The 113,772-nt window shown below is 61.8% G+C and carries 96 protein-coding genes and 2 pseudogenes (1 of these 98 only partly in view); 49 read left to right on the forward strand and 49 right to left on the reverse strand.

Translation table 11 applies throughout. The features are described from left to right. A pseudogene (locus ACT3TP_RS04820) lies at positions 1-374 on the reverse strand (integrase core domain-containing protein); the annotation flags it as partial. Between ACT3TP_RS04820 and ACT3TP_RS04825 the strand changes: the two are divergent. Continuing rightward, a pseudogene (locus tag ACT3TP_RS04825) lies at positions 355-678 on the forward strand (integrase core domain-containing protein); the annotation flags it as partial. The pseudogenes ACT3TP_RS04820 and ACT3TP_RS04825 overlap by 20 nt on opposite strands. A 687-nt stretch (positions 679-1,365) precedes the next feature. Here ACT3TP_RS04825 and ACT3TP_RS04830 read toward each other — a convergent pair. The 5 genes from ACT3TP_RS04830 to moaA form a co-directional block, all read right to left on the reverse strand. After that, positions 1,366-2,382 (reverse strand): DUF2599 domain-containing protein, encoded by a 1,017-nt coding sequence (locus tag ACT3TP_RS04830; protein WP_444619609.1) that lies wholly within the window; start codon positions 2,380-2,382, stop codon positions 1,366-1,368. A 678-nt stretch (positions 2,383-3,060) separates the two neighbouring features. Further along, entirely contained in the window at positions 3,061-4,569 is a 1,509-nt protein-coding gene (locus tag ACT3TP_RS04835; RefSeq protein ID WP_444619611.1) for an FAD-dependent oxidoreductase, read from the reverse strand. Next, positions 4,566-6,716 carry a molybdopterin oxidoreductase family protein gene (locus tag ACT3TP_RS04840; protein ID WP_444619613.1) on the reverse strand — a complete coding sequence of 717 codons (2,151 nt, stop codon included), beginning with the start codon at positions 6,714-6,716 and terminating at the stop codon, positions 4,566-4,568. Before ACT3TP_RS04840 ends, ACT3TP_RS04835 begins: the two co-directional genes overlap by 4 nt. Next, a complete protein-coding gene (locus ACT3TP_RS04845; protein WP_444619762.1) occupies positions 6,717-8,084 on the reverse strand; it encodes an MFS transporter in 1,368 nt (455 codons plus the stop codon). A gap of 579 nt (positions 8,085-8,663) precedes the next feature. Continuing rightward, positions 8,664-9,707, reverse strand: a complete 1,044-nt coding sequence (gene moaA / locus ACT3TP_RS04850) for a GTP 3',8-cyclase MoaA (protein WP_444619615.1) — start codon at positions 9,705-9,707, stop codon at positions 8,664-8,666. Positions 9,708-10,329: 622 nt separating this feature from the next. Here moaA and ACT3TP_RS04855 point away from each other — a divergent pair. The 5 genes from ACT3TP_RS04855 (at position 10,330) to xdhC (ending at position 17,298) form a co-directional block, all read left to right on the forward strand. Beyond that, positions 10,330-10,815, forward strand: coding sequence for a nucleoside deaminase (locus ACT3TP_RS04855; RefSeq protein ID WP_105552769.1), 486 nt, complete (start codon positions 10,330-10,332; stop codon positions 10,813-10,815). A gap of 11 nt (positions 10,816-10,826) precedes the next feature. Continuing rightward, on the forward strand, positions 10,827-12,341 hold the full coding sequence (locus ACT3TP_RS04860) for an NCS2 family permease (protein WP_444619618.1): 1,515 nt from the start codon (positions 10,827-10,829) through the stop codon (positions 12,339-12,341). Positions 12,342-12,629: 288 nt separating this feature from the next. After that, positions 12,630-14,135: a xanthine dehydrogenase small subunit gene (locus ACT3TP_RS04865; RefSeq protein WP_096286906.1), complete on the forward strand. Its 1,506-nt coding sequence runs from the start codon at positions 12,630-12,632 to the stop codon at positions 14,133-14,135. Then, positions 14,132-16,486 (forward strand): xanthine dehydrogenase molybdopterin binding subunit, encoded by a 2,355-nt coding sequence (xdhB, locus tag ACT3TP_RS04870; protein ID WP_444619620.1) that lies wholly within the window; start codon positions 14,132-14,134, stop codon positions 16,484-16,486. The genes ACT3TP_RS04865 and xdhB overlap by 4 nt, the downstream gene beginning before the upstream one ends. A gap of 2 nt (positions 16,487-16,488) precedes the next feature. Beyond that, positions 16,489-17,298 carry a xanthine dehydrogenase accessory protein XdhC gene (xdhC, locus tag ACT3TP_RS04875; RefSeq protein ID WP_444619622.1) on the forward strand — a complete coding sequence of 270 codons (810 nt, stop codon included), beginning with the start codon at positions 16,489-16,491 and terminating at the stop codon, positions 17,296-17,298. A 30-nt stretch (positions 17,299-17,328) separates the two neighbouring features. Here xdhC and mmuM read toward each other — a convergent pair whose 3' ends face one another. After that, complete coding sequence (mmuM, locus tag ACT3TP_RS04880; RefSeq protein WP_444619624.1) at positions 17,329-18,294, reverse strand: homocysteine S-methyltransferase; 966 nt, start codon at positions 18,292-18,294, stop codon at positions 17,329-17,331. Between the two features lie 130 nt (positions 18,295-18,424). On the opposite strand from mmuM, the gene ACT3TP_RS04885 reads away from it, so the two are divergent. Then, a complete protein-coding gene (locus tag ACT3TP_RS04885) occupies positions 18,425-19,867 on the forward strand; it encodes an amino acid permease (protein ID WP_444619626.1) in 1,443 nt (480 codons plus the stop codon). Positions 19,868-19,876: 9 nt separating this feature from the next. Beyond that, entirely contained in the window at positions 19,877-20,689 is an 813-nt protein-coding gene (locus ACT3TP_RS04890; RefSeq protein ID WP_444619628.1) for a hypothetical protein, read from the forward strand. Here the strand turns inward: ACT3TP_RS04890 and ACT3TP_RS04895 are convergent. Both ACT3TP_RS04895 and ACT3TP_RS04900 read right to left on the reverse strand, forming a co-directional pair. Then, complete coding sequence (locus ACT3TP_RS04895; protein ID WP_255248452.1) at positions 20,686-20,817, reverse strand: hypothetical protein; 132 nt, start codon at positions 20,815-20,817, stop codon at positions 20,686-20,688. The genes ACT3TP_RS04890 and ACT3TP_RS04895 overlap by 4 nt on opposite strands. 36 nt (positions 20,818-20,853) lie before the next feature. Continuing rightward, positions 20,854-22,230, reverse strand: a complete 1,377-nt coding sequence (locus ACT3TP_RS04900; protein WP_444619630.1) for a LuxR C-terminal-related transcriptional regulator — start codon at positions 22,228-22,230, stop codon at positions 20,854-20,856. A gap of 169 nt (positions 22,231-22,399) precedes the next feature. Here ACT3TP_RS04900 and hxlB point away from each other — a divergent pair, with 169 nt between their 5' ends. Together hxlB and hxlA are read left to right on the forward strand one after the other, a co-directional pair. Continuing rightward, positions 22,400-22,984, forward strand: a complete 585-nt coding sequence (gene hxlB / locus ACT3TP_RS04905; protein ID WP_444619764.1) for a 6-phospho-3-hexuloisomerase — start codon at positions 22,400-22,402, stop codon at positions 22,982-22,984. A 49-nt stretch (positions 22,985-23,033) separates the two neighbouring features. After that, positions 23,034-23,657, forward strand: a complete 624-nt coding sequence (gene hxlA, locus ACT3TP_RS04910) for a 3-hexulose-6-phosphate synthase (protein ID WP_096286894.1) — start codon at positions 23,034-23,036, stop codon at positions 23,655-23,657. Positions 23,658-23,784: 127 nt separating this feature from the next. Here the strand turns inward: hxlA and ACT3TP_RS04915 are convergent, their stop codons facing one another. After that, the gene (locus ACT3TP_RS04915) at positions 23,785-24,666 is read right to left on the reverse strand and encodes an SPFH domain-containing protein (protein WP_444619632.1); all 882 of its coding nucleotides are present in this window, start codon (positions 24,664-24,666) and stop codon (positions 23,785-23,787) included. A 156-nt stretch (positions 24,667-24,822) separates the two neighbouring features. Next, positions 24,823-26,229, reverse strand: a complete 1,407-nt coding sequence (purB, locus tag ACT3TP_RS04920) for an adenylosuccinate lyase (protein WP_444619634.1) — start codon at positions 26,227-26,229, stop codon at positions 24,823-24,825. Positions 26,230-26,388: 159 nt separating this feature from the next. On the opposite strand from purB, the gene ACT3TP_RS04925 reads away from it, so the two are divergent. After that, positions 26,389-26,661, forward strand: coding sequence for a hypothetical protein (locus ACT3TP_RS04925; protein WP_141393549.1), 273 nt, complete (start codon positions 26,389-26,391; stop codon positions 26,659-26,661). An 86-nt stretch (positions 26,662-26,747) separates the two neighbouring features. Then, positions 26,748-28,010 (forward strand): hypothetical protein, encoded by a 1,263-nt coding sequence (locus ACT3TP_RS04930; protein WP_444619636.1) that lies wholly within the window; start codon positions 26,748-26,750, stop codon positions 28,008-28,010. A gap of 3 nt (positions 28,011-28,013) precedes the next feature. Here the strand turns inward: ACT3TP_RS04930 and ACT3TP_RS04935 are convergent, their stop codons facing one another. Continuing rightward, positions 28,014-28,400: a phage holin family protein gene (locus tag ACT3TP_RS04935; RefSeq protein WP_105552785.1), complete on the reverse strand. Its 387-nt coding sequence runs from the start codon at positions 28,398-28,400 to the stop codon at positions 28,014-28,016. Positions 28,401-28,482: 82 nt separating this feature from the next. Between ACT3TP_RS04935 and ACT3TP_RS04940 the strand changes: the two genes are divergently transcribed. The 6 genes from ACT3TP_RS04940 (at position 28,483) to ACT3TP_RS04965 (ending at position 37,443) form a co-directional block, all read left to right on the forward strand. Then, positions 28,483-29,598 (forward strand): histidinol-phosphate transaminase, encoded by a 1,116-nt coding sequence (locus tag ACT3TP_RS04940; protein ID WP_105552786.1) that lies wholly within the window; start codon positions 28,483-28,485, stop codon positions 29,596-29,598. A 121-nt stretch (positions 29,599-29,719) separates the two neighbouring features. Next, positions 29,720-30,865 (forward strand): pyruvate dehydrogenase (acetyl-transferring) E1 component subunit alpha, encoded by a 1,146-nt coding sequence (gene pdhA, locus ACT3TP_RS04945; protein WP_444619639.1) that lies wholly within the window; start codon positions 29,720-29,722, stop codon positions 30,863-30,865. A gap of 13 nt (positions 30,866-30,878) precedes the next feature. Continuing rightward, on the forward strand, positions 30,879-31,844 hold the full coding sequence (locus ACT3TP_RS04950) for an alpha-ketoacid dehydrogenase subunit beta (RefSeq protein ID WP_105552788.1): 966 nt from the start codon (positions 30,879-30,881) through the stop codon (positions 31,842-31,844). A 25-nt stretch (positions 31,845-31,869) separates the two neighbouring features. Further along, on the forward strand, positions 31,870-33,291 hold the full coding sequence (locus tag ACT3TP_RS04955; protein WP_444619641.1) for a dihydrolipoamide acetyltransferase family protein: 1,422 nt from the start codon (positions 31,870-31,872) through the stop codon (positions 33,289-33,291). Between the two features lie 100 nt (positions 33,292-33,391). Continuing rightward, positions 33,392-34,882, forward strand: coding sequence for a hypothetical protein (locus ACT3TP_RS04960; RefSeq protein ID WP_444619643.1), 1,491 nt, complete (start codon positions 33,392-33,394; stop codon positions 34,880-34,882). Next, positions 34,879-37,443 (forward strand): DUF5129 domain-containing protein, encoded by a 2,565-nt coding sequence (locus ACT3TP_RS04965; RefSeq protein ID WP_444619645.1) that lies wholly within the window; start codon positions 34,879-34,881, stop codon positions 37,441-37,443. The genes ACT3TP_RS04960 and ACT3TP_RS04965 overlap by 4 nt, the downstream gene beginning before the upstream one ends. Before the next feature lie 8 nt (positions 37,444-37,451). Here the strand turns inward: ACT3TP_RS04965 and ACT3TP_RS04970 are convergent, their stop codons facing one another. Together ACT3TP_RS04970 and ACT3TP_RS04975 are read right to left on the reverse strand one after the other, a co-directional pair. After that, complete coding sequence (locus ACT3TP_RS04970) at positions 37,452-38,189, reverse strand: class I SAM-dependent methyltransferase (RefSeq protein WP_444619647.1); 738 nt, start codon at positions 38,187-38,189, stop codon at positions 37,452-37,454. A 204-nt stretch (positions 38,190-38,393) separates the two neighbouring features. After that, complete coding sequence (locus ACT3TP_RS04975) at positions 38,394-40,451, reverse strand: prolyl oligopeptidase family serine peptidase (protein WP_444619649.1); 2,058 nt, start codon at positions 40,449-40,451, stop codon at positions 38,394-38,396. 223 nt (positions 40,452-40,674) lie between these two features. Between ACT3TP_RS04975 and ACT3TP_RS04980 the strand changes: the two genes are divergently transcribed. Continuing rightward, positions 40,675-41,430: a hypothetical protein gene (locus tag ACT3TP_RS04980; protein ID WP_444619651.1), complete on the forward strand. Its 756-nt coding sequence runs from the start codon at positions 40,675-40,677 to the stop codon at positions 41,428-41,430. A 48-nt stretch (positions 41,431-41,478) separates the two neighbouring features. Here ACT3TP_RS04980 and ACT3TP_RS04985 read toward each other — a convergent pair whose 3' ends face one another. The 8 genes from ACT3TP_RS04985 to ACT3TP_RS05020 form a co-directional block, all read right to left on the reverse strand. Further along, positions 41,479-42,981, reverse strand: a complete 1,503-nt coding sequence (locus ACT3TP_RS04985) for an amino acid permease (RefSeq protein ID WP_444619653.1) — start codon at positions 42,979-42,981, stop codon at positions 41,479-41,481. A gap of 15 nt (positions 42,982-42,996) precedes the next feature. Beyond that, entirely contained in the window at positions 42,997-44,412 is a 1,416-nt protein-coding gene (locus ACT3TP_RS04990; RefSeq protein ID WP_105552796.1) for an aspartate ammonia-lyase, read from the reverse strand. Between the two features lie 71 nt (positions 44,413-44,483). Next, positions 44,484-45,485, reverse strand: coding sequence for an asparaginase (locus tag ACT3TP_RS04995; protein ID WP_444619656.1), 1,002 nt, complete (start codon positions 45,483-45,485; stop codon positions 44,484-44,486). Next, entirely contained in the window at positions 45,482-46,186 is a 705-nt protein-coding gene (locus ACT3TP_RS05000; RefSeq protein WP_444619658.1) for a FadR/GntR family transcriptional regulator, read from the reverse strand. Before ACT3TP_RS05000 ends, ACT3TP_RS04995 begins: the two co-directional genes overlap by 4 nt. A 126-nt stretch (positions 46,187-46,312) precedes the next feature. After that, on the reverse strand, positions 46,313-46,756 hold the full coding sequence (locus ACT3TP_RS05005) for an SRPBCC family protein (protein WP_105552798.1): 444 nt from the start codon (positions 46,754-46,756) through the stop codon (positions 46,313-46,315). Positions 46,757-46,768: 12 nt separating this feature from the next. Next, positions 46,769-47,749 (reverse strand): TIGR03086 family metal-binding protein, encoded by a 981-nt coding sequence (locus ACT3TP_RS05010; RefSeq protein ID WP_444619660.1) that lies wholly within the window; start codon positions 47,747-47,749, stop codon positions 46,769-46,771. Next, complete coding sequence (locus ACT3TP_RS05015) at positions 47,746-48,090, reverse strand: ArsR/SmtB family transcription factor (protein WP_105552800.1); 345 nt, start codon at positions 48,088-48,090, stop codon at positions 47,746-47,748. The genes ACT3TP_RS05010 and ACT3TP_RS05015 overlap by 4 nt, the downstream gene beginning before the upstream one ends. 212 nt (positions 48,091-48,302) lie before the next feature. Beyond that, positions 48,303-49,253, reverse strand: coding sequence for a beta-ketoacyl-ACP synthase III (locus ACT3TP_RS05020; protein ID WP_105569592.1), 951 nt, complete (start codon positions 49,251-49,253; stop codon positions 48,303-48,305). Between the two features lie 285 nt (positions 49,254-49,538). Between ACT3TP_RS05020 and ACT3TP_RS05025 the strand changes: the two genes are divergently transcribed. The 3 genes from ACT3TP_RS05025 to ACT3TP_RS05035 are packed head-to-tail and all read left to right on the forward strand — an operon-like array spanning position 49,539 to position 51,582. Further along, positions 49,539-50,165, forward strand: coding sequence for a tyrosine-protein phosphatase (locus ACT3TP_RS05025; RefSeq protein ID WP_444619663.1), 627 nt, complete (start codon positions 49,539-49,541; stop codon positions 50,163-50,165). Then, positions 50,165-51,025 carry a metallophosphoesterase family protein gene (locus tag ACT3TP_RS05030; RefSeq protein ID WP_444619665.1) on the forward strand — a complete coding sequence of 287 codons (861 nt, stop codon included), beginning with the start codon at positions 50,165-50,167 and terminating at the stop codon, positions 51,023-51,025. Before ACT3TP_RS05025 ends, ACT3TP_RS05030 begins: the two co-directional genes overlap by 1 nt. Next, positions 51,022-51,582 carry a histidine phosphatase family protein gene (locus tag ACT3TP_RS05035; protein WP_105649733.1) on the forward strand — a complete coding sequence of 187 codons (561 nt, stop codon included), beginning with the start codon at positions 51,022-51,024 and terminating at the stop codon, positions 51,580-51,582. Before ACT3TP_RS05030 ends, ACT3TP_RS05035 begins: the two co-directional genes overlap by 4 nt. Before the next feature lie 78 nt (positions 51,583-51,660). Here ACT3TP_RS05035 and ACT3TP_RS05040 read toward each other — a convergent pair whose 3' ends face one another. From ACT3TP_RS05040 to ACT3TP_RS05050, 3 genes are read right to left on the reverse strand one after another with little or no spacing between them, the layout of a single operon-like run. Next, positions 51,661-52,830: an acetyl-CoA C-acyltransferase gene (locus ACT3TP_RS05040; protein WP_444619667.1), complete on the reverse strand. Its 1,170-nt coding sequence runs from the start codon at positions 52,828-52,830 to the stop codon at positions 51,661-51,663. After that, positions 52,827-53,477 (reverse strand): 3-oxoacid CoA-transferase subunit B, encoded by a 651-nt coding sequence (locus ACT3TP_RS05045; RefSeq protein ID WP_444619669.1) that lies wholly within the window; start codon positions 53,475-53,477, stop codon positions 52,827-52,829. Before ACT3TP_RS05045 ends, ACT3TP_RS05040 begins: the two co-directional genes overlap by 4 nt. 2 nt (positions 53,478-53,479) lie before the next feature. Next, positions 53,480-54,184 carry a CoA transferase subunit A gene (locus tag ACT3TP_RS05050; RefSeq protein ID WP_444619671.1) on the reverse strand — a complete coding sequence of 235 codons (705 nt, stop codon included), beginning with the start codon at positions 54,182-54,184 and terminating at the stop codon, positions 53,480-53,482. 265 nt (positions 54,185-54,449) lie between these two features. Between ACT3TP_RS05050 and ACT3TP_RS05055 the strand changes: the two genes are divergently transcribed. Together ACT3TP_RS05055 and ACT3TP_RS05060 are read left to right on the forward strand one after the other, a co-directional pair. Beyond that, the gene (locus tag ACT3TP_RS05055) at positions 54,450-55,238 is read left to right on the forward strand and encodes an IclR family transcriptional regulator (RefSeq protein ID WP_444619673.1); all 789 of its coding nucleotides are present in this window, start codon (positions 54,450-54,452) and stop codon (positions 55,236-55,238) included. Between the two features lie 123 nt (positions 55,239-55,361). Further along, entirely contained in the window at positions 55,362-56,462 is a 1,101-nt protein-coding gene (locus ACT3TP_RS05060; RefSeq protein ID WP_444619675.1) for an alanine racemase, read from the forward strand. A gap of 10 nt (positions 56,463-56,472) precedes the next feature. Here the strand turns inward: ACT3TP_RS05060 and ACT3TP_RS05065 are convergent, their stop codons facing one another. Beyond that, on the reverse strand, positions 56,473-58,176 hold the full coding sequence (locus ACT3TP_RS05065; RefSeq protein ID WP_096286844.1) for an NERD domain-containing protein: 1,704 nt from the start codon (positions 58,174-58,176) through the stop codon (positions 56,473-56,475). A 338-nt stretch (positions 58,177-58,514) separates the two neighbouring features. On the opposite strand from ACT3TP_RS05065, the gene ACT3TP_RS05070 reads away from it, so the two are divergent. Further along, on the forward strand, positions 58,515-60,044 hold the full coding sequence (locus tag ACT3TP_RS05070) for an HNH endonuclease signature motif containing protein (RefSeq protein ID WP_096286842.1): 1,530 nt from the start codon (positions 58,515-58,517) through the stop codon (positions 60,042-60,044). Positions 60,045-60,583: 539 nt separating this feature from the next. Beyond that, entirely contained in the window at positions 60,584-62,272 is a 1,689-nt protein-coding gene (locus ACT3TP_RS05075) for a long-chain-fatty-acid--CoA ligase (protein WP_096286925.1), read from the forward strand. A 38-nt stretch (positions 62,273-62,310) separates the two neighbouring features. Here ACT3TP_RS05075 and ACT3TP_RS05080 read toward each other — a convergent pair whose 3' ends face one another. The 5 genes from ACT3TP_RS05080 to ACT3TP_RS05100 form a co-directional block, all read right to left on the reverse strand. Further along, positions 62,311-63,903, reverse strand: coding sequence for a dipeptide ABC transporter ATP-binding protein (locus tag ACT3TP_RS05080; RefSeq protein WP_444619677.1), 1,593 nt, complete (start codon positions 63,901-63,903; stop codon positions 62,311-62,313). Continuing rightward, on the reverse strand, positions 63,900-64,697 hold the full coding sequence (locus ACT3TP_RS05085) for an ABC transporter permease (protein ID WP_444619679.1): 798 nt from the start codon (positions 64,695-64,697) through the stop codon (positions 63,900-63,902). Before ACT3TP_RS05085 ends, ACT3TP_RS05080 begins: the two co-directional genes overlap by 4 nt. Continuing rightward, on the reverse strand, positions 64,694-65,626 hold the full coding sequence (locus ACT3TP_RS05090; protein WP_444619681.1) for an ABC transporter permease: 933 nt from the start codon (positions 65,624-65,626) through the stop codon (positions 64,694-64,696). The genes ACT3TP_RS05085 and ACT3TP_RS05090 overlap by 4 nt, the downstream gene beginning before the upstream one ends. A 19-nt stretch (positions 65,627-65,645) precedes the next feature. Then, positions 65,646-67,304, reverse strand: coding sequence for an ABC transporter substrate-binding protein (locus tag ACT3TP_RS05095; RefSeq protein WP_444619683.1), 1,659 nt, complete (start codon positions 67,302-67,304; stop codon positions 65,646-65,648). 138 nt (positions 67,305-67,442) lie between these two features. Next, positions 67,443-68,051, reverse strand: coding sequence for an NAD(P)-dependent oxidoreductase (locus ACT3TP_RS05100; RefSeq protein WP_096286832.1), 609 nt, complete (start codon positions 68,049-68,051; stop codon positions 67,443-67,445). 80 nt (positions 68,052-68,131) lie between these two features. Here ACT3TP_RS05100 and ACT3TP_RS05105 point away from each other — a divergent pair, with 80 nt between their 5' ends. Both ACT3TP_RS05105 and ACT3TP_RS05110 read left to right on the forward strand, forming a co-directional pair. Beyond that, complete coding sequence (locus ACT3TP_RS05105; RefSeq protein WP_096286830.1) at positions 68,132-68,497, forward strand: winged helix-turn-helix transcriptional regulator; 366 nt, start codon at positions 68,132-68,134, stop codon at positions 68,495-68,497. Between the two features lie 127 nt (positions 68,498-68,624). Then, a complete protein-coding gene (locus ACT3TP_RS05110) occupies positions 68,625-70,118 on the forward strand; it encodes an aldehyde dehydrogenase family protein (protein ID WP_444619685.1) in 1,494 nt (497 codons plus the stop codon). Between the two features lie 257 nt (positions 70,119-70,375). Here ACT3TP_RS05110 and ACT3TP_RS05115 read toward each other — a convergent pair whose 3' ends face one another. Further along, a complete protein-coding gene (locus tag ACT3TP_RS05115; protein WP_096286826.1) occupies positions 70,376-71,065 on the reverse strand; it encodes an NUDIX hydrolase in 690 nt (229 codons plus the stop codon). Positions 71,066-71,288: 223 nt separating this feature from the next. Between ACT3TP_RS05115 and ACT3TP_RS05120 the strand changes: the two genes are divergently transcribed. From ACT3TP_RS05120 to ACT3TP_RS05130, 3 genes are all read left to right on the forward strand, one after another. Continuing rightward, positions 71,289-72,425, forward strand: coding sequence for an acyl-CoA dehydrogenase family protein (locus ACT3TP_RS05120; protein ID WP_096286824.1), 1,137 nt, complete (start codon positions 71,289-71,291; stop codon positions 72,423-72,425). A 228-nt stretch (positions 72,426-72,653) separates the two neighbouring features. Then, positions 72,654-73,859: an ABC transporter substrate-binding protein gene (locus tag ACT3TP_RS05125; protein WP_444619688.1), complete on the forward strand. Its 1,206-nt coding sequence runs from the start codon at positions 72,654-72,656 to the stop codon at positions 73,857-73,859. Positions 73,860-74,088: 229 nt separating this feature from the next. After that, positions 74,089-74,868 carry a 3-hydroxybutyrate dehydrogenase gene (locus tag ACT3TP_RS05130; RefSeq protein ID WP_444619690.1) on the forward strand — a complete coding sequence of 260 codons (780 nt, stop codon included), beginning with the start codon at positions 74,089-74,091 and terminating at the stop codon, positions 74,866-74,868. Between the two features lie 260 nt (positions 74,869-75,128). On the opposite strand, the gene ACT3TP_RS05135 is transcribed toward ACT3TP_RS05130, so the two are convergent. Beyond that, positions 75,129-76,469: an MFS transporter gene (locus ACT3TP_RS05135; RefSeq protein WP_444619692.1), complete on the reverse strand. Its 1,341-nt coding sequence runs from the start codon at positions 76,467-76,469 to the stop codon at positions 75,129-75,131. 158 nt (positions 76,470-76,627) lie between these two features. Here ACT3TP_RS05135 and ACT3TP_RS05140 point away from each other — a divergent pair, with 158 nt between their 5' ends. Genes ACT3TP_RS05140 through ACT3TP_RS05150 form a run of 3 tightly spaced genes read left to right on the forward strand, consistent with a single transcriptional unit; the run spans position 76,628 to position 80,166 of the window. After that, a complete protein-coding gene (locus ACT3TP_RS05140; RefSeq protein ID WP_444619694.1) occupies positions 76,628-77,500 on the forward strand; it encodes a shikimate dehydrogenase in 873 nt (290 codons plus the stop codon). Continuing rightward, positions 77,500-79,350, forward strand: a complete 1,851-nt coding sequence (locus ACT3TP_RS05145) for a bifunctional sugar phosphate isomerase/epimerase/4-hydroxyphenylpyruvate dioxygenase family protein (RefSeq protein WP_444619696.1) — start codon at positions 77,500-77,502, stop codon at positions 79,348-79,350. The genes ACT3TP_RS05140 and ACT3TP_RS05145 overlap by 1 nt, the downstream gene beginning before the upstream one ends. Positions 79,351-79,380: 30 nt before the next feature. Further along, a complete protein-coding gene (locus tag ACT3TP_RS05150; protein WP_444619698.1) occupies positions 79,381-80,166 on the forward strand; it encodes an IclR family transcriptional regulator domain-containing protein in 786 nt (261 codons plus the stop codon). Positions 80,167-80,297: 131 nt separating this feature from the next. Here the strand turns inward: ACT3TP_RS05150 and ACT3TP_RS05155 are convergent, their stop codons facing one another. After that, positions 80,298-81,359 carry a YeiH family protein gene (locus ACT3TP_RS05155; protein ID WP_444619700.1) on the reverse strand — a complete coding sequence of 354 codons (1,062 nt, stop codon included), beginning with the start codon at positions 81,357-81,359 and terminating at the stop codon, positions 80,298-80,300. 71 nt (positions 81,360-81,430) lie between these two features. Here ACT3TP_RS05155 and ACT3TP_RS05160 point away from each other — a divergent pair, with 71 nt between their 5' ends. Next, complete coding sequence (locus tag ACT3TP_RS05160; protein WP_444619702.1) at positions 81,431-82,345, forward strand: LysR family transcriptional regulator; 915 nt, start codon at positions 81,431-81,433, stop codon at positions 82,343-82,345. Between the two features lie 17 nt (positions 82,346-82,362). On the opposite strand, the gene ACT3TP_RS05165 is transcribed toward ACT3TP_RS05160, so the two are convergent. Together ACT3TP_RS05165 and ACT3TP_RS05170 are read right to left on the reverse strand one after the other, a co-directional pair. Continuing rightward, positions 82,363-83,610 (reverse strand): aminotransferase-like domain-containing protein, encoded by a 1,248-nt coding sequence (locus ACT3TP_RS05165; protein ID WP_444619704.1) that lies wholly within the window; start codon positions 83,608-83,610, stop codon positions 82,363-82,365. Positions 83,611-83,757: 147 nt separating this feature from the next. Continuing rightward, the gene (locus ACT3TP_RS05170) at positions 83,758-84,159 is read right to left on the reverse strand and encodes a helix-turn-helix domain-containing protein (protein WP_444619706.1); all 402 of its coding nucleotides are present in this window, start codon (positions 84,157-84,159) and stop codon (positions 83,758-83,760) included. Between the two features lie 380 nt (positions 84,160-84,539). On the opposite strand from ACT3TP_RS05170, the gene ACT3TP_RS05175 reads away from it, so the two are divergent. Then, positions 84,540-85,715, forward strand: a complete 1,176-nt coding sequence (locus ACT3TP_RS05175; RefSeq protein WP_444619708.1) for an NAD(P)-dependent malic enzyme — start codon at positions 84,540-84,542, stop codon at positions 85,713-85,715. A gap of 527 nt (positions 85,716-86,242) precedes the next feature. Here the strand turns inward: ACT3TP_RS05175 and ACT3TP_RS05180 are convergent. Continuing rightward, on the reverse strand, positions 86,243-86,575 hold the full coding sequence (locus tag ACT3TP_RS05180) for a hypothetical protein (protein ID WP_444619710.1): 333 nt from the start codon (positions 86,573-86,575) through the stop codon (positions 86,243-86,245). 282 nt (positions 86,576-86,857) lie between these two features. Between ACT3TP_RS05180 and ACT3TP_RS05185 the strand changes: the two genes are divergently transcribed. After that, positions 86,858-87,532: a DUF4262 domain-containing protein gene (locus ACT3TP_RS05185; RefSeq protein ID WP_444619767.1), complete on the forward strand. Its 675-nt coding sequence runs from the start codon at positions 86,858-86,860 to the stop codon at positions 87,530-87,532. Positions 87,533-88,197: 665 nt separating this feature from the next. Here ACT3TP_RS05185 and ACT3TP_RS05190 read toward each other — a convergent pair. Beyond that, a complete protein-coding gene (locus ACT3TP_RS05190; protein WP_444619712.1) occupies positions 88,198-88,647 on the reverse strand; it encodes a hypothetical protein in 450 nt (149 codons plus the stop codon). A 182-nt stretch (positions 88,648-88,829) separates the two neighbouring features. Between ACT3TP_RS05190 and ACT3TP_RS05195 the strand changes: the two genes are divergently transcribed. Beyond that, the gene (locus ACT3TP_RS05195) at positions 88,830-89,675 is read left to right on the forward strand and encodes an HpcH/HpaI aldolase/citrate lyase family protein (RefSeq protein WP_105552849.1); all 846 of its coding nucleotides are present in this window, start codon (positions 88,830-88,832) and stop codon (positions 89,673-89,675) included. A gap of 109 nt (positions 89,676-89,784) precedes the next feature. Here ACT3TP_RS05195 and ald read toward each other — a convergent pair whose 3' ends face one another. The 3 genes from ald to ACT3TP_RS05210 form a co-directional block, all read right to left on the reverse strand. Next, on the reverse strand, positions 89,785-90,912 hold the full coding sequence (ald, locus tag ACT3TP_RS05200) for an alanine dehydrogenase (protein WP_105650265.1): 1,128 nt from the start codon (positions 90,910-90,912) through the stop codon (positions 89,785-89,787). Positions 90,913-91,439: 527 nt separating this feature from the next. Further along, positions 91,440-92,954: an alanine/glycine:cation symporter family protein gene (locus ACT3TP_RS05205; protein ID WP_105552851.1), complete on the reverse strand. Its 1,515-nt coding sequence runs from the start codon at positions 92,952-92,954 to the stop codon at positions 91,440-91,442. 181 nt (positions 92,955-93,135) lie between these two features. After that, complete coding sequence (locus ACT3TP_RS05210) at positions 93,136-93,987, reverse strand: fumarylacetoacetate hydrolase family protein (protein WP_444619715.1); 852 nt, start codon at positions 93,985-93,987, stop codon at positions 93,136-93,138. Positions 93,988-94,203: 216 nt separating this feature from the next. On the opposite strand from ACT3TP_RS05210, the gene ACT3TP_RS05215 reads away from it, so the two are divergent. From ACT3TP_RS05215 to ACT3TP_RS05230, 4 genes are read left to right on the forward strand one after another with little or no spacing between them, the layout of a single operon-like run. Further along, positions 94,204-94,845 (forward strand): ABC transporter permease, encoded by a 642-nt coding sequence (locus ACT3TP_RS05215; protein WP_444619717.1) that lies wholly within the window; start codon positions 94,204-94,206, stop codon positions 94,843-94,845. Positions 94,846-94,894: 49 nt separating this feature from the next. Next, entirely contained in the window at positions 94,895-96,097 is a 1,203-nt protein-coding gene (locus tag ACT3TP_RS05220) for an ABC transporter ATP-binding protein (RefSeq protein WP_105552854.1), read from the forward strand. After that, entirely contained in the window at positions 96,094-96,822 is a 729-nt protein-coding gene (locus tag ACT3TP_RS05225; RefSeq protein ID WP_105552855.1) for an ABC transporter permease, read from the forward strand. The genes ACT3TP_RS05220 and ACT3TP_RS05225 overlap by 4 nt, the downstream gene beginning before the upstream one ends. Beyond that, positions 96,819-97,796, forward strand: coding sequence for a glycine betaine ABC transporter substrate-binding protein (locus tag ACT3TP_RS05230; protein WP_105650267.1), 978 nt, complete (start codon positions 96,819-96,821; stop codon positions 97,794-97,796). The genes ACT3TP_RS05225 and ACT3TP_RS05230 overlap by 4 nt, the downstream gene beginning before the upstream one ends. 184 nt (positions 97,797-97,980) lie before the next feature. On the opposite strand, the gene ACT3TP_RS05235 is transcribed toward ACT3TP_RS05230, so the two are convergent. Then, entirely contained in the window at positions 97,981-98,139 is a 159-nt protein-coding gene (locus tag ACT3TP_RS05235; RefSeq protein ID WP_181148386.1) for a hypothetical protein, read from the reverse strand. 225 nt (positions 98,140-98,364) lie between these two features. On the opposite strand from ACT3TP_RS05235, the gene ACT3TP_RS05240 reads away from it, so the two are divergent. Further along, positions 98,365-98,922: a YceI family protein gene (locus tag ACT3TP_RS05240; RefSeq protein ID WP_444619720.1), complete on the forward strand. Its 558-nt coding sequence runs from the start codon at positions 98,365-98,367 to the stop codon at positions 98,920-98,922. 120 nt (positions 98,923-99,042) lie between these two features. Here the strand turns inward: ACT3TP_RS05240 and ACT3TP_RS05245 are convergent, their stop codons facing one another. Then, positions 99,043-99,450 carry a DUF4190 domain-containing protein gene (locus ACT3TP_RS05245; RefSeq protein WP_105650269.1) on the reverse strand — a complete coding sequence of 136 codons (408 nt, stop codon included), beginning with the start codon at positions 99,448-99,450 and terminating at the stop codon, positions 99,043-99,045. Between the two features lie 51 nt (positions 99,451-99,501). Continuing rightward, the gene (locus ACT3TP_RS05250) at positions 99,502-99,846 is read right to left on the reverse strand and encodes a hypothetical protein (RefSeq protein WP_444619722.1); all 345 of its coding nucleotides are present in this window, start codon (positions 99,844-99,846) and stop codon (positions 99,502-99,504) included. A gap of 32 nt (positions 99,847-99,878) precedes the next feature. Here ACT3TP_RS05250 and ACT3TP_RS05255 point away from each other — a divergent pair, with 32 nt between their 5' ends. Next, positions 99,879-100,592: a LysE family translocator gene (locus tag ACT3TP_RS05255; protein ID WP_444619724.1), complete on the forward strand. Its 714-nt coding sequence runs from the start codon at positions 99,879-99,881 to the stop codon at positions 100,590-100,592. Here the strand turns inward: ACT3TP_RS05255 and ACT3TP_RS05260 are convergent. Beyond that, positions 100,589-101,752: an MFS transporter gene (locus ACT3TP_RS05260; RefSeq protein WP_444619726.1), complete on the reverse strand. Its 1,164-nt coding sequence runs from the start codon at positions 101,750-101,752 to the stop codon at positions 100,589-100,591. The two genes, ACT3TP_RS05255 and ACT3TP_RS05260, sit on opposite strands and share 4 nt — an antisense overlap. Before the next feature lie 419 nt (positions 101,753-102,171). Here ACT3TP_RS05260 and tcuA point away from each other — a divergent pair, with 419 nt between their 5' ends. Both tcuA and ACT3TP_RS05270 read left to right on the forward strand, forming a co-directional pair. Then, entirely contained in the window at positions 102,172-103,662 is a 1,491-nt protein-coding gene (tcuA, locus tag ACT3TP_RS05265) for an FAD-dependent tricarballylate dehydrogenase TcuA (RefSeq protein ID WP_444615714.1), read from the forward strand. Between the two features lie 81 nt (positions 103,663-103,743). Next, entirely contained in the window at positions 103,744-104,379 is a 636-nt protein-coding gene (locus tag ACT3TP_RS05270; RefSeq protein ID WP_444615713.1) for a GntR family transcriptional regulator, read from the forward strand. A 301-nt stretch (positions 104,380-104,680) separates the two neighbouring features. Here ACT3TP_RS05270 and ACT3TP_RS05275 read toward each other — a convergent pair whose 3' ends face one another. From ACT3TP_RS05275 to ACT3TP_RS05285, 3 genes are read right to left on the reverse strand one after another with little or no spacing between them, the layout of a single operon-like run. Continuing rightward, the gene (locus tag ACT3TP_RS05275; protein ID WP_444619728.1) at positions 104,681-105,313 is read right to left on the reverse strand and encodes a LutC/YkgG family protein; all 633 of its coding nucleotides are present in this window, start codon (positions 105,311-105,313) and stop codon (positions 104,681-104,683) included. Then, complete coding sequence (locus tag ACT3TP_RS05280) at positions 105,310-106,761, reverse strand: LutB/LldF family L-lactate oxidation iron-sulfur protein (protein WP_444615721.1); 1,452 nt, start codon at positions 106,759-106,761, stop codon at positions 105,310-105,312. The genes ACT3TP_RS05275 and ACT3TP_RS05280 overlap by 4 nt, the downstream gene beginning before the upstream one ends. A 17-nt stretch (positions 106,762-106,778) precedes the next feature. Next, a complete protein-coding gene (locus tag ACT3TP_RS05285; protein WP_096283187.1) occupies positions 106,779-107,543 on the reverse strand; it encodes a (Fe-S)-binding protein in 765 nt (254 codons plus the stop codon). Positions 107,544-107,654: 111 nt separating this feature from the next. Here ACT3TP_RS05285 and ACT3TP_RS05290 point away from each other — a divergent pair, with 111 nt between their 5' ends. From ACT3TP_RS05290 to ACT3TP_RS05300, 3 genes are all read left to right on the forward strand, one after another. Further along, a complete protein-coding gene (locus tag ACT3TP_RS05290) occupies positions 107,655-109,367 on the forward strand; it encodes an L-lactate permease (RefSeq protein WP_096283186.1) in 1,713 nt (570 codons plus the stop codon). Positions 109,368-109,395: 28 nt separating this feature from the next. Then, the gene (locus ACT3TP_RS05295) at positions 109,396-110,103 is read left to right on the forward strand and encodes a FadR/GntR family transcriptional regulator (protein ID WP_444619730.1); all 708 of its coding nucleotides are present in this window, start codon (positions 109,396-109,398) and stop codon (positions 110,101-110,103) included. A 202-nt stretch (positions 110,104-110,305) separates the two neighbouring features. Beyond that, positions 110,306-113,506 carry a DEAD/DEAH box helicase gene (locus ACT3TP_RS05300; RefSeq protein WP_444615712.1) on the forward strand — a complete coding sequence of 1,067 codons (3,201 nt, stop codon included), beginning with the start codon at positions 110,306-110,308 and terminating at the stop codon, positions 113,504-113,506. Between the two features lie 6 nt (positions 113,507-113,512). Here the strand turns inward: ACT3TP_RS05300 and ACT3TP_RS05305 are convergent, their stop codons facing one another. Next, on the reverse strand, positions 113,513-113,772 hold the 3' portion of the coding sequence (locus ACT3TP_RS05305) for a MarR family winged helix-turn-helix transcriptional regulator (protein WP_176484056.1). Its footprint extends 184 nt past the window's final position; 260 of the gene's 444 nt are visible here — the last part of the coding sequence; the start codon falls outside the window, past its right edge; the stop codon is at positions 113,513-113,515.

Consider the following 113,772-nt stretch of genomic DNA (forward strand, 5'->3'; position numbering starts at 1 on the left):
TAGGCCAACATCTTTTCTCCTTCTTCCTGCTTGATCGGTTCGTTAATCCAAGCCGCTTCAGGCAGCAACATTTTCTTCGGGAGCCGGTTCTTTCCAAACCGTTCAGGATGCTCCGCCCATGCCTTTTCCAACGCCGCTAGGCGTTGGTCATCCACGTGCCCAGTCATCCCGAAATGCACGTCGGCAGGAGTATGAAAACCCAATCCTGATTGGCGATGCTCAGTGTTATACGCATGAACAAACCGGCCCATAAAATCCCTGGCGTGCTCCAAGGAACCGAACCGCTCAGGAAATACCGGCATATACTTCAAAGTCTTAAACCACGACTCTGAGTTATCCCGAATTCGGGATAACTCAGAGTCGCTTTTCAAGACCATGAAGTATGGGCCTACGTTCCCCGAACGGTTCGCATCGCTAGGGGGTGCAAGGGAGTTCAGGAACGAATTCGTTCAGTGGTACAACTGTGCTCATCAGCATTCGGGTATTGGTCTGCATACGCCTGCAAACGTTCACTACGGGCTGGCTGACGCGGTGGCTGCGAAGCGTTCGCAGGCCCTGGCTGCGGCTCGTGCAAGGCATCCTGAACGGTTTAGTACCTCTAATGATCCGAGACTCCTCGCGCTGCCGGAAGCTGCATGGATCAACAACCCGCAGGACCGGCTAGCTCAGGCTGCTTGAGAGCTAATTAAACTCGTGTTGGTACCGTTTGACTTGAAAAATTCCGAGGCCGGTTTCTCGTGAAGGTTTGTGTGCGAACTTTCCATCTGAGATGTGATGGTTGTTGGCATCGATAACCGGCGTGATGGGCTCCTTGGTGACATTACGTGTTCGTTCTTGTGGTCTTCGGGTGCGGTCAGTGCGCTCGGCGGCGAAACATGAGCAACCCCAAATAATCACTACGACGACCGAGCCGCCGAACGTTTGCAGCCAAGTCCTCAGCGACCAGAAGCGATTAATATCCACATCAAGAATCAGCGATCCAAGCTAACCACCAGCGATGGCGTCGACAACACCCAGTACAAGGGTGTCAAGTAGCTCTCCGATCAGAAAGGCCAGTACCGATTCGGTACTGGCCTTCTTTCATCACTGCGGGTTAGAACTCGCGGCTCTGTTCTTTCGCTTAACCATCCACGCCATGGCTATGATGGCCGCACCAGCGAGAGCGAGCACTGGCGATCCCCAAAGCGCGAAGCTCTCAAAAGCAGTGTTTTCTCCACTGCCGCCAGCCTCTAGCCGTTGGATCTCGGCTGGGGTGAGAACTGCCATATTATACCAAGTGAATAGAACGACCCCGATGATCAAAAGCAAGGAACCAATAATTAGGCCCCACACATTTCGCTGACTTTTACGCATGTTACTTACTTTCTATAAAGGGTTGCACAGAGCCCGAAGCATCCGTGCGTAGCTCACTTTCGGACGCCAAGTATCCAGATTCCAACTCTTTTTGAGCGGGTCCCTAAGACGAACCGCGTCAATGTGGCAGTACAGCTGATCTCGCATCGACGCAGTTTCTTCACGAGTACCAGGGGTTTTCGAGTTCATCTCATAATAGAACGCCTTACGAATTGATCCGTACAAGGCAGGTCCGAACAAAAGCCAAACGTTGGCTCTGCCCCACTGCGTCGGGTAAACCTCCAAAATGTAGCCCTTGTACTTCTTGTTATAGGCCGTCCAGGAAGTCTTTGCGATCAAAGCCTTGCCGACCCATGGATCAGCTACAACCGGGTAGACTACTGATTCATTCCGGTCGACGATTTGTGTGAACGAATGCCCATCAATTATGTAACGTGTGGAGATTTCGCGACCAGAAGCATCCCGGGCCCAGGGAGCAGCTACACCGCCGATGAATACGCCCTCATCGATCACGGCGATCGCACCGTCTTCTTGCAGCTCGAGCTTCGCCTGTATAGGTAGATCCAGCTTATAAGTGAACTCGTGTGGGCTTTCCTTAGCGCTCAGCACTGTGTTGATTCGCACTGAACTCGCTTCAATTGGCTCCACTACGACATCAACCCCGTCTCCGCCGAATACAGCCGTTCCTGAGTTGAGCGTCTTTCCGCGCTTCGACACACCGGCTTGCTGAGGTAGAGAGATGCCGATCGAAGATTCTGCACCTTCGGCACTGTCCGTCTGTATCTCGATGAGCTCATCTCGCATGAGAGGAATCGACAAAGAGTCACCTGAGGTGTCAGAACTCAGGGTGATTTCATCACGTAGTACTTGTGCATCTGTTTCCGGCGCAGGCAGCTCGTCAGGGGTGGCTGCTTTAACCGCTTTTGCAACTTGCTCGGAAGGGTTTTCTGCAGAGTACGCGACAGAGGGGAAAAGAAGTGCAGAAACTACTGCACCCGCAATTCCTGCAGTAACCAGTCGTTTTCCCATAATTTTCCTTATCTAGGGTGAGAAGCTGAAATTAACGGCGACCAATTTATCAAACAAAAATTTTGATAATCAAAGAATCGTCCTAGCGCAACAGATTTGAGAACATAATTACGTCATAGGTAGTTGGAATTTACATCTTATGTAGTATTGGAGAGCCGGCAGCGTTCCGAGGAATAAAAACGATCACTGACCTCACTATTGGCATGAGTCGCTTGTTCTTTAGGCATGCAGCAAAACTTATTAGGCACACGCCTGACTGTTCTGTCCTAAATTGGGCATGGCCGCGTCGGAAGAAGTTAATGACCTTGGCTAGCCGGGCGCAGAGGCCGCTGGTTGGTTCGCACAGGCATACTTCACTGAGATCGCAGATGTAGAGAATGCCGAGTACATAGGTGCAGAAATGTCCACCGAATCTAAGCGGCAAGTCATTTGCTACCTTGCACAGTCCATTGACAGTACGGACATTTCCACTTGGGCAATGAGTCCGGAAAAGCCGTTGGGCAGGGGCAATTGAATAACTGGCAGAAGATTGCTCGGAAACTTCGAGAAGTTTCCACGCTGTAGTTATGCGAGATCAAATCCGATTGACGGATTTCGCGAGGCCCACCCAAGCTCGTCGGCGAAGGCAAGGGAGCTTTCAACCGCTTAGCCGGTCTCCGGTTTCGGATCAGGCGGTCTTCACGCCGGAACTGGCGTCTTGAGCATCGCTTCGATCACCGCGCGGCAGCCGCCGCAACCGGTGCCTGCCCGGCAGGACTCGCCCACTTCGGCCACCGTGGTGCACCCTGCCTCCACCGCATGGGCCACCTGGCCGTGGGTGGCTCCGGAGCAACGGCAGAGCTGGTCATCCGGTCCCGGTGCCCCCGCAGGTTCCAGTATTCCGGGATCATCAAGCCGCAGCAACGTCGAACGGTCCGCGGGCAGCATGCTGCCTCGTTCGTAGCTGAGCACCAGTTCCGCGCTGGTTCGCGGCAGGCCCATGGCGAGAAAGCCGGTGAGCACTCCCGCCTGCGATACCATTTTCAGATATTTGCCCTCTGCCGGATCGGCGAAGACGGTGACCTGGCTGCCGGACTCGTCCCAAAGCCCGGCGGCGATGTCTCCGCCCGCGGTCAGCTCAAGGCCTTGGCCCTTGAGCATCAGGACATCCGAGGATTCCAGGGACGGAGGTGCGAGGCTGATCGGATCGTGCAGGCTTGGGTCGGCCGGTCCCGGAGCCGGGGTGCTGAGCATATATTGGGCCAACCAGCCTGCTTGGGCCCAGCCAGGGGCGAGCAGGCCCACCGGCGCTTGGCCGGCGACCTCGGCGCAGTCGCCGATGGCGAAGATGCGATGTTCGATGTCCGCGGCGAGATATTCGTTGGTCTTGATTCCGCGGTTGACCGCTAGCCCGCAGCTGGAGGCCAGCTCGGTGCGCGCACGCACTCCGGTGGACAGCACCAGGGCCGCTCCTTCGATGATGCCGTGGGTTTGCGTGACCAGTCCGGTGAATCCGGTTTCATCCTTCTGGATTCCGGTGGCGCGAGCCTCGGAAATCACCTCGACACCGGCGGCGCGCAGGCTGCGGATCAGCAATGTGCCGCCGTCGGCATCCACCACCCGTCCCAAGGGGGCCGGCCCGTGGTGGATCAGCACCGGCCGATGCCCGGCTTCGGCCATGGCCAGCGCCGCTTCGATGCCCAGGACTCCGCCGCCGAGCACCAGCACCCGGCCGTTGCCCTGCAAAACCTTGTTGAGGTTCATCGCGTCTTCCAGGGTGCGCAGTGCGAGCACACCGTGGGGGAGCTGGGCCTCGGAATGCGGGTCGAAGTTCAACCCGTTCAGCGCGGGGATCGTTGGCCGGGCGCCGGTGGCGAAGACCAGCCGGTCGTAGCTCAGCGGATCGGCGTCTTCGAGCAGAACCTGGCGGCGGGAGCGGTCGACGCGCTTCACGGTGCGGCCCAATTGCAGGACAACCCCGGCGTTGCGCAAGCGGGTTTCATCGACCATGCCCAGGTGCTCGGCGCGGGTGGCGCCGACGGCCAGCTCCGCGAGCAGCACGCGGTTGTAGGCCAGGTGCTTTTCGGATGACACCACGATCAGCTCTATGGTTCCGGCGGTCACTGCGGGCAGCAGTCCCTCAACGAGGGAGGCTGCCACCGGGCCAAACCCGATAATGACAATGCGTTCCTTGTTCTGCAAAATCAAGACTCTTCTCCTAAGGGGCATAGCGAGACGGGGACATGCTTGAACTCGGGCATGGCGCTGAGCGGATCGACGACCGCGGGAGTCAGGACGTTCGCGTTATTCTTGCCGGGAAAATGGAAGGGAAGGAATACGGTGTCCAGGCGAATCGTGGTGGTCAGCGTGGCGCGTGCGACCATGTTGCCTTGCCCGCTTCCCACCCGCACCCGCTGGCCGTCGGTGATGCCGTGGTTCAGCGCGGTGGCCGGATGGATTTCCAGTCTGGCCTCGGGCGCCGCCGCCTGCAGTTCGGCCACACGGCGGGTTTGCGCACCGGACTGGTAGTGTTCCAGCAACCGGCCGGTCACTAGTGATATTGCGCCGGGCTGGGAGTCCTGCGGCGCAGTGGCCGCTGGATAGACCGCGACGAGCTTCGCCTTGCCATCGGGATGGGCAAAACGTTCCACGAAGAGCCTCGGCGTACCCGAACGGACCCCCGGCTCTCGGGAAATTGTTGCTTCGGCGGGGCAGGGCCAATAGATGGCAGCTCCCGCATCGAGGTCGTCCCAGTCCACGCCGGAGTAGTCCGCTGCGCCGCCGGCAGAGGCGCGGCGAAGCTCCTCGAAGACCTCGCGGGCGTCGGCCGAGAACTGCCCGGGGGAGTCCAGTCGCTTAGCGAGTTCGGCCAGAATCCACAGTTCGCTGCGTGCCTGGCCCGGTGCGTCCAGAGCGGCACGGCGGCGCAGCACCCGCCCTTCCAAGTTGGTCATGGTTCCTTCCTCCTCGGCCCACTGCAGCACCGGGAGCACCAGATGCGCCTCGAATGCCGTTTCGGAAAGGAAGAAATCGCTAACCACCAGGAAGTCCAGCCGGCGCAACCCCTCGATAACCCGCGAGGCATCCGGGGAAGAGACAGCCGGGTTGGAGCCATGGACCAGAAGCATGCGCGAGCCCTGCTCGGAACCCAAGGTGTGCAGCAGCTCGGTGGCGGGAATTCCGGGACCGGGAATGATCTCCGGGTCAACTCCCCAGACCTTGGCCACATGCCTGCGGTGTTCCGGGTCGGTGATCTTGCGGTAGCCGGGCAGTTGATCGCACTTTTGCCCGTGCTCGCGCCCGCCCTGTCCGTTGCCCTGTCCGGTGATGGTGCCGAAGCCTCCGGCGCTGCTGCCGGGCAGGCCCAGCAGCAACGCCAGATTGATGGCTGCGGTGGTGGTGTCGGTGCCGTTGGCGTGTTGTTCCACCCCGCGGCCGGTGAGGATGTAGACCGGGCGGCCCTCGTTTTTTGCGCTGCGTGCGGCGTCGGCCAGCGCGCGAGCGGTGCGGCGGATCTCGGTGGCCGGAACGCCGGTAGCCTTCTCGACGCGTTCGGGCCACCACGCGGCCAGGGAGCTGCGCAGCTGCGCCAACCCGTTGGTCCGGTCTTCGAGGTACCGTTCATCCGCCAGCGATTCGGCGAGCAGCACATGGGACAGGCCCAGCAACAGCTGCAGATCGGTGGCGGGGGTGGGCTGCAGATGCCATCCGGCCCCGTTGGCCGAGAGTTCGGCGGTGGCCGAGCGGCGCGGATCCACCACGATCAGCCCCCCGCTGCTCCGGGCGCCCTCCAGATGGCGGACGAACGGCGGCATGGTGTCGGCCACGTTGGATCCGAGCAGCAGGATCATTCCCGCGCCGTCGAGGTCGGCCAGGGGGAACGGCAATCCCCGGTCCAGGCCGAAGCTGCGGTTGCCGGCCATGGCCGCCGAGGACATGCAGAACCTGCCGTTGTAGTCGATGCGCGAGGTACCCAGCGCCAGCCGGGCGAACTTGCCCAGCTGGTAGCCCTTCTCATTGGTCAACCCGCCGGCACCGAATACCGCCACCGCATCCGCGCCATGCTCGGCGCGGATGCTGCTGGCGCGTTCGGCAATCAAATCCAGTGCCGCTTCCCACCGGATGGGCGCAAAGGAGCCATCTGACTGGCGCAGCAGCGGCTCGGTCACCCGGTCGGGGTGGCCGAGCAACCGTGCGGCGCTGTAGCCCTTGCGGCACAGCGCCCCGCCGTTGGTTTCGAAGTTCCGTCCCTTGAGCGCCACCGGTTCGGCTGCCTGGGCGGTGGCGGCAGGTTCCAGGGTGATGCCGCATTGCAAGGCGCAGTAGGGGCAGTGCGTATCGGTGAGGGAGGTCATTTAGATTCCTTGCTGTGCAAAGATGCTGCCGCGGCGTACGTAGCAGAACCAGGTCACTGCCATCAGCAGCAGGTACAGCCCGACGAAGACGCAGAATGCCGGGAGGTAGGATCCGACTCGGGAGACCGAAAGCCCCAGGGCCTGCGGGACCAGGAACCCGCCGTAGGCGCCAATGGCCGAGATCAGGCCCAGGGCCGCCGCTGATTTGCGGGCCGCTCCGACGCTGTCCTTGCCGATATCCGCCCGCAGGGCGAAGACGGCCGGGATCATTCGGTAGGTCGAGCCATTGCCCACGCCGCTGGCGGTGAACAGTATCAGGAAGAGTCCCAGGAACACCCAGAAGTTCGAAGTCGACAAGGTGAGCACCAGCCCCACGGTGATCAGCGCCATCAGCGACAATGAAGCCAGCGTGATGCGCGCGCCGCCGAAGCGGTCGGCGAGCTTGCCGCCGTAGGGGCGGGCCAGGGAACCGACCAGCGGGCCTAGGAAAGCCAGGGTAATCGTGGCTGTGCCCAGCGCGAAGCCGGAATATTCGGTGAACGTATCGGCGATCAGCTTCGGGAATACCGCGGAGAAGCCAATGAACGAACCAAAGGTGCCGATATACAGGGACGAGATGATCCACAGATGCGGTTCGCGCAGGCAGGCCAGGGCTCCGCGCAGATCCGAGCGCGCATTGGACAGGTTATGCATATTGCGCAGGGCGCCGAAGGCGGCGAGCAGGATGAACGGGATCCAGACGATGCCGGCCATCGGCAGCTGCAGGGAGCCTGCAGCGAATACGGTGATGGCGACCGGCACCAGCAGTTGGGCCACCGCCGCCCCGAGGTTGCCGCCGGCGGCGTTCAGGCCCAAGGCCCAGCCCTTTTGCGCCGCAGGGTAGAAGTAGGTGATGTTGGCCATCGAGGAAGCGAAGTTGCCGCCGCCGAACCCCGCAAGGCCTGCCAGCGAAAGCATGACCCAGAACGGGGTGTCGGTATTTGCGACGGCAAGGGCCAGGCCGCCGGCCGGGATCAGCAGCAGCAAGGCCGAGACGACGGTCCAGTTGCGTCCGCCGAAACGGGCCACCATGAACGTATAGGGAATGCGCAGGGTGGCACCGACGAGGCTTGGCATGGAGATCAGCCAGAAGAGCTGGGAGGTGCTGTATTCGAAACCGGCCGCCGGCAGGTACACCGCGACGATGGCGAATAACTGCCACACCACGAAGCCGAGGAATTCGGCGAAGATCGACCAGCGCAGGTTGATTGCCGCGGTTTTCTGGCCCACGCTATTCCAGAATGCGGGGTCTTCGGCGTCCCAGTTGTTGATCCAGCGTCCCTTGGACAACTGAAGCGACGCGTCGGCTGTAGCGACACCGCGACCCATCTGGGGCTCTGACTCTAAATTGATACTCACGCGAATCGTTCCCTCTCGCTGCTAGCTGGTGCTTTCAGCTTTCCAGAGGGGCATTTCACTCAGGTACGGTCGGTGTTGCACCGAAGGGAACTTAAATTCACGGCGCTTGCCGCCGCCGCGGTAGATCCTCGTAATCTGTTCGAAATCAGCGGTGTTTTCCCTAGTGGCAGCCTCTATTCGTGGCACCCGATGCGGCTTGCAGCGCAATGGCTGTCAGGGAAGGGAGATGGCGCTCGCCGATCCATCCATGGTTTCCGGGCCTCTGCCCGTTTATGCCGGGAGCGCTAGGAGCAGCCAGGCGCCGCGGCTTGAATCGGCCGGCTATGCCCCTGATCGGGGGCCTATCTTCTTCGCTCGGGATTTCAGCGATATTTCTTCAAGAAATCTCGACCACCGAATCTGGGCGCTGAATAGAAACCCGAGCCCACGGAAACAAGCCGGGCAAAGTGCGGAAGGTTCGGCATTAATTGGCTGCCTGGGCCCAGAGCACGTTGCATCGACCGATATAAGCCGCAGGCGGGGGTGAGGGCCCAGCTAACAAGTAGCGAGCTACCCGCCGATATACGACATCTCGATGCGTTTGCGGTCCCCAGGCTCCAAGGCCGCGCGCAGCTCAGAATAGTTGTCTTCGCGTTTGCTCCACAGCCCGCCGAGCGCCAAGGAGATGTCCCGGTCGGTGGCATCCGAGCGCAGCAAGGCGCGCAGGTCCGTGCCTTCGGAGGCGAAGAGGCAGGTGTACAGCCGGCCTTCGGCCGAGACCCTGGCCCGCGTGCAATCGCCGCAAAAGGCGCCGGTGACCGAGGATATCACGCCGATTTCACCCGACCCGTCGGCGTACTTCCAGCGTTTGGCGGTCTCTCCCATTTGCGTGGGCGCGGCGGGTTCGAGCCGGTGTCGGGCGGAGATCCGCTCGATCACCTCGGCGGAGGGCACAACCTCTTCCAGCTGCCACTGGTTGGAGGCTCCGACGTCCATGTATTCAATGAATCGCAGCACATGCCCGGTGCCGCGGAAGTGCTCGGCGAGGTCGAGGATTTCGTCGTCGTTGACTCCGCGCTTGAGCACGGTATTGATCTTCACCGGGCCGAGGCCGGCTAGTGCCGCGGCGTCGATGGCGGCAAGAACCTTGTCGACCGGGAACTTGACGTCGTTGATGGCTTGGAAGCGCTCGTTGTCCAGCGAGTCGAGGGATACCGTCACACGGTTCAGCCCGGCCTCTTTGAGCGCGGTCGCCTTGATGGCCAAGGCCGACCCATTGGTGGTCATCGCGAGATCTACCGGTTTTCCTTCTGGCGTGCGCAGCGCCGCCAGCCGGGAAATCAGGTCCTCGATTCCTCGCCGCAGCAGCGGCTCGCCGCCGGTGAGGCGAAGTTTGCTGACGCCGAGGGACACCGCGATACCCGCAAGCCGTTCAATTTCTTCGAAGCTCAGCAGTTCCGAGCGTTCGCGGAACTGGAAATCCTTGCCGAAGACTTCCTTGGGCATGCAGTAAACGCAACGGAAATTGCACCGGTCGGTCACCGAGATCCGCAGGTCTCGCAATGCTCGGCCGCGCGCGTCTGCCACTTTGATGGGGTCTACGTTCAGAGCCACGGTGCACCTCCTGAAAAGTTACTGATTGGGTGGCTTCAAGCTATTGACATGGGAAGACTGCATCCGCGCAATGTGCGAAGCTACCGAGGTGGTAGGTCAACATTGAATTCTTGAGGCCTGGCCGCCGATGGTCCGCGGCGAAAATTCGATGTCGCCAAAGGGGCGCCGGCAAGAGACAAGTGATTCGAAGTCGAGAATACCTTGGATCGTGTTGACCCGCATCACTTCGACCCACTTTGACCTCGGAAGTCGGCCGGCAGCGCAGCTGCCGCATTTGCTTCGTCGATTGACCCGCCTTCCCTGGCGGGCCGAGGCGCAAGGTTTTTGTCGATTTCTTTGCTTCCTCCCGCTTCCGCCGCTGCTGGCCATCGGCACTTGTCGGTGCCGGAACGGGGTGGAATCCGGGCAGGCAAAATGTTCATGATGCGAAAAAGCTATTTCAAAAAAGTGTTGCGCAGGTCACATTCCGTTGATAATCTCGTAGCTGTCTATGGCGGGCACCCATCTCTGGGTCGCTATCTACCGGGCGTGCAACTGATCTATTTCAGCAGATGAGTACGGTCGGCGCCCGAGATAAACGGGACCGTTCGGCTGGCTTGTCCGAAGCATGAGGAGCCACGCGATGAGCGTTACTACCACTGGCCAAGACTATCTTTCGATGGCCATCGATATTGCCACCACCAATGTCCGCAACAACGGAGGTCCTTTCGGAGCCGTTGTTGTCTCTGCCTCGGGGCAGATCTTCGAGGGAGTCAACCGCGTCACCGCGAACAACGACCCCTCCGCCCATGCCGAGGTGGTGGCCATCCGCAACGCGGCCGCCGCGCTGGGCACCTTCGACCTGAGCGGATGCGTGCTCTACAGCAGCTGCGAGCCGTGCCCGATGTGCCTGGCCACCTCGCTGTGGGCGCGCATCGACAAGGTCTACTTCGCCGCCAACCGGCACGACGCCACCGACGCTGGCTTTGATGATGCGGTGTTCTACGAATACTTTGAACCCAATTCCAGCCGCGCGCTGATGCCGGTGGATTGTTTCCAGAGCGCCAGCAAGGAGCATTTGAAGCCCTTCCAGGAATGGGACTCGCTAGAGACCCGGACGGACTATTAGGGGACCGGGCCATGACTATGACAAGTCGCCCGCAAGCCGAACCGAAAAAAACGGGCAATGCAGCCAAGCCGGTTAGTCTGCAAGCGCGCCCCGGCGGTCCACGCAATCTGCTTGATGCGTACTTCCGGATCAGCGAACGTGGTTCCACGCTCGCGCGGGAATTTCGTGGTGGAATCGTCACGTTCTTCACGATGGCCTACATCGTCATCCTCAATCCCTTGATCCTCGGCGGATTCAGCGCCGACGCCGCACCGGTGGATGTCGCCGGAACCTGGCTGCCGGCAGCGCAGGTCGGGGCCATGACCGGGCTGACCGCCGGGGTCATGACCATCATGTTCGGGGTGATCGCCAACCTGCCCTTTGGGCTGGCCGCCGGCTTGGGCATTAACTCCTTCCTTGCGGTCTCGGTCATCCAGGAGGTCACCTGGGCCGAAGCCATGGGGCTGGTGGTGATCAACGGCGTGCTGATCGTGATCTTCGGAATGACGGGCATTCGAACCGCCATCTTCCGCGCGATCCCGAAGGACCTGAAGGCCGCGATTACGGTGGGCATTGGGCTGTTCATTACCTTCATCGGGTTCGTGGACTCCGGCTTTGTCACCCGCACACCCGCAGGTCCTCCGGTCCAGCTGGGAGATGGCGGATCGATCGTGTCGATCCCGACGATGGTCTTTGTGATTGGGCTGCTGATCATGGGCGCGCTGGTAGCCCGTGGAGTGCAAGGCGCGATCCTGATCGGCATCGTGGTCTCCACCGTGCTGGCCGTCGCCGCGGAGCTGGTTTTCAAGATCGGTGCGGGCAGCGCGGATAACCCGCACGGCTGGCATCTGAATATTCCGGTGCTCCAGGGGCAGGTGGTCGCGCTGCCGGACATGTCGCTGGCCGGCGACTTCGATCTCTTCGGTTCCTTCTCCCGCATCGGTGCGCTCGCGGCGACGATGCTGGTCTTCACCCTGGTGTTCACGAATTTCTTTGACGCCATGGGAACCATGACCGGGCTGGCCAAAAATGCCGGCCTTGCGAAAAAGGACGGCACCTTCCCGAGGCTCAAGGCCGCATTTGTGGTGGAAGGCCTGGGTGCGGTCGCCGGCGGCATGGGGTCCTCATCCTCGAATACCGTGTATGTGGATTCGGCCGCCGGCATCGGGGAAGGGGCGCGCACCGGCTTGGCCTCCGTGGTCACCGGGGCGTTGTTCCTGGGGTCGATGTTCTTCACGCCGCTGACCTCGGTGGTGCCCATCGAGGTGGCCGCCGCGGCGCTGGTGCTGGTCGGCACCATGATGTGCGCGCAGATCCGCGAGATCAATTTCAAGCGATTCTCCTCGGCCCTGCCCGCCTTCCTGACGCTGATCACCATGCCGCTGACCTACTCCATCGCCAATGGCATCGGGGCCGGGTTCATCGCATGGGTCGTGGTGAATACCGCGGCCGGCCGCTACAAGAAGATTCACCCGTTGATGTGGGTGGTTGCCGCCGGGTTCTTGGTCTACTTCGCCCGCGGGCCGATCACCGCCCTGCTTGGCTGAGCAGGTGATGAATAAAAGTTGACATTAGTTGCTGTGATGCACTTCACTTAGAATGAATGAACTTGATTTTCCATGATCCGAAATTTGGAGGCTAATCATGGCTGGTTGTGTTGCCTGGTCCAAGGGCCAGATCGCGCACGGAGACTAATCGTCGCCGCGCGCGGAGGGCTGCCCTCCGCGCGTAGCTCATCGAGCGTTTCCCCGGGGCTGGGCCCCGGCGGAAACTAGTCAACCATCCAAATCATTCATAGTGCGCCTGAACTCTCAGGTGCAGGAGGTGTCAGCGGCATGACCGCCGAGACAACGGAAAAATCGAGCTGCCAAATAACCGTCAACGGAACCATCCGTGAATTCGATGGCCCGCCGCATACCAACGCGCTGGATTTCCTGCGTGGCGAAGGGCTCATCGGGTGCAAGGAGGGATGCGCGGAGGGCGAATGCGGCGCCTGCTCGATCCTCGTGGCCCGCAGCGACAGGCAGGGGACCCGCTGGACGGCGTTGAATGCCTGCCTGCTGCCGGCCGCATCGCTCGACGGGCAGGAAGTCATCACTTCCGAAGGCCTGGGCAGCGTGGAAAACCTGCATCCGGTGCAAGAGGAGATGGCCAATCGCGGCGGATCCCAGTGCGGTTATTGCACCCCCGGATTCGTCTGCTCCATGGCCGCCGAATACTACCGCCCGGAGCGAATCGCCAATACCGCAGTCATCGCGGAGCACGGCGAGGAGCACCGGTGCGGACCCAATGGATTCGATCTGCATTCGCTCTCTGGCAACTTGTGCCGCTGCACCGGGTATCGACCCATTCGTGACGCGGCCTATGCCTTGGGTGCACCGGATGCACAAGATGAGCTTGCCACCCGGCGTGGGCAAGCCGCACCGGCGGCGGTGTCCACCGATATCACGCGGGTGGACACCCCCACCGGAAGCACCGGTCGCTTCCGGCGCCCGGCCAGCCTGGACGCGGCCTTTGGCATCCTGGCCGAGGAACCCGAAACCCTGCTCGTGGCCGGGGGCACCGACTGGGGTGTCGAGGTCAATATCAAAGGTGCGCGGGCCCGCTCGGTGCTGGCCATCGACCGGCTTGCCGAGTTGCGCCAAATTCACTTCGGCGAAGACTATATCGAACTCGGCGCCGCCTGCACGCTGAGCGAACTCGAACGTCTTCTGGCCGGCAAGATCCCGTTGCTCGGCCAGCTCTTCCCGCAGTTCGCCTCCCGGCTCATCCGAAATGGCGCCACCCTCGGCGGCAATTTGGGCACCGGTTCGCCGATCGGGGATACCCCGCCGGCGCTGCTGGCGCTGGAAGCGGACCTCGTGCTGGGCAGCGCCTCGGGTAGCCGCATCGTGCCCTTGGCGCAGTACTTCACCGGGTACCGGCAGACGGTGCGGGCCGCCGGGGAACTGATCACCGCGATCCGCATCCCGCTGCCGCTGGCGGTCCTGACCAGCTTCCAGAAGATCTCCAAACGACGCTTTGACGATATCTCTTCGGTGGCCATCGGCTATGCGGTGAGCGTGGAAAACAACTACATCACCAAGGCCCGCATCGGCTTGGGCGGAGTGGCGGCCACTCCGCTGCGAGCTACCGCCACCGAAGCCGCCTTGGAAGGCAAAGAGTGGTGCTTGGCGACTATCCATGCGGCTGCCGAGCAGATGGCGCAGGAGGGCACCCCCATGGATGACCACCGGGCCAGCTCAAGCTATCGAAAGGCGATGCTGAAGTCCTCGCTGGAGCGTTTTTTCGCCGAACAGCTCGCCCGCACCAACGCAGCAAAGGGGGAGCAGATCTCATGAGCCAGCTTTCACAACGCCCGGAATCGCCCGTAGTCGGCCAGCGCCAGCGCCACGAATCCGCGGCCGAACACGTCACCGGCAGCGCGCGCTACACCGATGATCTGGCGCAGCGGCTCACCGGGGTACTCCACGCCTACCCGGTGCAGTCCACCGAAGCCCACGCGAAGATCCTGGGCCTCGATACCAGCGGCGCCAGCGCAATTCCCGGGGTGGTGCGGGTGATTACCGCCGCCGATATCCCGGGGGTCAACGACCAGGGCGCCAAACGCGACGAACCCATGCTTCCGGTCGACGAGGTGATGTTCTACGGCCAACCGGTGGCCTGGGTGCTCGGCGAAGATCTGGAAGCCGCCAAGGCCGGGGCGGGGGCGGTCAAGGTGGACTACGAGCCGCTTGCCTCGCTGATCACCATCAAGGAGGCCATTGCCGCCCAGAGCTTCCACGGGATCAAGCCCACCATCGACAAGGGGGATATTTCCGGGGCCTTCGCCGACGCGGCACATGTCTTTGAAGGGGACTTCGAATTCTCCGGCCAGGAGCATTTTTATCTTGAGACGCAGAACTCGCTCGCCCTGGTTGACGAGTCCGGCCAGATATTGATTCATTGCTCCACCCAGCACCCCACCGAAACCCAAGATATCGTCTCCCATGTGCTCGGCATCCCGGCCCATGAGGTGACGGTGCAGGTATTGCGGATGGGCGGCGGGTTCGGCGGCAAGGAAATGCAGCCGCACGGCTACGCGGCGCTCGCCGCGCTGGGCGCGGTGCTCACCGGGCGTCCGGTGCGGGTTCGCTTGAACCGCACCCTGGATATGACCATGACCGGCAAGCGCCACGGGTTCTACGCGACCTGGAAGATCGGCTTCGACGCGCAGGGAAAGATCCTGGCCTTGGATGCCGGCCTCACCGCGGACGGCGGATGGAGCCTGGATCTGTCCGAACCGGTACTCACCCGCGCGATGTGCCATATCGACAACGGCTACTGGGTCCCGAATATCCGGGTGCGCGGACGGATTGCCAAATGCCATAAGACCTCACAGACCGCATTCCGCGGCTTTGGCGGGCCGCAGGGCATGCTGGTGATGGAGGACATCCTGGGCCGGGTCGCCCCCAAGCTGGGGATCGCTGCCCGCGAGCTGCGCCGGCGCAACTTCTACGCGCAGGGTCAGGACACCCCGTACTACCAGCCGGTGCGCCATCCCGAACGGCTCGACGCGGCCTGGCAGCAGGTCCTGGAATCCGCCCAGATCACCCAGCGCGAGGCGCAAATCAGCGAATTCAACGCGCGCAATGAGAACACCAAACGCGCCCTGGCACTCACCCCGGTGAAGTTCGGGATCTCCTTTAACCTCACCGCCTTCAACCAGGGCGGCGCCCTGGTGCTGGTCTACAAGGACGGCTCGGTGCTGGTGAACCACGGCGGCACCGAGATGGGCCAAGGGCTGCATACCAAGATGCTGCAGGTCGCGGCCACCACCTTGGGAGTGCCGCTGTCCGCGGTGCGCATCGCGCCAACCCGCACAGACAAGGTGCCCAATACCTCGGCCACCGCCGCCAGCTCCGGCAGCGATATCAATGGCGGGGCCGTGAAGGACGCTTGCGAGCAGATCCAGGCCAGGCTGGCGCAGGTCGCCGCCGGCAAGCTTGGCGTTCCGGCGCATGAGGTGCGTTTCGGCAACGGAAAGATCACCGCACTGGGCAAGAGCCAGGAGCTGAGCTGGGAAGAAACCGTGCGGGACGCCTACTTCCAGCGCATCCAACTCTCGGCCGCCGGGTTCTACCGTACCGAGGGGCTGCACTGGGACCTGAGCCAGATGTCCGGCACCCCGTTCAAGTACTTCGCCTACGGGGTGGCCGCCAGCGAGGTGGAGGTCAGCCGCTTTGACGGGTCCTACACCCTGGCCCGAGTGGACATCGTCCACGACGTGGGAGACTCGCTCTCGCCGCTGGTGGATCTGGGGCAGATTGAAGGCGGTTTCGTGCAGGGCGCCGGGTGGCTGACCCTCGAAGACCTGCGCTGGGATACCTCGGATGGTCCGGGGCGTGGACGAGTGGCCACCCAGGCCGCGAGCACCTACAAGATCCCCAGCTTTTCCGAGATGCCCGAGGAATTCAACGTTTCGTTGCTGGACAAGGCCCACGAGGAAGGCGCGGTGTACGGTTCCAAGGCGGTCGGCGAACCGCCGCTGATGCTGGCCTTCTCGGTGCGCGAGGCGCTGCGGCAGGCGGTGGCCGAATTCGGCCCGGCCGGCTGCTCGGTGCAGCTGGCCTCGCCGGCCACACCGGAGGCGGTGTTCTGGGCCATTGAATCCGTGCGCGAGCCGAGCCTGATCGAGGAAAAGGTGCGCTAGCCATGCTGTCCTGGATCGAAGCGGTGACGGCACTGCGCAATGAGCGGCGCGCGGCGGTGCTGGTCACCGTCACCGCCGTGCGCGGCCATGCCCCGCGTGAAGCCGGCGCGAAGATGGTGATCGCAAAGGAAGAAATCTTCGGCACCATCGGCGGCGGCAATCTGGAGATGGCGGCCATGGAACGGGCCCGCGAGATGCTCACGCAGGGCGAAAGCCAGCCGCAGGACATGAGCCTGCGGCTGAACGACAAGGCCCCGGCAAAATACGGGCGCCAATGCTGCGGGGGAGAGGTGAGCCTGCTGCTGGAGCCTTTGCCGGTGCCGGCCACCGTGGCGATCTTCGGGATCGGCAACGTGGGAATGGAACTTGCCCGCATCCTCTCCCGGCATGAGCTGGAATTGCATCTGACCGACTCGCGTCCCGAGTTCCTCCAGTCGCTGGCGGCTATGGAACCCGGCGTGGCCCGTGTGCATGCGCAGGTGGCGGTGCTGGGCGAGCAGGTGTTGAGCTGCCTTCCGGAAGGCGCCCACGTGCTGATCATGACCCACGACCATGCCGAGGATTTCCACTTGTGCGATGCGGCCTTGCGGCATCCGGGGCTCGGATCGATCGGGCTGATCGGCTCGAAGGCCAAATGGGCCCGCTTCCGGAAGAACCTGGCCGCCAGCGGTCACGGCGAGGCGAAAATCCAGCAGATCCAATGCCCCATCGGCTTGGCCGAGGTCTCGGGCAAGCAGCCGGCGGTTATCGCCGTCAGCGTGGCCGCCGAGCTGCTGGCAAGAATCAATTCCAGCCCCAAGGTGCATGCCTGAGATCATGTGATCCGCCGCCGGCCACCGGCATCAGCCCTGGACGCGCCGAAGTTCGCTGCCGACCCGGGTGATCTGCTCGGGGCCGACCTGGCAGCACCCGCCGATAATGCGTGCGCCGGCGGTGATCAGTTCCGGCACCGCTCCGGGCAGATCGGTGCCCGAGATCCCCGGAAGCCAGCTCCGGGCCTCGCGGTCCCAGATCTCGCCGCTGTTCGGGTAGGCCAGCAGCGGAAGGTCCGTCAGCTCGCGCAGCACCCTCAGGGCCGAGACGGCCACGGGCACCGGGCAGCAATTCACGCCGAGCGCGGCAAAGGCGCCGGAATCGTTGGCGATCCGGGCCGCCTCGCGCAGGTCGCTGCCGTCTCCCAGCACCAGCTGTCCGTCCGCGGTGGTGCGCACCGCGAGGCTGAGCAGCACCGGCAGGTCCAATCCGGCCGCCTCCCCGGCCAGCGCCTGGACTTCGGCCAGGCTCGGCACGGTTTCACAGATCAGCACGTCTGCGCCGGCATCGGCCAGGACCCGCAGACGCCCGCGGTGCCAGTCGGCCAGCTCGGCGACGGTGCGCCCATAGGCTCCGTCGTATTCGGTGCCGGACCCCGGACCGGCGCCGTAGGGTCCCACCGAGGCGGCCACCCAGCGCGCCGGTGTACCGTTCGCCGCCTCGCGGGCCAGCCGCACGCTGGTGCGCAGCAGCTCGGCGGCCTGCTCGGCGGCCTGCTCGGTGCTCGCACCTTTGCTGGTGTTCGCCAGGCCATCGATGCTGACCTGGTAGGAGCAGGTGGTGGCCAGTTGCGCGCCGGCGGCGAAGAAGTCGGCATGCGCGGCGCGGACCTCCTCGGGACGGTCTTTGAGGATCTGCGCGGACCACAGTTCGCCGCTCACGTCATTACCGCGCTGCGCCAGATGGGTGCCGAGCCCGCCGTCCAGCAGCAGCGGCGCGCTGTCGGCGGCGCTCAGCGCCTCGCGGAAATTGAGGGTTTCACTGGGATTTTTCACTTTCCGAGGGTAACCCGGTGACGGCCTGATGACCGATTATGACGGTCCGTGACAGGCCATGACGAGGGCTGCGCGGAGCAGGGGGCACGGCAGTTATTCTTCAAACGCATTCATTTCAGAAGGAGCCCCCATGTCCGAGCTCAGCGCGCCGCCGGCGCAGCAGCCTCCCGCCCGCTCTACTCCGGGCGTTTCGCCCGGCGAATCCGGGCTGCGCAGAACCATGACCTCCCGCCACCTGGTGATGATCGCGCTGGGCGGGGTGATCGGCTCGGGGCTGTTCGTCTCTTCGGGCTATACGATTGCGCAGGCCGGACCGCTGGGCGCCGTGCTGGCCTACGCGGTGGGCGCGCTGGTGGCCTATATGGTGATGAGCGGGCTCGGGGAGCTGTCCGCACGCCATCCGGTGGCCGGCGGGTTCCACGCCCACGCCACCCGCGACCTCGGCCCGGCCTGGGGTTTCACTACGGCCTGGCTGTACTGGATGTGCTGGGCGGTGGCGCTGGCCAGCGAGTTCACCGCCTCGGGCATCCTCATGCAGCGCTGGTTCCCCACGGTGCCGGTCTGGGTGTTCGCCCTGCTCTTCGCGGCCCTGCTGTTCGCGCTGAACGCGGTGTCCTCGAAGGTCTTCGCGGAAACCGAATTCTGGTTCTCGCTGATCAAGGTGGCCGCCGTGGTGCTCATGATCGTGGTCGGCGCGGCCACGATCCTCGGCATCAACCCGGCCAGCGAGGCGGGCCCGCTTGGCCTGGCGAACTTCGATACCGGCGATGGGCTGTTCCCGACGGGGATCAGCGGCGTGCTGGTCACCATCCTGGCGGTGTTCTATGCCTTCAGCGGCACGGAGCTGATCGGTGTGGCCGCCGGCGAGGCCAAGAACCCGGAACTGAGCATCCCGCGGGCCATCCGCACCGCCGTGGTGCGCCTGGCGGTGTTCTTCATCGGCGCCATCGTGGTGATCGCCGCGATCGTTCCCTTCGCCGAGGCGGGCGCAAACGAGAGCCCATTCGTCACGGTGCTGGATGCCGCGGGGCTGCCGGCCGGGGCCGACATCATGAACTTCGTGATCATCACTGCATTGCTCTCCGCGGGCAACTCCGGGCTGTATTCCTGCGCCCGGATGCTGCACGCCATGGGCGCCGCAGGCCAAGCCCCGGCGGTGCTCTCGAAAACCAACCGCCGCGGCGTGCCGATGCTGGCGCTGTGCCTGTCGCTGCTGGGCGGTTTGGCCTCCCTGCTCTCCGGGGTCATCGCCGCCGACTCGCTGTTCCTGGCGCTGGTCTCGATCTCCGGGTTCGCGGTGGTGGCGGTGTGGATCGTGATCTGCGCTTCGCACCTGTCCTTCCGCCGGCACCATGTGGCGCTGCATGGCGGCACCGATTCGCTGCCCTACCGGGCCCCGCTGTTCCCGCTGCTTCCGATCCTTGCGCTGCTTCTGCTGGGCGCCTCGCTGGTGGGTGTGGCCTTCGATCCCGTGCAGCGCCCGGCCCTCTGGTTCGGGGTGCCCTTCACGCTGCTGTGCCTGGGCTACTACCGCTGGCGCCACGGGTCCGGGGTGTTCACCCCGGCGCGCTGAACGGGCGCTGTGAAAACGCCGAAACCGGGAACTCTGCGCGGCTCTGGGGAGTTTAACGGGGCCAAGGCGGGCGTAAATCGTGCCGCGACCCACCAAGGAAATGAGGACGTTGTGGCGATGTTCGACAAGCTATTGCGCAAGGGAAAGCAGCTGGCCGGCGAGTATGTCCGGGAACAGCTGAACCAGCGCAGCACCACCGGCCAGCGAAACAACCAGCAGGATCCGCGCGGACCGCGCAGCCACGCCGGGTACGAAAACCGGAACTACCCGAACCAGCCAAGCGCGGCGCAACCGCGGACGGCCGGTAGCCAGGGCGCCTCACGCGAGGACCAGGCGGCGATTGAGAAATACCGCTACATGCTGCGCACCGCGCCGCCGCAGGATATGGAACGCGCCCACACCGAGGCTTTCTCCCGGTTGACTGCCCCGCAGCGCGAGCTGCTGCACGCCGAGCTGGCCGAGCAGCTGCCGGCCGCAGAGCGCCCGGCCTCGCAGCGGCCGGAGGATCTGGCCCGGGCCGCCACCCGCGCCGAGGTGTCCCGCCCGGGCTTCATGGACAAGCTCCTCTCGCGGGGCGGTTCGGGACGGAAATCCATGGGCGGCATGGCCGCCGGCGCTGCCGGCGGACTCGGAATCGGCCTGCTGGGCGGTGTGGCCGGCGCCTTCATCGGCACCGCGATCGCCGGCCCGCTGCTCGATGGCTTCGCCGGGGCCGGCGAACAGTTTTCCGCGGCCGGAGAGGGCCTGGGCGACCAGGCCGGGGGAGCGTTCGGGGACTTCCTGGGCGGTGCCGGAGGAAGCTTCGGGGACTTCGAGTTCTAGCACTGGCATGGAGCGGCCGCCGTGCATCCTGAACCCGCTGCCAGCGGGAACTCGTGGCTCTTGACCTGCGGGAAAGAGATCTTGAAGATCGGTCCGCCGGCCACCACGAACACGATCTTGCCCGGCATTATGGAACACTGCCATCGATCAGGCTGCCCCGGCCCCTATTCCGTTGCGGCTCGTGGATGTTTGACGGTTCCAGGGGCCTCGCCCCAGCGCTTCCCGCTAGCGGCATCCGGCACGCCGCGGCTATGGGCCAGCGCCGCTGCCTCGGCGCGCGAACGCACATCCAGCTTCTTGAAGAGGTTGCGGACATGGAACTTCACCGTATTCTCGCTGATGCCCAGGGCTGCGGAGATCGCGCGGTTTCCCTGCCCCGCCGCCAGCAGTTGGAGCACCTCGAATTCCCGGGCGGCCAGCTTCCATTGGGCCAGATCGGCGGGCATGCTCTGCGGCGCATCGAGCGGCAGCACGATCGAGACATCGGTGCCCCACTCGGAGATGACTTCCAGCTCCATCCGCCCGGCCAGGGCTTGCACCTGACGGTTCAGGCGCTCGATAGTCGGAGACGCTTGATCCATGGCGCCGCGTCCGTCGTCACGCATGTTGATCAGCAGGTTCTCACCGTCGCAGTCCCATTGGGCACGAATCCGGTGGATCTGTTCTTGATCCATCATGACCAGCGCCAGCCCGCGCATGATCGAGCGCGCCGCGTAGGCGACTTCTCCGGGCAAGGCCCTGCCATCGGCGGGCGGCTCGATGAATTGCAGTTCCACTCCGCCGGATTCGCTCAAGGGGCGCAGGTCCTCGCGCAAGCGGGTAAAGGCGCTGCCCACCGGTTCCTCGGCCATGCCATTGATCCGGTCATCGAGGGACCGCAAGCCCACCAGGGTCTTCGCCGCCAGGTCGGTGGCCTTGGCACGTGCCAGCGCATCGCTGAGCTGCGTGCTGCGCAAGGTGGCCAGCAGAAGGTCCAGGCTGGTGGAGTACTGGTCGACCAGTTCGGTGGTCACCCGGGTGCGTTCGGCCGATACGGCCCGCGATTCACGCAAGTAGGAGGGCGGCGCGTCGGCGACCTTTTCGCGGATCCGGGCTGCCGTGAGCCGCCAGAGGTAGCCAAGCAGATCGCGGGAACTGGCGGACTCGGCAGGCTCCTGCGCCAACACCGGATCGGTCAGCACGAGGAGCGCATTGCTCGGCGGATAGCGCAAGGCAAGGACTTCGCGCGGAGCCCCGCCAATCCCGGCGGTGCTCCGCCACCGGTCCTGGCCCGGATGGGAGCTGCGCAGCTGGTCCAATTCATCGATGGTGACCCGGGAGGTGATTGCCTCGCTTCCCGACTTCTTCTGCGGCCTGCCCGTGCATTCTTCGGTGAAGATCAGCAGCGCGGAGCATTTGATCCAGGGCGGCAGGGCGGCATGCAGGCGCTCGGCGATCTGCAGCAGCGGCGCGGTCGCCAGCAGCGACAGCGAATCGAGAAGCCGCCAGAGCCCGTCTTGGGAAATCGGTTCGGCAGCAATGCCCTCGGGGGAAGAAACCATGACAGCGAGTGTATTCCATCCGGGACTGGCTCACCTACCTGAATGGGTGGGATGAACCGTCACAAAATGGGGTATTGCCCACCCGGAGGAATCGCGAGGATGGATTGTAGACACGGCGGGGTCCTCGACGGGCACCGAAGCGAGCATCGAGAGGAATGGCTTGGGAACTTTGCGAACCACGGCGGCGGCAATCACGACAAATCATGTTCTAGCCGCGCAGGAAATGATCCAGGCGGAGATCGCTGGGACCATGCAGGCCATCGATCCCGGGCAGATCGCAGCGGTGGCCGAGCTGGCCGGTTCGGCCAAGCGGATCTTCGTCGCCGGTGCCGGGCGCAGCGGTCTGGTGCTGCGCATGGCCGCCATGCGGCTGATGCATCTGGGCCTCACCGTGCACGTGGCCGGGGATATCACCACTCCGGCCATCACCGAGGGGGATCTGCTGCTGGTGGCCTCAGGCTCGGGCACCACCTCCGGGGTGGTCAGAAGCGCACAGACTGCGGCCGATCTCGGCGCGCGCATCGCCGCGGTGACCACGGACCCGGATTCTCCCTTGGCGCATCTGGCCACCGCGATTGTGCAGGTGCCGGCCGCGCGCAAGACGGACCACGGATCGGCGAAGAGCAAGCAGTACTCGGGCAGCCTCTTCGAGCAGTCGCTCTTTTTGGCCACCGAATCGCTATTCCACTGCCTCTGGAGCAGCACGGACTTGCCGGCCGAAGAGCTGTGGCTGCGGCACGCCAACCTGGAATAGCCCGCCGCGAATCCTCCTCGAAAAACACAACAACCGAAAGAAGATCATCATGAAAATCCAAGTTGCCATCGACCTGTTGACCACCCAGGACGCGCTGGAGCTGGCGGCCAAGGTCGCCCCGTACGTCGACATCATCGAGTTGGGCACCCCGCTGATCAAGGCCGAGGGCCTCTCGGCGGTTGCCGCGATCAAGAGCGCCCACCCGGACAAGATCGTGTTCGCCGACATGAAGACGATGGATGCCGGCGAACTGGAAGCCGACATCGCCTTCGCAGCCGGCGCGGATCTGGTCTCCGTGCTCGGCAGCGCAGACGACTCCACCGTGGCGGGCGCCGTCAAGGCTGCCAAGGAGCGCAATAAGGGCATTGTCGTCGATCTGATCGGCATCGCGGACAAGGCCGCCCGTGCGAAGGAGGTCATCGCGTTGGGAGCTCAATTTGTCGAGTTCCACGCCGGCTTGGACGAGCAGGCGCAGCCCGGTTACGACCTGACTGGCCTGCTCAGCGCGGGGGCGATCGCAGCAGTTCCGTTCTCGGTGGCCGGCGGGGTCAGCATCAGCACGATCGCCGAGGTGCAGAAGTCCGGGGCCCAGGTGGCGGTGGCCGGAGGCGCCATCTATGGTGCGGCCGACCCGGCGACCGCGGCCCGCGAGCTCAAGGCCGCATTGGTCTAAAGCGCGATATATCCCTTCGGCCTGCCCCGTTGGGGGCAAGTCGAAGCATCGGCGGCATCGATAAAACGGAGCCACCCGGAATTGCATAACAAGGCGCACGGCTCCAGTGGAGCCGTGCGCCTTGGCGCTATTTGCCCTCGTCGCCACCGACCATGGTGATTGGCTGGACGCCTCCGCCGGGGAAACAGCCGATCGGGCTCTTGCCTGATTCTGCGACGATGTCCAAGCATTTGGATGTCAGCGTCTCGGGGGTGATGGACCGCTCGAGGATCTTGTTGGCCTCGGCCTCGGCGGCGCTGGTTTGCTTGCGCTGCTCGGCGATGCGGGTCTTCGCAGTTTCGGCCTGCAGCTCGTTGATGCGATTCTGCGTCGGCTCATCGAAGTTGATGATCGGCAGGGTTACCGAGCGGATGTCGATCTGGGTGCCGACCTTTTCCTGCATCTTGGTCCGCACGGACTTGGCCAGGCCCTCGAGGTCCTGGCCTCCATCGGCTGGATCGGTGTAGGCCAGCGGGTCGTAGCTCGCCATGACTTCGTTCAACGCGGCGCGGAAATTGCGATCCACCAGGTTGGACTGGATGCCTTCGAAGGTGCGGTAGTCCAGGAACACGGACATCGCGTCGTCGGTCTTCAACTGCCACTGGATCGAGGCGTCGACGTTCGCCTTGCCGTTATTCCCCAGGCGGACCGGGATGGCGCTGTTCGAAGAGTACACGTCGTTTTGGACCGACCCGTCGAGCTTCTCCACGGTTTCCCACGGCGCCTTGAGGTGGAAGCCGTTGCCGATGACGGCGGTGGGCTTGCCCAGGGCGATCTTCACCCCGACGGTGCGCGGCTGAACGATGGTGGCTGAGGCGAATCCGAGAACAACCAGCGAAACGACCAGAATGCCGATGCCGGTCAACCGGGCATTTCCCTTGGACTTCGTGCCGGCTTTCATGCCCGCGCTGCCGAAGACGAAGACTAGCCCGAGAAGCATGCCAATGATGATGAGAACTGTGAGAAACATGTCCCTCTTCCTTGATGTGATGAACACTTAAAGTCTAAGCGATGTAACATCTGGAGGATTCGAGGGAGGGTGAGTGGTGTTTCACCTACGGCAGCGCGCGGATACGACAACGGCCGTGAATACCCGATGGGAACTCACGGCCGTTGCGATGGAAGACTACTTCAGGTGGTCAACCAGCTCAGAGGCGATGCCGGTGTAGCTGCCCGGGGTCATCTGCTGCAGACGAGCCTCGGCGTCCGCCGACAAGCCCAGCTCGCCAACGAATTCCTTCAAGCGGGCCGCGTCCACGCGCTGTCCGCGGGTCAGGTCCTTCAGGCGCTCATAAGGATTGTCCATGCCTGCAACGCCGGCAATGGATTCGGCTCGCATGACCATCTGGATGGCCTCGGCGAGCACCTCCCAGTTGTGGTCCAGATCCTCTGCGAGTACCGCCTCGGCGACATCCAAGCGATCCAGGCCCTTGGCGACGTTCGAGATGGCAAGCACCGAGTGGCCGATGGCGGTGCCGATGTTGCGCTGCGAGGAGGAGTCGGTCAGGTCGCGCTGCCAGCGGCTGGTGACCAGGGTGGCACCCAGGGTGTCGAGCAGGCCGTTGGAGATCTCCAGGTTCGCCTCGGCGTTCTCGAAGCGGATCGGGTTCACCTTGTGCGGCATGGTCGAGGAGCCGGTTGCTCCGGCCACAGGGATCTGTGCGAAGTATCCGATGGAGATGTAGCTCCACACATCGGTGCACAGGTTGTGCAGGATGCGGTTGAAGCGTGCGATGTCGGCGTAGACCTCTGCCTGCCAGTCGTGGGATTCGATCTGGGTGGTCAGCGGGTTCCAGGTCAGTCCCAGGTGCTCGACGAAGGACTGCGAAACCTGCTGCCAGTTAGCGGTGGGAACCGAAGCGTAGTGGGCGGCATAGGTGCCGGTGGCGCCGTTGATCTTGCCCAGGTACTCGGTCTTCTCGATGCGGTCCAGCTGGCGGGTTAGGCGCCAGGCAAGAACTGCCAGTTCCTTGCCCAAGGTGGTTGGGGTTGCCGGCTGGCCGTGGGTGCGCGAAAGCATCGGAACGTCGCGGGACTCTTCGGCCATCTTGGTCAGCTGGGTCACCAGCTCGCGGGCCGCAGGCAACCACACCTGGGTGACGCCGCCCTGGACGCCCAGAGCATAGGAGAGGTTGTTGATGTCTTCGCTAGTGCAGCCGAAGTGGACCAGCGGCTTCAGGTTGCCAATGCCGATAGCGTCCAGGCGGTTAGCGATGTAGTACTCGACTGCCTTCACGTCGTGGACGGTGACGGCCTCGATCTCGGCCAGTTCCTTCACCGAGTCGGCGTTGAAGTCCGTGACGATCTTGCGCAGGGCAGCCTGCTGATCGGCGGTGAACGGGGAGGTGCCCGGCAGCACGGAGTTCTCGGCCAGGTGGATCAACCATTCGATCTCCACGTGAACACGATCGCGGTTCAGCGCCGCTTCGGAAAGGTAGTCAACCAACGGTGCCACCGCGCTGCGGTAGCGTCCATCGAGGGCACCAAGTGCCAGGGGTTCATTAGCAAGGGAAGTGCGCGCAATCTCAGCCATGTTCATATTCTTTCATCACTGCGTGCACATCACATCTTTTACACACATCCTTCTTTCCACAGCCGGTGCCCAAACGGGCCGAAAGAGGCAGCAGCAGGGTGAAGATGAAGGCAGATTTTCACCGATTCGCCGGTGGAGAATGACGGGTGGGAGCTAATCATGATGTTTCAGGCGACCCTGGATTCGGTGGCCTTCCAGCTGGATGACGCCCAGTCAACAACGCGTTTCGCCATCGAACAGCTCTCTTCAATCGGTTCGCTGACTTGGAGATCTTCGGCAGGCAAGGCCTTTGCCTCGGAGGTGAGCCAACTCAGCGACAGGCTCGTGGGACTCACCAAAGCGCTGGGCGAAGCCGAGTCCTATCTGTCGTTGGCGATCAGGGAGATGAACGCGTTGGAAGCGGAGATCCTCAATCAGCGAATGGCTTCCTAGCCATGGGATATGACGTCAATTACAACGCCTTGGATTACGCCCAATCGGCTCAAATTTGCCAACAAGTCTACGGGCAACTCCAAAGTGTGGAGACGCAACTGCTGAGAGCCTCGGTGCGCGCGCAAGAATGCCAGCGAGAAGCGCAAACCCAATGCTGGGTAAACGGAATCGGTAACCGCGGCTATTCACTGGGGATACTGGCGGACAAATTACGCACCGGCTACCACCACGCGGCCGAAGCCGTGATCGGCGCCCGGAGGTTGGAGGAGAAGGTGCACGCAGCAATCGAGAACTACGTCAGGGCAGAGACCAGAATCGAGAACTCGATTCTGGTCTCTGCCAAATGGCAGATTCTGCTGGACGCTTGGAACAGCACGCGCAACAACGATTCCCGCCCGCCAACCACCGACATGGAAACGCTGCTCAAGCTCTTTGTTTTGCTCTCTTCGCCACGGGACCGGTTTGGCTTTGCGCGCCCGCAGCCCTTGATGATGCACGAAACGACCGAAAAACTGGCCGATTTCATCTCTACCTGGGGGCCATTGCGGAGCAAGGAACTGCACCTCGGCGACGCCCAACCGGTGGAACAGGTTGAGATCGACGGCACGCTGAACGGCTACTACCAGCTTCATAAGATTCTCAACGATGCGGGACCCAGCGATGATGGGCAGATTCTGATCGCCGAGGCCGAGCAAGATGGAGAGAACGTTTATCTCGTCATTCTTCCCGGGACTCAGGGGGAGGGCAATGGCAATAATCCCTTTGACACCTACGGCATCATCGATGCGTTCAGCCTCGAATCGGAGAACTTCGCCGGACCGATCAGCGAGGCCCTGCACATCACTGGTGCCCGCGAGGGCGACGAGGTGATCCTCAGCGGGTACTCGCAAGGCGGGATTCATATTGCGAATCTGATGAAGAACAGGTTCTTGCGCAAGAAGTTCAAGATGGAAAAGATGCTGACCCTCGGTTCTCCCATTGGCCACATAGATCTTCCCGAAGACATTCGAAGCCTGTCGATTGAGGATTCCAAAGACATGGTTCCTGGTACCGACGGGGTGGAGAACAAACGCAAAAAGGATCAAATCACCGTGAAATTTGACGGTCCGAGGTTTGAGGAACAGCTCGACGAGGGGTTGTTCGGCAAACCGCACGACCTAGATAATTACGGAGACCATCTCGAAGAGCTGGTGGAGAAGCCGATCCCGGATCTGCACGAGAATCTGCGGGAATTCGGGCTTCCTCCGGGGCCTTTGAAATTTCGCAAATTCAAGATCGAACGCAAAGAGCGCCCGCGAAACACAAAGCATGAAAACTGGGAGGAAGAGAAATACGGCTCAGCCCGCTAGCGCTTAGCGCTTTTCCTTGCCAACGAAAAAGCCGAGGACTGCCGAAACGATCGAGATGATGATGGTGCCGACAATGGCGTCCCACCAGAATGCGTCGATGCTAAGGCCCACCGGCGTGAACTGAGTCAGCCAGCTGGTCAGCATCAGCATCAGCGCATTAATGATCACGGTGAACAGGCCCAAGGTGAGGCAAGTGATCGGCATCGAGAAGAACGAGACTATTGGCCGCACCAACGCGTTGATCAGGCCAAAGATCACGCCCACGATCAAATAGGCGATCGCGGATCCAAGGAGGCCTTCGCTGATGGCGCTGATCTGGATTCCGGGGACAATCCATACCGCTGCGGCAAGGGCCAATGCATTAACAATGACTCGAATCAAAAAGCTCATGAGACAACTTTGCCATAAAAGACTGGAAGCCCGGTGAGCAAAGAATCTGCCGATTGACCTACCGAGGGCTAGGCTTTGATGTATGAGTGAGAACCCCGTGACCCAAGATTTGGTGCAACCTCGTTCAGTAGTTGCGCGCTTGCCAAAATACGCCGCCGGCAAACCACCGACAGCAATCGAAGGACTTGAATCTTTCAAGTTGTCCTCCAATGAGATCCCTTTTGGCCCATTGGATGAGGTGCGTCGGGCGGTCATGGAACAGGACGCGCTGAACCGCTATCCGGACAGCCTCTCCACGAAACTGCGCGAGAGCCTCAGCGATTACCTCGACGTACCAGCCGAAGATGTCGTCACCGGTGCAGGATCGCTCGGCGCGCTGGCGCAGATTCTGACGACCTTTGCCGGTCAGAACGAAGACGGCGTCCAAGACGAGGTTATCTATGCATGGCGCTCCTTCGAGGCCTACCCAATTTTGGTGCAGAGCGCAGGCGCGCTGCCGGTAGAAATTCCCGTGCTGGAAGATGGCCGCCACGATCTTGAATCGATGATCGAAGCAGTCAACGAAAATACCTCGGTCATCTTGCTTTGCACGCCGAACAACCCCACCGGCCCGATCCTGACCCAGAGCGAGGTCGATGACTTCATAACGAGAGTGCCGCGCAATGTGCTGATCGTGCTGGACGAGGCGTACATCGAGTTTGTGCGCGATCCCGAAGCGGTGGACGGAGTCAACACCTACCGCGAGAATGAAAACGTGGTGTTGTTGCGCACGTTCTCCAAGGCCCACGGCCTGGCGAATCTGCGGGTTGGCTACAGCGTCGCGCACCCGGAAATCACCGACAATATTCGTGTCGTCGCCACACCATTTGCGGTCTCTTCAGTGGCGGAAGATGCCGCCGTCGCCTCCTTGGAAAACATCGATAAGGTGCTTGAGCGGGTCAACACCTTGGTGCAGGAGCGCGAACGCGTGGTGGCTGCATTGAAGGCGCTGGGCTGGGATTTCCCGGCAACCCAGGCGAACTTCGTGTGGTTGCCGCTAGGCGGAAACACACAGGCTTTCACCGAACGAGCCCAGAGCCAAGGGCTGTCGGTTCGCGGGTTTGCCGGTGAGGGCGTGCGGATCTCGATTGCCGAGGCAGCGGCCAACGACCGGATCATTGAATTATGCAAGAATTCTCTCGATTTAAAGCAGAGCTGACCTGCTTCTAATTCTCGCGTTTTAGACGCCTTGAGATATAGGCTGTTCATTAGTTAAGCCGCTATATGTCCCATAGGGAATGTATTCCTTGTGGGGCATATAATTGATCGAAGGAAGTTTTATGCCGCGTGCCGCAACCGAGGCAACGGACCAGGATCTGATTCAGATTCTGACCCCGGAAGGCCAGCGTCTGCCCAACGAAACTTATGATTCGTATTTGGGCGATGTTGACGATGACATGTTGCGTGGTTTTTACCGCGACATGGCGTTGACCCGCAGGTTTGACCAAGAAGCCACGGCCCTGCAACGCCAAGGTCAGCTCTGCCTCTGGGTCCCGCTGCGTGGGCAGGAAGCGGCGCAAATCGGTTCGGGCCGAGCCGCCCGCCCGAAGGACTACATCTTCCCGACCTACCGCGAACACGGTGTTGCGCTCACCCGCAATGTCTCCTTCTCCGAGATGCTTCGCTTGTTCCGCGGCATCTCCGGCGGCGGTTGGGACCCGCGGGAAAACAACTTCCACATGTACACCATGGTGCTTGCCGCCCAGCTGCCGCATGCCGCCGGCTACGGCATGGCGATTAATCTTGAACAGCATGGCTGGGATGAAGCGAAACGCGCCGAACAGGGTGACGCGGTGCTGACCTACTTCGGCGACGGCTCCTCCACCGAAGGCGAAACCCACGAATCGATGGTTTTCGCCAACTCCTTCGACGCACCGGTGGTGTACTTCTGCCAGAACAACCAGTGGGCCATTTCGGTGCCATTTGAAGTTCAATCGAAGGTCCCGCTGGTCACCCGCGCCGCTGGCTACGGAATGCCGGGAATCCGCGTGGACGGCAACGACGTGCTGGCGGTCCTGGCGGTCACCCGCTGGGCCATGGAGCATGCGCGAAGCGGCAAGGGACCGGTGCTGATCGAAGCGGTTACCTACCGCCTCGGTGCGCATACCACCGCAGATGACCCGACCAAGTACCGCCAGAGCGAAGAAGAGCTGGCCTGGGCGCCGAAGGATCCGCTAATCCGCATGGAAACCTACCTGCGAGAGAGCAACATCGTCGACGAAGCGTTCTTTGAACAACTCGAACGGGACGGAAACGCGATGGCCGCTCAGGTCCGCAAGGACGCCATGGCCTTCCCCGTTCCGCCGCTGTCCAAGTCCTTTGAGCAGGTGTACGCCGAAGCTCACCCACTAGTCCAGGAAGAACTGCAATGGCATCTGGACTACGAAGCCGGGTTCGCGGACGAAGCCGGACAGGGAGAGAAATAAATTGACGACAACCATGACTCTTGCCAAGGCCATCACCAACGGCTTGGACAAGGTGCTTGCATCCAATGACCGCGCCATCCTCATGGGCGAAGATATCGGACGCCTCGGCGGCGTATACCGAATCACCGAAGGGCTGATCGACAAGTACGGTGCCCACCGCGTGATCGATTCCCCACTGGGCGAAGCCGGTATCGTGGGCGGCGCGGTCGGCATGGCACTGCGGGGGCACAGCCCGCTGGTGGAAATCCAGTTCGACGGCTTCGTCTTCCCCGCTTTCAGCCAGATCACCACCCAGCTGGCCAAGATGCATGCCCGCTCCGAGGGGCGGCTGACCGTGCCTGTGGTCATCCGCATTCCTTACGGCGGCGGCATCGGTTCCATTGAGCACCACTCCGAATCCCCGGAAGCCCTGTTCGTGCATACCGCGGGTTTGCGCGTGATCACCCCCTCCAACGCGCACGACGCCTACTGGATGATCCAGCAGGCCGCCGAATGCAAGGACCCGGTCATCTACCTGGAACCCAAGCGCCGCTACTGGCTCAAGGGCGAGGTTGATACCGAAGCTCCGGCGCTGGACGCATTCAAGGCTCAGATAGTCCACCCCGGAGAAGACGCGACCATCGTCGCCTACGGCCCGCTGGTTCCCATCGCGCTGGCTGCCGCGGAAGCCGCCCGCGAGGACGGCCGCTCGGTTGAAGTGATCGACCTGCGTTCGCTCTCGCCGATCGATTTCGACACCATCACCGAATCGGTGCAGAAGACCGGACGGCTGATCATCACCCACGAAGCGCCGACCTTTGGCGGTCTCGGTGGCGAAATCGCCGCGCGCATTTCCGAACGCGCCTTCCTGTCCCTGGAAGCACCTGTGCTTCGCGTAGGTGGATTCCACATGCCATACCCCATCTCGAAGGTCGAATCCCAGTACCTGCCGGACATCGACAAGCTGCTCGAAGCCCTCGACCGGTCCTTCGCTTACTAAGCGCTAAGGAACCAAGGAGAAAAACATGACTGTCTTTAATCTTCCCGATGTGGGCGAGGGGCTAACCGAAGCCGATATCGCCTCCTGGAAGGTCTCCGTGGGAGACACCGTCGAGGTCAACCAGATCTTCGTGGAAATCGAAACCGCCAAATCGCTGGTCGAGCTTCCCTGCCCCTTTGCCGGGGTAGTCACCGAACTGCACGCGGGCGAAGGCGACACCGTATTGGTGGACCAGCCTCTGATCACCATCAACGAAGAAGGCGACCCGGTGCCACCTACCGGTGTCCCCGAACCTTTGGAAGCCGCTAACACCGAAACCCCGGTGGCCTCCGAGGAGCCTGGCCCGTTGGTCGGCTCCGGCCCGGCAGCCGACTCCGCGGTACGCCGCAAGCGCACCAGTCGTCCGGCGCCTTCGGCCGCAGCAGCGCGGCCCACCCCGCCTCGCGGGAGCGCCAGCGCCGCCGGCCTGGCAGATACGATCTCGCGTCGCGCCCAGGGTCTGGGCCAGGCGGTGGCCCGCGAGGTCGACCGCCGGAAGCCTGCCATGGCCAACTTTGTCGACCGGGTGCTTGCAAAGCCTCCGGTGCGTCGGCTTGCCAAGGATCTTGGCGTGGACATCAACGAGATCGTCGGTACCGGCGTGCAGGGTGAGGTCACCCGCGAAGACGTCAATAGCTACCAGGGCCAGCGCGAAGCCGAGCGCGACGCGGCACCAACCTACTGGGGACACGGAGCCGAAGGCGGCGCGCTCATCGAACGCACGCAGGTTCGCGGGGTGCGCAAGGCCACCGCAAAGGCCATGGTGAACTCCGCCTTCAGCGCCCCGCACGTTTCGATCTTCGTGGACGTGGACGCAAGCCGCACCATGGAGTACGTGCAGCGGCTGAAGAAGTCCCGCGACTTCGAAGGCATTAAGGTTTCCCCGTTGCTGGTGCTGGCCCGCGCAGTGATCTGGGCGGCCGCACGCAACCCCTCGGTCAACGCCTCCTGGGTGGAGACCGAGAATGGTGCGGAGATCCACCAGAAGCACTTCATGAATCTCGGCATCGCCGCGGCCACCCCGCGTGGGCTGCTGGTTCCGAATATCAAAAATGCCCATGAGCTGAACATGCGTGAGCTCGCGATCTCCCTCAACGAGCTGGCCACCACGGCCCGAGCAGGCAAGACCAGCCCGGAAGAAATGCGCGACGGCACGTTGAGCATCACCAATATCGGTGCGTTGGGCATTGATACCGGAACCCCGATCATCAACCCGGGCGAGGTAGCGATCGTCGCCTTCGGCACGATCCGCCAGAAGCCATGGGTTGTCGACGGCGAGGTGGTGCCCCGCTGGATCACCACCCTCGGTGGCTCCTTCGACCACCGCGTGGTTGACGGCGACCTGTCGGCCCGCTTCATGGCCGACGTCGCCTCGATTATGCAAGAACCGGCCATGCTGCTGGACTAAGCGGTGAAATCAACCCGCCCGGTGAAGTGCCTGAGCACCTCACAGGGCGGGTTTTTCCGCGCCCGGTTACTCAAACTCTTATTGATATACTCGGGGCACTATGACTCGACCGTTCGCTGCAGTCCGTTCCTTGCCCCGATTTGGAGCACTGCTCCTGCCGCTGTTGGCGCTTCTCGCGCTACCGCTCCCAGCACAGGCCCAAGACCTCCGGTCAGAACCGGTTTACCCCACCGTGCAATCAAGCGCCCCGGCGGAAGACGAAGAACCAATCCTCATTCCGCGTGTCACCGCGCAGCAAGAGAACTTCTACCTTGCGGTCAGCGACGCGGCTCAAGGCTCGGTCGATACGCAGGAAATTCTCGATCAGGTACGCCAATCCATGGATCTTTCAAATGCAAAGATTCTGGTTGGAGTCGACCAGAAGCCAAACAACCTCACGGGAGCCGCGCAGCTGGTGCGAGGCATGCTGCTCTTCGGTGACAGCGACGCGCTCAGCGATGACTGGGTGGAAAACGGCCAGGAGCTGGGGTACGTCGGAAAAGGCTGGATTGTTGTCGGGGTCATGCTGCCCGAAGCCCCGGGAGCACCAACCGAGGTTTCGGTGGAACCGGGCCGCAACGTCACGGCCGTCGGGTCGGGAGCCGAAGACCGCATCCAAGGAGCCGGCCAGCAGCAGTTCGACGCCCAGAACTACACCCAAGGCCTCATCGAGGTGGCACGGGCCAGCGCCACCGAGCTGAAGGCGCCCAAAGACAGCACCACCGCAAAAATCATTGGATTCGGCGTGCTAGGCCTGATCGTGGTTGGAGCGGTGCTCGCAACCTTGATCGCGCGGCATCGCAAGAATCGTGCAGCGGCTGCCATGGCGCGCAGCAAACGCGGTGACATGCTCGTGGAGCTGCTCCGCCAGCGCGCCTTACAGCTGGACAAGCATGGCGCGCACCCAGCTGCCGGCAACCCGGAAGGACCCAGCACGCAGGCGAGCGCGGCAATTAAAAACGCGATTCCACCGCTTAATGCTCGCGCCCGCGAATTGGCCGAACAATACCAAGACGGCGGTCCGCTCGATGCCGATCGGTTGGCAACCATGGAAAGCACCTTTGCCGATCAGGAAGTGCTGGTCGCGGGGAGCAAAGCGCTCAATAGCCTGCTTGGCTCGAAGTTCCGGAACAAGGACGACTGGAACGCCATCGTGCTCACCCACCGCGAACGGCTCGAAGATACCGCACAATTCCTCAACATACCGTCAGTCGGGCAGCTGGCGTGTGTGCCACGATTGCGCGCATTGATCATCGAGCACACCAACCGGCTGGACGAGGTGCGCCAATGGGCAGGCGGAAGCCAGCAGCGAAATCAAACTACTGCGCAGGTACTGGATGAGCTGTGGACCATACACCACGAGTTGCAGCGGGAACATGCAACAGCAGTTCAACAGGCTAGAGCCGCAAATTTGAAACTCATCGACTCATTGCGCGAGCGCATGCTCGGTGACCGGGCCGCGAAGGTCTACTCCGATCCGCTGAGCATCTTGGACCGTGCATACGCACGGGCTGAAGAGCTGGCCGTCGTGAAGCAACAGGAGAACTCATGAGCCGGCGTCAAATGCTCGATTCGCGCGGTCGTCGATTAAGCCGGCCGCGGTCCTGGGCGGCACTTGGTGCGATACTCATGGCCCTCATCACCACGCTGGTTGCCGTGCGGGGGTACACCTCGATCCCGGAGGAGCCACTGCACGAGGTGTCGATCGTCGTCGAGGGGTCGAACGACTGGAACATCAGCCAGTCCACGGTGGACGCGGCACTTGAAAAACAGCCCATCAAGTCGCATAGACCGCTGACGCTCACCGTCACCGACAGGTATCTCAGCGGGGATGAACTGCTACGCGGCGAACTGCCGGGCTACGACGTTCTGCTCTCCACCCAGTTGGAAAATCTTGAAACCGGCAACCAAGACGTTGACGAGCGGTTCAACGGCAGTGCGCTGAAATCCGAGTTGGTTTCCGGAGACGACGAGTACCGGGATGCGCGCTTCGAAATCAGCAATTCCTTTTGGGACAATGTCGGTCTGGGCCACGGACCGCAAGCGGCGATTGCCGCGGCCGAACGTGCGGCGATTGTGCTCTCCGATGTTCCGGTGCAAAATCCGCTGTATTGGTTCGGGGCGATTGGCCTATGCGCCATGCTCACCGCGGTGCTGCTGTACTTTGCGCTGCGCTACCGCGCGCGGTGGAGTTCCAGGTATCGCCGTTTCGTGGCCGCGCAGCGCAAGCTGGCCCGAGTGGTCCTGGACCTCGAAGCCTTGGAAGCGACCTATGCCGCCGCAGCCGAGAGTTCGCGTCCGGAAGGGTTCAGCAAAAACTGGCACGACTTGCAAAGCCTGTCATTACAGGCGGCGCGCAACGAAGATCCGCTGTTGACCTCGCTTTTCACCAAGGCCGAGGCACTGAACCAGGACACCGGTGCAAAGCTCGCCGAATTTGAAAACACCAGCCGGAGGCTGACCCAATTAGCCGATGCGCTGATGGGCGCCGGGTCGGTTCACGCAAATCTCGCCGGGACCGGAAGTACCTTCGATAAGCTCAGCCGGCCAATCTATGAGGCAGCGACCGCACTGCTGATTCGTCTGGACAAGGCGCCGGGGCGCATGATCTCGGGCCAAGATGTCCAGGCGTTGCGCACTGACCTTGGCGAGCTTTTGGACGCCTCGACGGGGGACACCGACAGCAAGCAGGCGGTCGCCCGGTGGCGCGAAGCCGAACAGCAGCTTGCCCGGCACACCCGCACGCTGATTACCTCGCTGCGCCGTTACCCGCACGGCCGGATTCCCGCCGCGGCGCAGATTTCCCAAGACCATCGCCAACTGCGTGAAAGCCTGGGCCTCGAAGCACCAGAAAAATCTAGCGCCTTGCACCACCTGCGCTTGGCCAATGCCCTGGTGCGAGCAACGCTTGGAGACACCCTCGCCTCGGACGGCGGCCGGCAAACGCCCGACGCCGGCGCCATGCCCGACACCGCGATTGCTTCGGCTCGGGGAAGGCGAGGTACCGCCGGTACCGAGGAACCGGCTCCGCGCCGTCGCGGGCTGCTGATCACCCTCGCGGTGTTGACGCTTCTGGGCAGCATGGTTGCCGCCGGATTGCTGGTGGCCAAGCTGACCGCAAGGCCCGAAGTGGCCAGCGATGGCAGCGGGCAAGGCGTGAGCTTTGAGGTAGATGACCCAGCGGGGATGCTCGTCGAAGAGGATGTCTTGCGCTATATGGACACCGACTTCGAAAGCGACAGCAGCTTCACCCTCGCGGTACGGGATGCCGAAAGCTATCTTGAATTCCGTCCCCCGGAGTCCGGGAGCACCTTCCGCGATGTTCGGCCCGTCAGCATCCTGGAGGCGAAATGGCGTTTGAAGGGTGAATTCAAGGACAAAGTAGATCCGGTAACCGGTGAGCTTCTCCCCGAGGAAGCGATCATCCCGGTGCTAGTCACCGACGCCGAAAGGACCGTCGTTCCGGGAATCATCAGCTCCGAGGTGCAACGCGGCGAGTATTCCTGGGGTCGCTTGAACGCCTGGGAACACGGGTCGATCAGTGAATCCAGGTATTTGGAGATGGAGGTCGCCGGAACCCTGGACGACTACAACGAGGCGCTGGAACGCAACGGGTATGAGCGAGCCGGGTTCTCCTCGTCGAGCCTCTTCTGGATGCTCAGCTTCATGTTCTTCTTCACCGTCGTCAACCTGGTGCTCGTCGTGCGGTACCTGCTCGGTGCCACGAGCCGCATCAGCCGATTCGGACGCGGTGCGGGGGCCTTGGCTCGGGCGAAGAAGCAGCTCGAAACGTTGATGCTCGGCTTGGACGATGCACAGCTCAACGCGGTGGCGGTGCTCGGTTCCGGCGGCCAAGGGCGCGCAGATGAAGCCGGGCAGCGGCTCTTCGAACGCGCTCTGGTGATGGCGTGGCACGAAGCGGAAGAACTCTCGCAGCTTCCCATGTCCGAACGCTTGCACCAGTCATATGCTCACCGGGTGGCCCACCTGGAACGCTTGGTGGCGATGCTGGGTGAACGCGATGCAGATGTCGCCCGCCGCGCCAAGGCCCTGGTGGCCGCGACTCGTGGTGCTGGCGGAGATGAGCCGGCCTCGGTCATCCTTCCCGGATAATTTGGGTATTAGGCTTCCAGAACAATAAAGAGGAAGGCGAGGAACCGCGGGTCTTGGCGGCCGTTGAAAAAATCAGGGAACTTCTCCACGGCTTCTGGAGAGGGGGCAGGCTCTTCGAGGTGCGTCAGGCGAAAACCTGCTGCTAGGAAGGATGTCAGCATGGCCGACAAGGACCTGTCCCAGAAGGTCAGTTCGGTTTCTTGCCCGTTCATCTGCCAATTCTCGGTTCTTGAACGGGTTTCGAAGTAATTTGTCTTCACTCCGGCCTCACGCTGGCCGAGCCAGGTCGCGAACGGGTGCTCGACCGAGAGGATCAGGCGACCGCCCGGTTTAAGCACACGTTTCATCTGGGCCAGGGTGTCCTGCCAGTCTTCGAGATAGTGCAGCGAGAGCGAACAGAGCACATCATCAAAGGTATTGTCTTCGAAGGGCAGCGGTGCAGCTAGATCGGCGACTCGCAGGTCCACCCCGGGGCCGAGCCGATCGCGGGCAATGTCGAGCATTGCGGCGCTGCCGTCGATGCCGATGACGGTAGCGCCGAGTCCAAGCAGGTCGGCAATATTTGGGCCGGATCCGCACCCGGCGTCCAGCACGCGATGTCCTTTGACCTCGCCAAGCAGTGCGCGGATTGCAGGACGATTGTAATACTCGTTGAGCAGGCTTGAATCGTTTTCGGCAGTGTAGCCATCGGCAATGGCGTCGTAGGCCGCAGCGGCGGACTTCTCTTCTACATTTGGGAGCTCCATGCAGCAATACTTGCACAAGCAGCTGCCGTTGGCGGAGGAGCCCTGGTCCTGCACACCTTGGGATATGAGCTGAAGATGATGGGAGCTACCTGTGATCGCGTCATCCCTGGCGGGCGGGCACCGCAGGAGCCAGAAGCGGGAGCGGCGGCCAAGCTCCCAAAACTTTCAGAGAGGCACGACCGCCGCCTGAGCTAGCAGTATCGGCTAGCCGAGCACCTCAGGCAACGGGCTAGGCTCATTGCCCAGAACATTCCGTGACAAGAACTCGAAGATCACCTGGTACCAGATCTTGGCGTGTTGCGGAGTGAGAACCCAGTGGTTTTCATCCGGGAAGTACAGGAACTGATGGACGGTGGTTCCGTCCGCCTCCTGCGGAAGCCCGGACTCGGCCAATAGCTCGTACCACAAGCGCAAGCCCTCCCCAATGGGTACGCGATAATCCTTGTCGCCATGAATCACCAGCATGGGCGTCACAATATTCGCCACCGAGTTATGCGGGGAATTGACCTGGATCATTTCCTTGCTCATCTCACGTGTCCAATAGAACGAGGCATCGGTGGTCTTGCCGAAACCTTCCAGCGCCCACAGGCTCGCATGAGTCACGATTGCCTTGAACCTATCGGTGTGCCCGGCGATCCAGTTGGCCATGTAGCCACCGAACGAGCCACCCATGGCCGCGGTCCGGGTCTCGTCAATATCCGGGCGGGACTCGGCGGCATCGGTGATGGCCATTAAATCCGTATAAGGCTCGAAACCCCAACGCCCCCAACCACGCTGGATGAACTCCTGGCCGTAGCCGGTAGACAGCGAAGGGTCGGGCAAGAGCACCGCGTACCCTTGAGCGACCGCCAGCCATGGATTCCAACGCCAGCTCCAGGCATTCCATGAACCCAGCGGGCCGCCGTGGACCCACAGCAGCAACGGTGCCTTGGACTTCGGACCGGCAGTTTCGGGAAGCGCCAACCAGGCACGCACCGGGGTTCCGTCCTCGGCGGTGGCCGTGACTTCGGTGAGCGTGCCCGGAAGCTCGGGCCGCGCTGCGGGGGAACGCAGCTCGGATACCCGCGCGTATTCGTTCTCTTCCAGATCCGAGAGGTGGGTAAGTTCCACCGCCACCGGTTCCGCAGGATATTCGTAGCTTGAGCGCAAAGCGTAGGCGGTCCGCGAATCCGGGCTGATCAGTACGTTGGCGTATGCTCCGGCATCGGTCAGGCGAGTGATCTTGTCCCGGTCCAGCGACAGGTGGAAGATCGGGCTATGCCCGTGCTCGTCGGCGACGATCAGCAGCGAGTGGCCGTTAGGGAACCAGATGATGTCTTCCGCCCAGCGGTCCCAACCCACTGCGATTTCGTGGGTTTCTCCGCTGGCCAGTTCCATAAGCCAAAGGCTCATCACCGGCGCGGTCTCGGGTGTGGATCGGGTCCAACGGCAGTAGATCAGTTTGGTCGAGTCCGGGCTGATCTTGCCTACCGTGTACTCGTAGTCCTGGTCCGGAGACAGGAGCATCTCCTGTTCGCCGGAATGCAGATCGATGCGCATCAATCCTGTAGCCACCGAGCCGCGGCCTTCCGGTACCATCCACTCGGTAATCAGGAACTCGCCGCTATCCGCGGCAGTGAACTCAGCTTCTGTCTGATTCGCACCGATGCCGGGAGTTAGGTCCTTGAGCGTGCAAGCATCGGCGCTTGAGCTTTCCGGCAGCCGGGTGGCATAGAAATGTGGTGTTTGCGGTCCAAGATCCGCATCCCAATATCGCACCGGATAACTGGTGTGCAGGATGGCGGAGATCTTCTTCTCTTTGCGTTCGCCGAGGATTTTTTCCTCGTGTTCCAGGTCCTTTGCGCGCGGCAGCCCGGCGGCGCGCACCAAAAGGTCCTTCTGGTTCCGGGCGAATGTGGTGACCGATTCGATGCCTGCCGGATGCGACAGGATCGACCGCGCCTCGCCTCCCGCCTTGGGCAGCAGCCAAGCTTCGGGCTTGGCGTCATCCTTGGAGGAGCGCTTGGACAGGAAGAGCAGATCGCCGGTGGCGGTGAAGTTCGGCTGCGATTCGCCGTTTTCGCCAAAGGTCAGCCGGCGGGCCGGTTCGTGCCCGCTGGGGTCGATCTCCCAGAGGGCAGAGCTGTATTTTGTTGCGTCCTCGGCAAGCGTGCTCACCGAGGTGACTAGCCGGGTGCCATCCGGTGAGAGCGCCAGCCCGCCGAGCCGGGAGAGGGAAATGTAGCCATCAAGATTATGAAATGGTTGCTTTGCATGTGCCATAGGACACATCATTCCACTATTGCCGCTCAGGCACTAGTGCAATGCACAGATGCGCTCGAAACAGAAGCCGCGTCGCATCACGCGAGTTGCGTCCAAGACTTAATGCTTTTGATATTGGAATGGCGTGCCGGATAGGGGATCGTGGGAGCGAAGGGCCCCGCACCCGCTTACCGCGGCGTGCCGGCCGGCACGCCGATCCGCAGGGACTGCTAAGGAGCAAAGGGTGAAACAACTACAACTATCGCTGCGACTGCTGTCGCTAACGGCACTCTCCGCGCTCGCGTTGGCTTCGTGCTCGACGAATGATCCAAGCCCAGAACCGGCACCGAGCGAGAACACCCAAGTCCCGGACGTCTCGGAAGCAGCGCCCGCGCCAAGCCCCGGCGCCGCGCAGAGCCCGAGCGCGGACGAATCCGATAATTCGAGTCGAACTGGAGAAACCGACCTATCTCAAACTCAAGAGATTATGGGCATCGGTTTCCAGCTGCCCGCGGAGTGGTACGTCGAAGAAGATTGCGATGGCGAATGCATCGAGTACGACAAATGGGAGATCAAGAATCGCAGCGGCGCACACGTGATGACCCTGCTCCCGAATACCGCGACCTCTCCGGACGGCGACATGAACCTCTATGAACGCGAACTGCTCAAAGAAGTTCCGATACCCGCACTGGAAACTCCAACGAGTCTAATCGCCGAGTTTTGGACGGGCACCAGCCAGGAAGACGGCGAAAAGGAAACCGGTTTCTCCTTGGCGCTCGTCGATGACCAGGTCCTGAAAGAGCGCACCGAACAACCCGATCTGGACTATTTCAAAATCGGCGACAGCCAGGCGCCGATGCTCTGGGTGGAAGAGGAATATATGGAGGATCAAGGGATCGGCGACGATCCCACTCGTGAGGGCGTGGACAACTTCCTGGCCAGCGACGAGTACCGAACCATCGAAAACATCCTGCTCACCGTGCGCCATGCGGCAGGTTAAGCACCAATGGTGTGGAGCCCGCTGGAACTCAACACCATTGCCGGGTGATTAGACCAGGGCCTTCTCATTTCCCGAGTCGTCATTGCTTGCGCGCTCTGCAGCCAGGCGTGCGCTTGCCAGCTCGTTGATCCGCTTCCGGCTGGCGTACCAGCCGAGAATCAGCAGCGGAACGATGATCGCCAACGAGGCGATGGTCCAGGTGCCCACCGGATTATCGAAGGCCATCATGACCAGCACCGCGGCGAGGAAGACCAGCGTTACCCATCCGGAGATGGGAGCCAGCGGCATCCTGAAGCTCGGACGTTCAAGGCTGCCGCGGCGTGCGGCCTTGACCAACGCCATCTGGCACAACACGATCATGCCCCAGGAGGCCAAGATTCCCACGGCGGCGAAGTTCAAGACGATTTCAAATGCTTTTGCCGGAACAAAGGCATTGAGGACCACGCCGAATACCGCGACGGCCGCGGTGATCAAGATGCCGCCATAAGGCACACCGGACTTGTTCATGCGTCCGGCGAAACGCGGGGCCGAACCGTTCAAGGACATGGAGCGCATGATGCGCCCGGTGGAGTACAAGCCGGCATTCAACGAAGACAGCGCGGCGGTGAGCACCACCAGGTTCATCACCACATCCATGCCCTGAATGCCGATGGAGCCGAAGAACGTCACGAACGGGGATTCGCCGGCCTTGTAGGCGGAGTAGGGAAGCAGCAAGGAAAGCAATACCAGCGAGCCGACGTAGAACACTGCGATGCGGATGATCACCGTGTTCACCGCCTTCGGCATGACCTTCTCGGGATCCTTTGCCTCGCCGGCCGCGGTGCCGATCAGCTCGATCGACGCGTAGGAGAAGACCACACCCTGCATGAGCACCAGCACCGGCAGCAAGCCGTTGGGCAGCAGCCCGCCGTTGTCGCTGAGAATCGAGAAGCCCACCTCGTGGCCGTCGATCGGGGTGCCGAAGATGACGAAGTAGCAGCCAACAATGAGGAAGCCCACCAGCGCGACGACCTTGATCAAGGCGAACCAGAATTCCATCTCGCCGAAGGCCTTGACCGAAACCAGGTTCATGCCGAGCACCAGGGCAAGGGCCGCCAACGCCCAGACCCACTGCGGAACCGCGCCAATCCAGGAAACGTATTTGCCGAAGAACGCCATGTACAGGGCCACCGCGGTGATATCCACAATTGAGGTCATGACCCAGTTCAGCCAGTACAGCCAGCCGGTGGCGAAGGCTGCCTTCTCGCCGTAGAACTCGCGGGCATAGGAAACAAACGAACCCGAGGTCGGGCGGTGCATGACCAGTTCGCCCAGTGCGCGCAGGATCAGGAATGCGAAGAAGCCGCAGACCGCGTAGCTCACGACGATGCCCGGACCGGCAGCCGCCAGGCGCCCGCCGGCGCCCATGAACAGGCCGGTGCCGATGGCGCCGCCAATGGCGATCATCTGCATCTGGCGGGAAGAAAGTCCCTTGTGGTAGTCGTCGTCACCGGCGGTGAGGCCCGCCTCGGGCACGTGCGCCGCGGTGGCGTGGGTGGTGGAATGCTCCATCGGAATCCTTGCGTGTTAGTCGGAGAGATTTGCCAGGCGCTCTGGCTTGAGCAGTTCGTTCAGGTCTGCGGCCGAGAGCAGGCCGCGTTCGAGCACCAGCTCGGCCACGCCGCGTCCGGAATGCAACGCTTCCAGCGCGATCGAGGTGGACTGGGCGTAGCCCAGCCGCGGGTTCAACGCGGTGACCAGGCCGATGGAGTTCTCCACCTCGCGGCGCAACGCGTCCTCATCGACGGTGATTCCATCGATGCAGCGGGTGGCCAGGGTGAGGCAACCGTTGGTCAGATGCTTGAGCGATAGCCCAATGGAGTGCGCGATCACCGGTTCGAAGGCGTTCAGCTGGAGCTGGCCGCCCTCGGCCGCCATAGTCACCGTCATATCGTGGCCGACCACCTGGTAGGCGATCTGGTTGACGACCTCCGGGATTACCGGGTTGACCTTTCCGGGCATGATCGAGGACCCGGACTGCACGGCCGGCAGCTGCAGGTCGTTGAGTCCGGCACGTGGTCCGGAAGAGAGCAGGCGCAAATCGTTGCAGATCTTCGAGATCTTCAGCGCCACACGCTTGAGCACTCCGGAGAGGTGCACGAAGGCTCCCACGTCGCTGGTGGCCTCGATCAGATCGGGACTGGTGGTCAACGGCAGGCCGGTCAAAGCGGCCAGGTGGCCGCGCGCCGATTCGGCGTAACCTGCCGGTGCGTTCAAGCCGGTGCCGATCGCGGTGGCCCCGAGGTTGATCTCGGTGACCAGCGACAGCGATTCGGCCAGCCGATCGCGGTCTTCGCGCAAGGTGACGGCCCACCCGCCAAATTCTTGGCCGACGGTCATCGGCACCGCATCTTGCAACTGGGTGCGGCCCATCTTCACCACGCTGCGGAATTCGCCGGCCTTGGCCAGGCAGGAATTCTCCAGCACCAGCATGGCTTCAAGCAGCGGCTGGGTGGCGAAGTGCGTGGCGATGTTCACCGCGGTCGGGTACGCGTCGTTGGTGGACTGCGAGAGGTTCACATGGTCATTGGGGTGCAGGTAGGAGTACTCGCCCTTTGCATGGCCCATGATTTCCAGGGCGAGGTTTGCAATGACCTCGTTGGCGTTCATATTGGTGCTGGTGCCCGCGCCGCCCTGGATGGGGTCGATGATGAACTGTTCGTGCAGGGCGCCGGCGGCGATCTTTTCGCAAGCCTGGTCGATGGCCCCGGCGCGCTCGGCGTCGAGCAGGCCCAGCTCGTGGTTTGCCCGGGCGGCCGCCTGCTTCACGCGGGCCAGCGCGGCAATCAGATGCGGGTTGCCGGTGAGGCTGGTGCCGGTGATATCGAAGTTTTCCTTGGCGCGCAGGGTATGCACGCCCCAGTAGGCGTCGACCGGGATGTCGCGGTCGCCGATCAGATCGTGTTCGCTGCGTGTGACGGGAGCCTGAATGGTTTCAGACATGAGTGCTCACTCCTGATTTTAGGCGCACTAAATGCACCATGGGTGTTGGATAGAAATTGAAAATCGTCGGGTTAGAGTGCTGTCAGTTCGCCGACAGGCTCTCCGCCGCCCAGGGCGGGGGAAGAAGCCAAATCTTCCAGCGCCGTGGGCGTCTGGTCTCCAAGATGGCTGGCCAGCAGCTTGACGGTGATCGGCATGCGTGCCCGGTCTGAGCCGTCGGAGATCTTGACCGCCAGCGAGGAACCGTCGGGCAGGCCGACGGCCTGGATTCCTTCGAAGCCATCCTTGGCCACGGCACCGGGCACCGCGCGCATGAGCTCGGTGACGTCGCGCCCTTCGCCGGCGACCAGTTCTGGATAGGCGCGCATGGAAGCAGCTACGCGGCCCTCAGCGGTGTCCGGCGCGGCCTTGGCCAATTTGGCGAAGCCGCGAGCCAGCGCGGCGAGGGTCATGGGGTAGACCTGGGTGCCGCAGCCGTCGGTGCTGATCGTGGTGATGCGCTCTTCGGTGAGTTCCTCAACGATCTCGCGCAGCGCCGCCGCCAGCGGGTGGGAGGCAGCCAAATAGTTTTCGGTCGCCCAGCCGTTGTGCTTGCACATGGCCAGCAGCGCCGCATGCTTTCCCGAGCAGTTCTGCGCCAGTTGGGTGGCGCTGCCGCCGTCGGCAAGCCAGCTGGCCCGTTCGGCCACACCGTAGGGCAGGTCTGTGGAGTTCCCCAGCTCCGCGAGCTCCAGCCCTGCATCGCGCAGCGTCGAATGGGCAACCTCCTGATGGCGCGGCGCACCGGAATGGCTGGCGGCAGCCAGCGCGATCTGCTCCTGGCTCAGTTCCAGGCCGGAGCGCAAAATGGCCACGGCAAAGAGCGGCTTCAGCGCCGAACGCGGGTAGAAGCGCGCCTGCTGATCTCCCAGCGCGGTGATGACCTCACCCTGCGGATCGAGCAGCACCGCCGAACCGTAGTGGATCGATTCGAGCATTTCGCCACGGCTGGCGGAGACCAGCGGCACATGTTGTGGAAGCTCTGCACCGGCGCACTGCGCCAATCCCGCGGATGCGGCGGCTGAGGGGGTCACTTGGAACTCCTGACGATAGTTGAAACTGCTTGTTGCACGGCGCTCAGGTGTTCGGCCATCGCCTGGCCGGCGGCTTCGGCGTCGGACGAGCAGATGGCGGCGACGATCTTGCGGTGCTCGGAATTCGAGGGGGAGCGGCGTCCGGTGACGAGGTTGACCGTTTCGGATTGGCGGGCCATGGCCTCGCGGATGTCGCCCACGACGCGGTCGAAGACGGAGTTGCCGCTGGCGCGGGCGATCGCCGCATGGAAGGCGGCATCGAGTTCCACCCAGGCTTCGGCGCCGTCTTCGGCTTCCATCTCCTCGATGAGTCCGTTCAGCCGCTCCAGGTCCTCGGAGGTGCGCCGGGCGGCGGCCAATTCGGCGGCGGGGATCTCGATATGCGGGCGTGCCTCATAGAGGTCCGCCGAGGAGAAGGTGCCGAGCACCAGATCCCGGGTGGGCCGGTGGGAGATGACGAAGGTGCCGCGGCCGGTTTCGGTGCGGGTCAATCCGAGCGCGGCGCAGGAACGCAGGGCTTCGCGGACCACCGAGCGGCTGACCCCGTAGGTCGAGGCCAGACTCGCTTCGGAGCCGAGCTTTGCGCCGAGCGGGATCTCCTGGGCCTCGATGGCTGCGCGCAGGGTGTTGAAGACTGCTTCGGAGGCGCTGGTCCGGGCGATCGGTTGCTGTCCGGCTGTCCAGCTGTCTGACAGGTTCATGAGTACCAGTGTGCGGGTGTGATGCACCCTACGTCAAGTTGATTCGGCAGGGCTTGCGATCGGACTAGTCAACGGCGTGCGGACACCGGGAGAGTGGGGCGCTGCCCACTCTTCCGGCAGCCTGATTCAGCGTTCCGTGGATTCCAGGATCTGCTTCAAGGCCCGCAGGTCCGCGGCGTTCGCGCGGCGCATCAGCGGTGCCATGAGCGGAGCGAAGATCCGCCCGAAACCCGCCGGCTGGCCATCGTTGCGCAGGCGCACGCGGGTGCTGTGGGCATCGACGGTTTCGAAGCGGTAGCTGGTGCGCATAGGAAACGGGCCCTGCGCGGTGGACATCACGAGCAGCTTCTCAGGCACCAGCTCGATCACCTCGTAGACGTAGGACAGCTCCCGGCCTAGGAAGCGGGCCTCGAAGGCGGCGCGCGCTCCGATCGAGAATTCCCCGTCCGTCAACCGGCGCACCGAGCGGATGTTCCGGTACCAGGCCGGGGCATTAAGCGGATCCACTGCGTAGTCGGCCACCGCCCGAAGCGGGCGGTGGATGACGATGCTGGTGGTGACGTCGACCATGCTGCGTGGCCCCTACGCGCCGCTCGGAACTCGGCCGGTGAAGGCGACCAGTCGATCGAGGCTGCCGGCCGATTCGGCAACCACCGTTTGCGGCCCGAAGGAGCCGGATTCGCGTTGCGCTGCGCCGACGGTTCCTTGGGCAATTCCCAGCACGTAGTCGGCCAACCCCGGATCCACCGCATAGTCCTGGCCGGTGGCTTGGGCCAGGTCCCAGCCGTGCACCAGCAGTTCCAGGTTCAGAATTCCGGCGACCACCGGAGCGGGCAAAACCGCAAAACCGAGGTCGATCTCTCCGGCCAAGCCGCGCACGTTGAGGGCTTCGAGGGCCGCTTGGGCGAGATTCGCGATGCGCGGTTCCGGCGCCAGCTCGGGAGCGTCGGATAGCTGGGCGCCAAGGGCCGATCCGATGCCCGCGAGATTGCCGGCCAGGTGGTCAAGTAGCTCCGAAACATTGAAATCCTCGCAGGGTGTAGGGCGCGTGGCATCCTCGGCGGTGAGGTGGTACAGCGCGAGCTGCAGTGCCGTGAGTGCGGCTTCGGCGGATTGGATCGCGTTCTCCGGTTCCGGGGTGGCGTTCCATTCATCGGCCACGGCCTGCCCGGTTTCGGCGAAGCGCGCCAGCCGGTCCAGGAAGTGGTTCCAGCCCTCGGCATGGCCGGCGGACTGCTCGGCGTTCAGCCCCTCGTGCCGCAAGGTGACCGCGGTGCCTTGGGCGAGCGGTTCCAACGTGATGAAGACGGTGGAGTCGCCCGGCGGCACGGCGTCCGAGCCTTCCCAGCCCCAGGTGAAGACGAGGCGGCGGCCCGGTTCGATTTCGGTGAATGTGCCCGACGCCTGGTGGCCCGGACCCATGGTGAAGCGGAATCCGCCGCCAACGGTGAGGTCAACGCGGCAGGCGACGGTTTGCCAGCGGCGCAGGCGTTCGGGTTCGGTGACCAGCGCGAAGGCCGCGTCGGCGTCGACTGGAAGGATGACGGTTCTCTCGTAGCTCATGATGATTCTCCATCTCTCGGGGTTGCTGACGGGGCGGGCAGCTCTGCGGCGAGTTGCTTGGCCTCGGCAACGAGGAGGTCTAGCTCGTTGTTCCAGAATGAATCGAGCAGGGCTTTTAGCCGCAAGACCCCCGTGGTGTTGAGCGAATAGTAGCGGCTGCGGCCTTGCTTGCGGGCGTCCAGAAGCCCGACCTCGCAAAGCAGCAGCAGGTGCTGGGATATCGCGGAGCGAGAGACGGTGAAGTGTTCTGCCAGTTGCGACACCGTGCATTCACCTGAACCCAGCAATTGAAGCAGCCGCCTGCGGTTAGGCTCCGCGGCAACTTCCAGTAAATCCTGCATGGTTAATACGTTAGCGTCGACTAACGCATTAAGGCAAGGTTTTTCTCGGTCTATTTCGCCAGTTCCGTCGATACCCGTGGCGTTTTGATTGGCCGAATCGGGAAAGCAGTAATCATCCGGATTGCCTCGCGGGATATTGAGCGGAAAGTTTAATCAAAAAAAGGGGAGGACCGAGCGTACGCTCGGTCCTCCCCTTTGGGGATTCGTTGCTACTACGGGATCGTGATGATCTGCCCGGCGTAGGACAGGCCGCCGCCGAAGGCGAAGAGCAGGGCCTTGGAGCCCGAAGGCAGCGGATCATCCGAGGCCATCAGCTTGGAGAGGGCCAGCGGCACCGAGGCGGCGGAGGTGTTGCCGGAGTAGACCACATCGGTGGCAACCCGGGCGTTCGGTGCACCGATCTTCTCGGCCAGCGGTTCGATAATGCGCAGGTTCGCCTGGTGCAAGACGATTGCATCCAGCTCTTCGGGCTTCATATCTGCGCGCTCGATGATCTTCGAGGCGATCTTTGGAAGCTGCGTGACGGTCCAGCGGTAAACGCTCTGGCCATTCTGCGCGAACTTCATGTCGTTCTCAGCTTCGATGCGCACCGCGTCGGAAAGCGAAGGAACCGAGCCCCAAACCACCGGGGAAATCTCAGCGGTTTCCGAGGCGGTGATAATGAAAGCGCCCGCGCCATCGGCGGTCAGCACGCAGGTGGTGCGGTCGGTGAAGTCGGTGTAGTCGGTCAGCATTTCCGCGCCGATCACCAGCGCCTTGGTCGAGCTGCCGGCGGCGATGGAACCCTGGGCCAGGCCTACCGCGTGGGCAAAGCCGGAGCAGGCAGCGTTGACGTCCATCGTTGCCGGGCCCTGCTCCATGTCCAGCGCCTGCGCCACGCGGGCGGCCATATTCGGCGAACGGTCCTCGGCGGTGCAGGTGGCCACGATGATCAGGTCAATGTCCGTGGCATCGATATCCTCGGCATTGTCCAATGCCATTTTTGCGGCCTTGATGGCCATGGAATCGACGGTCTCGACCCCGGTGCCCCAACGGCGCTCCTGGATGCCAACGCGGCGGGTGATCCATTCGTCACTGGTTTCGACCAGCTTCTCCAACTCGGTGTTGGGCACGATGCGCTCTGGCTGGAAGTGGCCAAAGGCTACGACTTTGCTGCCGGTCATGAGTTTAGCTCCTTGGAAAATTAATACTCTTGCACTCAAGGTTAGTCGTTTTGTTGCCTACTCGCTGTTCACATCAGCTCTGCGGCCTATGAGATTGACCGGAAAACCGGCGAAGCCTCCGAGAAAAGCGTACTTTTCACGGCTTTTCGGCCGGATTCATGACGTTGTGGTTCGTTGTTCACCTGTCGGCCAACAGTGTGCGGTGCAATGGTGGGAAAGCTCCGGATCAGGAATCGAGGATAGGGGAGAACGATGTCTGCAACTCACGTAAAGACTGCCGAACTAATGAGCCTACGCCCGGTTCCGGGAATCGGGCCGAACCGGCTCTATCGGGCCGGCGCCCTGAGCAGCTTTGGCCCGCGTGCTATGGAACAATTCCAAGGTTTAGACGTGGGCACGCTCATCGATCTGCGCGAATCTCAGGAAATCCAGCCAGAGTCCATTCCGGTGCTGGCGGGGCTGCGCTACCGAGCGATCTCGCTGTATTCCGGTCAGCTGCCGGTGGACAGGACCCTCGGCGAGGTGCAACGAATCCTCCTGGACGGCCGGGGTGCGCGGCTAGTGGCGGCCCTTCGTGCGATTGCCAATGCCACCGGCGGAAGCACCGTGGTGCAATGCCGAACCGGCGAAGAGCGTACCGGGTTGGTGATCGCTCTGTTGTCGGCGGCCCTCGGCATGGACCGGGCCCAGATCGTGGCCGATTTCGCTCCAGAGTCTTTTCGAACTGCAGACACGCAATGGCAACGTGACCGAGCGACCCTGAGCGACACCCTCGATTGGTTGACCGATAGCTACGGTTCGATCACCGGCTACCTGCTCAGCAAGGGGTTCACCGGGGCAGAACTTCGACGGCTGCAATCGCTGGCCAAGCATGCGGCACCCCGTGAGCTGCGCAGCCTGGTGGCAAGCTGATGAAAACGCTGAACGTAGTTCATCTGAGCGACGCCCACCTGTGTACCGAAGGCAAGCTCCTGCACGGCACCATCGACGCGTGGGCTCGCTTGCGCGCCGCGCTCCACGCGGCCAAGCACTTCACTCCGGACGTTGTGGTGGTGACCGGGGATATCGCAGACCGTGGGGCACCGGTCCATGAACGAGCCGCGAAGCTATTTGCGAAGTTCGAAAATGAACTGGGCTGCCCCATCATTGCCGTGCCGGGCAATCACGACCCCCAAGAGTCGGTCAATGAAGCATTTAATACCTTCCGCCTGTCCACCGGACCCCATATCGCAAATACCGTGCATGAGATCGACGGACTGCGCATCATCGGTCTGGATAGCGGAGGCTATCGCGAGGCTCGCGGATGGCTCGATGCGCCGCAACTTCGCTGGCTATCCTCTCTGCTCACCCAGCCGGCCCCACGCGGTTCGCTGATCCTGATGCACCACCCGCCGGTGGAAGCAATGGCCGCGGAGCTATCCGGACGCGGACTGGCAAATCCCGAAGACCTCGCCCTGATACTGAGCGGCAGCGATGTGCGCGGAATCCTGTGCGGCCACTTCCACCAAGCCGGTGTCGGGCAACTGAAGGGTACAAACGTTTTCATGGCCCCGGCAACCTCCTATAACACCAACGCCTACGCACCACAGGAGATCTTGAGCGGACCGGAAAGCTCATGGTTTTCCTTGCTGCAAGTTGATGCGCAGTCGATCCGGAACAGTCCCATCCCGGTCCGGCACGGTACACGCAAGAACAAGAACCAAATCGCAAGTAAAACGACTAACGCAACACGTGCCAGAATTCCGGCACATTCGAGAGAGACATCATCATGAACGCAACAGAAATCGTCTTCGTGCGGCACGGAGAAACCGAATGGAATCGCGCCGGGCGCCTGCAAGGCCGCAGCGACCTGCCCATGAACGAAACCGGGCGCCGCCAGGCCCAGCAAGCGGGCATGGAACTGGCAGCGACCGGGGCATGGGACGCGGTAGTTTCTTCCCCGCTTTTCCGCGCTCGCCAGTCTGCGCAGCTCATCGCCGATCTGCTCGCCGTGCCCCGTGTGCAAGAGTTCTCGGAGCTGATGGAACGGGATTACGGCGACGCCGAGGGCACCATCGTGGCCGGGTTGAGCGAGGAAAATATCCACCGCCTGATGGACCTGGGGGAGAGCGAAGAGCACCTGGTGGAACGCGCGATCAACGTGCTGTTCAAGATCTCCGTGCAGCACCCGGGGCAGCGAGTAGTTGTGGTCAGCCACGGTTCGCTGATTCGCTCGGTGCTCACCGAGTTGCACGGCCCGGGCCAGGAGAGGGTTGCGAACGGAGCGGTCATCCGGGTAGAGGCCGAGCTGCTGACCAATTATGTGGCCCGTGAGCCACTGTGGCACTGACTCCGTACTGAAAAGAGAAATCCACGTTGACCTCAAGTCAACGTGGATTTCATTTTTCGGCTGGCAACTGCCGCCGAGCTAGAGCGAACGCAGGAGCACCGAAGTGCCCTGACCGCCGCCGCCGCAGATGCCGACTGCCCCGAGCGAACCGGAGCCAAGTTCCTGCAGCTGGCGAGCCAGCGTACCGATGATGCGAGCGCCGGAGGCCCCGATCGGGTGGCCCAGCGCGATTGCGCCGCCGTGCGGGTTCACAATCTTGGCATCAAGGCCCAGCGTGGCCGTCGACTGCACCGAAACGGCGGCGAAAGCCTCATTGATTTCCACGACCTGCAAATCCGCGGCCTTGGCTCCTGCCTTGTCCAACGCGGTATTGATCGCGTTGGACGGCTGGTCGTGCAGGGTGCGGTCCGGGCCGGCGACGAACGCGTGGGAGAGGATTTCGGCCAGTGGCTTCAACCCCAGACGTTCCACGGCGGCATCGCTTGCCAGCACGATCGCGGCGGCGCCGTCGGTAATCTGCGAGGAGTTGCCGGCGGTCACGGTGCCGTCCTTGGCGAAGGCAGGACGAAGGCCCGACAGGGAATCGACGGTAGTTTGCGGGCGGATCCCGTCGTCGGCAGCAAATACGGTATCGCCCTTTCGGCTGCTCACCGTGAAGGGGGCGATTTCCCCGGCAAAGAATTCCCCGGAGGCTGCGGCGCGCTGGTGCGAGGCCGCGGCGACCTCGTCCTGCGGCCGGCGGCCCAGCTTCAGCGTGGTGTTGTGTTCCTCGGTGGAGATGCCCATGGAACGCTTCTCATGCGCATCGGTCAAACCGTCATAATCCAGGGTGTCGAGCATTTCAATGGCACCGTACTTGGTGCCCGCGCGGGCGCGCTGCACATGGGGTGCCAAGGACATCGATTCCTGGCCGACGGCCAGCACCACGTCAACCTCGCCGCTGGCGATCAGCCGTTCGCCGGCCACCACGGCTTCGGCGCCCGAAAGGCATACCGCGTTCAGCGTGATGGCCGGAACGTCCAGCCCCACCCCGGCGCCGACCGCGGTCTGCCGTGCCGGGTTCTGCCCGGCGCCAGCCTGCAATACCTGTCCGGCGATCACGCGCTGGACCTCGCTAGGTGCAACTCCGGCGCGTTCCAGTGCAGCCTTGGCCGCGTGGGCGCCCAGCTCGGTTGCGGGGATGCTTGCCAGCGCGCCGTTGAAGCGCATAAACGGGGTGCGTGCGTAGCCTACAATTTTGACGCTCATGCTCTGAGGTCCTCCTGGAGTTCGACGATGAATTTTGCTGCGGTGATGTCCTTGATGCTTTCCGGAGTTTCGCCCGGGGCCACCTGGCGTAGCACCAGTTTTGCATTAACTATGTCGAAGACGGCGCGGTCCGTGATGATTCGATCCACCACGCCGACCCCGGTCAGTGGCAGGTCGCACTTTTCCACGATCTTCGAGCTGCCGTCCTTGGCCACGTGATCGGTCAGCACGATGACCCGGGGGGTGCCTGCGACCAGATCCATGGCGCCGCCCATGCCCTTGACCAGCTTGCCCGGGATGGTCCAGTTGGCCAGGTCGCCGTTGGCGGCAACCTGCAGGGCACCGAGGATCGCCGTTTGCACGTGGCCGCCGCGGATCATGCCGAAGGACATGGCCGAATCGAAGAAGCTTCCGCCGGGAAGAATCGTCACCGTCTGCTTGCCGGCGTTGATCAGGTCCGCGTCCTCTTCGCCTTCGAAGGGGAAGGGGCCCATGCCCAGCAGGCCATTCTCGCTTTGCAGCTTGACCGAGACACCCGCCGGTAGGTTGTTCGCCACCAGGGTGGGAATGCCGATCCCAAGGTTTGCGTATTGGCCGTCGGTCAGTTCGCTGGCGGCCAGTGCCGCCATCTGATCTCTATTCCACATGCTTAGGCCTCCTGCTTCGGGCGGACGGTGCGCTGTTCGATGTCCTTGACGTCGTCGGCATCGACGAGCGTCTTCACGAAAATACCCGGCGTTTCCACCAAAGACGGATCGAGGTAGTCCGCAAGGATGTGCTCGGCCTCGGCGAAGGTATGTCGGCCGGACATGGCGGCAAGCGGGTTGAAGTTCTTCGAGGTCATGCGGTAGCGCAGATTGCCTTCGCGGTCCGCCTCGTAGGCGCGGACCAACGCGATGTCGGCGACGATGCCGCGTTCCAAGATGGCCTGCTTGCCGTCGAATTCCATGACTTCTTTACCTTCGGCCACGGGGGTGCCAACGCCGGTTGGAGTGAAGAATGCGGGGATCCCGACGCCCCCTGCGCGCAAGCGTTCGGCCAAGGTTCCCTGGGGGACAAATTCAACCTCGAGATCCCCATCGAGGAACTGTTGAGCGAAGAGCTTATTTTCCCCCACATAGGAAGCAAGCACCTTGGAGACCTGCTTGTTCTCCAGCAGTATGCCCAGTCCTTTGCCGTCCACGCCCATATTGTTGGACACGATGGTCAGGTTGCGGGCGCCCGAGTCGCGCAGCGCGGTGATCAGGCGGTTGGGTATTCCACTGAGCCCAAAACCGCCAACGGCAATGGTCATTCCGTCCTTGACCACTGCGGCAAGTGCCTGGGCGGCGTCCTCGCGATACTTTGTTGACATCTTCTGACTCCATCCGTCCATATTATGGATTTGAGTGTTCCCTACCTTCGAAGGTAGTAACTCCAAGTCGATAGCTCAATAGCTAAGAGAAAAGAATCCGATATTGCTCGATAGGTGAAGAACAACCGCCCATTCGTTCACATTATGGACATTTCGAAGAGTGGTTGCCGCGCCACCCAAAGCGCATCCGCACCATTGCGTTGGGCCGCTTATTGAAAACGTCATGTTCCTCATATTATGGACTGCCTTCGTTCATAATATGGTCATGAGCAAATCTCCTGCCGGTGCACAGGTCGTCGGACGCTTGGCCGCGGTATTGCGTGCGGTCAGCACCTCCATGCCGGAAGGAATCACGACCACGCAGGTCGCGCGGCTTACCGGGCTCGCGCGGCCGACGGTGCACCGGCTGCTCACGGCGCTGGTAGCAGAGGGCTTCTGCGATCAAGACCACCGGGCGGGGCGCTGGCTGCTGGGCCCCGAGCTCTATCTGATGGGTGCGGTAGCGGCCGAACGCTACGACATCAGCGAGCTTGCCAGGGAACACGTGACCGCGCTGGCCGAAGAATCCGGGGAGAGCGCTTTTCTCTCAGCCCGGCGCGGAGATGAAACGGTCTGCCTGCTGCGCCAAGACGGAGCATTCCCAATCCGTTCCTTTGTCCTCTACGAAGGCCGGCGCTTCCCGCTCGGGGTCGCCTCGGCAGGCATCGCGATTCTCGCCTTTCTTCCCGAAGAGATCGTCGAACGCTATCTGGCTAGCAACAACCTCGTGGCCGAATACGGACCAGCGCATTCCACCGAGCAGCTGCGTCAAAAAGTTGAAGAGACCCGCACCCTGGGGTACTCGGTCAATCCGGGGCTCATCGTCGAAGGCAGCTGGGGGATCGGCGCCGCGGTCTTCGACGCCTCGGGCCAGCCGGCCTGGGCGTTGAGCCTGACGGGAATCGAATCGCGCTTCGAGGTGGCCCGGCAAGAATCGCTGGGCCAATTACTGCTGCACCACGCGCATGAGCTGTCGCTGAAGCTTCGCGGATCGGGACTGCCGGCCAACAGATAGGCCAGGTCGGCCGATCCCACGCCAGGTGGCTGGGATTCTCTGGGTGTCAACGACGAGCCGGGCATTTTTCTCGGGTAACGTACGAATCAGATCGCCCGAGCACGAAGAGGAAAGCTGGCATTGGTGAACACCATCCCGCAAGGTTTATTAACCCCGCAAATCCTGGTCGACGTTGAGATCCTCGAGCGGAACATCGACCGTGTGGCGCAGAACGTTGCAGGCAAGGGACTTGCCTTGCGGCCGCACGCGAAAACGCACAAGATGCATGAGATCGCCGCCCGCCAGCTCGATTCCGGAGCAGTGGGACTGACGGTCGCAACCATCGGGGAGGCCCTGACCTTCGCGCTGCACGGGGTGGCGGATCTCTTCGTCGCATTCCCCTTATGGGTTTCCGAGGTCCAAGCGGCACGCATTCGCAAATTGCTGCGCTATGTCAGGCTCTCCTTGGGCACAGACTCCGTGGCAGCCGTCGAGCAGCTTGCCCGGCAACTGGGAGACAAGGCCGACAAATTAGGATTGATGATCGAGATCGACAGCGGTCACCACCGCAGCGGTGTGCCTCCCCGAGGCGCATTGGAAGTCGCCCGCGCCGCCCGCGAGGCAGGGCTGAACGTCATCGGCATTTTCACCTTCCCCGGTCATAGTTATGCACCGGGTCGGCCGCAAGCGGTCGCCGCGGAAGAACAGCAAGCGCTCGCCGAAGCGGCCGGCTTGCTCCGCGAAGACGGCTTCGAACTCAAACGAATCAGCGGTGGCTCCACTCCCACGGCAGAGCTTGCGGACAACTCGCTGCTGACCGAGGTCCGCCCCGGGGTGTACGTATTTGGCGACGCGCAGCAGTTCGAGCTGGGACGCTGCCGCTGGGAAGAGATCGCCTTGAGCGTAGCCTCCACGGTGGTCAGCCGGCATGAAGGGGACGAACTCATCCCGCGGCGGATCGTCCTGGACGCGGGCAGCAAGATCCTGGGCGGTGACCGCCCCGCCTGGGCCAGCGGGTTTGGCCGAATCCTTGAAAATCCGGACGCGCGGATCAGTGCGGTGTCCGAACACCATGCGACGGTGCTCTGGCCCGAGGGCCAGCCGCTTCCGGCACACGGGGAGCAACTCCGCGTGATCCCGAACCATGTATGCGTGGCGGTGAACCTGGTGGACCAGGTCACCGTGGTCCGCGCCGGCGAGGTAATCGAACGCTGGGACGTGGCCGCACGCGGATTGAACTTCTAGCGAAGTTGCCTTAGAGCGCTAGCGGATCCGCCGCAATGGCCGGGGACCAGCTCTTCGCGCTGCGCAGTGCGGCGTGCAGTTCACTGCCGCAGGCCGCCTCGATGAGTTCGCGGTCTCCGACGACAACCAGTAGGCTCCGGGCACGGGAAAGACCCACGTAGAGTTGCTCCACGGCGCGCGACATATCTTTGAAACCATTGATACACAGCACCACCACCGAACGTTCTAGCCCCTTGAATCCCAACACATGCCCGTAGAATTCCTGATCATGGGCGTGGAATGCGGGCCAGTATTCAGAGTCGATGGTTCCTTGCTCGAAGTGCTCCTGGTGTATCGGGTGGCGACGATTGGTGGTGAGCAACGCGATCTGGTTATTTGCCCAGCCTTCGCTAATGAGCGGATCCACGCAATCCGAGGCGATGTCCACCGCTTCTTCGGTAGAGCACGCGACAAAGCGCACCGGAACTCCCTGCCCGCCACGGGGTTTGATTTGTGCTCCGGCCAGGTTCTTGAACGTTTCGGCGATCCGGCGAGTGTTGCGTAAGTTGTCATCTACGTGAATGGATACCAGCGGTGCCGCGGTGCCAAAACTTCCGCCGAGGTCCTCACCGTTCCATCTCCGGTAGACATCTTGCCGGACGTCCATGAAGGCATAGATCTTGCCCTGCAATGGGTCTTTGGTACACGCAAGCAGTGCCTCCCACCATTCGGGGGCAAAGTCTTGGGCCTCATCGACAACGATCGCGTCGAGCTTCTCTTCCTCGGGCAGTCGCAGTGCCAGCTCGCGCAGCAGCCGCGGCATCTGCACGTCGAAGTAGTCTTGTCCGCTGCCGTTGGGAACTCCGAGGCTGCGGGCGTACTCATGGAATTCTCCGATATGCACGGGTTTATTCTGTCTCCAACCGCTCACCTGTTTCTTTAGGTAATGGCCCAATCCTTTGTTGTAGCAAAATAGCCCCACGCGCGCATTGCCCTTGGCCAGCTGTTTAGCTTTTTCAACCGCCATCCATGTTTTTCCGCTGCCGGCTCCACCGATGAATTTCACTCGGGGAAGTGCCCGCGTTGCGCTCAACAAGATGGCCTGACGTGCGGTGAGATGTTCTTGCAGGTCTTCGTTTTCCAGAGCTTCGGAAGTTTCCAGATGCTCGGGTGTGAAGTCCGCCGCCAGATGCCGGGCGATGCGTTGCGCGAAGGACTGTGCCAACGCCGAGTAACCACCGCCTAGCTCTTCGATGGCGCGACGCAGGTAGTTCGCGCTTTGCTTTAGATCGTTTTGGTCCATGAGCAGATCACGGGGCATATCTGCCTTCTGCCAATTCGCCGGAACCTCCGTATATGGCAGGCACACCACGTGGGCGAAGCGACTGTTCAAGGGGGTGCCGGATTGTTCGGTAATCCACTTTTTAAAGGCGTGCGCCGCGCTCTGGACTTGGGCCATGGGATCTTTCATATGGTGCCGGCCGTTGCTATCGGACTGGTACCAGGCGCTGTTCTCTACGCCTACCAATCCGCCCTTGACCTCAATCGCCACAAGCCCGACTCCAGGCCACAAAATCAGCAAGTCGATCTCATGTTCAACGGCTCCGTGGCGTACCGCGACCGAGTGGGCGAGGATGGCCTCTTGGGGTAAGGAACGACGTAGCTCTTCCCAGACGGCTTTCTCGGCAGACTGGCCATCGGAAAAATCAGGTTCTTCTGGAATGCAGTGGACCATTGTCCCCCCTAGAGAATTTGCGGCACCTATTCAACGACACGCATTGGTTCGAAGTCTATGTGTGCCAGCGCTCCGGAAGCGATCAAAAATGCCTATTGAAGAGCAATAAGTCCAAAGCAACGCCCGGTGCCTAGGATTTAGCCACTAGCCACTGTCCTCAATTAGTTGGAGGAATCCTATTCGCTGGGAAGCTGGTCGTTAGGCACCTGGCGAGTCTCTCGGCCAACGTGGGGCGGTCTCGGTGACGCGCCGGCTGATCAGCAAACGGCCGCTCAATACTTGTCCACAATGGGTTATAAACCCGCTCAAACCGTCGGGATCCGGCGAGATCATTGAACATGGGACTACAAGACATTTTTCAGAGCGACGATGATACTCATCGTCTTCCGTTGAGCCCGCCAGGGCATCGGGATGCTTCCCACCCTGACGGGTTGTTCTCTTCCTTGGTGGAGCATGAGAAGTATTTCGGCCAGATCGCGGCGCTGGCTACCGAACTCTACAACCTGCCGCCGTTGCAGGATCCGGGCTCAGGGCTGGTGCGGTTGCAGAAGCTCGCGAGGCTGCGGCGCATGCTTGACGCGGCCGAAGCGGTGACTCTTTCGGATTCGGTGGAACTGGTCGCGCAGGTCGTTGCCGAAAATAGTTGTGCGGATCCGAAGACGGAGACCGAGCAGCAGCGCCGTGAGCGGATCAGCGCGAATTACTATGGTGTGGATCCGGCGTCCGAGCAGATCATCCGTTCGAATTTCGTTGCTGAAGCCGCTGTGGCGTTGCGCGAGTCTGAGGAGAAGGTGCGGGGGAAGCTGTTTATTGCCGATGGGTTGCGCCATTTGTGCACGGGGACGCTGGATGCTTTGGCTGCTGGGGAGATCACTACGAAGGCGGCGGGGGATATTGTCAAGCAGGCTCAGGATCTGGGGGCTGCTGATATCCGGCGGATGGAGCATGTGCTGTTGCCGATGGCGAAAACCGCCAGTGATGCGGCCGTGAGCCAGCGGGCGAGGCGGATGCATGACCGGTTGAATCCGGTCTCGGCGCAGGAGCGTCATGAGGCGGCGAAGGAGTCCCGGGCGTTGACGCATTGGAGCGAAGCGGATGGGATGGCGGCGTTGAAGCTGCGGGCTCCGGCGGCGGATATTATTTCCATGGTTAATACAGTGAAGTATTTTGCCAGGCATGATGTGGATCCGGGTGATTCGCGTACTCAGGGGCAGCGGGAGGCTGATATTTTCCGGGATGCCCTGCTCGATGGGTGGCCTGCGACGGGTGGTACGCCGTTGAAGACGCGGGTGGCGTTGACGATCCCGGCGGTGGAAACCTTGGCGGATCCTAAGCGGGCGTTGGCGGATTTGGAGGGGTATGGGCCGATTCCGGTGGGCACGGCCTTGGCGTTGGCGAAGGACGCTCCGTCGATGCTGCGGGTGCTGACCGATCCGTGGACCGGGGCCGCGATCGATGTGGGGCGGCAGAAGTACCGTCCTTCGCAGGCGTTGAAGGATTTGTTGCGGGTGCGGGAGGTGCATTGCTGCTTCCCGGGGTGCCGGCGCACCGCGGAGACTTCGGAGATTGATCATGTGGAGGATTGGGCCAAGGGCGGGCACACGGATCGGAGTAATACGAAGTTGCTCTGCAAACGGCATCAGATGTTGAAGCACGCGTTGGGGTGGCAGTCGATTTACCGCCCGGATGGGTCGGTGAGTTGGCGGACTCCTCATGGGTTGGTGTGTTTGGAGTTGCCGGGCAGTGTTGAGGTGGTTCAGAACTTTGATCATGTTCATGACCGGACTCCGGTGCGGGAGGTGGGGTTGAACGATCGGGTGCGTCGGGTGTTGGGTTGGGCTGATCCGCCGGATCGTATCGCCAGCTAGGAGGGTTGTTGGGTTTGTTGGGTGAATGATTTTTTCGTTCACTGCCGCTGGTTCATATCACCTATCGAACGTTTGTTTTCCGGTTGCCGGGGGGCGCGGTGCTCTTGGTGCCGGCTTGAGCCTGTTCCTGTTGCTTATTGGCTGGTTGGTGGTTGGGTTCGGTGGCTGAATGAAAAATATTCTCAGTCAGTGGTCTGGTTCTTGAGGCGCTAGGCAGACATGCTGATGGGGCGGGCTAGCCGTGTGTGGGTGAATGAAGAATTTATTCACTCATCGTCTTGCACCAGGTTCGTGGATGGCGGTCCGGTTGCAGCGGAACGGACTCCTAGTGCCCGGAGATTATCAGCTGAGGCAACGGGTTGATCGTCATCTGCTGGAGCAACTCGAAACCCCCATGAAAAGTTGCGTTGCCGACCGTGCCGAGGCATTGGCGAACTACGCCGAATCGTGAATTCCAATGAGCCAGTTCCGCTGAATAATCACCGAAAGTCCACCTCGCGTTTAACCTGAAACCGTGGGTATCGGGCATGATTGTAGGCATGGAGAATACTGCCGCACCGGCCTGGGTAGCCAACTATCAGCCAGGCGTCCCTGCCGAAATCAAGCTTCCCACCGAGTCGTTGAGTCATATGTTTGAGCGTTCGGTCCGCGAAGCCGGTGAGAGCCCGGCCACCGAATTCTTCGGTCGACGGATGAGCTACCTCGAATTGGGCCAACAGGTCGAGAGGGCGGCCGAGGGGCTGCGCCAGCTGGGCGTGAAGCCCGGTGACCGGGTAGCGCTGGTCCTGCCCAACTGCCCGCAGCACGTCGTCGCGTTCTACGCGGTGCTTCGGCTGGGTGCGGTGGTTGTGGAGCACAACCCGCTGTACACCTCGCGCGAACTACGCCACCAGTTCGAAGACCACCAGGCGCGGGTGGTGATCGCCTGGGACAAGGTCGTGCCGAACCTGCAGCAGTTCCCCAAGGACGTACGAATCGATACGATCGTCGCCGTCAATTTGCTTGAGGCATTCCCGGCGGTCAAGCGCCTGGCACTGAAACTGCCGGTGAAAAAGCTGCGCGAGACCAAGGACTCGCTGACCGCCTCCACGTCAGGCACCATGGCATGGAAGCAGCTGCTGAAGTCCGGGCGACTGGATCCGGACTATCGATACCCCGAGGTGCAGGATCTGGCGGTCATCCAGTACACCTCGGGAACCACCGGGCGTCCAAAGGGCGCAATGCTTACCCACTACAACCTGTATGCCAATGCGTTGCAGGGCGAGGCTTGGATGGAAGGCGCCGAAGAGCGCAAGGAAATCCTGTATGCGATCCTGCCGATGTTCCATGCTTTCGGAATGACCCTGTATCTGACCTTCGGGGTGAAGAAGCAGGGACTGCTGGTGCTCTTCCCGAAGTTTGAACCGCAGATGATCCTGGATGCGTGGAAGAAGTCTCCGGCCACCGTGTACTGCGCGGTCCCGCCGATCTACGAGCGCACCGCCATGGCGGCCAAGGAGCAGGGCATTTCGCTGCGTTCGGCCAAGTACTGCATCTCGGGTGCGATGAACCTGCCAGATCATGTGGTCGAGCTCTGGGAGTCGATGTCCGGCGGACTGCTGGTCGAAGGCTATGGGATGACCGAGTCCTCGCCGGTGGCCTTGGGCAACCCGTTCCACCCCACACGTCGCAACGGCACCATCGGAGTGCCATTTCCTTCGACCCTGATGAAGGTCGTGGATGTCGATGAGCCAAGCCGCGAGGTGGCGCAGGGCGAAGCCGGAGAGCTGCTGATCAAGGGGCCCCAGGTGTTCCGCGGATACTGGAATAACCCGGAGGAGACCGCGAAAACGCTGACCGAGGACGGCTGGCTGCACACCGGCGACGTAGTCACCGTCGACCAGGACGGGTTTACCCAGATCGTTGACCGGGCCAAGGAGCTGATCATTACCGGCGGCTTTAATGTCTCGCCCAGCGAGGTGGAGAACGCGCTGCGCCAGCATTCAGATATTGCCGACGCCGCGGTGTTCGGCAAGGCACTGGAACGGGGCGGTGAAATGGTGGTCGCCGCGGTGCAACTCGATGAAGGCGCGAGCCTGGACGAGGCCGACCTGCGCGAACACTGCCGGACCTTGCTGGCGGCCTACAAGGTGCCTAAGCGGATCGTTGCCATCGAGGAGATGCCCCGCTCGATGCTGGGCAAGGTGTTGCGCAAGCAGGTCCGCGACCAGTTCGGTGAAGGGCTCTAGCGCGAACGATACGGTTTGAACCAGCCATGCCGCGGTTGCTAACGCAGCCGCGGCATGGCTGTGAGCAGCGCTCGGGTGTACTCGTGCTGCGGGTCGCCGAACACGTCGGCGGTAGCGCCCTGCTCGACAATGCTTCCCCGGTACATCACCGCTACGGTATCGCTCATATGCTCGATCACCGACAGGTCGTGGCTGATGAACAGGTAGCTGGTGCCGGTCTCTTGCTGCAACCGATCCAGCAGGTCCAGGACGGTCGCCTGGATCGAAACGTCCAAGGCCGAGACCGGTTCATCCAAGACGAGCACCTTAGGCTTCGGAGCCAGTGCGCGGGCGATCGCCAAGCGTTGGCGCTGTCCGCCGGAAAGCTCGCGTGGATTTCGCGAGCTCAGGGCAGGGTCCAGTTCCACCTGTTCAAGGAGCCGGGAGACTTGGGTCCGGTAGCTCGCGCCGCGTTTGCTGCGTCCGGCGGAGAGCGCATCGGTGAGCAACTGACCCACGCTATAGCGTGGGTCAAAAGAACCCAGCGGATTCTGGTAGATCGCCCCGATGTTTTCGCGCAGGTGCCGGCGCTGGGATTCGCGGTGCGGGGCAAAGTGCTCCCCGAGCAGCTGGACGGTGCCGGTATCCGGGCGTTCCAAGCCGAGCACCATGCGCGCGGTGGTGGTCTTGCCCGAACCGGATTCACCGACCAGGCCCAGCGTCTGTCCTTGCTGAACGACAAAACCCGCCCCCCGCACCGCGGCATGTTTGCCGAAGCTTTTGGACAGGTCCTCCACCACCAGAGCCGGCATCCGAGCAGGCCTCGCCGGTTCTTGAGCCACGACAGCCGCCTTCGGGGGAGCAAGGCTCAAGGGCTGGAAGCGGGGCACCCCGGAGGGGATGGCGCGCAGAAGAGTGCGCGTGTACTCGTGCTGCGGGCGGTTCAGCACCTGGTCGGTGTCGCCGGCCTCGACGAGCTTTCCGGCACGCATCACCGCGATCCGATCCGCCAGATGGGCCACTTGTGCCAGGTCGTGGCTGATCATCAGCACCGCCCGGCCCTCGTCTTTGAGCGCCCGGAGTTGCTCGAGCACCAGCGCGGTCAGCCGGGAGTCCAACGCGGTGGTCGCCTCGTCGGCGATCACAACTTGCGGGTCCCCGATCATCGCTTGGGCAATGAGCACGCGTTGGCGCATGCCACCGGAGAGTTGGGAGCTGCGCTGCTTCATCCGCCAGGCAGGCTCGGGAAGATCCACCGCTTCCAAGGCCTTGCGGACCTTCGTGGTGCGCTCGGACTTGGACAGCGAGCTGTGTTCCTTCAGCGCGTCGGCAATTTCGTGGCCCACCGGGCGCAACGGATCCAACGCCATGAGCGCATCTTGCAGGATCATCGCCACGGAATTTCCGCGCAGCTGCTGCCAGTCCCGTTCGCTCATCGCGGTGGCGTCCTGCCCCAAGACCATGAATTTTTCGGCGCTGACCTTGCCGCCGGAGAGCCCCAGCAGGCTGCGGGCGGTGACGGACTTGCCGGACCCGGATTCACCAACCAGCGCCAGGCATTCCCCGGCGGAGAGCTCGAAGGAGACCGAGTCCACCGCGAGCTGCCCGGCGAAGCTCACCGAGAGGTTCTTGACATCAAATAAAGGACTCATGCGGCATTGACCTTTCCGCCCAAGGAACGCCCGATCAGCGTGGCCCCGGCGGCCACCACCACAATCGCCAAGCCAGGGAAGAAGCTCAGCCACCAGGCCAGATGCAGGTAGGTGCGCCCGGCCGAGAGCATGGCACCCCATTCGGGAGCCGGCGGCGGAGTGCCCAAGCCGAGGAAGGACAGCGCGGCGGCCCAAATCACCGCCTGCCCAATGCCCAGGGTCACCAGCGCCAGCAGGGGGCGCAGCGCGTTGGGCACCAGGTGGTTTTGTACCTTCAGCCAGGTGCCGCGGCCGAGCACCGTGGCGGCTTCCAGCATTTCGGAGTTCTTCACAGAACGGATCTGGCTGCGCACCAAGCGGGCGTAGCCCGGCGCGGTGGATAAGCCAACGGCAACGATTGCCGGCCCGACCCCGGGGCCGGTGAAGGCGATGATCAGCAGTGCCAGCAGCAGCGAGGGCACCGCGTAGAGGGCTTCGAGCACACGCAAGATCGCACCATCGAGCCAGCGCGGGGCAAGGGCCGCGACGGTACCCAGAACTAGGGCAATGCCCATGCCCAGAGCCGTGGCGGCCAGGCCGATATACAGCGAGTCGCCGGCACCATGGATGACGCGGGTGAACACGTCGCGTCCCGATTCATCGGTCCCCATCGGGTGCGCCAGGCTCGGCGCGTGGAATGCCTGCGCGGGGTCAACCGCCAGGGGGTCGCCCGGGGCGATGAGCCCCGGCGCAAGCGCCGTAAGGAGCCAGAAGAGGATAAAGACGGTGCCGAGAATTTTGGCGGTTCGGCTCATGATTCTGCCCCCGCCGGATTGATGAGGCGTTCGAGGGCTTCGGTCAGCGCCATCACCACGATATATACGAGGGCGGAGAACAGCGCGATGCCGGTGACCATGGGAATATCACGGGAGAGCACCGCCGAAAGCAGGGAACGTCCCAGTCCCGGACGGGCGAAGATCGCCTCGACAACCACCGCTCCGGAAAGCAGGGAGGAGAAAGCCCAGCCGGTCAACCCCAAAGCGGGCAGCGCCGCATGGCGCAAACCGTGGCGCCAGAACACCGTCAACCGGCTTTCGCCGCGGGTTCGGGCGGCCAACGCGAACTGGCTTCCCAATGCGGTGGACAGCGAGTCGCGCATCAACTGGGTGAGAAAACCTGCCAGCGGCAGCGCGAGGGTGAGCACCGGCAAGACCAGTCCCGCCCCGGTCCCGTTGTCCACCGCAGGGAACCAGCCGAGCATCGAGGAGAAAAGCATGATCAGCACCGCACCGAGCCAGAAGTGCGGCACGGCCGCGGCAATGATCTCCACCGCGTTGCCGACCCACTGGCCCACCCGCGTGGCACGCATGGCCAGCATCGCGAAGATGAGCGACAGCAACCAAGCCGCCGCCAGTGAGATGAGTGCCAGCGTGATGGTCGGCGGCAGCACCTCGGCGATGACCTGCAGAACCGGGTCCTTCAGCGCATAGGAGGTTCCAAAATCCAGGCGGATCAGCTTGGCCAGAAACATCACGTACTGGGTCAACGGCGGAAGGTCCAAGCCGTACTCGCTGCGCGCGGCGGCCAGGGCCTCGGCCGAGGCCTGCGAGCCCGGGCCACCCATAATCGCTTCGGCCGGGTCGCCGGGGATCAGCCGCACGCCGATGAAGATGGCGGTGGCCACCAGCCACAACACCACCAGCGCGCCGCCAACCTTGCGACCCAACCAAGCGAGCATTTTCATCTCTGGACGTGTTCGATGGCTACTTGTTCAGGAACACGTTGAAGTAGGTCGGCGAGGAGACCGCGGTGGTTTCGCCCATGCCGTGCACGTTCTTCGAAAACAGGAAGTGGTTCTGCTGATCGTAGAGCGGGAGCACGTAGTAGCCGTCCAAGACCAGGCGCTGCGCCTGCTCGTAGAGCTCTGCGCGTTCGGCTTCGTCATTGCTCTGCTCGGCTTCCACCAGCAGCCGGTCCAGCTGCGGATTCTTGATCTGCGCATTGTTCGCAAAGTAGCCGCTCGGCGCCGGGACGGTGGAATCCGAATGGAACAAGATGCGCAGCACGCTCGGGCCGACCTTGGTGTACGGTGCCGAAACGAGGTCGTACTCGTGTTGCGCCAGAGCGCCGTACCAGCTGGAGAGGTCGAGCAACTCGATCTTGACCTCGAAGCCAACGGTCTTGGCGGACGCCTGCATCTGCTCGAAGAGCGACTGCTCGGCCGGAACCGACTGGTTCGTGGATACCGGGAAGCTCAGGCTCAGGCGCTTGCCGTCCTTGGTTCGGTAGCCCTGTGCATCGCGTTCGGTCCAGCCTGCCTCGTCGAGGAGCTGATTGGCCCGATCAGCATCGGTGCCGAAGTTCTCTTCAGCTGAAATGCCCAGCGGTTCAACGCTTGAAAGCAGCGAGTAGCTGCGCTCGGCGGCATTGAAGTACAGCGCGTCGATTCCGGTGTTCACGTCGAGGGAACGGATGAACGCCTCGCGCACCGAGGCGTCGTCAAATGGCGCCTTGGAGCTGTTGAGCTCCACCCGGTTCGAGGCTCCCGGACGCGGCGCCGCGAGGTGGCCCAGCCCGCCCTCGGTGGCGGTGGCGATGGTGTCGGGCTGCGGATTGTCGATCACGTCGACCTCGCCGGACTGCAGGGCCGCATAGCGGCTGGCGGCCTCCGGGATGAAGCGCCAGGTGATGCCGTCCAGGTAGGAAGCGGAGCCGGCCCGCTCGGCATCTGCCACCGGTGGGGCGTAGTCTTCGTAGCGCACCAGATTGACCGCCTGCTGGCGGTCCCAGGACTCGACCTTGAACGGGCCGGTGCCTGCCGGGGCGGCGCAGTTCGCCGCTTGGTCGCGCTTGAGCCCTTCGGGGGACTGGATTGCCGTCCAAGGCATGGACAGCGACTCGAGCAGCGCGTTATCCGGGGCGGAGAGCTCCAGCTGCGCGGTCAACTCGTCGACGATCTTGATTTCGGAGACCTTGCCGACGGCAAGATAACCGGTAGAGGACGCGGTATTCGGATCCTGCAGGTGCTCGATATTCGCCTTGATGGCTTCGGCGGTGAGCGCGGTGCCGTCGTGGAAGCTGATCCCCTCACGCAGCGTGATGGTGCGGGTCAACCCGTCCTCGGAGACCTCGGACTTCTCGGCCAGCCACGGGATGATCTCGCCTTTGGCGTCCTTGCTGAACAGCGATTCCATGAACTGCGAGGCCACCAGCGCCTGCGGATAGTTTCCTCCCACATGCGGGTCCAGGCAGTTCGGCTCGGCGTCACCCGAGGCGTAGACCAGCGTCCCGCCGGTGACGGGTTTCAGATCCTCGGTGGCCGAGGGATCGGAGGTGGTGGAGCAGCCTGCGATGAGCGCTCCGGCCAGCGGGAGAGCTAGTGCTCCGGTGAGCAGGCGGGTGGCGCGCTGTGTTCGTTGCATGAACGGTGAGTGACCTTTGAATAAGTGAGCGATGACGTAGACAACCTTAGTCAACCAAGGCCGAAAGGTCAGATCGTTTCCCTGCCAGAGGAAGCGAGAGCCGAGCCATCGACCTTGGCTGACCGGTTGGCCGGCGTGTTACTTTTCGCTGGCGACGGTGAAGCGGCGGTTGTTGTGCGCCGGGGTGTCGATTTCGTCGAGGATCGCTACCGCGAAGTCCTGGGTGGAAACGAAGTCGCCGGCAGGGGAGTTGGCGCCGAGCGTGTAGTTGCCGGTGCGGGTGCCCGGTGCGATCACCGGGGCAGGTGCTGCCAGGGTCCAGGTGATGCCCGACACCGAGGTGAACATGTCGTAGACCGCGCCGCAGGTGACCGCCTCTGCCTTGTATTCTTCTGGGAAGCCCGGGGTGTCGAACAGCCGCACCCCGTCGATCTCGGTGGCGCCGGCTCCGCCGACGACGACCAGGCGCGCCGGAATGAGGGTTTCGGTGATCTCCTCGAAAGCGTCAAGGTATTCCTGGTGGTCGCCACCGGTGCGCGATGGCGGCACGGAGATCACGACGACGTCGTGGTTCTTTCCCAGGTCGCGGTAGGCGGCGGTGTCGCTGAGCTCGGCAGTGGCCGCGCTGGTGCCTTCGACGGTTTTGCCGCTGCTGCTGACGGCGGTGACCTCGTGGCCACGGCGCAGCGCCTCGGCGGTGATCTGGCTGCCGACCATTCCGGTGGCCCCGTAAACTGCAATCTTCATGATGATCCTCTCGTAGCTGTGTTCTTCACCCTTATAGTATCCTTTAGATACCGACTACTTCAAAGGAACTTGGTTACCAAATGGATAGCGCCCTCACCTACAACGTGCTTGTGCAGGACTGTCCCTCACGTGAAATTATGCAACGTTTGGGGGATAAATGGACCCCTTTAGTGATGCTTACCTTAGCCCGGGGGCCGCTACGTTTCTCCGCGTTACGCCAGCAGATCGGTGCGGTGACGCCCAAGGTGCTGACCAGCACGCTGCGCATCCTGGAGCGCGATGGCCTGGTGGCTCGCACCGTCACGGCTCAGGTGCCGGTCCGGGTGGACTATGAATTGACCGATCTGGGTCGCAGTCTGCTCGAACCGATGGATGCCATCCGCATCTGGTCCGAGGCGCATGCGGCCAAGGTGCTGGCCGCCCGAGAAATTTTTGACGATAAGTAGGTCTTCTGCCGGCGCGAATTCTGCTGTTCGATGAGTTCCTTGATCGTGGCGGATTTCCCGCGAACAATGAGTGCGAAGAGCTCGATTCGCTGTGGCGCGAAGCGCCGCACTGTGGGAAGGAAGATCCATGACCAACCAGGCCGTATCCAGCCGACCAGCTTTCCTTGACCAGCTTCCGGCGCAACTTTTCATCGCCGGGAAATGGCGCGAGGGGCGCAGTTCTTCCGTTCTGGTCACCCGCAACCCCTTCGACGACGCGGTGCTGGCAGAAATCCGCCAGGCTTCCAGCGAGGATGTGGACGAGGCTTATGCGAGCGCGGCCCAAGCCCAACGCGACTGGGCTGCGCTCATTCCGGCAAAACGTGCTGCGGTGCTCACCAAGGCTGCGGACTATCTGCAAGCCAACTACGATGACCTGGTTGCGCTGCTAGTGGCCGAATCCGGTTCATCGGTGCTCAAGGCGAACGTGGAGGTATCTGGCACGATCGCCGCAACGCGTGAGGCCGCCACCTTCCCGACCCGGGTGCACGGCCAGATCCTGCCGTCGAACAGTGCGGGCAAGGAAAACCGTGTTTACCGCGAACCGGTGGGCGTGGTGGGCGTGATTAGCCCGTGGAACTTCCCGATGCTGCTTTCCCAGCGCTCGGTGGCCCCTGCGCTGGCGCTGGGCAACTCGGTGGTGCTCAAACCGGCCAGCGATACCCCGCTGGCTGGCGCGCTGGTGCTGGCCAAGGCCTTCGAAGCGGCCGGAATCCCGCGCGGCGTGTTCAGCGTGGTTGTTGGTTCGGGTTCCGAAATCGGGGACCACTTTGTGGCGCACAGCGTCCCTTCGCTGATTTCCTTCACCGGCTCCACCCCGGTGGGGAAAAACGTCGGCAAGCTCGCCGTTTCGGGCAAGCATATGAAGCGGGTCGCGCTGGAACTTGGTGGCAACGCACCATTTGTGGTGCTCGCCGACGCCAACCTCGAACAAGCGGTCCGCGCCGCTGCCATGGGCAAGTTCCTGCATCAGGGGCAGATCTGCATGGCAATCAACCGAATCATCGTTCAAGCCCCGGTCTATGACCGGTTCGTCGAGGAGTTCGCCGCCCATGCAGCCACCATCAAGTACGGTGATGCGGCGGAGCCCGCAAATGTGGTGGGGCCAATTATCAACGACGCGCAGCTGGCCAGCGTGCAGGGAAAGATCGCGCAGGCTCGAAGCGAGGGGGCCCGCGAGGTGCTCTCCGGCGAGGTCGTCGGCCGCGTAGTGCCGCCGCATGTTTTCGCCGATGTCACCAGTGAGATGGAACTGTTCCGTGAGGAGATCTTCGGCCCGGTGGTTGGCATCACTAGGGCCGAAGATGAGGCGCATGCGCTCGAACTGGCAAATGACACCGAATTCGGATTATCCAGCGCGGTATTCACCACCGATATTGAGAAGGGTGTGCGCTTTGCCCGCGGGATCAAGGCGGGAATGACTCACCTCAATGACATCACCGTGAATGATGAACCACATGTGATGTTCGGCGGGGAGAAGAACTCCGGGTTGGGCCGCTTTAACGGTGAGTGGGCTATCGAGGAATTCACCACCGACCATTGGATCGGGGTGCAGAGCACCGATAAGCAGTACCCCTTCTAGGGATTGCCAAGGATCCTTCGAATGGCCAAGGCGCCCCGGAGCGATGCCGGGTGTTCGCCGGCGTTCATGGCGAGTGGACCCGACGCGGAGCCTCAGGACCTCGACGACCAGGCATATGCGCTCTGCAAGGAATCCGGTAGGCAATATCGGCGTGTGAGAATTCCCGGGGGAGCTTGTGGAAACCGGACTCCTGCCCAGTCGCCCGGGGGTTCGGGCAGTGCTGCTGCACCAGCCAAGGGGTACCGGGCCTGGTGCGGCTAGAGGGTGCGTTCCTTCTTGGAATCCGCGGCCGGTGGCATGCGCTGGGGCCGGACCGTGACGATGGGAGTTTGCGAGCTCATGGCGGCATCAACGGTTTCAAGTGCTGCGAGGTTGCGCAGAGTTGTGCGGGTGGGGGTCATCAAGCCCAGCTCGCCGCGCTCGTAGGCGGAGAACAGCACGGCGGGCTGGATCCATTCGGAGTTTGAGGCCTCGGTGGTCTGGTGCACGGGGGCCTGTCCGGGCTGCACCTGAGCCACGTAGAAAAAGGTGTCGAAGCGTTTGGGATTATCCGGAGGCGTGATCCAATTCGCCCAAGGACGCAGCTGGCTCACGTCCAAGCGCGCCCCGGTCTCTTCGAAGATCTCGCGGCGCGCGGCGGCCAGCAGGGTTGCCGCATCGAGGATGGCCTGCTCTTCTCCGTCTTCCCAGATGGAGGAGTCTTCCCAAAGCCGTGCGTGCTCGATGGCCAGCGCTAACGGAATATTCCCCGCTTGCGCCTCGGCCAGATCTTGAGCATCGACCCGGCCGCCGGGGTAGACAACCATGCCAGCTGCGAAGTCCATGGTGGAAACCCGGTGTTGGATGAAGACCTCCAGGCCTTCGTTTCCCTCGCGGATCATCAGGACGCTTGCGGCACGTCGCGGCGTCACCGGCTGCATATTCGGGTCAGTAGAGGCGGAATCCATAAGTCCAAGTATGGCCGAGAACCGAGGCGGAACCGCGCACTGTGACAAATGGGGCGTTCGCTGGAACCGCTTTGGGCGGCGCGAGGCGAGTTCTTTGACCCACGGGCCATGCGTCGCATTTCGAGCGCAGTTCTCGGAATTCCCGCCCGCTGCTGGCATCCTAAACTCTTCGCAATGGCTGTAGTGTGGGTCACAAGTAGCGGTGGTCAGATAGGGGTTAGTGATGTTTGGACTAAATGAGGAGCAACGTGAGCTGGTGGAGGCAGTCCGCGAATTTGCTACGGAGAAAATCGCTCCGCATGCCCTCGAGTGGGACGAGAAGCAGCATTTCCCCGTCGATGTGCTCGCCGAAGCCGGCGAATTGGGGATGGGCGGCATCTACGTCAGCGAAGCCTATGGCGGGTCCGGGCTGAGCCGCAGCGACGCGGTGCTGATCTTCGAAGAACTATCCAAGGCTTGTCCCACCATTGCGGCCTATATCTCCATCCACAATATGGTGGTGTGGATGATCGACAGCTTCGGCACCGAGGCGCAACGAGCCCAGTGGCTGCCGGGCATGGTGGCGATGCAGGATCTGGGATCCTATTGCCTGACCGAACCCGGGACCGGATCGGACGCTGCGGCGCTGACTACCAGTGCGGTCCGGGACGGCGATGAATATGTGCTCAACGGGGTCAAGCAGTTCATCTCCGGCGCGGGTTCATCCGCGCTCTATCTGGTGATGGCCCGCACGGCCGATACGGGCGGGCGGGGGATCAGCGCTTTCTTGCTGCCCGCCGATGCGCCGGGATTGTCTTTCGGGGCCAAGGAAAAGAAGATGGGCTGGAATGCGCAACCTACCCGTCAGGTCATCATGCAAGACGTGCGGATCCCCGCCGGCAACCTGCTAGGTGCCGAAGGCGATGGTTTCTCCATAGCGATGCGCGGGCTCAATGGTGGCCGGCTGAATATCGGTGCCTGCTCGATCGGCGGCGGGCAGCTGGCCCTGGAGAAATCCGTGGCCTACCTCAAGGAGCGCGAGGCCTTTGGCGGTCCGCTCACGCGCCAGGAGGCGCTGGTCTTCAAGCTTGCCGATATGGATATGGAATTGGAAGCGGCGCGCACGCTGCTGCGCCGGGCAGCGGCAGCCCTGGACGCACAAACTTCCGACGCGCTGCGGCTGTGCGCGATGGCGAAGAAGGTGGCTACCGATGCCGGGTTCAACGCGGCCAATACCGCGATCCAATTGCATGGCGGTTATGGCTACCTCAGCGAGTACGGGCTGGAAAAGATCGTCCGTGATCTGCGCGTGCATCAGATCCTGGAAGGCACAAATGAGATTATGCAGCTGATCGTGGGGCGCGGGCTGGTCGATTCCTAGGTCCTGAAATCACAGGCATCACCGGGTGCCGCCGCGCACGACGGCTTTGCAAAAGCGCACACCTTTTTACGGTTTCCGCGCATCGGATCCGTTGACTCCTTCGAGAGGTCGCCATAGTTTGGGATTGTAACCAGAATCGCGGTTCGGGTTTGGTGCAAACGCGCACCGCACAATCTGGCTTCGGGGCCAGCTGCTATTAGCGGAGCCCCACGAGGAAAGGCGTCACTCGTGAATCGAACCGGCAAGGTTTTGGCTGCGCTGTCCCTCGGCGGGGCACTGGCCTTGACGGCCTGCGCGCCCACCGCGGAAACCGGGAACACCGACGGGGGTGAGCCCGGGGCAGTCGAAGACTCGGTGAACGTTGGGATCATCTACTCCAAGACCGGCCCGCTTGCTGCCGAGGGAGACGCCTATTACGAAGGCCTGCAAGCGGGACTCGATTACGCCACCGATGGTACGGGCCAGCTGGGGAACTTCGAACTGAACATCACCTATCACGACGACGGCGGCGACCCGGACCAGGCAGCCGCGGTGGCCGGAGAGCTAATCGGCGAGGACTACAAGATTCTGGCCGGAACCGCCTCTTCGGATATCGCCCTGACACTTGCCGACCTGGCAGCCCGGGACAAGGTCCTCTACATTTCCGGCCCGGCCGTCTCGGATGCCATCTCCGGCGCCAACAAATACACCTTCCGCTCCGGAGGCCAGTCCATGCAGGACGCGGCCACCGCCGGCGCCTTCCTAAATGACTTGAACGGCAAGCAGATCACCGTTTTCGCCCAGGACAACACGTTCGGGCAGGGACATCTCGCAGCGGCAGAAGCAGCCCTTGGACTGCAGGGCGCCAACGTCAGCAACCTTCTCGTGCCCGAAGACGTCACCGATTTCGCAGCCTTCGCCCGGCAGCTGGTGGATGCCAAACCCGACCTCATCTACGCGGCCTGGGCCGGAGCATCCTCAGATTCTATGTGGCAGGCATTGGACCGGCAGGGCGCCTTCGACATTGCTCCCATCGTCACCGGGCTGGGTGAGGCGGCAAGCTATGCCGCCTTCGGCGGCGCGAGCGAGAAGATCTCCTTCTTCAGCCACTACTTCCCGGGCGCGGCAGGCACCGACGTCGAAAAAGAGATGATCTCCTCGGTTGTGGAAGCGGGCAAAGAAGTCGGACAGTTCTCCCCGGATGGATTTGTGGCAGGGCAGATGATAGCCCGGGCCGTGGGCGAAGGCGGCGACGACGTGGAGCAGATGGTCACCGCCTTGGAGGGCTGGAGCTTCGAAAGTCCCCAGGGCGATGCCACCGTGCGCGCCTCGGATCATGGACTGGTGCAGAACATGTACCGGGTGGCCTTATCCGGGGACGGCAAGCAGTGGATCCCGGAACTGCTGAAGACCGTGCCAGGCGAGGACATCGCCCCGCCCGAGATCGTCAACTAGTCTTCGCGCATCACGCAGCAACCTGCTCGGATTCAGGCCATCCGGCGGGTCGGATCCGGTTCTGCCGACGCGCTCCGCAGTCACCGCATGAAAATCACCGAGGTGCGTATCCCGGGGTGCAGGTTTCGCTGTCCCGGAGTCTCCGATGAGGTGACTGAAGAAAAGATGAATTTATTGTCCGTGCGTTGGAATCACTCAACGCACAACCGACCGTGGAAGGTTGAGCTACATGACTGAAACAAAGACGAAGCACGGACTGGCCAGCGGCGCATTGTCCGGACGTACCGCGTTGATCACCGGGGGCGCTTCGGGAATCGGGCTGGCCTGTGCCAGAAGGCTGAGCGCCCAAGGGGCAGCTGTCACCGTCGCGGATCTGAACGAGCAGGCGGCCAGCGCGGCTGCAGACGAGCTGGGCGGCAAGGCCTGGGCGGTTGATTTAGCCGATACGAAGGCGCTGGAAGAACTCAGCTTGGATACCGACATTCTGATCAATAATGCCGGGGTGCAACGCGTTGCGCCGATCCATGAATATGATCCCGAAGCCTGGCGGCTTATCCACCGGCTGATGCTCGAATCCCCGTTCCTGCTCATCCGTGCGGCGCTGCCCGGAATGTATGCGCGCGGTTTTGGGCGCATCATCAATGTCTCCAGCGTGCACGGCAATCGAGCCAGCGCGTTCAAGAGCGCCTATGTGTCGGCCAAGCACGGGTTGGAAGGACTATCCAAGGTCACCGCGTTGGAGGGGGCCGAGCACGGGGTGACGAGCAACTGCGTCAACCCCGGCTACGTGCGCACCGCCCTGGTGGAGAAGCAGATCCAGGATCAGGCGCAACACCATGGCATCGCCCCGTCCGAGGTGGTGGAGAAGATCTTGCTCACCGAAGCGGCGGTCAAGCGGCTGGTGGAGCCCGAGGAGGTGGCATCCTTGGTGTCCTGGCTGGCCCAGGATGAGGCGGGGATGGTCACCGGCACCTCCTATGCCATGGACGGCGGGTGGAGCGCCCGGTGAGTGCCGCCAGCCACCGTGCCGGAAACGATGGCTGGCGGGATGGGCAGCATCGAGGGTGCTGCTGGCCCGCGAGGTCACCACGCGGCTGCATCGCGGTGCGTCGCTGTTGAAGGCGTTGGCAGTGCAGCGGCCTCCGGTCAGCTCCTTGCGCTCGCCGAAGCTTCCGAAGGCCGCCGATGCGTGGCTCGACGCAGCAAAAAGCGAGGCCCGGCTCCCATTCTTCGGGGAGCCAGGCCTCGCATGATTGCTGCCTTCGAGTGCTACTTTTTCACTAGTTCCGGGCTGGTGCCCAGTTGCGCGGTGGGCACCCGGTAGGTTTCCTTGGCGGTCATCGCCGAGATCGCCGCGATGAGCGCGATTCCGGCGGTGAAGAGGCTGATCTTGACCCAGCCGCCGGGTTCCAGACCGCCCATGGCCGCCACGATGGACGGCGCGAAGCCGGCCATGAGGAAGCCGAGCTGGGTGCCGATGGCCAGGCCGGAGAAGCGCACCTTGGAGGAGAACATCTCGGCGTAGAAGCTAGGCCAGACGGCATTGGCCGCTGCATAGGCGCAGGAGAAGACCGCCACAGAGAGAACGAACTGCAAGAGCGTATTGTCAGTTTCCATGCTGCGCAGGTAGAACGGCATAATGGCCGCCGAAGAGATTGCACCATAGACGAAGACCGGCTTGCGGCCGATGGCATCTGCAAGTTTGCCGAACAGCGGCTGGGTGAATAATGCGCCGATATTGCCGGCAACGACCAGCCATAGGGTGATGGACTCGTCCATGTTCCCGATGGTCTTGCCGTAGGAGATGGCAAGCGTTCCATACACGGTGGACACGGCGGCGATGAATGCGCACAGCACCACGCGCAAGACGTCTTTCCAGTGGAACTTCAGCAGGACCGCCAGCGGCAGCTTTGCAATGTTGTTGTTCTTCTTCGCCTCTTCGAATTCCGGGGTCTCGTGCAGCGAGCGGCGGATGAAGAAGGTTACCAGGACAACTACCGCGGAGAGCCAGAACGGGATGCGCCAGCCGATGCCGTACTTGATGTCATCGGGCAGTGCCACCACGGGAATGAAGATCAGGGCCGCGAGGATCTGTCCGCCCTGGGTGCCGGTGAGCGTCCAGGAGGTGAAGAAGCTGCGCCGGCGATCGGGTGCGTGCTCCAGCGTCATCGAGGAGGCGCCGGCCTGCTCACCGGCCGCCGAGAGGCCCTGGCAAAGCCGGGCGAGGACCAGCAGGATGGGGGAGAGCCAACCGACCTGGTCGAAGGTCGGCAGGCAGCCGATCGCGAAGGTCGAAGCGCCCATGAGCACCAGGGTGAACATCAGCACCTTCTGGCGTCCGATGCGGTCCCCGAAATGGCCGAGAACGACCGCGCCAATCGGCCGGGCGATGTAGGCGAAGCCGAAGGTGGCCAGAGACATCACCGAGGCATTGGCATCCGCGTCGGGGAAGAAGATGTGCGGGAAGATCAGCGCCGCGGCGGAGCCGAAGATGAAGAAGTCGTAGTATTCAACTGCGCTTCCCATGAAACTGGCAACGGCCGCCTTGACGGGTGTGCGTTTCCCGGTGCCGGGCACCTCGGACGCCGACGGTTCACGTGTGGATGGCATCGGAAAACTCTTTTGTTTGCTGAAGGGCGAACGCTGAAATCAAAAACAGTGTGCGCTATCCGTACAGTTGTACGGAATGTGTACGTTGATATAGGGTAGATGCAAATCACAGCTGAGGCAATATCTGCGTCAAGCATGACGGAAAGTTGGGTAATTCGGTGAGTACTCTTGCTCAGTCATTTTTAGTCGGACTCATAGGTGACGGCGTCCTGCCCTCGCTGACCCCGCCCATGCACGAACGAGAAGCAGACGCCCACGCGGTGCGCTACCTGTACCGGCCGATCGACCTGACGGCGCTTGGCCGGCCTGCCGAAGATGTCGGCCAGCTGTTGAAGTCCGGCGCCGAACTGGGATTCAACGCCTTCAACATTACCCACCCATGCAAGCAGCTGGTCATCGGGCAGCTGGATGAAATCAGCGACAATGCCAAGGCCATCGGCGCGGTCAACACGGTGCTCATCAAGGACGGAAAATTCCACGGCTACAACACCGATGCCTCCGGGTTCGGCTGGGCGCTGGCCACCGGGCTTCCCGGAGCCAAGCTGGACAAGGTGCTGCAGCTCGGTGCCGGAGGTGCCGGCGCTGCCGTCGCCTTTGCGCTGCTCGACGCGGGAGTCAAGGAACTATTCCTGGTCGATCCGGATATCTCCCGGGCCAGCGAACGAGCCAAGGAACTGGCCCTCCACTTTCCGCAGGCCAGCATCACACCGGCCAGCGCCGAAGAGGCACCGGCGCTGCTGGCGCAGGCAGACGGGCTGCTTAACGCCAGCCCCATCGGAATGCATCACCACCCGGGACTTCCACTTGATATTTCCGGGCTCCGCTCCCGGCATTGGGTTGCCGACTGCGTCTATCGCCCGGTGGACACCGAGCTGATCACCGCGGCCCGCGACCTCGGCTGCGAGGTGCTGGACGGCGGGCATATGGCCGTTGGCCAGGCGGTGGACGCCTTTGGCATCATCACCGGGCTGACCCCCGACGCCGCTCGGATGCGCGCCCATCTGCTAGAGATGCTGGAAGCGGGACTCTAATGCGCACCTCGATCGCCACGGTGTGCCTCTCGGGCACGCTGGAAGAAAAGATGCTTGCCTGCGCCAAGGCAGGTTTTGACGGAATCGAGATCTTCGAACAGGACCTCACCGTCAGCCCGATGTCTCCCGAGGAGGTCAAGGCGCTTGCCCACCGGTTGGGCCTGACCCTGGACCTGTTCCAGCCCTTCCGTGACTTCGAAGGCGTGGAAGAAGAGGTGCTGCTGGCAAATCTGCGCCGTGCCGAAGCGAAGTTCGAGCTCATGCAACGGCTGGGCATGGATCTCATGCTGCTCTGCTCGAATGTGGGTACGGCGACCATCGATGACGACGGGCTGTTCGCCGAGCAGATTCGCCGGTTGGCGGATGTGGCCGCACGCTACGGGGTGCGCATCGCCTACGAGGCGCTGGCCTGGGGCAAATATGTGGACACCTACCAGCACTCGTGGGAGATCGTGAAGCTGGTGGACCGCGAAAATGTGGGACTGTGCATCGACAGCTTCCATATTCTTTCCCGCGGGGACGATCCGGCGCAGATCGCCCGGATCCCGGGGGAGAAGATCTTCTTCGTCCAGCTTGCGGACGCCCCGGTGCTGACCATGGATATCTTGTCCTGGTCCCGCCACTACCGGGTATTCCCCGGTGAGGGCGGCTTCGAGCTGGATGCGTTCCTGAGCCACCTGGTGCGTTCGGGGTACTCCGGAATTGTTTCCCTCGAAATCTTCAATGATGTGTTCAGGCAATCGAATGTCGAGCGGACGGCCGTGGACGGGCTGCGTTCGCTGATCTGGCTGCAGGCCCGCACGGCCGCACTGCTCGGCGCTACCGCGCAGGACTACCCGCTGGAACTTGATGCACTGCCCGGAGTCCAGCAAGCCATCGGATTCGACTTCGCCGAGATCCGCACCGAAGACCCGGAACTGATCGCCGGAATGCTCGCCCAACTGGGGTTCGCGTTCCTCGGCCAGCATCGGCGCAAGCCGGTGCAGCTCTGGCGCGCCGGAAACGCAAGAATCATCGTCAACTCGCAACGCAGCCGCGGCGTGACCGCAACCGTATCCGGCCTCGGCGTGCAGGTCCCGGACCCGGACGCCGGGCGTGCGCGCGCAACCGACTTGCTGGCCAAGCCGGTGTTGCGGCACCACACCAGCGACGAACAGGAGCTCGCGGGCTTCAGGGCCCCGGATGCCACCGAAGTGTTCTTCGGATCGGTTGCCGGGACAAGCATATGGGAAACCGAATTCGGCGCGCACCGCCATTCACCGGAGGAAGCGCACCACGGCGGCATCACCGGGATCGATCATATTAACCTCGCCCAGCCGTGGCAGGCTTTTGACGAATCGGTGCTGTTCTACACCAGCGTGCTGAATTTGCAGGCAAGGCCTGGAACCGAGGTGCCGAGCCCCATGGGCCTGGTCCGCTCCCAGGTGCTGCGCACCGGCGATGGCTGCGTGCGCCTGGCTCTGAATATCGTGCCCAAGGGGCTCGAAGCGGCGATCGAAAGCCACCATGAATACCCCGAGCACGTTGCCTTGCATACCGATGATGTGGTGGCCTTGGCGCGCCGGGCGCAGCGTGCCGGGATGGAATTCCTGCAAGTTCCGGCCAACTACTATGAGGACCTAGCCGCTCGCTTCAGCATTGATGAGCGGTCGCTGGCCACGCTGAAGGAACTGAACCTGCTGTACGACAGGGATGAGCACGGAGAATTCCTGCATTTCTACACAGCCACGGTGGGCAACATGTTCTTCGAGGTGCTGGAACGCCGCGACGGCTACGATGGCTATGGGGCTCCTAACGCCCCGGTTCGCCTCGCAGCGCAATTCGAACACAATCGTTTCGACCGGCACTAGGCATGCGGGCGGCAAGATAACCGAGTGAAAATGGGGACCCCTATCGTGGCGGAGCAGCCTGACTATTACGTTAAGTCAGCGGAGAAGACCTTGGCGGTGCTTCTTGCGTTCAAAGGCGAAAACTCGGCCCTGACGGTCTCCCAGGTGGCAGCGGCTACCGATCAGACGCGTGCCTCTGCCCGCAGGTTCCTGCTCACCCTCGTTGACCTGGGATACCTCGCGGTCGTTGGGAACACCTACCGGCAGACTCCACGCGTGCTGGATGTCGGGGCCTCCTACCTGTCGAGCCTCACCTTGCCGCGGGCCGCGATTTCGCACCTGCAGCGATTGGCTCGCGAGCTGGACGAAACCACCTCCCTGTGCGTCCTCGAAGGCCAGGACATCTTGTACGTGGAACGGGTTTCGGCCCCGCGCCTGCATCAGATGAATGTCTCGATTGGCAACCGGCTCCCGGCCTGGGCCACCTCGATGGGCCGCGTGCTGATCGCGAACCTGACCGCCGGTGAACGCGAAGACTTCCTGCAGGGCATCGAGCTGCGCAGCTACACCGAGCATACGGTGCGCAGCCTGGAGGAGCTGCGCGCGGAACTGGATCGAGTAGCCGAGCAGGGCTGGTCGCTGGTCAACCAGGAGCTGGACGAAGGGCTGCGTGGGCTGGCGGTGCCGGTGCGCCGTGGAAATCAGCTGCTCGGAGCGCTGAACGTGTCGGTGCAGTCGGGCCGTGCCGACGCGGCGAAGATTTCCGAATCCATGCTCCCGGTCTTGTATCGGACGGCGAAGGATATTGCAGGCGACTTCGGCGGCCGGGTGGACTAGCCTCGGCCGGCCAAGATCATCGGCGTCATCCGCCCGCAAGTATGCTGGGCAATGGGCGGACGCTGCGGCGCTGGAAGCCCGATGCGATCTGCTCGGGGGGGGGGGGGGGGGGAGCCGGCCGCGCCGCGGGCCTAGGCGGGCGGGAAGAGCACGGTTCCACCAGCAGCGACGCAGACGATGATCAGCGTGCCGAACAAACCCAGGAGCAAGGCTTGGCCACCGGATTTCACGATGCTGCGGAGGTGCACGCCAAGGCCGAGCGCAAACATCGCGGCCGCGAGCAGCAGCGTCTGGATGCTCTGCGCAATCGAGAGTGTGGAATCTGGGAGCAACCCGGTGGTGCGCAATAGCATGGCGGCGATGAATCCCAGAACGAACAGTGGCACGAGCGGAGGTTTCTTGCCGCTCTCCACCGCGTGCGTGCGGCGCATGTAAATACCGAGCCCGGCGATGATCGGAGCCAGCAGGGCCACGCGTGCGAGCTTTACGGTCACTGCCACCGCCAGGGCCGCGGCGCTCACCGAACCGCCAGCGGCTACAACCTGAGCAACCTCATGGGTTGAAGCGCCGATGAGCATTCCGGTGCTGCGATCGTCCAGGCCCAGCAGGGCTCCGAGCAACGGCATGGCAGGAATCATCAGCGTTCCGAAAAGCACGACCAAGCCAATGGCGGTGGCCACTTGAGCCTGCTTGGCCCGTGTCACGTTTTCGGCCGCCGCAACGGCAGCCGCGCCGCAAATCGAAAATCCGGTGGCGATCAGCAGGCGTTGAGGTAGCTCCATGTCCATCTTCCCGCCAATCCACAACGTCAGTGCAAAGGTGACGGAGACGGAGAGGAAAACTACCAGCAGAACTCCGGGGCCCAGGCCGAGAATCGTCCCGAGCGAGAGCTGCAGACCCAGCAGCACGATGCCCAAACGCAGGAGTTGTTTTGCAGCGATGGCTACGCCCGGATCCAGCACCTGCGGGACCGGTGCGACATTGCGCCACACGGCGCCGAGGATGATCGCCAGCAAGAGCGCGCTGAGCCCGTTGAGGAATTGGCTGGCGAATATGCACAGCAGGCCGGTGGCGAGGCAGGCCGCGAGACCAGGGAGCACCATTCGGAGTTTGCTTGCCGCCGATGACTGCGGGGCGGAGCCTGCGGCATGTTGCTGCTCATTCATCCCTGGGGCCGGACTGTTCTTTGGCATATATTCAACTTCTCACGAGAGCCTTGCGGCCGGTATTCCTTGATTCGCTATCACGGGCATATGATCATGATATGGATCAGCATTCGAATGTCTTGCAGGATATCGCCCAATGGATCCAGATCTCATCGCTGACCTTGCTGGTAGGCATCGCGGATCACGGCAGCCTCAGCGCCGGGGCGCGGGCTACCGGGATTGCGCAGCCTAACGCCACCCGGGCGCTGAAAACCCTCGAGCGCCGCCTGGGCTACCCGCTGGTCATCCGGAAAACCACCGGCTCAACGCTGACAGCCGAGGGCGTGCTCACGGTGCAGTGGGCCCGCGAGGTGCTCATCTCGCTGGAAAACCTGGCTGCCGGCGCCCGCACGCTCGCCACGCCGGGAGAATCCGAGCTCGCATTCGGCGCCAGCATGACCGTGGCCGAATACCTCGCGCCAACGTGGATCGGCACGCTGCACCGGAGGTTTTCAAAGGTCAAACCACGGATGCGGATCATGAACTCGCAAGATGTCATCTCGGCGGTGCAAAACGGAGAAATGAACTTCGGCTTTGTCGAGACACCAGAAGTTCCGCAGTCTCTGCGCAATCACAAGGTATGGAGCGATGAGATGGTGGTGGTCACCGCGCCCTCGCACCCATGGGCCCAACGCACAACGCCGCTCGGTCTCCATGAGCTGCAGAGCACGCCGCTGATCGAACGCGAGGATGGTTCTGGTACGCGGGCGTTTCTGGACTATATCGCCCACGTTGAACGCCCCGAACCGATCGCTGAGTTCAACAGCAACTCAACGATCTGCCAGTGCGTCGCCGCGGGCATGGGGCCGGCGGTACTGAGCCAGCTCGCCGTCGACAGCCAGCTGAGGCTCGGAAAACTGGTGGAGATCCCCTTTGACGGGCCGAGCTTGCTCCGTGAATTTCGTGCGATATGGGTGCGCAGCCACTCGCTGAGCCCCACGGAGCAAGCCTTGCTGGACATCGCCAGCGCCTAGCGCCCCGGCGGATCCAGCTACTTCTGCAGCTTCGAAATCTCGGTTTCCAGCAGCGCCGACAGGCGACGCACGCCCTCGGTGATCGTCTGTTCATCCACCGCACAGAAGGCCAGGCGCAGCTTGTGGTGCGCCGATTCCGAGGAGCTGAACGCTGCCCCGGGAATGAAGATCACGCCAGCCTTGACGCCTTCCTGCAACAGCTCATAGGTATCGATCCCGGCCGGAAGGGTCAGCCAGATGAAGAATCCGCCCTCGGGGTGCGTATGGGTGATCCCTGCCGGAAGATATGTGGCCAGGGCTTCGAGCATTGCATCGCGCCGCGAACGGTAGAGCTCGTTGTAAGTCTGGATTTGCCCGCGCCAGTCATGCTCTTCGAGATAGGCGCTGATGATCATCTGATTGAGGGTTGGCGGGCACAGTGCCACCGCCTCGCCAGCGAGGTAGAAACGGCGGAACAGGTGAGTTGGTACCGCGGCCCAGCCGATGCGCAGCCCGGGGGAGAGGATCTTGGAGAAGGAACCCATATAGATGACGTTCTGCGCATCCAGGCTGCGCAGGGTCGGGGCGGCTTCGCCCTCGTAGCGCAGCATCCCGTAAGGATTGTCTTCAAGGATCAGCACGCCTTCTTCGCGGCAGATGTCCACGATTTCCGGGCGCCGCTCCGCGGCCAGGGTGATGCCAGACGGGTTGTTGAAGTTCGGGATGGTGTAGAGGAATTTGATCTTCTCGCCGGCCGCGCGCAATTCTTGGATCTTTGTCCGTAGCGCGTGCGGAACCAATCCGTTTTCGTCGGTGAGCACCGGGGCTGCCTTCACCTGATAAGCCTCGAAGGTGTTCAGCGCGCCCACGTAGGTAGGGTCTTCGCACAGTACCGTGTCGCCGGGGTTGCAGAAGACCTTGCAGGCCATGTCCTGCGCCGACTGCGAACCGTTGGTGATGACAACGTCTTCTACCGAAACGTTGGTAATTCCCTCGGCTGCCATGACCTCAAGAATCTGCGACCGCAATTCCGGAGTACCCAGTCCCGAGCCGTACTGCAATGCGACATGGCCCTGTTCGGTGATGATCCGCTTGGAGATTTCGCCAATCTTTTCAAGCGGCAGTACCTGGAGATAAGGGTTGCCGCCGGCCAGCGAAACCAGCGAAGGATCCAACGACAGCTCGAAGACGTCGCGAACCGCGGACTGCTTGATCCCCGCAGCTCTCTCGGAGAAAAGCGTTTCGTGCGTCGTGCGCAATGCGTCGACTGACTGGTTCGTTGACATGGTCCTCCTCGACCGGCATCTGCCCATGGATCACGGGAAGAGCAAATTCGCATGCGGTGGCATGCGAGCAAAGTTTTCTATTAGGCTACTTTGGTATTCCAGCAGGAAATTTACCAGATGACAAGAAGCGGCGCCTTATCTTTGGTGCTATTCCTTGTTTTCGGACCCCGCCGCCGGGCGCCGATCCAGCCAGGCTTGAACGTCGCTAGGTCGAATGCGACGGTGCGTTCCGCGATACTCCACCGGAATGATGCCCGAATCGGCCAACTTGCGCAGGTAGGAATTCGAGATTCCCGCCATCTGCGCGGCCTGCGAGGTGTTGAGCAATAGTTCGGTCGTCCCGACGCTGACGGACTCCCCTGCCGCGAATCGATTGAGCACCTCAAGCAACGCGTCATGGGCGTCCTTGGGCAGCTGCAGTGCCGTGCCATTGACGAAGACCGTGGTGTCGCTGGACTCCGCTAGGGCGCGATGCAGCCGCCGCGTAGTTTTCTCATCCAGCGCTTCAAAGGTGCGAACCCGGCCAAGGGCGGAAGTAGGTGATGCCATGTATTCATCTTGCCCGAGGAAGCGGCTAGATGCATAGATTTCTATGAAGGGCCGGGTTGCCGGATCTTCGAGCGATTATTAACCGAATGCGACGAACGGGGGTTGTGCCACGTTCAGCGGTTCCCGTATGGTGGAAAAAGTAGGTCTAAAGAAAGTACTGACCAACCATCTTCCGGCACACCGCGACGGAGCGTTTCGCCTTACCTGGCAACGACGCCGCGGGAATTGTGTATATGGAAGCCTGATGTCCACCTTAAATGCGTTGGTTCGGGTTCCTTTGCGGTCGGATGAATGGTCATGCGCGTTCCTACGCTATGCCACAAGTTTCGTGGGTACTGCGTTTTCGTCATTCAGAACTTTCTTGAAAGTAGAGTATTTCAATGTCTATTGAAGCCAGCAAAGACCTAAAGACCATCACCGACGAAGAGATCTTCAACGCCCATCTTGGTGGCAAGCTCACCGTCCAGTCGAAGATGCCACTGAATTCCAAGCGCGATCTTTCCATTGCCTATACCCCGGGCGTAGCCAAGGTTTCCCACGCGATCGCCGACGACCCAGCCATGCACGCCACCCATACCTGGGCCTCACGCCTGGTCGCCGTCGTTTCGGACGGCACCGCTGTCCTCGGACTCGGCGATATCGGTGCCGCCGCATCGCTTCCGGTGATGGAAGGCAAGAGCGCATTGTTCAAGGAATTCGGCGGCTTGGATTCGATCCCGCTGGTGCTGAACACCACCGACGTAGATGAAATCGTCGAAACCGTGATCCGCCTCCGCCCAAGCTTCGGCGCGGTCAACCTCGAAGACATTTCGGCGCCGCGCTGCTTCGAAATTGAAAAGCGTCTGATCGAAGCCCTGGATTGCCCGGTCATGCACGATGACCAGCACGGCACCGCTGTGGTGGTGCTGGCGGCCCTGATCGGTGCTGCTCGCCAGACCAAGCGAGAAATCAGCTCGCTGAAGGTTGTAGTTTCGGGTGCCGGGTCGGCCGGTGTAGCGGTCACCAACCTGCTGCTGCAGGCAGGCGTTGATGATGTGATCGTGCTCGATTCGCGCGGCACCATCCACCGCGACCGCGATGACCTGAACTCGGTCAAGGCGGAACTGGCGGCACGCACCAACCGTGAAGACGTCATGGGCGGCCTCGCCGAGGCATTGGACGGAGCAGACGTCGTTGTCGGGCTGTCCTCCTCGCAGTTTGATGAGTCAGCGGTGGCCAAGATGAACGAGAACGCGATCATCTTCGCCCTGTCGAACCCCACCCCGGAGATCATGCCGGAGGTTGCCAAGCGCTACGCGGCCGTGGTGGCCACCGGACGCAGCGACTTCCCGAACCAGATCAACAACGTGCTGGCCTTCCCCGGGATCTTCCGTGGTGCCTTGGATTCGGGCGCCAAGAAGATCACCGAGGCGATGAAGGTGGCCGCGGCACACGCGATCGCCGATCTGGTCGGCGAGGACCTCGCCGCGGATTACATCGTTCCTTCGGCGATCGACGACCGTGTGATGCCGGCCGTTGCCGCCGCGGTGGCCGCGGAAGCAAAGAACGCGAAGTAGGCTTATTGCGCAACGCAACGCAGCGCACCTGCTCAGACCGATACGGCGAGAACAGGTGCGCTGCGTCGTTTAAGGCTAGTTATCGCTGGACGGGCGGCGGTGACTCTCGCCAGGGGTAGCGCTTGTGCGTGGACACTTTCTGGCTCACCCATAGTCAGGTTGCTCCATGGGGGAGGAGGCCTTGTTTGAAACGCCGGCTCTGTTCGGATTCGCTGCTGGCACCGTGAAACTGCGTAAATCCGAACCAAGCGGTGACGGGAGGTACGAAAGCCAGCCAGAGGCGGCATGCGGGGAATGCTGCGGGTCAACGCGGTGAGCCAACCGGGCTCGGGAGATGCGCCACCACGAGCATCCGCGCGAGCGCGCCTTCGCGGCACAAGCAGTGTGACGGTTGCTCCAGATTACCCAGTGCACCGCCCCGCCAGCTGAATAGATGAAGTCACTCGGGAATGCCGTGTACGACCGGGAAAACCAGTTCCCACGCACGGAATGCGCGGGAACTGGCAGATCGCAGGAAGATCCGTACGCTAGCTGATCGGGCCGCCGTCCGAGTACATCACCGAATAATGCGAAATATCCTTGCCCGAGGAATGCCAGATGGTCACGCTGGAAACTCCCGGATCATAGTATGTGTATTCGGGTCCATTGCCTTGTTTGGCCGAACCTGCCTTGACGCAGACGGCAGTAATGACCATGCCCTCGGGGGCCATGATGGTTGCCGTTCCGCCGCCGGAACCGTCGATATGCCCGGTGTCCCAGCTTGGGCATACCGCGCCAGCAGGCGGGGCCGCGCTGGCCGGTGCGACAGCACCTAGTGCGGAAAGTGCGGCCACTGCGGCCACTGCGAGTAATCGCTTCATTGTTCACTCCTGAATCGGTAGCGAGTAGGTGGCCGCGAACCGAAGGCCCGTGGCTTCTGCGCGCCGGTTGGTGAAGTTCGGGGCGCCGTCCTTGAAGCGTGGCGCAGGAATTCCCCACGCGTTTCCCAACTACCACCCAGCACGTGACAGGCGAGCAATGACACAAGGCGCCCGCGAATACGCAATGAATTGTTAGAACCTAAGCTAGGCGGAAAAATACTCGCTTGGCGCGCATGCGGGACACTTGATTTCCTGCTTTTCTCGGATAGGTACTACTTGATCATGCTGCTATTCGAGGTGCGCTGGCTGCCCGGCACGGATGCAGGCCAACGAGAGGTCGGCCAGCGGTCGATCGAAAGTTGTCCAGAGATGCTGCCGGAGTTATCCACAAATTTCGAGTTGCTTGTCGCCAAGCTCAGCGGCGGGTCAACACTTGGAATGTCAATAGGACGAAGCCCAAGGAGACCAGCCATGTGCTTGCAATGTGATGGATTTTCAAACGAAGAAGTCGAACTGCAGATCACAAACACGATTCGCATGTACGGCAACGCGGTGCAATTCATCGAAAACCCCGACCCGACCAAGACCTTCGGCTACACCGTCGGACTGACCGCACACGGGCACCCGGAATTCCTGGTGCGAGGCCTGGATATGGTGACAACCTGCGAGCTGCTGAATCCATTGGCCCAGCGGGTCATTACAACCGGTGAAATCTTCGGGCACCAGCATACTGCGCACTACCTCGGGCAGCAGCTGCTCTATTTCATGCGCCTCCCTGATGCCGGCGCCCATCTGCTGGAGGCCGTTGTGCGCTACGGTACCGCGATGACGGCATTGGAAATTCACATCATCGATTCCTGGCCGCCACCACCTGAGCTGTTGGCCGAAGCCGCCAGGAGGGATGGCACCGGCTGCGGCTCTGACACGTCTTGGTGGGGCAGACCCTCAGCAAACTAACCGGCCTGGCAACTCTGGATTCGTCGGTGTTCCGGTTCTCATGGACGAGTTTGCCGCGTGCACTGCACGCAATTGAGCAGGCGCATTGAACTACGGATCCTCAAGGGCGAAGGCGACCTGCACGACGAGAAACCGTGGCCGCGTGACCAGAAGGGCAATGAGGTTATCGATCTGCGTGCCCCCGGCCTAGAGGATGAACGCCAAGGTAGAACTGTGCCATGCGGGGCGCACCCGTATTGTCTCGGACCTTGAGTGCGGGGAACTACCGCAACACTTAGACATGTAGCCCGACTTCGCTTGGGCATTCAGTAGCGAAGAGGCGGAACAGTTCCCCCAACGCGTACCAAACATGCGGAGTTGAGAACCGCGAAATCCACCACACCAGCGGCTGATCCTGCAAGGATCAAACGATCCGACAACGGTGGCCTGACGGGGTATGTTCTCTGGGTCCTTATCTTCCGCTGCGGCGACCCCATGCCGCCGATTCCGACGAGGGCGAAGGCCGCAATCTGGACTCCGCGACCAAACCCATGATTCCTTGGGGGAACAAGCCACCATGCCCCGGTTACGGAGGCAGAGCCTGTAACAATCATGACAAGCCCCACAACGAGAAACGTCCATGCAGCGATGTTCTTGGCCGGTGGGAACCAGAATTCGGTTTCACCTTAAGCCTTCGCCGCGCGCAACCTTGGTCCCGCAGTCGGCAAGATGCGGCCTGAAACCGGGGACCACGGCTTTTGCTCTGTCCAACAGAATCCTGTGTATTGTGCGATCGCGGACACATTCGCGATCCTAGCCACCACCGAACTGAACAAGTGGGAACATCTGCTGAAAACCCAACCCATGCTCCGAGCCAATGACCCCGCGGATTCAGAGAATTTCTTGTAGTCCAGCTTTTTCGGCAGCGTCTGATCCAAGGCGCGAATGGCGAAGAACTGCTTGAATCCAAGGATCTTCAAGGCATCATTGACCGAGGGGCCGTCGCACACTGTGCCGCCCGTTCCGCGAATCATCAGCTGTCGAATATCGCGGCTGGAAAAGACTCGTTCGGTATCCTGCAGTTCTTGTAGGTGATGAGTTTCCTCGGCCGAGGCGACACGCAGTGCTCCGTTCATGAGCTGCCCTCGCATGGCAGAAGGGGTGCATTTTGGAGACCGGACAAATCCCGTGCAATTAGCGATCCTTGGTCTGACCACACGTGGTCATGTTTCACTCCAAATTTGGGATGCGGTGCAAGTAGTGCTTGTGGATGAGTGTCGGTGGAAGGCCGGCCAAAAAAGTGAGTAGGCTTGTAATTATGGCTTTCCGAAATCGTCGCGCTGCGGCTCTCCCAGCAAAATTATCCCGTTCGTGGCTTCTGGTCAACGCCGCCAAAGAAGAAGACTTCGGACCCGGCCTAGCTTGTGAAGCGGACTCGGTAATTTTTGATATGGAAGCTGCCGTTCCGGACGACAAAAAGGCCTTCGCCCGTGACAACGTGGTGCGCGCTCTATCCAACGGCATGACCGCTTGGGTGCGCGTTAACGGCACCGACACCGACTTCTGGGCCGATGATCTCGCGGCTCTCGCGGAAACCCCGGGCCTGCGCGGGGTCATGCTGGCCATGACCGAAAAACCAGAGCAGGTCACTTACACCGCGATGCGCTTGCGCGCAGGCACCCCGGTGCTCGCGCTGATCGAAACCGCCGTAGGCATCGAAAACGCCACGAACATTGCCTCGGCTCCGGGCACCTTCCGCCTGGCCTTCGGCGTGAACGACTTCCGCAAGGACACCGGTGTCTCCGATGACCCGTTGGCCCTGGCCTATGCCCGAGGCAAGCTGGTCATGGCTTCCCGCGTGGGTAAGCTGCCAGGCGCTATCGACGGCCCGCCGCCTGCCGGTGCAAGCGCAGCGAAGGTTACCGAAGATACCCTGGTAACCGCATCGATGGGCATGACCGGGAAGCTCTCCCTTTCCCGCGACCACGTCGACGGCATCAACGCCGCACTCGCACCAAGCGAGGACGAACTGTCCTGGGCCATGGAGCTGCTCGAAGCTCACGCGGCCGGTGCCTCTGTCGGCGATGGGTCCTACCTGCCGCGTCTAGCCCGTGCACAGAAGATCGCAGATCTGGCCGACTCCTACGGATTGTGGAACGCCTAGTCCGCAACTGCACTCCATTACCTCTCGTGCGCAATGGAACGGCCGGTAATTTGCATTCACCGGCCGTGCCACGACGAGCGGGCCTAGACACCCCTTCGGTCGCCGCGAATTAGACGAGCGACGCCGCGCCCAGCAGCTCTTCGATGGGCAAGTGGGGCAGGGAAAATTCGTCCGCCACCGATTTGAAGGTCACTTGGCCGTCGTGCACGTTCAGGCCGTTGGCCAGACCGGCGTCTTCGCGCAGCGCCTGCTTCCAGCCCTTGTCCGCGATACGCAGCGCATAGGGCAGGGTGGCGTTGGTCAGTGCCGCGGTGGAAGTCTGCGGGACGGCCCCGGGCATGTTGGCCACGCAGTAGTACACGGCGTCGTGGACCTTGAAGGTCGGTTCGGCGTGCGTGGTCGGGCGCGAACCTTCGAAACAGCCGCCCTGGTCGATTGCGATATCCACGAGCACGGAGCCCGGGCGCATGTGCTCGACCATATCGCGGGTGACCAGCTTGGGCGCAGCCGCGCCCGGGATCAGCACCGAACCGATGACCAGATCGGCGGCGGCCACCTCGGAGGCAATCGACAGTCGCTGCGAGGCCAGGGTCTTGATGCGGCCCATGAAAGCCAGATCGATTTCGCGCAGCCGGGAGAGGTTGATATCGATGATGGTCACGTCGGCCCCCATCCCCATGGCGATGGTGGCCGCATGCGTGCCGGCCACGCCGCCGCCGATCACCACAACCTTGGCCGGGCGCGTACCGGGCACGCCGCCCATCAGCACGCCGGCGCCGCCGTTGGGCTGCTGCAGCTGGACGGCACCAATCTGGGCCGCAAGGCGCCCGGCGACCTCGGACATCGGAGCCAGCAACGGCAAGGTGCGCCCCGACGTGACGGTCTCATAGGCGATGGCGGTGGAACCGGCGGCCAACAGCGCGTCGGTGCACTCTCGCGAGGCGGCCAGATGCAGGTAGGTGAACAGCAGCTGTCCGGAGCGCATGCGATGGTACTCCGCGGCGATCGGCTCCTTGACCTTCAAGATCATCTCCGCCTCGGCCCAGGTGGCATCCGCGTCGGCGGCGATGCGCGCGCCGGCCGCGAGATAGGCCTCGTCGGCATTCCCCGAGCCGACGCCTGCACCGGTTTCGACGATCACATCGTGGCCGCGGGTCACAAACTCGGACACGCCGGCTGGTGTCATGGCGACGCGAAATTCGTTATTCTTGATTTCCTTTGGGACACCAATGATCATGGCAGTCAGTCCTCTCGTGAGACATGTCGGGCAAGGACATCGAATCGATATCGGGACGATGCTCGCCGTAGTAGTTACTCACCAGATTAGAGTTTACAACGGGCTTAGCGGGGCTCTGCCGAATAATCTACGGTTATATCTAGAAAATCTGTTTTATATCGCAGAAGTTTTCCACTGAGTGGGCTGCGTCACCGTCAGATCTACGGGCTCCATAATCTGCGGAAATCGCTCGCCGAATTAGGAGAGCGGCTGTCGAGACTGGCCCGGCGCTGGAGGTTCCCTGAGCTGCCTGTCAGGCAATTTTCGGCTCTGGGTCATCATGTTGTGCGCCGTCGCTGGAGCAAAGTGGCGTCAATCCCTCGGGCATCGGCCTTTTGACGGCTCCGACCCGGAAGACGGCTGCTCCCGCGATGGTGGGACCAGCCAATTGCGTATGCGCTGAGGAGCAAAAAGGACTGCCGCCGTAGCGGCCCAACAGGGCCGATACGGCGGCAGTCCTCGCAATGCGCGGTGCGGTTGCTTAGCGCTTAGCGTCGAGGCTCTGGATCATCCTGAACTTCGTGTGCTCCGCGATGGTGCGAAGAGCCAACCACGTTGCCGGCCTTCCACTCGGCCCAGCCTGGACGGCCGGACATGAAGTCCTCGATCTGGTCCTTGTTGGCTTCCAGCTTCGGGTCATTCTTCAGGTACCAGCGAGTTTCGCGGGCCACCATGCCGGAGAGGATCAGCAAGCCGATGAGGTTTGGCAGGGCCATCAGGCCGTTCATCATGTCCGAGAAATTCCAGACCGGGGTCAGCTCGGTGGTGCAGCCAACGTACACGACCAGCGAGAAAATCACGCGGAATGGCATGACGCCCTTGCGTCCGATGAGACGCTCGATGTTGCGCTCACCGTAGTAGCACCAGCCCAAGATGGTGGAGAAGGCGAACATGACCAGGCCAAGGGTCACGATCCAGTGGCCCCATTCGCCCGGCAGGCCGTTGGTGAATGCCTCGCCGGTCATCAGCGAGGCGGCGATCTGCTCGCCGGTGGCCTCATCGATCAGCTTCCAGGTGCCGGTGGTGATGATGACCAGTCCGGTGCAGGTGACCACGATGATGGTATCGATAAAGGTCTGGGTCATGGAGACCAGGCCCTGTCGAACCGGGTGCGTGGTCTGCGCCGCGGCTGCGGCGATAGCTGCCGAGCCCATGCCGGATTCGTTGGAGAAGATACCGCGAGCCACACCGAACTGGATGGCGATGATGATGGCCGAGCCGACGAATCCGCCGACCGCCGAGGAGCCGGTGAAGGCGTCGGTGAAGATCTGGCCGAAGGCAGCTGGAATGCCGCTGACGTTGGAGATCAAGATGAAGATCGCTGCGGCCACGTAGAACACGATCATTACCGGAACGAATGCCGCGGTGACCCTGCCGATGGACTTGATGCCACCGACCAGAACTGCGATCGACAAGATGGTGAGAACCACGCCGGTGACCCATGGGATCACGTTGAAGGAGTTCTCCAAGTTGGCTGCAATCGAGTTGCCCTGGGTCATGTTGCCGATGCCGAAGCTGGCAAGGGTCGCCGCAATAGCGAAGAACAGCGCCAGGAACTTGCCGAATGGCCCCTTGATGCCGCGCTCAAGGTAGTTCTGCGGACCGCCGGACTTTTCACCAGCCGTGTCGGTGCCGCGGAAACGGACACCCAAGTAGGCTTCGGTGTACTTCGAAGCCATGCCGAGCAGGCCGGTGACCCACATCCAGAACAACGCGCCGGGGCCACCGATGCCGATGGCCGTGGCAACGCCGACGATGTTACCCGTCCCGACGGTGGCCGCCAATGCGGTGGTGAGCGCCTGGAACTGCGAGACGTCGCCATCGGCGCCCGGGTCCTTGCGCTTGAAGATTCCTAGCCTGAGTGCCGGGATGAGTTTGATGAACTGCAATCCGCCGAGGCGGATGGTGAGGTAGAGGCCGGTGCCCAAGAGCAACGGGATGAGGACAAACGGTCCCCAAATGACCGAGGAGATATCTCCGAAGAGTGTTCCCAATGAGTCCATGAGTTCTAGATCCTTCGATGCGAGTGAGAAGCGATGATGACTGTCATCGTAGGTGACATCCTCAGTCATCCTACGTGATGGTGAGAGTCAAGTCACAAACGCTGTTTCGTGTCGCATTCGAGGTTAAAACGTTTCCCCGAGCCGGTGGGTGCGGCTCGGGGAAACTGGAATCCTGAAAGTACTAGGCGGAGGTGAACTTGACCGCCGAGGTGCCGAGCCCCTCGATGCTCGTTTCCAAGATGTCACCGGCCTTGAGCCACGGGCGTCGTCCATGCTCGTCGCGGCGTCCCAAGGCAACGCCCGCTGGGGTGCCGGTGAGGATTAGGTCCCCGGGTTGCAACTCATTGATCACCGACAGGTAGGAGACCAGCTCGGCCGCGGAGAACACCAGATCATCGGTTGAGTCTTCCTGGACTACCGCGCCATTGACCTTCGTGGTGATTTTGGCTCCCGGGGTGAACTCTTCGGAGGTGACCAACCATGGACCCACCGGAGTCGACTTATCCCAGGCCTTGCCCTGAAGCCATTCGGTGGTTCGTCCCTGGAAGCCGCGCATGGAGACATCGTTGGAGACCGCGTAGCCGGCGATATGACTCTCCGCGTCTTCGATCGAGATCCGGCGTCCGGGTCTGCCGATGACGATGGCCAGCTCACCCTCATAGTCCATCCGGTAATCTTCGGCAGGAATTTCGACGGTGTCATTTGCTCCGCAGAGTGTGGAGGCGAACTTCGCGAAGACCGTGGGGAACTCAGGTTCTTCCGCTCCCACCTCGGCGATGTGGTTGCGGTAGTTCAGCCCAATGCAGTACACCTTGGCGGGGGTTGGGATCAGTGCGGCATAGTCTGCCTCGCCTTCGGCGATCGAATCGCCTACCAATGCCCGGGCGACGACTTCTTGCTGCGTTGCATTATCGAGGCGCAAGAATTTTTGAACGTTGGCGAGATTTTCCAGATAGTAAAGACGGCCCTCTTCGATGACGGCCGCTGTCGTCAGGCCCGGTTCGGTGGTCAGCCGCACGGTAGCTAGTTTCATGTTCCTATCTCACTACATCCGCACCGTCTTGGCTAGCCTGCTGAGGGGGCTAAATAGGCCAAAACGACACTCATATTCGGCCAAGTCAAGCAAAGGTTTATCAAAACGATACTAAGGGAGTGGCGCATCGCCACGTAAACTTGGGAGAAAAGCTGAGGCGAGGAACCTCCTCCAAGTCAGTGGTTGAAACGAAACTAAAGTGAAGCGGGTCTTAATGTGGGTGACTTTTTCGGCGAGCGATATCGCCAAATTCTATTCGCCTCTTGGCAGCATTTGTGGTTGGTAGCCCAGTGCCTAGTCCTGGCGACGATCATTGCCGTGCTGATCGCCGTATTGGTGTATCGCAGTAAATCTTTATCCGGAGTGGCCAACGGAATCAGCGCCATCGGGCTAACCATCCCATCTTTCGCACTGATCGGTCTGCTGATTGTGCCTTTCGGCTTCGGCGTCTTGCCGGCGGTGATCGTGGTGACATTCTTTGCCGACCTTCCGATCCTGCGCAATGCCATTGTGGGGCTGAACAACATCGAACCCACCGTCGTCGAATCGGCGAAGGGCATCGGGATGAGCCGCATGAAAACGCTGATCTCCGTTGAACTGCCTATGGCCTGGCCGGTGATCCTCACCGGGGTTCGCATCTCGGCGCAGATGGTGATGGGCGTGGCGGCAGTGGTGTCCTACGCGCTGGGCCCAGGACTCGGCGGCTACATCTTCTCCGGCCTTTCCCGTCTAGGTGGCGCAAACTCCCTTGAATCCGTCATCACCGGCGTGGTCGGGGTCGTCATTCTGGCGCTCATTCTTGATTTGATCTTGCTCGGCATTGGCCGACTGACTACCCCGCGAGGTATCCGTGTCTGAAAATAAAGTCGAAACCAGTAACGAAAATAGCGTCACCGGGGCATCGATCATGCTTCAGGAGGTCACCAAGACCTACCCGGGCCAGAAGAAATCTGCGGTCGGTGGGCTCACCCTTGAGATCCCCGCCGGTTCGATCGTGATGTTTGTCGGCCCTTCGGGCTGCGGCAAAACTACCACGCTGAAAATGATCAACCGGTTGATCGAACCGACCTCCGGCGAGATCGTGATCAACGGCGAAGACGTCACCGACATGGATGGCGACGAGCTGCGTCGCCGCATCGGGTATGTCATTCAGGCCGGAGGGCTGTTTCCGCATATGACCGTGGCGACAAATATCGCGATGGTGCCGAAGATGCTTGGCTGGTCCAAGGAGAAGATTGCCGCGCGCGTCGACGAGCTGCTGGAGTTGGTCTCACTGGACCCGGAGCTGTACCGCAACCGCTTCCCGAAGGAGCTCTCCGGGGGCCAGCAGCAACGCGTGGGCGTGGCCCGTGCACTGGCAGCAGACCCTCCGGTATTGCTGATGGACGAGCCCTTCGGTGCGGTCGACCCGATTACCCGTCAGCGTCTGCAAGATGAGCTGCTCAACATTCAGTCGGAAGTCCAGAAGACCATCGTTTGCGTGACCCACGACTTCGACGAAGCCGTGAAGCTGGGGGACTGGATCGCGATCTTCAATGAAGGCGCACAGCTGGAACAGTACGATTCCCCCGAGCGCATCCTGGCCAACCCCGCCAGCGAATTCGTGGAGAACTTCATTGGATCCGGTGCCGGCTTGAAGCAGTTGACGCTGACCCGCGTGCACGAGGTGGAACTGTCCGAAGCCATCACCACCACCGCCGGGAAGAACGCTTCCGAGGTGCTTTCGCAGCTGCAAGGCGCCGGACGGAAATATGCGGTGGTCCTGGATTCGCGCGGCCGCCCGTTGCGTCGGCTCACCCGGCGCCAACTCTCCCGTGCGGAGATTATCGATGGCACCTATGATCCGGATTTGCCGGTTGTCGGCGAGCAGGCGACCTTGAACGATGCGCTGGACACCATGCTGGTGGCAAGCACCGAATCTGCGTTGGTGACCGGGCGTCGCGATGTGCTTCGGGGCATCATCACGGTGCAGACGGTGATGGAAGCGATCTCTGCGAGCAACGCCAACCTGGACGATGACCACGATGCACCGGTAGGCCTGAACTCCGGCGCCATCAATGTGGCAGACATCCAGACGGACCGCGGTCAAACCGGCGGTGAATCTTCATGAATGCCGAAAAACGAGGGCTGATCTACCAGCTCCTTGGCATCGCCGCGGCCTTCGGCATCCTGGTGATCTGGTTGGTCACCGCGAACCTCACGGAAACCGAACGGCAGACGCTGGATCCGGCAACCATTTGGGGCTATACGCTGGATCACCTGAAAATCACGGTGATCTCAGCGGTGATCGTGCTGATCATTGCGATTCCGCTGGGCATCATCTTGACCCGTCCAGCGTTTCGCAAGGCGGCGCCCGGGGTGCGCGCCGTCGCGAACTTCGGCCAGGCGGCCCCGGCCATCGGCGTGGTCGTGCTGCTGGCCTTCTGGCTTGGATTCGGACCGAATACGGCCATCGTGTCCTTGGTGATCTATGCGATCCTCCCGGTCCTTTCAAATACCATTGTGGGCTTGCAACAGGTCGATGAACGGCTGGTGGAAGCCGGGCGCGGCATTGGCATGAGCCAGATGGCGGTCTTGTTCAAGGTCGAGCTTCCACTCGCGGTCCCGGTGATGCTCTCCGGCATCCGCACCGCCTTGGTGCTGCTGGTAGGAACCGCCACCTTGGCCACCTTCATTAACGGTGGCGGATTAGGAATTCTGATTACCACCGGGGTGAACCTGAATCTGAATGTGGTGCTGATTGCAGGTTCGCTGCTCGTGGCCTTGCTGGCATTGACCATCGACTGGCTTGGACGAGTCGTGGAACAGGTCGCCCGGCCGAAAGGACTCTCATGAATCGGAAATTGAAACTTGGAGCCCTATCCTTCGCGGCCCTTTTAGGCCTGACAGGCTGCGGGCTGAGCCCCTCCACCGGCACGGTGCCCGATGCCAGCCCGGGAATCATTGAAGAAATTCCAGATCTGGCCGATGACGCCAAGGTCACCGTCACCTCGAAGGCATTCACCGAGCAATTGATCTTGGGAAAAATCTCGGTGATTGCCTTGGATGTTGCCGGTTATGACGTCACGGATCTGACAAATGTGCCCGGATCCCAACCGGCACGCGAGCTGTTGCTCTCCGGGGACGCCAGCGCCTTGTGGGAATACACGGGTACCGCATGGCTGACCTATCTGGGCTATGAAGAACCGGTAGCCGGTGCCGAAGAGCAGTGGGAAGCGGTGCGCGAGGAAGATGTGGCCAACGGCATCGTCTGGGGAGAACCGGCGCCGCTGAACAACACCTACGCCATGGCCATGAACCGGAAAGTTGCTGATCGCTTGGGCATCACCAAGCTTTCGGAAATGTCCAAACTTGATTCGGAAGAGCTGACCTTCTGTGTCGACCCGGAGTTCAACTCGCGCCGTGATGGGTTGACCCCGATGCTCGAGCACTACGGGATCGACCGCGGCAGCCAAGTCAAGGAAGAGAACATCGGTTTGTACGACGTGGGCGCCATCTACCAGGCAACCGCCGAGGGCGCTTGCAACTTCGGTGAGGTGTTCACAACTGACGGTCGCATCAGGGCGCTGGATCTTACGGTGCTGGAAGACGACAAGCAGTACTTCCCGAGCTATAACGCGGCCCCAGCGTTCAACGCCGAATTCTTGCACGAAAATCCCGGGGTCAAAGACGTGATGGCGCAGATTGCGCCAATGTTGACCGATGAGGTGCTGCTGGAACTGAACTACCAGGTGGATGTTGAGGGGCGCGAGCCCGCCGATGTCGCCTATGAATGGATGCTGAACGAAGGTCTTATTAGCGCACCTTAGTGAAGCAACCGACGTGATGGCCGTTCCAAGGATAGGTTCCTTGGAACGGCCATTTGCGGTTAATGACCCAGGCAAAACTTGCGCAGTGTTCACCCGCAGTTGGTTCGCCCGGTGGCCTTGCGCCGAGATACTGGATTAGTTAGCGTCCGGGGGCGCAAGATAGTTGTGTCGGTCCGGATGGTTTCTAGGAACCGTCGCGGGTACCGAACTTGCCGTCGACTTCGTCGGCAGACTTGGTGGCTTCGGCGGTAGTGGGGGACTCTTCCTGCCAGATCTCTTCCAGATCCGCGGCTAGTTCGGCTTCCTGCGCTTTTTTATTAGGTGCGTTCGGATCACTGGTCATGCGCCCAGTCTAGCCAGAATTACTGGGATCGGAGAGGGCTGAGTAGAAAAATTTTTGGAAATTAAATTACTAGTCAGAGCTGAAATGGCCCACCTGCTTTGAAATCGAGGAAAAGTTTATTGCGCGACATGGTTGACGCTTCAACTTAAATAGTGCAATACTGGTACCAGCAAAACAAATTGAAACGTCAACTACAGTGTTGGCGATGACGACAAGGAACTGAAAATGACTGTATCTGCAACTTCACCACTGACCGTCGGCGCCTGGACCCTGGACGCTTCGCACTCGGAAATCGGATTCTCGGTTCGCCACGCAGGTGTTTCCAAAGTCCGCGGCAGCTTCCAGGATTTCGAGGCAACCTTGAACGTTGGCCAGAGCCTGGAAGAGTCCTCGATCGAAGCTACCGTTCAGATCGCTTCGGTCAACACCAAGGATGCAAACCGTGACGGCCACCTGACCAGCGCCGACTTCTTCAATGCCGAGGAATTCCCGGTTATGACCTTCAAGTCCACCGGCACCAAGGGCGACGCTGAGGACTTCGTTCTCGTTGGCGACCTGACCATCCGCGGCGTCACCAAGCAGGTTGAGTTCGCAGCTGAGCTCGGCGGCCAGGTGGTAGACGCCTTCGGCGCAACCCGTGCAGGCTTCTTCGCCGCCACCACCATCTCCCGCAAGGAATTCGGCATTACCTGGAACGCGGCTCTCGAAGCAGGCGGCGTTCTGGTCAGCGACAAGGTCAAGATCGAAATCGACGCTTCTTTCGTCCTGCCAACCGCAGAGTAAGCTCCCGAAGCCATCTATGGGGGATGGCGAAGGGCCGATACAGGCAGAGACCTGGCGATGCGCGAAAGCGCATCGCCAGGTCTCTGTCGTTAAACGTGCTAGGCGGACGGCACGCAGAGATTACGAGAATTCGGAGTACATGGCATCGGTTCCGGCAAAGGTGACCGCCATGACGATCATCAAAATTATGTAGAGCAACCCGATAATTCCGAATATGGTCCCGATCCAGCCAGTCACCTTGCCGACCGTGGCATCGGTGTTGAATTCCCGTTCGGCCCTTTTGGCCTTCGAAATGGCGATTGGCCCCAAGATGATGCCTACGACGAATAGCGAAATGATGCCCAAGATCATCGATGTCTGCGCCAACTGGGAACCTTGGGCATGCTGCTGCGGATAAGCGTATCCGGGGTAGCCCGGTGCTGCACCAAATTGCTGGTTCTGGCCAGGGGTCTGGTACGGGTACTGCGGCTGCTGGCCGGGATTTCCTGAGGTGTAGGGATTATTCGGTTCGTTGTTCGGGGTGCTCATGAGGGGTCCTTATTTATTTGAGAGAAAATGATTATCGTGTTTCTGCAGTCTTCACTGCTCTGGCATGCCTGAGCCGTAAATCGAGAACGGAAGTATGAAGAGGGCCAGGACGAAGTATCCTACGACCGCTAGCAGCTGCAGCGCTCCCAGGATCAAGCCGATCATCCCGGTGACTTTACCGCCGGTAGCTTGAACGCCGTAGGCACGTTCGGCTTCGTTTCCTTTGATGATGGCGATCGGACCGAGGATCACGCCCACGACAAAAAGCGAGAGAATCCCGAGAATCATTGAAGTTTGCGACAAGGCAACGCCAGGATGCGGCGGCGGGTAGTGTCCGTTGAACTGGGTAGCAGGATCTTGGTAACTGGGCTGCGGCCCATACTGCGGCTGTGACATTTTGCCTCTGCCTCCTATGTAGTGCACTTCTAATGCTAAGCCCGCGTCATGCATTAACACACTCTGGTGGCGAATTTCTATACTTAGAGATCATGACTTGGGCTTCGTTCTTGGCATACCTCGGCGTATGCGTAATGGTCACTCTCTCACCAGGGCCAGATACCTTCTTGGTCCTTCGCTTTTCGCTGGTACGCCAGCTCCACGGTGTCGTCGCGGCTCTCGGCATGGTGACAGCCATTTTCGCCTGGGCCACGCTGGCTGGTGCGGGTGCCGCATCGTTGATGCAGCGCTACCCCGTCATCGAATCGATCATTGCAATGCTTGGCGGTCTGTACCTGATGTACTTGGGGCTATCCGGGTTCCTGAAATCTCGCGCAGTCGCCAAAGCCGATAGCGCCATTGCGCGCACCGAAACGCGAGCCGGCGCTCGGATGCGGGGTCAAGCCTTGCGCCGATCTTTTGTTGCTGGTGTGCTTTCGGCAGCGCTGAATCCGAAATTAGGATTGTTGTTTCTGGCGATGATGCCAAGCTTTATCCCCAAGGAATCGAGTACCCTGCTGTGGGGAATGGGCTTGGGTGCAATCTTTGCGGCGGTTGGATTTCTATATCTATTGATATTGAGCGCAGTGGCGTCCAAGGCCATGCAGTGGTTCAAGAAGCCAGAGATCACTCTTCGCTTGGAATGGACGGCCTGTGCAGCGCTTTTCCTTATGGGCATTGGAGTGCTGCTGAGCGCTTTCCTTTAGTCGAGCTGCCTTGCTAGCCAGCGGGCATGCAGCCAGGTCGCTGCGACAACCAAGAAGATACTGAGCCAAAAGCCGATACCGAATATGCGCGAAAAGTTTCCCTGCTCAGCAAGGTCAGCCGTGAGGTAGGTAGCCGCCGAGGCCCCGAAAAACAGCGAGAACACAAACAGCGAAACAGTTGTGGCCCGCGCTTGCGGTGCTACTTCGGTGGCCCAGCCTTGCATGGACGAATGCATGACCGCGTTGGCTACCCCGAGCAGGAACGCGGTACAGGTGAAAGCCGCAGGCGACGGAGCAAAAGCCGAAGGCGCAAAGCTCGCCCAAAGGACTACGCCACCGATGCCGATGAGCCACGTACGGGAAAACCGCGACACGAGCAAGCGCATGAGCCGCGCACCGAAAATCACTCCACCCGCGAATCCGCAACCAAGCAGGCCCGAGATCCAAATGCCGACGCCAGCATCTTGCAAGGCGGGAACTACATAGGCAAGCATCCCCATCAACAGCCCACCTTCGAGGAATACCGCCGCGTACAGGAGCAAATTCTCTGCGCCGAAGGCCGCCTTGAAGTTCCGAGCCGTGGCTTCCCGAAGCGGTTCGGCCACCCGGCGTAGGGTTGCCAGCGCCGCTATCGCGCCTAGGGCCGGAAGAAGAAACACCAGGCGCCAATCCACGAACGTGGCAAGGGCCCCAGCCACAAGCGTGGCCAAGGTAGTTCCCAACGAAGAATAAATTTGCAGATCTGACAGACCACGGGCCTTAGCCAAGCCAACTCGAGTATCACCGAGCAGGGTCAGCAGGGTCGGATACAGCGCACCAAACATGAAACCCGTAAATGACCGGGCGATCAATAGGGAGAGGAACCCAGTGAATGCGCTGCTCGCAATCGCGCCAAGCACCACTCCGAACAGCGCGCACCGCAATACAGTGAGCCGCCCAAACCTATCGCTGGCCATTCCCCATAGCGGTTGCCCCAAGGCGTAAAGCAATGAATACCCCGCCACGAGTTCGACGGCTTGAGACAGCGTAAGCGCAGTCGCCAGCGATAGCGCCAGAAACATTGGCGGGGTGGCATAACGATCGAAAAATGACAGGAATCCAACGAAACGCAGGGCAGAGTCGGGCAACTGCTTGGCTGCTGCGGCCGGTGGTTTGCTCAAAGTTATTTCCTATCTTCAGCCCGATTTCTATAACTACCCTATGTAACCAGAGGTGCGCCGTGCTCCTCGCCGGTATGACCTAGTGCGGCCGGACGGCAAAGCGAAGCCAGGAACTAGGCGTCGAGCAATTCATTGTTCGATGCTGAGGCCGGGCAGAGGTCCATGGGGCCGCACCGGTGAGGACCCGCCGGGCATGAATTGGTCGAACTGAAATCGCGGTCCGGTGCCGCTGTCCGTCCGGCGTATCGCTATTGCCGGAAGTAGCACTGGAACTATTTGCAGAATTTAGTGGTTTTTAATGTTCTTTTGTGTATACACTAATTAGGAATCAACGTTCAGACGTCGAATTCGACTCCGCTTCGTGTGGTCTTCACGCGGTCGGAACTGCTGAATTCAAGAATTCCGAAAGGTCACCAGATATGACTACTCCAGTCCAGGGAAAATCCACTAACGTTGCTGACGTTATCGTCGTCGGCGGAGGCAACGCGGCCTTCACCGCCGCACACGCTGCGGTCACGCGCGGCCGCAAGGTCCTGCTGTTGGAAAAAGCTCCGAAGGATCAGTTCGGCGGAAACAGCTACTACACCGCCGGCGCCACCCGCATCGCGCATAACGGTCTGGAAGACCTGCAGGACTTCATCGAATTCGACGAGCGCCACAAGCTCTCCGAGGTTCCTCCCTACTCCGCGGAAGACTACGCGGGCGACATGGCGAAGGTCACCGAGGGGCGCAATGACAAGGAACTGACCGAGGTTCTTGTCACCGAAGCAGCACCGGGCTTGCGTTGGCTGAAGTCCCTGGGGCTGAAGTACCGCCTGATGTACGAGCGCCAAGCGTACTCCCGCGAAGATGGCACCTTCCTCTTCTGGGGCGGGCTGCATGTCGGAAACGTGGACGGCGGCGAAGGGTTGATGAAGGATCACCTTGCGGTGGCCGAAAAGCTTGGCACCGAGGTCCGCTTCGAGCAGGACGTCTTCGCGCTGATCGTTGAAGACGGCACGGTCAAGGGTGTCAAGGTCCGCCAGAGCGACGGCAGCGTGCAGGAACTGCGCGCCGAGTCGGTCGTCCTGGGCGCCGGTGGCTTCGAAGCCAACCCTGAGCTGCGCAAGGAGCACTTGGGTGAGGGCTGGGAGAACGCGAAGGTCCGCGGCACCCCATACAACCACGGTGCAATGATCCAGGCAGGACTGGAGATCGGCATTGCCAAGGGCGGCGACTGGAGCACCTGCCACTCGGTGCAGTGGGACGCATTCACCGCGAAGAACGAATCGAACCGCGAACTGACCAACCGCCTGACCCGCCAGTCCTACCCGCTGGGAATCATCGTCAACAACCTTGGCGAGCGCTTCCTCGACGAAGGTGCGGACTTCCGCAACCTGACCTACGCCAAGTACGGCCGCGAAATCTTGAAGCAGCCGGATTCTGTCGCCTACCAGATCTTCGATGCAAACTTGCGTCCGATGCTGCGCAGTGAAGAATACGAGATGCCTGGCATCTCCGAAGTTGTTGCCGATACCGTCGAGGAACTGGCCCAGAAGATCAACGTCGACGCCGCCTCGCTGGCCAAGACCATCACCGAATACAACGGTGCCATCGACACCAGCATCCCGTTCGATCCGAACGTGCTGGATGGCCGCGCCTCGAAGGTCACCCCGGTGAAGAGCAACTGGGCCACCCCGTTGGCCACCGGTCCGTTCTACGCCTACCCGGTCACCTGCGGCATCACCTTCACCTTCGGTGGGCTCAAGGGCGACACCGAGGGCCGCGCGCTGAACGAAGAAGGCCAGCCGGTACCGGGCCTGTTCGTCTGCGGCGAGATGCTCGGTGGACTGTTCTCGGCGAACTACCCAGGTGGTTCGGGTCTTGCCGCCGGTGTCGTGTTTGGCCGCCGAGCCGGTAATCTGGCCTAAGGCAAGGTGCAGTTCCCTCGTACGCGGTGCCGCGTACGAGGGAACTGCAGATCACTACTATTGGACGCAGAACGGCGGGGCATGGCGAAGATCGATTCGGAAACGATTCACGCGCAGTTGAAGGAAGACCTGCTGCGCGGTGCCTTCGCGCCCGGAGATCCGCTGCGTGAGGTCGCGCTGGCCGAACGCTTCGGCGTCTCGCGCACCCCGGTGCGCGAGGCGCTCACCCGGTTGCTGCATGAGGGGCTGCTCGAACGCCGAGCCCGCGGATTGTTCGTGCGCGAAATTGACCCGGAGCAGATCATGCAGGTTTACGACCTGCGCATCATGCTCGAAGGGCAGGCCGCTGCGGAGGCCGCGCGGAGCCGGACCGACCCGGACCTGGTCAGGCTCGAAGCGCTCGTTGAACGGGATCGCGCGCTGGTCGATCCCGATGATTCAACGCGTTTGCTGACAAATATCGAGTTCCACCGCTCGCTCTGGCGTGCAGCGCACAATCCGGTGCTCGAAGACCTGCTGGAGCGCTTGGCAACGCATCAACTGCACGCCCCAACCTCGACGCTTTCGGTGGGATCGCGCTGGGCCGACTCCCTCGATGAGCACCAGCGCATCGTGGAGCTGATTAGCGAGCGCCGCTCGGACCAAGCGCAGGAGCAAGTCCGGGCGCATATGTCGACGGCCAAATCGATGCGCTTGAAAATGTTCTCGCACCTCTAGGAGATTCGCCCATAAATCCCGCCACTGGCGGGATTTTTTAGGTTTAACGTACCCTCTCGGGATAGCGCGAGCGCGCTAGCTGCCAGATGCCGCCAGCGGTGGAACCACGGCACAGAGCACCCGGCGAGGCATAGCTTGGATCTGGTTACCGGACAGGAGAATGCTTCGGCATGGCCCGCCGAGCCGCCCAACAAAATGGCAGTGGCAACAACAGCCGGCGCCGATTAATAGACTCGTGGCCGGATCCCCTTGGAATTTTAGGAACGGGATCCGGCCACGATGGCTTTAGTGAATGTGTTTGCTACAGCCCGCGCACCAGCAGCACGTCCAGGGTGCGTGGACCGTGCACGCCCTCCACTCGCTCCAGCTCGATATCACTGGTGGCCGACGGCCCGGAGATCCAGGTCAACGGGCGGGTGATGGTCAGCCGGGGCATTGCTTCGGGGAGCAGCTGCACGATGCTGGACACCGGAACGATGCACAGATGATGGTCCGGGACCAATGAGATCGCGCGGCGCCCCTGATTCGGCTCGCCGTCGAGGATGATGGTTCCGGACTCGGCGATGGTCACCTGCGAGGAGGTCACCACGGCGCTGGTCTCATCCAGTTCGGCAACCGTAAGCCGTGACCCTGGGGCATCGGCAATCTGGGCGACACCCTGCGGCAGGTCAGCCAGCCACCGCTGATCCAGCCCATGCGGGAAGACGACCGAATTGGCGTCCTTCAGTTTCGCGGCAACAAACTCGGGAATCTGCGCGTTGTCGATGACATCTACGCCCGCCTTGTAATCGACCAGCCGGTCTACCAGCATCTCGATGAGCTCTTCCTCGGACATCTGCGAGGAGGTACGGTACTCGCGGGGAGTTTCCTCGGCTACCGGCGCATCTGACAGCGCCGAACGGATGCGGCCGAGGATTTCTTCTTTGGCGCTCACTTGGACTCCTTTTCGTCGCTCCACCAGTCGCGGAAGGACTTGTTCGGTGGGGCAGGGATATCGCGGCTCTGCGTCCAGCCGGCCGCGATGCCCGGAAGCTTCTTGATCTTCTTGTCCTTGCCGGCCATCAGGCGGCCCAGCGGCAGAGCTTTTTCAAGCAGCCCCAGGTTCTTGCCCTTGCCCAGCGCCCAGGAACCACCCTTCATCAGCAGGTCCATTTGGGTGGGGATCTTATGCGTCTCGCGTTTGGCATCCACGTCTTCGCCGCGCAGGTGCACGAGGATCTCGGGGATATTGATCTTCACCGGGCACGCGTCGTAGCAGGCGCCGCACAGCGAGGAAGCATAGGGCAACGAACCGTTGTCCTCTGCCTCGATGCCGGTCATCAGCGGGGAAAGAATCGCGCCAATCGGGCCGGGGTAGGTCGAACCGTAGGCGTGCCCGCCGGTGCGTTCGTACACCGGGCACACATTCATGCAGGCCGAGCAGCGGATGCAGTTCAGCGCGGTGCGGCCAAATCGGTCCGACAGGGCGCGGGTGCGACCGTTATCCAGCAGCACGATGTGCACATTCTGCGGTCCGTCGTCGGCGCTGGCCCCGGTCCACAGCGAGGTGTACGGGTTCATGCGCTCGCCGGTGGAGGAACGTGGAAGCAGCTGCATGAAGACTTCGAGGTCCTCCCACTTCGGCAGGACCTTCTCGATGCCCATGACGGTAATCAGGGTTTCGGGAAGGGTCAGGCACATGCGGCCGTTGCCCTCGGATTCCACGACGCCTAGGGTGCCGGTATCTGCCAGGGCGAAATTCGCACCGGAGATCGCCACCTTGGCGGCCAGGAACTTCTTGCGCAGATGCGAACGGGCTGCCTCGGCCAGCTTGGCCGGCTCATCGGTGAGCTCCGGGTCCACCGAAGGCATTTCCTTCAAGAAGATATCGCGCACCTCGGTGCGGTTCTTGTGGATGGCCGGAACCAGAATATGGCTTGGCTTGTCGTTGCCCAGCTGAACAATGAGTTCGGCGAGGTCTGTTTCGAAGGCCTCGATGCCCTGGGTCTCAAGATATTCATTCAAGCCAATTTCCTGGGTGGCCATGGACTTGACCTTGACCACCTCGGTGGAGCCGGTTTCCTTGACCAGCCCGGTGACGATCTTATTGGCCTCGGTCGCATCCCGTGCCCAGTGGACGGTGCCGCCACGGGCGGTGAAGTTCTTCTCGAACTGAAGCAGCAGCTCTTCGACATTTGCCATCGCGTTGTTCTTGATGGCCGAGCCGGCATCGCGCAGCTCTTCCCAGTCGGAAAGTTCACCGACAACCTTCACCCGCTTGTCGCGAATGGTGTGGGTGGCATGGCGCAGGTTCTTGCGCATCTGGGTGTTGCCCAGCTCGCGGTGCGCGGCCTGGGGGAATGGCTCTTCTTCGAAAAGGTTGCCATGTCCCGCCGCTGGCATGCCGAGGAATACCTGAGTCACAGGGTCACCGTCTCTTCCATGGTGCTGGCCAGGATATCGGCCAGGTGCAGGGTCTTTGGTTTGGCTCCGGTGCGTGAAAGTCCGCCTCCGATGTGCATCAGGCAGGAGGCGTCGCCCCCGGCGCAGGCCGAAGCACCGGTGGAGCAGATGTTCTTCATCTTGTCTTCGAGCATGGCGGTGGATACGTCGGCGTTTTTCAGCGAGAAGGTCCCGCCGAAGCCGCAGCACTGATCCGCTTCGGGAAGTTCCTCGACGGTAATGCCTCCCACGGTTTTCAGCAGGTCCAGCTGGCGGTCGCCAAGCCCCAGCGAGCGCTTGCCGTGGCAAGAAGGATGATAGGTGATGGTGTCCGGGAAATAGCTGCCCAGCTGCTCGGCGGCGTTGCTCACGCCGAGCACGTCAACCAGGAGCTGCGAGAGCTCATAGGTGCGCTTGCCGACGGCAACCGCTCGTTCCTTCAACTCGGGCTTGCCGAGCCGCTCTGCCAGATACGGGTGCTGGTGCTTAACGGAGGCAACGCAGGAACCCGAAGGAGCTACCGCGACATCGTAGTCGTCGGTGTCAAAGGCATTGATGTGGTTTTCGACCACGGGCAGGGCTTCAGGCATGTATCCGGAATTGATATGCATTTGCCCACAGCAGGCCTGGGCCTTGGGGAAAATGACTTCATGGCCCAAGCGTTCCAAGATTTTGACGGTCGACTTGGCGGTTTCGGGGTACATGGCATCCACGATGCATGTGGCAAAGAGAGCAATCCGCATAGTAAATAACTCTTTCGAAGTGTGGTCTGACCATACTATGTGTTCATCTTTGGATAAGTCAAGATTTGTTGTGATCGTACTCACCTTGTAATCTAGGTGGTCGGACCACGTATGGTCAGACCAACTTCGAGTAAGGACGCCCACACCGTGTTTACACCCTCCACAGATCCAGTTGCGGGAAGTGTAGCGATCTCAGCACTTGTTGCCTTGATCCCTCTTCTTACCTTCTTTGTTTTGCTGGCAGTAATCAAGACCAAAGCACATATAGCCGGGCTAGGCTCGCTGGCAGTCGCCATCATCATCGCGATCTTTGGTTGGCATATGCCGGTTGGCATGGCGTTGAACTCCGGGGTGATGGGCATGGTCTTCGGTGCCTTCCCGATCGTCTGGATCGTGGTGATGGCCATCTTCCTCTACCAGGTGACGGTGAAGTCCGGACGCTTCGAGGATCTGCGCCGGGTCTTTGATGTGATTGGTGGTGGCGACGTCCGCATCCAGGCCGTGCTGATCGCCTTCTGCTTCGGTGGGCTGCTCGAAGCACTGGCAGGTTTCGGCGCTCCGGTGGCAATTACCGCAACCATGCTGCTGGCTTTGGGTCTGGCTCCATTGCGTGCGGCCTGTGCCGTCTTGATCGCCAACACTGCCCCGGTTGCCTTCGGCGCAGTTGCCATCCCGATCACCACCGCCGGTGCCCTGACCGGAATCCCGGCCACCGAAATCGGCGCGGTTGTGGGCCACCAGTCACCACTGCTGGCCCTCTTTGTCCCGTCGATTCTGGTCCTGGTTATCGACGGCTGGCGTGGTATGCGCCAGACTCTTCCGGCGACCCTGACCATCGGCATTTCCTTCGGTGTGGCCCAGTGGCTTTGCTCGACCTACTTCTCCTACGAGCTGACCGATATTGTGGCCTCGCTCGTCGGCTTGGCCGCCGCAGTGATTCTGCTTCGCTTCTGGACTCCAAAGGGTGCCGACGAGGCGCGAGCGCGGGTGCTGACCCCGGAGGCTGCTGCCGAGCCGGTGGAGCATAACAAGAAGCTGCACGCCAACAACACCTGGATGGCTTTGTTCCCGTACCTGCTGGTGATCGTGATCTTCGGTATTGCCAAACTGTGGAAGCTGGGCGTTGATATTCCGGCGTGGCTGGCCAGCACCGATATCAAGTTCGGCTGGCCAGGATTGCATGGCAGCGTGGTCGACGCAGCGGGCGAGGCGGTAGCCTCGACGATTTACAACTTCTCCTGGCTGTCCTCCCCGGGCACACTGCTGTTGATCACCGGTGTGATCGTTGCATTCGTCTACTCGCGCAACACCGGCAACGGCAAATACGCCATGACCTTCGGCGAAGGCCTGGCAGAAGTCGGCAAAACCATGTACAGCATGCGTTACGCGGCCCTGACCATCCTCTCGGTGCTCGGCCTGGCCTATGTGATGAACCTGTCCGGCCAGACCATCACCGTGGGTACCTGGCTCGCCGGTGCCGGCGGCGCCTTCGCTTTCCTTTCCCCGATCCTGGGCTGGATCGGCACCGCCGTGACCGGTTCGGATACCTCCGCCAACGCGCTGTTCGCCAAGCTGCAGCAGACCGCCGGCGTCAACGCCGGCATCGACCCGACCTTGCTGGTCGCAGCGAACACCTCCGGTGGCGTGGTCGGCAAGCTCATCTCCCCGCAGAACCTGGCAATTGCCGCCACCGCGGTAAAGATGGAAGGCCAGGAATCGGTGATCCTCAAGAAAGTTGCCGGCTGGTCCGTAGGCATGCTGCTGGTACTGTGTACCCTGGTTTACCTACAGTCCACGCCGATTTTGTCGTGGATGCTTCCGTAATCTAGTTCAAGGCTAAAATGGTCTTCTGATGTCTATTACTCCAGCCCCGCGTGCGTACCAGGTCGTCCTTGAGTCAATCGAGGCAGACCTCCGTTCCGGAAAACTCGCCATAGGGGACCAGCTCCCCGGCGAGCGTGCGCTCGCGGAGCAGCATCAGATTTCCAGGGCATCGGTTCGCGATGCCATCCGCGTGCTGGATGTGCTGGGCTTGGTCAGAACCTCGACGGGTTCCGGCCCGAACTCCGGCGCTGTCATCATCTCCAACCCGTCCGCGGGTATTTCTCAAGCTTTGCGCATGCACTTGGCTGCGAAAGGCATCAACGTTCGCGAAATAGTTGAATCCCGAATCTTGATGGAAACCTGGGCCGCCCAGATGAATCCGCGAAATCCGGCGCATGCCCAGCAGGTCATTGACCGCACCGCGGTGTTGATCATGCGCATGGATGACCCGCAGCTTTCCCGCGACGCGTTCCACCGGATCGATGCCGAATTCCACGTGTTGCTGGCCTCCATGGCGGGAAATTCGGTGGTGGAGACCATGATGGAATCCTTGCGAAACTCGATTAGCCACTACGTCTCCGAATCAATTCCTGATGACGAGTCGTGGCAGCTGATCGTGCGCGTGCTCCGCCGCCAGCACAAGGCCATTCACCACGCTTTCGCCACCAACCAGCGTGAACGTGCAGCGCAGTTGTTGGAAGAACACATCACCTGGTTCTATTCGCAGACGCGCTAGGGCAAAAGGATCAACCCGGTAGCTATCCCTCAAGGGGAAAGCTACCGGGTTTGCTTGTCGAAGTTTCAATGAATGGCACGGCATGAATTCCAGCGGAATTCGGCGTTGCATCAGTGGCCGAGGGTACGAGGTATTTTGTCGGGCAAGCAAATAGACTTGAGCTACCGCTTCCCTTGGACCTGAGCTGCAACGAATGGTGGACATGGAATACACGCTGTCTTTTCCCGAGCTGAACCGGTATTTCGCTGCCCGAACGATGATGGAGGGCAGCCTCATCCATTCGTCGGGTGAGGTGAACCCGTACCGCTGGGTGCAGACCGGCGGGATGAGTCGTGTCCACGCCGACGTGGCCGACGCCGATGCGTTCATCCAGCTGGAACTGAATAATGGAAAAGTCCACTATGTTTTTAACTGCTCGGCCAAGGAACTGGACGGACCGTGCAAGCACATCGCCGCGCTGGGGCTGTACCTGACGCGCAACCCGGATGAAGAACTGACGGTCAGCGACGACTCCAGCCTCAACCCCCATGACGGGTCGAGCCCGCGGCCGATTCCGCACTGGCAACGATCCTTGCAAGCACTCTTGCCCGTGGCGGAACCCGAGGCCGATATCCTGGCGCTGGGCATGCTGGTCTCGGTAGTTCATGAACGATATCGGCATGCCGAGTCCTATGACATCAAAGTGCGCCCGGCCCAACCGGGTAGCCGCTCGCCCTGGGTGCAAAGCGGCGTCTCATGGGCGAATCTGCAACATGACAAGCGTTTCGATGAGACTCAACGCAAGGCGATGATGGAGTTGCACGCTCTGACGCTGCGACAGGGCGAAGCCTACTATTACAATCATTGGGGCAACGATTGGGTAACCCTCAACGCCCTGCCCGGTGAAGAGCTGGCGCACTGTCTGAAAAGCATCCGCGACTCGGGTGTCGCGATCGTGGCCGCCAAGACGAAGGAACCCCTCGACTTCCCGCAATCACCTGCGACGGGTTTTGTCGATTTCAGGCAAGGCCCCACCGGGCTTACCCTGGATCCCAAGATTTCGGCTCCGGAGGGATTCCCGAAATCCATGATCGCGCTGGGCAGGCCACCGGCCGCGGCCGTGTTCTCTGACGGGGCACCGGACAAGGGCGGCTCCTTGCACCTTGCCTGCTTCGAACCGGCGATTACCAACGAGCTCATAGATCTTATCCGCAATGGTCCGGTGGAAATTCCGGCGGATCAGATATCCGATTTCAACCAATCGTTCTTGTCCCGGTTGCGTCTCGTTGCGCCGCTGAGCAGCACCGATGGAAGTTTCGACGTACCGGAACCGGCGCGGCCAATGCTGCGGCTCGAACTGCGGCATTCGCGCAACGAACTGACCGGAGATTTCTCCTGGCAGTATGCCGATGCGGGGGTACGCCAGCGGAAAACCGAACGACTGATCGTGCGCAGCATCCTGGACAAAGTCGGTTCCGAGCACCCTCTGGTGCAGACGAACACGGGAAGCTTCGCAGCACTGCGCCTGGACACCAGCGAGAGCATCGATTTTGTGCTTGATACCTTGCCATTGCTGCGTGAGCACCCCGATGTGCACGTCGACGAGCAGACCGCAGTCCCCGAGTACCGAGTCGCCGAGGGGCAAGCCGTGGTAAGCATCGGGGCCGGCGAATCGAGCAACGATTGGTTCGACCTGGACGTCGATATCAAGCTTGCCGACCAGAATATTCCCTTTGTCGAGCTATTCAGCGCGCTCAGCGCCGGGGATGACTACCTGGTGCTGGAAGACGCTCGGGTGGTTCCCATCGATGGCGAAGAGTTCCATGTCTTGCGCCAGCTCATTGCGGAAGCCGGTGAACTGGCGCAAAGCACATCCTCGGGAGTGCGAATGCACCGGTTGAGCATTGACTGGTGGCAAGAACTGGTAGCGCTGGGCATTATCGAAGCTCAGGAAAATGAGTGGCTCACCGCGATGGCGAAACTGACCGGGGCGGATGGTCCGGAGCCGGTGCAGGTCACCGAATCCTTCACCGCCACCTTGCGCGACTATCAGCAGCAAGGGCTCAACTGGTTGGATTTCTTGCGCCGCCATCAGTTGGGCGGTGTGCTCGCGGACGACATGGGACTGGGTAAGACGGTTCAGTTGCTCGCCGCACTGGACAAAGCCCGTCACGAGGATCCGGAGGCCAAATATCTGGTGGTCGCGCCTACCTCGGTGGTAGGCAACTGGGCGAGCGAGGCGGCCAAATTCACGCCGCAGCTTCGCACCACCGCGCTGGGCGAGACAAGCACCAAGCGCCGCTCGAGCGTGGCAGAAGCAATCGGCGATGCGCAGCTGGTGATCACCAGCTACGCAATTTTCCGGCTGGATTTCGAGCGCTTTGAAGCGATGGGCTTTTCGGTGCTGATTCTGGACGAAGCGCAAATGGTCAAGAACCACGCTTCCAAGGGATATAAGCAGGTGCGCCAGATTCAAGTGCCGTGCAAGTTTGTGGTCACCGGCACTCCGGTGGAAAACAACCTCTTGGAACTCTGGGCGCTGACTTCACTAGCCGCGCCCGGCCTGCTCGGTGGGCTCAAGGCCTTCAAGGACAGCTATTCCAAGCCCATCGCTTCGGGGGATGGCTCGCGAATGCAACGGCTGAAGAGCAGGTTGCGTCCGTTTGTCCTGCGCAGGACCAAGGAACAGGTGGCCAAGGACCTTCCGGCGAAGACCGAACAGGTCATTTACGTGGATCTGGAATCGGCGCACCGCAAAGCCTACGACCGGCGTTTCCAGCGTGTTCGCCAGGAAGTGCTGGGTCTGGTGCAAGACGTGGATTCCAACCGGTTCAAGATTTTGCAGTCGCTGACCTTGCTTCGCCAGCTTGCCTTGGATCCCTCGCTTGTCGATGAAGGGACCGGCCCAAGCGCGAAACTTGAACTGCTGCATTCGCTGCTGGAAGACGCGGTGGCCGAAGGCCATAAGATCTTGGTCTTTAGCCAGTTCACCTCGTTCTTGTCCAAGGCACGCGGCGTTGCCCTGCACCTTGGCTTTGAAACCGGCTACCTGGACGGAAGCACCAGCGGGGCAAAGCGCCGAGAGCTCATCGAGGATTTTGGGCTCGGCAAATTCCCGGTCTTCTTCATCTCGCTCAAGTCCGGAGGGTTCGGCATTAACCTCACCGCAGCGGACTACTGCATTTTGCTGGATCCGTGGTGGAATCCCGCGGCCGAAGCCCAGGCTATCGACAGGGCGCACCGCATCGGTCAGGATAAGCCGGTGTATGTGTACCGGTTGGTTGCGAAGGACACCATTGAAGACAAGGTCCTGGCTTTGCAGGCAAGGAAGACCCAGCTCTTCAACGAGGTGCTGGGGGATTCGGACCAAATGGCGGCGGCAGCATCCCTGAATACCGAGGATTTCATGGCGCTTCTCGAGTAACCGGGATTATTGGGGATCTTCGATTTCCTCATTCATACGGTGCAGCAGGTCGGCGAAACGTCGCACATCCGTTTCGTCCCATTCGGACAAGCGGCGGTGAAGCCGCTCGCGCAGGGTATTCCCGCTGACTTTCCAGGCCTCGCGCGCTTTTCCGGTGACCGAAACCAGCTGGGCTCGGCCATCGTTTGGATCCGAAGTACGTGTAATGAGCCCCATGGTCTCAAGCTGCTTGACCATTCGAGAAATGGTGGCCTTGTCCAGTTCGA

It is taken from the genome of Glutamicibacter sp. AOP38-B1-38, from assembly GCF_052377485.1.
Lineage (GTDB): Bacteria > Actinomycetota > Actinomycetes > Actinomycetales > Micrococcaceae > Glutamicibacter.

What these genes read in the sequence shown, in the direction of transcription:
- ACT3TP_RS05010 (WP_444619660.1), bottom strand. Translation starts at nt 47,749, where the DNA reads ATGAGCTACGAGAGAACCGTCATCCTTCCAGTCGACGCCGACGCGGCC.
- ald (WP_105650265.1), bottom strand. Translation starts at nt 90,912, where the DNA reads ATGATCATTGGTGTCCCAAAGGAAATCAAGAATAACGAATTTCGCGTC.
- ACT3TP_RS05130 (WP_444619690.1), top strand. Translation starts at nt 74,089, where the DNA reads ATGACTGAAACAAAGACGAAGCACGGACTGGCCAGCGGCGCATTGTCC.
- ACT3TP_RS05110 (WP_444619685.1), top strand. Translation starts at nt 68,625, where the DNA reads ATGACCAACCAGGCCGTATCCAGCCGACCAGCTTTCCTTGACCAGCTT.
- ACT3TP_RS05095 (WP_444619683.1), bottom strand. Translation starts at nt 67,304, where the DNA reads ATGCAACGAACACAGCGCGCCACCCGCCTGCTCACCGGAGCACTAGCT.
- ACT3TP_RS05170 (WP_444619706.1), bottom strand. Translation starts at nt 84,159, where the DNA reads ATGGCATCACCTACTTCCGCCCTTGGCCGGGTTCGCACCTTTGAAGCG.
- xdhC (WP_444619622.1), top strand. Translation starts at nt 16,489, where the DNA reads ATGCTGTCCTGGATCGAAGCGGTGACGGCACTGCGCAATGAGCGGCGC.
- ACT3TP_RS04865 (WP_096286906.1), top strand. Translation starts at nt 12,630, where the DNA reads ATGACCGCCGAGACAACGGAAAAATCGAGCTGCCAAATAACCGTCAAC.
- ACT3TP_RS05220 (WP_105552854.1), top strand. Translation starts at nt 94,895, where the DNA reads ATGCTTCAGGAGGTCACCAAGACCTACCCGGGCCAGAAGAAATCTGCG.
- ACT3TP_RS05230 (WP_105650267.1), top strand. Translation starts at nt 96,819, where the DNA reads ATGAATCGGAAATTGAAACTTGGAGCCCTATCCTTCGCGGCCCTTTTA.
- ACT3TP_RS05285 (WP_096283187.1), bottom strand. Translation starts at nt 107,543, where the DNA reads ATGCGGATTGCTCTCTTTGCCACATGCATCGTGGATGCCATGTACCCC.
- ACT3TP_RS04990 (WP_105552796.1), bottom strand. Translation starts at nt 44,412, where the DNA reads ATGTCTGAAACCATTCAGGCTCCCGTCACACGCAGCGAACACGATCTG.
- ACT3TP_RS04925 (WP_141393549.1), top strand. Translation starts at nt 26,389, where the DNA reads ATGATGTTTCAGGCGACCCTGGATTCGGTGGCCTTCCAGCTGGATGAC.
- ACT3TP_RS05090 (WP_444619681.1), bottom strand. Translation starts at nt 65,626, where the DNA reads ATGAAAATGCTCGCTTGGTTGGGTCGCAAGGTTGGCGGCGCGCTGGTG.
- ACT3TP_RS05160 (WP_444619702.1), top strand. Translation starts at nt 81,431, where the DNA reads ATGGATCAGCATTCGAATGTCTTGCAGGATATCGCCCAATGGATCCAG.
- ACT3TP_RS05205 (WP_105552851.1), bottom strand. Translation starts at nt 92,954, where the DNA reads ATGGACTCATTGGGAACACTCTTCGGAGATATCTCCTCGGTCATTTGG.
- ACT3TP_RS05045 (WP_444619669.1), bottom strand. Translation starts at nt 53,477, where the DNA reads ATGTGGAATAGAGATCAGATGGCGGCACTGGCCGCCAGCGAACTGACC.
- ACT3TP_RS05270 (WP_444615713.1), top strand. Translation starts at nt 103,744, where the DNA reads ATGGCGAAGATCGATTCGGAAACGATTCACGCGCAGTTGAAGGAAGAC.
- ACT3TP_RS04895 (WP_255248452.1), bottom strand. Translation starts at nt 20,817, where the DNA reads ATGCCGGGCAAGATCGTGTTCGTGGTGGCCGGCGGACCGATCTTCAAG.
- ACT3TP_RS05005 (WP_105552798.1), bottom strand. Translation starts at nt 46,756, where the DNA reads ATGGTCGACGTCACCACCAGCATCGTCATCCACCGCCCGCTTCGGGCG.
- ACT3TP_RS05105 (WP_096286830.1), top strand. Translation starts at nt 68,132, where the DNA reads ATGGATAGCGCCCTCACCTACAACGTGCTTGTGCAGGACTGTCCCTCA.
- ACT3TP_RS05050 (WP_444619671.1), bottom strand. Translation starts at nt 54,184, where the DNA reads ATGTCAACAAAGTATCGCGAGGACGCCGCCCAGGCACTTGCCGCAGTG.
- ACT3TP_RS05150 (WP_444619698.1), top strand. Translation starts at nt 79,381, where the DNA reads ATGGGGACCCCTATCGTGGCGGAGCAGCCTGACTATTACGTTAAGTCA.
- ACT3TP_RS05080 (WP_444619677.1), bottom strand. Translation starts at nt 63,903, where the DNA reads ATGAGTCCTTTATTTGATGTCAAGAACCTCTCGGTGAGCTTCGCCGGG.
- ACT3TP_RS05035 (WP_105649733.1), top strand. Translation starts at nt 51,022, where the DNA reads ATGAACGCAACAGAAATCGTCTTCGTGCGGCACGGAGAAACCGAATGG.
- pdhA (WP_444619639.1), top strand. Translation starts at nt 29,720, where the DNA reads ATGCCGCGTGCCGCAACCGAGGCAACGGACCAGGATCTGATTCAGATT.
- ACT3TP_RS05040 (WP_444619667.1), bottom strand. Translation starts at nt 52,830, where the DNA reads ATGAGCGTCAAAATTGTAGGCTACGCACGCACCCCGTTTATGCGCTTC.
- ACT3TP_RS05000 (WP_444619658.1), bottom strand. Translation starts at nt 46,186, where the DNA reads ATGAACCTGTCAGACAGCTGGACAGCCGGACAGCAACCGATCGCCCGG.
- ACT3TP_RS04840 (WP_444619613.1), bottom strand. Translation starts at nt 6,716, where the DNA reads ATGACCTCCCTCACCGATACGCACTGCCCCTACTGCGCCTTGCAATGC.
- ACT3TP_RS05225 (WP_105552855.1), top strand. Translation starts at nt 96,094, where the DNA reads ATGAATGCCGAAAAACGAGGGCTGATCTACCAGCTCCTTGGCATCGCC.
- ACT3TP_RS05145 (WP_444619696.1), top strand. Translation starts at nt 77,500, where the DNA reads ATGCGCACCTCGATCGCCACGGTGTGCCTCTCGGGCACGCTGGAAGAA.
- ACT3TP_RS04975 (WP_444619649.1), bottom strand. Translation starts at nt 40,451, where the DNA reads ATGGCACATGCAAAGCAACCATTTCATAATCTTGATGGCTACATTTCC.
- ACT3TP_RS05120 (WP_096286824.1), top strand. Translation starts at nt 71,289, where the DNA reads ATGTTTGGACTAAATGAGGAGCAACGTGAGCTGGTGGAGGCAGTCCGC.
- ACT3TP_RS04985 (WP_444619653.1), bottom strand. Translation starts at nt 42,981, where the DNA reads ATGGAGCATTCCACCACCCACGCCACCGCGGCGCACGTGCCCGAGGCG.
- ACT3TP_RS05245 (WP_105650269.1), bottom strand. Translation starts at nt 99,450, where the DNA reads ATGAGCACCCCGAACAACGAACCGAATAATCCCTACACCTCAGGAAAT.
- hxlA (WP_096286894.1), top strand. Translation starts at nt 23,034, where the DNA reads ATGAAAATCCAAGTTGCCATCGACCTGTTGACCACCCAGGACGCGCTG.
- ACT3TP_RS05250 (WP_444619722.1), bottom strand. Translation starts at nt 99,846, where the DNA reads ATGTCACAGCCGCAGTATGGGCCGCAGCCCAGTTACCAAGATCCTGCT.
- ACT3TP_RS04960 (WP_444619643.1), top strand. Translation starts at nt 33,392, where the DNA reads ATGACTCGACCGTTCGCTGCAGTCCGTTCCTTGCCCCGATTTGGAGCA.
- ACT3TP_RS05155 (WP_444619700.1), bottom strand. Translation starts at nt 81,359, where the DNA reads ATGCCAAAGAACAGTCCGGCCCCAGGGATGAATGAGCAGCAACATGCC.
- ACT3TP_RS05100 (WP_096286832.1), bottom strand. Translation starts at nt 68,051, where the DNA reads ATGAAGATTGCAGTTTACGGGGCCACCGGAATGGTCGGCAGCCAGATC.
- ACT3TP_RS05020 (WP_105569592.1), bottom strand. Translation starts at nt 49,253, where the DNA reads ATGACCGGCAGCAAAGTCGTAGCCTTTGGCCACTTCCAGCCAGAGCGC.
- ACT3TP_RS04950 (WP_105552788.1), top strand. Translation starts at nt 30,879, where the DNA reads ATGACTCTTGCCAAGGCCATCACCAACGGCTTGGACAAGGTGCTTGCA.
- ACT3TP_RS05165 (WP_444619704.1), bottom strand. Translation starts at nt 83,610, where the DNA reads ATGTCAACGAACCAGTCAGTCGACGCATTGCGCACGACGCACGAAACG.
- ACT3TP_RS05085 (WP_444619679.1), bottom strand. Translation starts at nt 64,697, where the DNA reads ATGAGCCGAACCGCCAAAATTCTCGGCACCGTCTTTATCCTCTTCTGG.
- ACT3TP_RS04965 (WP_444619645.1), top strand. Translation starts at nt 34,879, where the DNA reads ATGAGCCGGCGTCAAATGCTCGATTCGCGCGGTCGTCGATTAAGCCGG.
- ACT3TP_RS04900 (WP_444619630.1), bottom strand. Translation starts at nt 22,230, where the DNA reads ATGGTTTCTTCCCCCGAGGGCATTGCTGCCGAACCGATTTCCCAAGAC.
- ACT3TP_RS05295 (WP_444619730.1), top strand. Translation starts at nt 109,396, where the DNA reads ATGTCTATTACTCCAGCCCCGCGTGCGTACCAGGTCGTCCTTGAGTCA.
- ACT3TP_RS05240 (WP_444619720.1), top strand. Translation starts at nt 98,365, where the DNA reads ATGACTGTATCTGCAACTTCACCACTGACCGTCGGCGCCTGGACCCTG.
- ACT3TP_RS05075 (WP_096286925.1), top strand. Translation starts at nt 60,584, where the DNA reads ATGGAGAATACTGCCGCACCGGCCTGGGTAGCCAACTATCAGCCAGGC.
- ACT3TP_RS04885 (WP_444619626.1), top strand. Translation starts at nt 18,425, where the DNA reads ATGTCCGAGCTCAGCGCGCCGCCGGCGCAGCAGCCTCCCGCCCGCTCT.
- ACT3TP_RS04830 (WP_444619609.1), bottom strand. Translation starts at nt 2,382, where the DNA reads ATGGGAAAACGACTGGTTACTGCAGGAATTGCGGGTGCAGTAGTTTCT.
- ACT3TP_RS05190 (WP_444619712.1), bottom strand. Translation starts at nt 88,647, where the DNA reads ATGAACGGAGCACTGCGTGTCGCCTCGGCCGAGGAAACTCATCACCTA.
- ACT3TP_RS04940 (WP_105552786.1), top strand. Translation starts at nt 28,483, where the DNA reads ATGAGTGAGAACCCCGTGACCCAAGATTTGGTGCAACCTCGTTCAGTA.
- ACT3TP_RS05290 (WP_096283186.1), top strand. Translation starts at nt 107,655, where the DNA reads ATGGTCAGACCAACTTCGAGTAAGGACGCCCACACCGTGTTTACACCC.
- ACT3TP_RS04845 (WP_444619762.1), bottom strand. Translation starts at nt 8,084, where the DNA reads ATGGGTCGCGGTGTCGCTACAGCCGACGCGTCGCTTCAGTTGTCCAAG.
- xdhB (WP_444619620.1), top strand. Translation starts at nt 14,132, where the DNA reads ATGAGCCAGCTTTCACAACGCCCGGAATCGCCCGTAGTCGGCCAGCGC.
- ACT3TP_RS05055 (WP_444619673.1), top strand. Translation starts at nt 54,450, where the DNA reads ATGAGCAAATCTCCTGCCGGTGCACAGGTCGTCGGACGCTTGGCCGCG.
- ACT3TP_RS04970 (WP_444619647.1), bottom strand. Translation starts at nt 38,189, where the DNA reads ATGGAGCTCCCAAATGTAGAAGAGAAGTCCGCCGCTGCGGCCTACGAC.
- ACT3TP_RS04935 (WP_105552785.1), bottom strand. Translation starts at nt 28,400, where the DNA reads ATGAGCTTTTTGATTCGAGTCATTGTTAATGCATTGGCCCTTGCCGCA.
- ACT3TP_RS04915 (WP_444619632.1), bottom strand. Translation starts at nt 24,666, where the DNA reads ATGTTTCTCACAGTTCTCATCATCATTGGCATGCTTCTCGGGCTAGTC.
- ACT3TP_RS05015 (WP_105552800.1), bottom strand. Translation starts at nt 48,090, where the DNA reads ATGCAGGATTTACTGGAAGTTGCCGCGGAGCCTAACCGCAGGCGGCTG.
- ACT3TP_RS05030 (WP_444619665.1), top strand. Translation starts at nt 50,165, where the DNA reads ATGAAAACGCTGAACGTAGTTCATCTGAGCGACGCCCACCTGTGTACC.
- ACT3TP_RS04860 (WP_444619618.1), top strand. Translation starts at nt 10,827, where the DNA reads ATGACTATGACAAGTCGCCCGCAAGCCGAACCGAAAAAAACGGGCAAT.
- ACT3TP_RS05135 (WP_444619692.1), bottom strand. Translation starts at nt 76,469, where the DNA reads ATGCCATCCACACGTGAACCGTCGGCGTCCGAGGTGCCCGGCACCGGG.
- ACT3TP_RS05115 (WP_096286826.1), bottom strand. Translation starts at nt 71,065, where the DNA reads ATGGATTCCGCCTCTACTGACCCGAATATGCAGCCGGTGACGCCGCGA.
- ACT3TP_RS05065 (WP_096286844.1), bottom strand. Translation starts at nt 58,176, where the DNA reads ATGGTCCACTGCATTCCAGAAGAACCTGATTTTTCCGATGGCCAGTCT.
- tcuA (WP_444615714.1), top strand. Translation starts at nt 102,172, where the DNA reads ATGACTACTCCAGTCCAGGGAAAATCCACTAACGTTGCTGACGTTATC.
- ACT3TP_RS05180 (WP_444619710.1), bottom strand. Translation starts at nt 86,575, where the DNA reads ATGAAGCGATTACTCGCAGTGGCCGCAGTGGCCGCACTTTCCGCACTA.
- ACT3TP_RS05185 (WP_444619767.1), top strand. Translation starts at nt 86,858, where the DNA reads ATGCTGCTATTCGAGGTGCGCTGGCTGCCCGGCACGGATGCAGGCCAA.
- ACT3TP_RS04955 (WP_444619641.1), top strand. Translation starts at nt 31,870, where the DNA reads ATGACTGTCTTTAATCTTCCCGATGTGGGCGAGGGGCTAACCGAAGCC.
- ACT3TP_RS05195 (WP_105552849.1), top strand. Translation starts at nt 88,830, where the DNA reads ATGGCTTTCCGAAATCGTCGCGCTGCGGCTCTCCCAGCAAAATTATCC.
- ACT3TP_RS05255 (WP_444619724.1), top strand. Translation starts at nt 99,879, where the DNA reads ATGCTAAGCCCGCGTCATGCATTAACACACTCTGGTGGCGAATTTCTA.
- ACT3TP_RS05070 (WP_096286842.1), top strand. Translation starts at nt 58,515, where the DNA reads ATGGGACTACAAGACATTTTTCAGAGCGACGATGATACTCATCGTCTT.
- ACT3TP_RS04855 (WP_105552769.1), top strand. Translation starts at nt 10,330, where the DNA reads ATGAGCGTTACTACCACTGGCCAAGACTATCTTTCGATGGCCATCGAT.
- ACT3TP_RS05025 (WP_444619663.1), top strand. Translation starts at nt 49,539, where the DNA reads ATGAGCCTACGCCCGGTTCCGGGAATCGGGCCGAACCGGCTCTATCGG.
- purB (WP_444619634.1), bottom strand. Translation starts at nt 26,229, where the DNA reads ATGGCTGAGATTGCGCGCACTTCCCTTGCTAATGAACCCCTGGCACTT.
- ACT3TP_RS05175 (WP_444619708.1), top strand. Translation starts at nt 84,540, where the DNA reads ATGTCTATTGAAGCCAGCAAAGACCTAAAGACCATCACCGACGAAGAG.
- ACT3TP_RS05235 (WP_181148386.1), bottom strand. Translation starts at nt 98,139, where the DNA reads ATGACCAGTGATCCGAACGCACCTAATAAAAAAGCGCAGGAAGCCGAA.
- ACT3TP_RS05210 (WP_444619715.1), bottom strand. Translation starts at nt 93,987, where the DNA reads ATGAAACTAGCTACCGTGCGGCTGACCACCGAACCGGGCCTGACGACA.
- ACT3TP_RS05280 (WP_444615721.1), bottom strand. Translation starts at nt 106,761, where the DNA reads ATGCCAGCGGCGGGACATGGCAACCTTTTCGAAGAAGAGCCATTCCCC.
- ACT3TP_RS05300 (WP_444615712.1), top strand. Translation starts at nt 110,306, where the DNA reads ATGGAATACACGCTGTCTTTTCCCGAGCTGAACCGGTATTTCGCTGCC.